Source organism: Litorivivens sp. (genome assembly GCF_041624475.1).
GTDB lineage: Bacteria > Pseudomonadota > Gammaproteobacteria > Pseudomonadales > Spongiibacteraceae > Litorivivens.
Window position 1 is genome coordinate 57,672 of the sequence record NZ_JBFJUX010000001.1, and the last position, 115,343, is coordinate 173,014.

At 56.1% G+C, this 115,343-nt stretch carries 108 protein-coding genes (2 of these 108 cut by a window edge); 42 read left to right on the forward strand and 66 right to left on the reverse strand.

Going from position 1 to position 115,343, the window contains the following annotated elements; genetic code table 11:
• The 3 genes in view from ABY734_RS00245 to ABY734_RS00255 are tightly spaced (at most 11 nt apart) and all read left to right on the forward strand, a layout consistent with a single transcriptional unit that may run on beyond the window.
• On the forward strand, positions 1-531 hold the 3' portion of the coding sequence (locus tag ABY734_RS00245) for a uroporphyrinogen-III synthase (protein ID WP_372776941.1). 285 nt of this gene lie to the left of the window's left edge; only the last 531 of its 816 coding nucleotides appear in the window; its start codon lies beyond the left edge, outside the window; it ends in the stop codon at positions 529-531.
• 11 nt (positions 532-542) lie between these two features.
• Positions 543-1,784 carry a uroporphyrinogen-III C-methyltransferase gene (locus ABY734_RS00250; RefSeq protein ID WP_372776942.1) on the forward strand — a complete coding sequence of 414 codons (1,242 nt, stop codon included), beginning with the start codon at positions 543-545 and terminating at the stop codon, positions 1,782-1,784.
• Entirely contained in the window at positions 1,781-3,004 is a 1,224-nt protein-coding gene (locus tag ABY734_RS00255; RefSeq protein ID WP_372776943.1) for a heme biosynthesis HemY N-terminal domain-containing protein, read from the forward strand. The genes ABY734_RS00250 and ABY734_RS00255 overlap by 4 nt, the downstream gene beginning before the upstream one ends.
• Here the strand turns inward: ABY734_RS00255 and ABY734_RS00260 are convergent, their stop codons facing one another.
• From ABY734_RS00260 to coaBC, 14 genes are all read right to left on the reverse strand, one after another.
• Positions 3,005-3,910 carry a phytanoyl-CoA dioxygenase family protein gene (locus tag ABY734_RS00260; protein WP_372776944.1) on the reverse strand — a complete coding sequence of 302 codons (906 nt, stop codon included), beginning with the start codon at positions 3,908-3,910 and terminating at the stop codon, positions 3,005-3,007.
• Positions 3,911-4,117: 207 nt separating this feature from the next.
• Positions 4,118-5,818 (reverse strand): TIGR03545 family protein, encoded by a 1,701-nt coding sequence (locus ABY734_RS00265; protein ID WP_372776945.1) that lies wholly within the window; start codon positions 5,816-5,818, stop codon positions 4,118-4,120.
• 45 nt (positions 5,819-5,863) lie between these two features.
• Positions 5,864-6,367: a TIGR03546 family protein gene (locus ABY734_RS00270; protein WP_372776946.1), complete on the reverse strand. Its 504-nt coding sequence runs from the start codon at positions 6,365-6,367 to the stop codon at positions 5,864-5,866.
• Between the two features lie 55 nt (positions 6,368-6,422).
• On the reverse strand, positions 6,423-6,989 hold the full coding sequence (locus tag ABY734_RS00275; protein ID WP_372776947.1) for a 2Fe-2S iron-sulfur cluster-binding protein: 567 nt from the start codon (positions 6,987-6,989) through the stop codon (positions 6,423-6,425).
• Positions 6,965-7,561: an RdgB/HAM1 family non-canonical purine NTP pyrophosphatase gene (gene rdgB / locus ABY734_RS00280; protein WP_372776948.1), complete on the reverse strand. Its 597-nt coding sequence runs from the start codon at positions 7,559-7,561 to the stop codon at positions 6,965-6,967. The genes ABY734_RS00275 and rdgB overlap by 25 nt, the downstream gene beginning before the upstream one ends.
• On the reverse strand, positions 7,561-7,995 hold the full coding sequence (locus tag ABY734_RS00285) for a DUF4426 domain-containing protein (protein WP_372776949.1): 435 nt from the start codon (positions 7,993-7,995) through the stop codon (positions 7,561-7,563). The genes rdgB and ABY734_RS00285 overlap by 1 nt, the downstream gene beginning before the upstream one ends.
• Positions 7,996-8,018: 23 nt before the next feature.
• On the reverse strand, positions 8,019-8,609 hold the full coding sequence (metW, locus tag ABY734_RS00290; protein ID WP_372776950.1) for a methionine biosynthesis protein MetW: 591 nt from the start codon (positions 8,607-8,609) through the stop codon (positions 8,019-8,021).
• The gene (locus ABY734_RS00295) at positions 8,599-9,759 is read right to left on the reverse strand and encodes a homoserine O-acetyltransferase (RefSeq protein ID WP_372776951.1); all 1,161 of its coding nucleotides are present in this window, start codon (positions 9,757-9,759) and stop codon (positions 8,599-8,601) included. The genes metW and ABY734_RS00295 overlap by 11 nt, the downstream gene beginning before the upstream one ends.
• 49 nt (positions 9,760-9,808) lie before the next feature.
• On the reverse strand, positions 9,809-10,396 hold the full coding sequence (locus ABY734_RS00300; RefSeq protein WP_372776952.1) for a YggT family protein: 588 nt from the start codon (positions 10,394-10,396) through the stop codon (positions 9,809-9,811).
• A gap of 11 nt (positions 10,397-10,407) precedes the next feature.
• Positions 10,408-11,229, reverse strand: a complete 822-nt coding sequence (proC, locus tag ABY734_RS00305) for a pyrroline-5-carboxylate reductase (protein ID WP_372776953.1) — start codon at positions 11,227-11,229, stop codon at positions 10,408-10,410.
• Between the two features lie 76 nt (positions 11,230-11,305).
• Entirely contained in the window at positions 11,306-11,926 is a 621-nt protein-coding gene (gene slmA, locus ABY734_RS00310) for a nucleoid occlusion factor SlmA (RefSeq protein ID WP_372776954.1), read from the reverse strand.
• Between the two features lie 12 nt (positions 11,927-11,938).
• Entirely contained in the window at positions 11,939-12,838 is a 900-nt protein-coding gene (argB, locus tag ABY734_RS00315; protein WP_372776955.1) for an acetylglutamate kinase, read from the reverse strand.
• Between the two features lie 24 nt (positions 12,839-12,862).
• A complete protein-coding gene (locus tag ABY734_RS00320; protein ID WP_372776956.1) occupies positions 12,863-15,313 on the reverse strand; it encodes a phosphomannomutase/phosphoglucomutase in 2,451 nt (816 codons plus the stop codon).
• 110 nt (positions 15,314-15,423) lie between these two features.
• Complete coding sequence (gene coaBC / locus ABY734_RS00325) at positions 15,424-16,626, reverse strand: bifunctional phosphopantothenoylcysteine decarboxylase/phosphopantothenate--cysteine ligase CoaBC (protein WP_372776957.1); 1,203 nt, start codon at positions 16,624-16,626, stop codon at positions 15,424-15,426.
• Positions 16,627-16,728: 102 nt separating this feature from the next.
• Here coaBC and radC point away from each other — a divergent pair, with 102 nt between their 5' ends.
• The 3 genes from radC to rpmG all read left to right on the forward strand — a co-directional run bounded on the left by radC (position 16,729) and on the right by rpmG (position 18,080).
• Positions 16,729-17,403, forward strand: coding sequence for a DNA repair protein RadC (gene radC, locus ABY734_RS00330; protein ID WP_372776958.1), 675 nt, complete (start codon positions 16,729-16,731; stop codon positions 17,401-17,403).
• A gap of 258 nt (positions 17,404-17,661) precedes the next feature.
• Positions 17,662-17,898, forward strand: a complete 237-nt coding sequence (rpmB, locus tag ABY734_RS00335) for a 50S ribosomal protein L28 (protein ID WP_372776959.1) — start codon at positions 17,662-17,664, stop codon at positions 17,896-17,898.
• Positions 17,899-17,909: 11 nt separating this feature from the next.
• Complete coding sequence (gene rpmG / locus ABY734_RS00340; RefSeq protein WP_372776960.1) at positions 17,910-18,080, forward strand: 50S ribosomal protein L33; 171 nt, start codon at positions 17,910-17,912, stop codon at positions 18,078-18,080.
• Between the two features lie 56 nt (positions 18,081-18,136).
• On the opposite strand, the gene ABY734_RS00345 is transcribed toward rpmG, so the two are convergent.
• A complete protein-coding gene (locus tag ABY734_RS00345) occupies positions 18,137-18,583 on the reverse strand; it encodes an SRPBCC domain-containing protein (protein WP_372776962.1) in 447 nt (148 codons plus the stop codon).
• 88 nt (positions 18,584-18,671) lie between these two features.
• Between ABY734_RS00345 and ABY734_RS00350 the strand changes: the two genes are divergently transcribed.
• From ABY734_RS00350 to ABY734_RS00360, 3 genes are read left to right on the forward strand one after another with little or no spacing between them, the layout of a single operon-like run.
• Positions 18,672-19,571 (forward strand): alpha/beta fold hydrolase, encoded by a 900-nt coding sequence (locus ABY734_RS00350; RefSeq protein WP_372776963.1) that lies wholly within the window; start codon positions 18,672-18,674, stop codon positions 19,569-19,571.
• A gap of 57 nt (positions 19,572-19,628) precedes the next feature.
• Complete coding sequence (locus tag ABY734_RS00355; RefSeq protein WP_372777440.1) at positions 19,629-20,750, forward strand: iron-containing alcohol dehydrogenase; 1,122 nt, start codon at positions 19,629-19,631, stop codon at positions 20,748-20,750.
• A gap of 10 nt (positions 20,751-20,760) precedes the next feature.
• Complete coding sequence (locus ABY734_RS00360; RefSeq protein ID WP_372776964.1) at positions 20,761-21,189, forward strand: acyl-CoA thioesterase; 429 nt, start codon at positions 20,761-20,763, stop codon at positions 21,187-21,189.
• Here ABY734_RS00360 and ABY734_RS00365 read toward each other — a convergent pair.
• The 3 genes from ABY734_RS00365 to truC form a co-directional block, all read right to left on the reverse strand.
• On the reverse strand, positions 21,186-22,058 hold the full coding sequence (locus tag ABY734_RS00365; protein WP_372776965.1) for an alpha/beta hydrolase: 873 nt from the start codon (positions 22,056-22,058) through the stop codon (positions 21,186-21,188). The two genes, ABY734_RS00360 and ABY734_RS00365, sit on opposite strands and share 4 nt — an antisense overlap.
• Positions 22,059-22,104: 46 nt before the next feature.
• Positions 22,105-22,941, reverse strand: a complete 837-nt coding sequence (locus ABY734_RS00370; RefSeq protein ID WP_372776966.1) for an acyl-CoA thioesterase — start codon at positions 22,939-22,941, stop codon at positions 22,105-22,107.
• A gap of 90 nt (positions 22,942-23,031) precedes the next feature.
• Positions 23,032-23,763, reverse strand: a complete 732-nt coding sequence (gene truC / locus ABY734_RS00375; protein ID WP_372777441.1) for a tRNA pseudouridine(65) synthase TruC — start codon at positions 23,761-23,763, stop codon at positions 23,032-23,034.
• A 127-nt stretch (positions 23,764-23,890) separates the two neighbouring features.
• Here truC and ABY734_RS00380 point away from each other — a divergent pair, with 127 nt between their 5' ends.
• Both ABY734_RS00380 and ABY734_RS00385 read left to right on the forward strand, forming a co-directional pair.
• Entirely contained in the window at positions 23,891-24,550 is a 660-nt protein-coding gene (locus ABY734_RS00380) for a glutathione S-transferase family protein (RefSeq protein ID WP_372776967.1), read from the forward strand.
• A 104-nt stretch (positions 24,551-24,654) separates the two neighbouring features.
• Complete coding sequence (locus ABY734_RS00385) at positions 24,655-26,433, forward strand: bifunctional diguanylate cyclase/phosphodiesterase (protein WP_372776968.1); 1,779 nt, start codon at positions 24,655-24,657, stop codon at positions 26,431-26,433.
• 5 nt (positions 26,434-26,438) lie between these two features.
• Here the strand turns inward: ABY734_RS00385 and ABY734_RS00390 are convergent, their stop codons facing one another.
• Positions 26,439-28,373, reverse strand: a complete 1,935-nt coding sequence (locus tag ABY734_RS00390) for a flavin-containing monooxygenase (RefSeq protein ID WP_372776969.1) — start codon at positions 28,371-28,373, stop codon at positions 26,439-26,441.
• A gap of 100 nt (positions 28,374-28,473) precedes the next feature.
• Between ABY734_RS00390 and ABY734_RS00395 the strand changes: the two genes are divergently transcribed.
• A complete protein-coding gene (locus ABY734_RS00395) occupies positions 28,474-29,313 on the forward strand; it encodes a M24 family metallopeptidase (protein WP_372776970.1) in 840 nt (279 codons plus the stop codon).
• Position 29,314: 1 nt separating this feature from the next.
• Here the strand turns inward: ABY734_RS00395 and ABY734_RS00400 are convergent, their stop codons facing one another.
• Positions 29,315-29,515 carry a hypothetical protein gene (locus ABY734_RS00400; protein WP_372776972.1) on the reverse strand — a complete coding sequence of 67 codons (201 nt, stop codon included), beginning with the start codon at positions 29,513-29,515 and terminating at the stop codon, positions 29,315-29,317.
• A gap of 82 nt (positions 29,516-29,597) precedes the next feature.
• On the opposite strand from ABY734_RS00400, the gene ABY734_RS00405 reads away from it, so the two are divergent.
• Positions 29,598-30,854 carry a dicarboxylate/amino acid:cation symporter gene (locus ABY734_RS00405; protein ID WP_372776973.1) on the forward strand — a complete coding sequence of 419 codons (1,257 nt, stop codon included), beginning with the start codon at positions 29,598-29,600 and terminating at the stop codon, positions 30,852-30,854.
• The gene (locus ABY734_RS00410) at positions 30,851-31,423 is read left to right on the forward strand and encodes an NUDIX domain-containing protein (protein WP_372776974.1); all 573 of its coding nucleotides are present in this window, start codon (positions 30,851-30,853) and stop codon (positions 31,421-31,423) included. The genes ABY734_RS00405 and ABY734_RS00410 overlap by 4 nt, the downstream gene beginning before the upstream one ends.
• Positions 31,424-31,448: 25 nt before the next feature.
• Here the strand turns inward: ABY734_RS00410 and ABY734_RS00415 are convergent, their stop codons facing one another.
• On the reverse strand, positions 31,449-32,009 hold the full coding sequence (locus ABY734_RS00415) for an NnrU family protein (RefSeq protein ID WP_372776975.1): 561 nt from the start codon (positions 32,007-32,009) through the stop codon (positions 31,449-31,451).
• A gap of 147 nt (positions 32,010-32,156) precedes the next feature.
• On the opposite strand from ABY734_RS00415, the gene ABY734_RS00420 reads away from it, so the two are divergent.
• Positions 32,157-33,236, forward strand: a complete 1,080-nt coding sequence (locus ABY734_RS00420; RefSeq protein WP_372776976.1) for a phosphotransferase family protein — start codon at positions 32,157-32,159, stop codon at positions 33,234-33,236.
• 62 nt (positions 33,237-33,298) lie between these two features.
• Here ABY734_RS00420 and ABY734_RS00425 read toward each other — a convergent pair whose 3' ends face one another.
• Together ABY734_RS00425 and ABY734_RS00430 are read right to left on the reverse strand one after the other, a co-directional pair.
• Positions 33,299-34,105, reverse strand: a complete 807-nt coding sequence (locus tag ABY734_RS00425; protein WP_372776977.1) for a DUF547 domain-containing protein — start codon at positions 34,103-34,105, stop codon at positions 33,299-33,301.
• Between the two features lie 39 nt (positions 34,106-34,144).
• A complete protein-coding gene (locus ABY734_RS00430) occupies positions 34,145-36,436 on the reverse strand; it encodes a TonB-dependent receptor (RefSeq protein WP_372776978.1) in 2,292 nt (763 codons plus the stop codon).
• A 136-nt stretch (positions 36,437-36,572) separates the two neighbouring features.
• Here ABY734_RS00430 and ABY734_RS00435 point away from each other — a divergent pair, with 136 nt between their 5' ends.
• Entirely contained in the window at positions 36,573-36,863 is a 291-nt protein-coding gene (locus ABY734_RS00435; RefSeq protein WP_372776979.1) for a hypothetical protein, read from the forward strand.
• 3 nt (positions 36,864-36,866) lie between these two features.
• On the opposite strand, the gene ABY734_RS00440 is transcribed toward ABY734_RS00435, so the two are convergent.
• The 7 genes from ABY734_RS00440 to ABY734_RS00470 all read right to left on the reverse strand — a co-directional run bounded on the left by ABY734_RS00440 (position 36,867) and on the right by ABY734_RS00470 (position 41,340).
• Positions 36,867-37,550 (reverse strand): methyltransferase, encoded by a 684-nt coding sequence (locus ABY734_RS00440; RefSeq protein WP_372776980.1) that lies wholly within the window; start codon positions 37,548-37,550, stop codon positions 36,867-36,869.
• 118 nt (positions 37,551-37,668) lie between these two features.
• Positions 37,669-38,568, reverse strand: coding sequence for a hydrogen peroxide-inducible genes activator (locus ABY734_RS00445; RefSeq protein WP_372776981.1), 900 nt, complete (start codon positions 38,566-38,568; stop codon positions 37,669-37,671).
• A gap of 66 nt (positions 38,569-38,634) precedes the next feature.
• Entirely contained in the window at positions 38,635-39,048 is a 414-nt protein-coding gene (locus ABY734_RS00450) for a DUF6691 family protein (RefSeq protein ID WP_372776982.1), read from the reverse strand.
• A 2-nt stretch (positions 39,049-39,050) separates the two neighbouring features.
• Positions 39,051-39,479, reverse strand: a complete 429-nt coding sequence (locus tag ABY734_RS00455) for a YeeE/YedE family protein (protein ID WP_372776983.1) — start codon at positions 39,477-39,479, stop codon at positions 39,051-39,053.
• 3 nt (positions 39,480-39,482) lie between these two features.
• A complete protein-coding gene (locus tag ABY734_RS00460) occupies positions 39,483-40,190 on the reverse strand; it encodes an MBL fold metallo-hydrolase (RefSeq protein ID WP_372776984.1) in 708 nt (235 codons plus the stop codon).
• Positions 40,187-41,017, reverse strand: a complete 831-nt coding sequence (locus ABY734_RS00465) for a sulfite exporter TauE/SafE family protein (RefSeq protein ID WP_372776985.1) — start codon at positions 41,015-41,017, stop codon at positions 40,187-40,189. The genes ABY734_RS00460 and ABY734_RS00465 overlap by 4 nt, the downstream gene beginning before the upstream one ends.
• 2 nt (positions 41,018-41,019) lie before the next feature.
• On the reverse strand, positions 41,020-41,340 hold the full coding sequence (locus ABY734_RS00470; RefSeq protein WP_372776986.1) for a metal-sensing transcriptional repressor: 321 nt from the start codon (positions 41,338-41,340) through the stop codon (positions 41,020-41,022).
• Positions 41,341-41,392: 52 nt separating this feature from the next.
• Here ABY734_RS00470 and ABY734_RS00475 point away from each other — a divergent pair, with 52 nt between their 5' ends.
• From ABY734_RS00475 to ABY734_RS00500, 6 genes are all read left to right on the forward strand, one after another.
• On the forward strand, positions 41,393-41,776 hold the full coding sequence (locus ABY734_RS00475; RefSeq protein WP_372776987.1) for a PaaI family thioesterase: 384 nt from the start codon (positions 41,393-41,395) through the stop codon (positions 41,774-41,776).
• Positions 41,773-41,997: a nitrate/nitrite transporter NrtS gene (gene nrtS, locus ABY734_RS00480; protein ID WP_372776988.1), complete on the forward strand. Its 225-nt coding sequence runs from the start codon at positions 41,773-41,775 to the stop codon at positions 41,995-41,997. Before ABY734_RS00475 ends, nrtS begins: the two co-directional genes overlap by 4 nt.
• A gap of 25 nt (positions 41,998-42,022) precedes the next feature.
• Positions 42,023-43,228 (forward strand): CaiB/BaiF CoA transferase family protein, encoded by a 1,206-nt coding sequence (locus ABY734_RS00485; protein ID WP_372776989.1) that lies wholly within the window; start codon positions 42,023-42,025, stop codon positions 43,226-43,228.
• A 163-nt stretch (positions 43,229-43,391) separates the two neighbouring features.
• Positions 43,392-45,971 (forward strand): TonB-dependent receptor, encoded by a 2,580-nt coding sequence (locus ABY734_RS00490; protein ID WP_372776990.1) that lies wholly within the window; start codon positions 43,392-43,394, stop codon positions 45,969-45,971.
• 75 nt (positions 45,972-46,046) lie between these two features.
• On the forward strand, positions 46,047-46,922 hold the full coding sequence (locus ABY734_RS00495; RefSeq protein ID WP_372776991.1) for a D-hexose-6-phosphate mutarotase: 876 nt from the start codon (positions 46,047-46,049) through the stop codon (positions 46,920-46,922).
• 54 nt (positions 46,923-46,976) lie between these two features.
• Positions 46,977-47,615: a DUF2959 domain-containing protein gene (locus ABY734_RS00500; RefSeq protein WP_372776992.1), complete on the forward strand. Its 639-nt coding sequence runs from the start codon at positions 46,977-46,979 to the stop codon at positions 47,613-47,615.
• 538 nt (positions 47,616-48,153) lie between these two features.
• On the opposite strand, the gene ABY734_RS00505 is transcribed toward ABY734_RS00500, so the two are convergent.
• Positions 48,154-48,648, reverse strand: coding sequence for a nitroreductase family deazaflavin-dependent oxidoreductase (locus ABY734_RS00505; RefSeq protein WP_372776993.1), 495 nt, complete (start codon positions 48,646-48,648; stop codon positions 48,154-48,156).
• A 102-nt stretch (positions 48,649-48,750) separates the two neighbouring features.
• Between ABY734_RS00505 and ABY734_RS00510 the strand changes: the two genes are divergently transcribed.
• Entirely contained in the window at positions 48,751-49,959 is a 1,209-nt protein-coding gene (locus tag ABY734_RS00510) for an MFS transporter (RefSeq protein WP_372776994.1), read from the forward strand.
• Here ABY734_RS00510 and ABY734_RS00515 read toward each other — a convergent pair.
• Complete coding sequence (locus ABY734_RS00515; RefSeq protein ID WP_372776995.1) at positions 49,956-50,417, reverse strand: YcxB family protein; 462 nt, start codon at positions 50,415-50,417, stop codon at positions 49,956-49,958. The genes ABY734_RS00510 and ABY734_RS00515 overlap by 4 nt on opposite strands.
• Positions 50,418-50,893: 476 nt before the next feature.
• Between ABY734_RS00515 and ABY734_RS00520 the strand changes: the two genes are divergently transcribed.
• From ABY734_RS00520 to ABY734_RS00560, 9 genes are all read left to right on the forward strand, one after another.
• Positions 50,894-51,601, forward strand: coding sequence for a hypothetical protein (locus tag ABY734_RS00520; RefSeq protein WP_372776996.1), 708 nt, complete (start codon positions 50,894-50,896; stop codon positions 51,599-51,601).
• 113 nt (positions 51,602-51,714) lie between these two features.
• Positions 51,715-52,272 carry a CsgG/HfaB family protein gene (locus tag ABY734_RS00525; RefSeq protein ID WP_372776997.1) on the forward strand — a complete coding sequence of 186 codons (558 nt, stop codon included), beginning with the start codon at positions 51,715-51,717 and terminating at the stop codon, positions 52,270-52,272.
• 133 nt (positions 52,273-52,405) lie between these two features.
• Complete coding sequence (locus tag ABY734_RS00530; protein ID WP_372776998.1) at positions 52,406-53,062, forward strand: transposase; 657 nt, start codon at positions 52,406-52,408, stop codon at positions 53,060-53,062.
• Positions 53,063-53,113: 51 nt separating this feature from the next.
• The gene (locus ABY734_RS00535; protein WP_372777442.1) at positions 53,114-53,521 is read left to right on the forward strand and encodes a GFA family protein; all 408 of its coding nucleotides are present in this window, start codon (positions 53,114-53,116) and stop codon (positions 53,519-53,521) included.
• A gap of 361 nt (positions 53,522-53,882) precedes the next feature.
• Positions 53,883-54,041: a hypothetical protein gene (locus ABY734_RS00540; protein WP_372776999.1), complete on the forward strand. Its 159-nt coding sequence runs from the start codon at positions 53,883-53,885 to the stop codon at positions 54,039-54,041.
• 236 nt (positions 54,042-54,277) lie between these two features.
• A complete protein-coding gene (locus ABY734_RS00545) occupies positions 54,278-54,715 on the forward strand; it encodes a cupin domain-containing protein (protein WP_372777000.1) in 438 nt (145 codons plus the stop codon).
• A gap of 347 nt (positions 54,716-55,062) precedes the next feature.
• The gene (locus ABY734_RS00550) at positions 55,063-55,311 is read left to right on the forward strand and encodes a DUF6868 family protein (protein WP_372777001.1); all 249 of its coding nucleotides are present in this window, start codon (positions 55,063-55,065) and stop codon (positions 55,309-55,311) included.
• Between the two features lie 2 nt (positions 55,312-55,313).
• A complete protein-coding gene (locus tag ABY734_RS00555; protein WP_372777002.1) occupies positions 55,314-56,372 on the forward strand; it encodes a permease in 1,059 nt (352 codons plus the stop codon).
• A gap of 45 nt (positions 56,373-56,417) precedes the next feature.
• Positions 56,418-56,852 (forward strand): PaaI family thioesterase, encoded by a 435-nt coding sequence (locus tag ABY734_RS00560; RefSeq protein ID WP_372777003.1) that lies wholly within the window; start codon positions 56,418-56,420, stop codon positions 56,850-56,852.
• 26 nt (positions 56,853-56,878) lie between these two features.
• Here ABY734_RS00560 and ABY734_RS00565 read toward each other — a convergent pair whose 3' ends face one another.
• The 5 genes from ABY734_RS00565 to ABY734_RS00585 form a co-directional block, all read right to left on the reverse strand.
• Positions 56,879-57,496 carry a YqaA family protein gene (locus ABY734_RS00565; protein ID WP_372777004.1) on the reverse strand — a complete coding sequence of 206 codons (618 nt, stop codon included), beginning with the start codon at positions 57,494-57,496 and terminating at the stop codon, positions 56,879-56,881.
• A gap of 11 nt (positions 57,497-57,507) precedes the next feature.
• Positions 57,508-60,075, reverse strand: coding sequence for a TonB-dependent receptor (locus ABY734_RS00570; protein WP_372777005.1), 2,568 nt, complete (start codon positions 60,073-60,075; stop codon positions 57,508-57,510).
• 65 nt (positions 60,076-60,140) lie between these two features.
• On the reverse strand, positions 60,141-60,818 hold the full coding sequence (locus tag ABY734_RS00575) for a sterol desaturase family protein (RefSeq protein ID WP_372777006.1): 678 nt from the start codon (positions 60,816-60,818) through the stop codon (positions 60,141-60,143).
• Positions 60,815-61,576, reverse strand: coding sequence for a FadR/GntR family transcriptional regulator (locus ABY734_RS00580; RefSeq protein ID WP_372777007.1), 762 nt, complete (start codon positions 61,574-61,576; stop codon positions 60,815-60,817). Before ABY734_RS00580 ends, ABY734_RS00575 begins: the two co-directional genes overlap by 4 nt.
• 192 nt (positions 61,577-61,768) lie before the next feature.
• The gene (locus tag ABY734_RS00585; protein ID WP_372777008.1) at positions 61,769-62,749 is read right to left on the reverse strand and encodes a 1-aminocyclopropane-1-carboxylate deaminase/D-cysteine desulfhydrase; all 981 of its coding nucleotides are present in this window, start codon (positions 62,747-62,749) and stop codon (positions 61,769-61,771) included.
• Between the two features lie 231 nt (positions 62,750-62,980).
• Between ABY734_RS00585 and ABY734_RS00590 the strand changes: the two genes are divergently transcribed.
• Positions 62,981-65,053, forward strand: coding sequence for an alkaline phosphatase (locus ABY734_RS00590; RefSeq protein ID WP_372777009.1), 2,073 nt, complete (start codon positions 62,981-62,983; stop codon positions 65,051-65,053).
• Positions 65,054-65,139: 86 nt separating this feature from the next.
• Here the strand turns inward: ABY734_RS00590 and ABY734_RS00595 are convergent, their stop codons facing one another.
• Positions 65,140-66,795, reverse strand: coding sequence for a Na/Pi cotransporter family protein (locus ABY734_RS00595; RefSeq protein ID WP_372777010.1), 1,656 nt, complete (start codon positions 66,793-66,795; stop codon positions 65,140-65,142).
• On the reverse strand, positions 66,792-67,616 hold the full coding sequence (locus ABY734_RS00600) for a polyphosphate kinase 2 family protein (RefSeq protein ID WP_372777011.1): 825 nt from the start codon (positions 67,614-67,616) through the stop codon (positions 66,792-66,794). Before ABY734_RS00600 ends, ABY734_RS00595 begins: the two co-directional genes overlap by 4 nt.
• A 271-nt stretch (positions 67,617-67,887) precedes the next feature.
• Here ABY734_RS00600 and katG point away from each other — a divergent pair, with 271 nt between their 5' ends.
• From katG to ABY734_RS00615, 3 genes are all read left to right on the forward strand, one after another.
• Entirely contained in the window at positions 67,888-70,065 is a 2,178-nt protein-coding gene (gene katG / locus ABY734_RS00605; protein WP_372777012.1) for a catalase/peroxidase HPI, read from the forward strand.
• Positions 70,066-70,330: 265 nt separating this feature from the next.
• Positions 70,331-70,858, forward strand: a complete 528-nt coding sequence (locus ABY734_RS00610) for a (2Fe-2S)-binding protein (protein WP_372777013.1) — start codon at positions 70,331-70,333, stop codon at positions 70,856-70,858.
• A gap of 1 nt (position 70,859) precedes the next feature.
• Positions 70,860-73,145: a molybdopterin cofactor-binding domain-containing protein gene (locus tag ABY734_RS00615; RefSeq protein WP_372777014.1), complete on the forward strand. Its 2,286-nt coding sequence runs from the start codon at positions 70,860-70,862 to the stop codon at positions 73,143-73,145.
• Between the two features lie 57 nt (positions 73,146-73,202).
• On the opposite strand, the gene ABY734_RS00620 is transcribed toward ABY734_RS00615, so the two are convergent.
• Entirely contained in the window at positions 73,203-74,180 is a 978-nt protein-coding gene (locus ABY734_RS00620; RefSeq protein ID WP_372777015.1) for an LLM class flavin-dependent oxidoreductase, read from the reverse strand.
• Between the two features lie 139 nt (positions 74,181-74,319).
• Here ABY734_RS00620 and ABY734_RS00625 point away from each other — a divergent pair, with 139 nt between their 5' ends.
• Positions 74,320-76,596, forward strand: coding sequence for a TonB-dependent receptor (locus tag ABY734_RS00625; RefSeq protein WP_372777016.1), 2,277 nt, complete (start codon positions 74,320-74,322; stop codon positions 76,594-76,596).
• 26 nt (positions 76,597-76,622) lie between these two features.
• Here ABY734_RS00625 and ABY734_RS00630 read toward each other — a convergent pair whose 3' ends face one another.
• Genes ABY734_RS00630 through pilV form a run of 4 tightly spaced genes read right to left on the reverse strand, consistent with a single transcriptional unit; the run spans position 76,623 to position 82,166 of the window.
• Positions 76,623-80,144, reverse strand: coding sequence for a pilus assembly protein (locus ABY734_RS00630; protein ID WP_372777017.1), 3,522 nt, complete (start codon positions 80,142-80,144; stop codon positions 76,623-76,625).
• A 27-nt stretch (positions 80,145-80,171) separates the two neighbouring features.
• Complete coding sequence (locus ABY734_RS00635; protein ID WP_372777018.1) at positions 80,172-80,678, reverse strand: PilX N-terminal domain-containing pilus assembly protein; 507 nt, start codon at positions 80,676-80,678, stop codon at positions 80,172-80,174.
• Positions 80,679-80,688: 10 nt separating this feature from the next.
• Positions 80,689-81,717, reverse strand: a complete 1,029-nt coding sequence (locus ABY734_RS00640; protein ID WP_372777019.1) for a PilW family protein — start codon at positions 81,715-81,717, stop codon at positions 80,689-80,691.
• Between the two features lie 2 nt (positions 81,718-81,719).
• The gene (gene pilV, locus ABY734_RS00645) at positions 81,720-82,166 is read right to left on the reverse strand and encodes a type IV pilus modification protein PilV (RefSeq protein ID WP_372777020.1); all 447 of its coding nucleotides are present in this window, start codon (positions 82,164-82,166) and stop codon (positions 81,720-81,722) included.
• Between the two features lie 184 nt (positions 82,167-82,350).
• On the opposite strand from pilV, the gene ABY734_RS00650 reads away from it, so the two are divergent.
• The 3 genes from ABY734_RS00650 (at position 82,351) to ABY734_RS00660 (ending at position 86,076) form a co-directional block, all read left to right on the forward strand.
• Positions 82,351-82,863: a GspH/FimT family pseudopilin gene (locus ABY734_RS00650; protein WP_372777021.1), complete on the forward strand. Its 513-nt coding sequence runs from the start codon at positions 82,351-82,353 to the stop codon at positions 82,861-82,863.
• Positions 82,864-82,930: 67 nt separating this feature from the next.
• Positions 82,931-85,792 (forward strand): RNA polymerase-associated protein RapA, encoded by a 2,862-nt coding sequence (rapA, locus tag ABY734_RS00655; protein WP_372777022.1) that lies wholly within the window; start codon positions 82,931-82,933, stop codon positions 85,790-85,792.
• Between the two features lie 14 nt (positions 85,793-85,806).
• Positions 85,807-86,076, forward strand: a complete 270-nt coding sequence (locus tag ABY734_RS00660; RefSeq protein WP_372777023.1) for a hypothetical protein — start codon at positions 85,807-85,809, stop codon at positions 86,074-86,076.
• Positions 86,077-86,084: 8 nt separating this feature from the next.
• On the opposite strand, the gene ABY734_RS00665 is transcribed toward ABY734_RS00660, so the two are convergent.
• From ABY734_RS00665 to ABY734_RS00740, 16 genes are all read right to left on the reverse strand, one after another.
• The gene (locus ABY734_RS00665) at positions 86,085-87,293 is read right to left on the reverse strand and encodes an NAD(P)/FAD-dependent oxidoreductase (RefSeq protein WP_372777443.1); all 1,209 of its coding nucleotides are present in this window, start codon (positions 87,291-87,293) and stop codon (positions 86,085-86,087) included.
• Positions 87,294-89,120, reverse strand: coding sequence for a glutamine--fructose-6-phosphate transaminase (isomerizing) (glmS, locus tag ABY734_RS00670; RefSeq protein WP_372777024.1), 1,827 nt, complete (start codon positions 89,118-89,120; stop codon positions 87,294-87,296).
• Positions 89,121-89,129: 9 nt separating this feature from the next.
• Positions 89,130-90,491 carry a bifunctional UDP-N-acetylglucosamine diphosphorylase/glucosamine-1-phosphate N-acetyltransferase GlmU gene (gene glmU, locus ABY734_RS00675; RefSeq protein WP_372777444.1) on the reverse strand — a complete coding sequence of 454 codons (1,362 nt, stop codon included), beginning with the start codon at positions 90,489-90,491 and terminating at the stop codon, positions 89,130-89,132.
• Positions 90,492-90,624: 133 nt separating this feature from the next.
• Positions 90,625-91,032, reverse strand: coding sequence for a hypothetical protein (locus tag ABY734_RS00680; RefSeq protein WP_372777025.1), 408 nt, complete (start codon positions 91,030-91,032; stop codon positions 90,625-90,627).
• Entirely contained in the window at positions 91,029-91,817 is a 789-nt protein-coding gene (locus tag ABY734_RS00685) for a DUF1295 domain-containing protein (protein WP_372777026.1), read from the reverse strand. Before ABY734_RS00685 ends, ABY734_RS00680 begins: the two co-directional genes overlap by 4 nt.
• A gap of 25 nt (positions 91,818-91,842) precedes the next feature.
• Complete coding sequence (locus ABY734_RS00690) at positions 91,843-92,616, reverse strand: SDR family oxidoreductase (RefSeq protein ID WP_372777027.1); 774 nt, start codon at positions 92,614-92,616, stop codon at positions 91,843-91,845.
• 13 nt (positions 92,617-92,629) lie between these two features.
• Positions 92,630-93,445 (reverse strand): SDR family NAD(P)-dependent oxidoreductase, encoded by an 816-nt coding sequence (locus ABY734_RS00695; protein ID WP_372777028.1) that lies wholly within the window; start codon positions 93,443-93,445, stop codon positions 92,630-92,632.
• Entirely contained in the window at positions 93,446-94,441 is a 996-nt protein-coding gene (locus ABY734_RS00700; protein WP_372777029.1) for an MDR family oxidoreductase, read from the reverse strand.
• A 63-nt stretch (positions 94,442-94,504) separates the two neighbouring features.
• Positions 94,505-95,881, reverse strand: a complete 1,377-nt coding sequence (locus ABY734_RS00705) for a DUF1329 domain-containing protein (RefSeq protein ID WP_372747444.1) — start codon at positions 95,879-95,881, stop codon at positions 94,505-94,507.
• A gap of 78 nt (positions 95,882-95,959) precedes the next feature.
• A complete protein-coding gene (locus tag ABY734_RS00710; protein WP_372747443.1) occupies positions 95,960-97,816 on the reverse strand; it encodes a DUF1302 family protein in 1,857 nt (618 codons plus the stop codon).
• A gap of 30 nt (positions 97,817-97,846) precedes the next feature.
• On the reverse strand, positions 97,847-98,809 hold the full coding sequence (locus tag ABY734_RS00715; protein WP_372777030.1) for a WD40/YVTN/BNR-like repeat-containing protein: 963 nt from the start codon (positions 98,807-98,809) through the stop codon (positions 97,847-97,849).
• Between the two features lie 4 nt (positions 98,810-98,813).
• Positions 98,814-100,193 carry a DUF1329 domain-containing protein gene (locus ABY734_RS00720; protein WP_372747441.1) on the reverse strand — a complete coding sequence of 460 codons (1,380 nt, stop codon included), beginning with the start codon at positions 100,191-100,193 and terminating at the stop codon, positions 98,814-98,816.
• Positions 100,194-100,237: 44 nt separating this feature from the next.
• Positions 100,238-102,700: an RND family transporter gene (locus tag ABY734_RS00725; RefSeq protein WP_372777031.1), complete on the reverse strand. Its 2,463-nt coding sequence runs from the start codon at positions 102,698-102,700 to the stop codon at positions 100,238-100,240.
• 123 nt (positions 102,701-102,823) lie between these two features.
• Entirely contained in the window at positions 102,824-104,443 is a 1,620-nt protein-coding gene (locus ABY734_RS00730) for an AMP-binding protein (RefSeq protein WP_372747439.1), read from the reverse strand.
• Positions 104,444-104,452: 9 nt separating this feature from the next.
• Entirely contained in the window at positions 104,453-105,691 is a 1,239-nt protein-coding gene (locus ABY734_RS00735) for a thiolase family protein (protein ID WP_372777033.1), read from the reverse strand.
• Positions 105,691-106,968 (reverse strand): acyl-CoA dehydrogenase family protein, encoded by a 1,278-nt coding sequence (locus ABY734_RS00740; protein ID WP_372747437.1) that lies wholly within the window; start codon positions 106,966-106,968, stop codon positions 105,691-105,693. Before ABY734_RS00740 ends, ABY734_RS00735 begins: the two co-directional genes overlap by 1 nt.
• A 202-nt stretch (positions 106,969-107,170) precedes the next feature.
• Between ABY734_RS00740 and ABY734_RS00745 the strand changes: the two genes are divergently transcribed.
• On the forward strand, positions 107,171-108,151 hold the full coding sequence (locus ABY734_RS00745; RefSeq protein WP_372747436.1) for an AraC family transcriptional regulator: 981 nt from the start codon (positions 107,171-107,173) through the stop codon (positions 108,149-108,151).
• Here the strand turns inward: ABY734_RS00745 and ABY734_RS00750 are convergent.
• Positions 108,125-109,153 carry an AraC family transcriptional regulator gene (locus ABY734_RS00750; protein ID WP_372747435.1) on the reverse strand — a complete coding sequence of 343 codons (1,029 nt, stop codon included), beginning with the start codon at positions 109,151-109,153 and terminating at the stop codon, positions 108,125-108,127. The genes ABY734_RS00745 and ABY734_RS00750 overlap by 27 nt on opposite strands.
• 169 nt (positions 109,154-109,322) lie before the next feature.
• On the opposite strand from ABY734_RS00750, the gene ABY734_RS00755 reads away from it, so the two are divergent.
• Entirely contained in the window at positions 109,323-110,432 is a 1,110-nt protein-coding gene (locus ABY734_RS00755) for a trans-acting enoyl reductase family protein (protein ID WP_372747434.1), read from the forward strand.
• Positions 110,433-110,496: 64 nt separating this feature from the next.
• Here the strand turns inward: ABY734_RS00755 and ABY734_RS00760 are convergent, their stop codons facing one another.
• The 5 genes from ABY734_RS00760 to ABY734_RS00780 all read right to left on the reverse strand — a co-directional run.
• Positions 110,497-110,922, reverse strand: coding sequence for a F0F1 ATP synthase subunit epsilon (locus tag ABY734_RS00760; protein WP_372747433.1), 426 nt, complete (start codon positions 110,920-110,922; stop codon positions 110,497-110,499).
• A gap of 69 nt (positions 110,923-110,991) precedes the next feature.
• Positions 110,992-112,389, reverse strand: a complete 1,398-nt coding sequence (gene atpD / locus ABY734_RS00765; RefSeq protein ID WP_372777034.1) for a F0F1 ATP synthase subunit beta — start codon at positions 112,387-112,389, stop codon at positions 110,992-110,994.
• 53 nt (positions 112,390-112,442) lie between these two features.
• Positions 112,443-113,309, reverse strand: coding sequence for a F0F1 ATP synthase subunit gamma (gene atpG / locus ABY734_RS00770; RefSeq protein ID WP_372777035.1), 867 nt, complete (start codon positions 113,307-113,309; stop codon positions 112,443-112,445).
• Between the two features lie 76 nt (positions 113,310-113,385).
• A complete protein-coding gene (gene atpA / locus ABY734_RS00775) occupies positions 113,386-114,930 on the reverse strand; it encodes a F0F1 ATP synthase subunit alpha (protein WP_372777036.1) in 1,545 nt (514 codons plus the stop codon).
• Positions 114,931-114,960: 30 nt separating this feature from the next.
• Positions 114,961-115,343, reverse strand: the 3' portion of a protein-coding gene (locus ABY734_RS00780; protein ID WP_372777037.1) for a F0F1 ATP synthase subunit delta. The gene runs 154 nt beyond the window's last position; only the last 383 of its 537 coding nucleotides appear in the window; its start codon lies off the right edge, out of view; its stop codon occupies positions 114,961-114,963.

Below are 115,343 nucleotides of genomic sequence, written 5' to 3' on the forward strand. Positions count from 1 at the left end.
CAGCGCTACTACGCCATTGGCGCCGCCACCGCGAGCGCATTGGAAGTACTCGGCCTGAACGCGCCAGCGCCCGGAGCAGGTACTGGCCAAAGCATGACCAGCGAAGCCCTGCTGGCGCAGCCCTCGCTGCTGTCTTTAGAACATCAGCGCATCGCCATTGTGCGCGGCCTTGGCGGTCGCGAAACCCTCGCCGAAACGCTGCGCGAACGCGGCGCGCAGGTGGACTACATTGAGTGCTATCAACGTCAGACACCAACGCTTGACCAGCAGGATTTTCTGAATCAGCTGGAAGATGCCCGCATTAATGCTGCGGTCATCAACAGCGGCGAAAGTCTGGAAAACCTGAGCGCCCTGCTGCCAGACAGGCACTGGCTGTTTCAGCAACCGGTAATAGTACCGAGCACGCGGGTCGCTGCTCTCGCCGCCAAACTGGGCTATGCTAATGCCATTGCCGCGCAAAATGCCGGAACCGACGCTACCGTGGCAGCGCTGGAAGCCGTTTCTGTTGCCACACCACTTTGTAATAAATAAGGGGAGACTGCATGTCGGACACCGACAAACCTGAGCAGCCATCTACCGGGCCTGAAAACAATGAATCCCAAGGCGACGCCGCACCACCCACGCTGACAGACAAAGCCGAATCTGCCGGCGAATCGTCTCCCCCTCGGCGCGGCGGCGGTTTTACCCTGTTTGTCGCCCTGCTGGCCCTGATTCTGGGTGGTGCCAGTGCCGGCTGGCTCGGCTACCAGTTCTGGCTGCAGCAACAGAGCGGCCAGCAGGCTCGCGAAGAGGCGCCCTGGCGCGCCGATATTGAAGCCGCCCGCCAAGCCTGGCAAAACGAATCCCGCAAAGCACAATCCCAGGCGCTGTCTCAGGCATTGGGCGACATTCGCGAACAGTTCAATGCCCAGGACAGCGAGCTCCGGGAAATGCTGAAACGCCAGCAGCTGTCGGCCGAAAACGCACGGCAACTGCAGGGCCAGCGAGTGACCAGTCTGCGCGCGGCACTCGACGAACAAACGGCACGGCTCAGCGAACTGGCGCGGCTCAATCGCGATGACTGGGTGCTGGCCGAAGCCGACTACCTGCTGCGTCTGGCCCAGCAGCAGATCCGCCTTGGCGGCGATCTGGCCAGCGCCGAAGGCCTTGCCCGCGACGCCCGTAAACAGCTGCAGATGGTTTCCGACCCCAAGGTGCAGGACGTGCTGGATATTCTTGGCCGCGAATTGAAAGGCCTCAGCGATGCGGTCGCCTTTTCGATTGAAGACCACTACGACCGTCTGCTGGCGGTCAGCGAGCAGGCCCGGCAGCTGCAACCCCTGGCCGATCACAGGGTCGCCGTGGAAGCCGTCGCAGAAGCGACAGAAACGCCACCGCCGCTAGCCTGGGATACGCTCTGGGCGCATGTGAAATTTGTCTCCGGCCGCGCCCTCGACAAACTCAATTCCTATATCAAGGTCAGCGATCGCGACGCCCAGTACCAGCAGGCTGTCATCGCTGGCGGCCAGCGGGAGCTGTTTCAGCAAAATCTGGAATTAATGCTCGAACAGGCGCGCTGGGCGCTGGTCAGCGGCAATCAGGCACTCTACGAGAAAGCGCTGGCCCGTGCCAGTGACTGGCTCCGTCGTTACTACCGCGATGAAGCACCCGAACAGGCCTTGCTGGCGGAACTGAACGCACTGGCCAAACTCGCAGTCAGACCGGAGGCACCGCCGCTGCAATCCAGTATCAATGCCATCACGCTTTACCTGGATCAACGTCAACACGCGGGAGCCGCTCAGTGATTCGCTATTTCCTGATCAGTCTTGGTGTGCTGGCCGGTGCCGCCGCGCTCGGCGTGATGGTGCAGCGCGACCCCGGTTACATGCTGCTGGCCATCGGCAACGTCGCCATCGAAACCTCGTTCTGGGTTGCCCTTGCGCTGTTTGTCTTTCTGCTGGTGATGGGGCACTTTCTACTGCGGCTCAGCCGGGGCGGCCTGCAAAGCACCGGTCGCTTCACCCGCTTTCTGGCCCAGCGCCGGGAGCGGCGCAGCCACCGGGAAAGTACCGACGGCCTGATTGCCCTGGTGGAAGGCAACTACCAGCGCGCCCGCCAGCTGCTGACCCGCCATATCGACGACCTCGACGAGCCCCTGCTCAACTATCTGGGCGCCGCCTACGCCTGCAATGCCCTGGGCGAGACCCGCGAGGCCAATGCCCTGCTCGCCAAGGCCGAGCGCGCCACCCAGGGCGCCCGGGTGGCCATAGAAATGGTGCAGGCGCGCCTGCTGCTGCAAAACGGCCGTCTTGAAGAAAGCCTGGCCAGTCTGACCCGCGCCCAGCGCAACACCGCCAAACACCCCGCCGTGCTGCGCCTGCTCAAATCTGTCTATGAAGGGCTGGAGGACTGGGACTCGCTGCTCGCTCTGCTCCCCGACCTCAAGAAAAACCGACTCTGCCAGCCCGAAGAGCTGGCGGCCCTGCAGCGCAAGGCCGCCCTCGGTCGACTGCAGAAACTCGGTGAATCCAGCAAGGCCGACGCGGATCAGTTGCGCCAGTGCTGGCAGAAACTGCCGAAGGAGCTGCAGGCTGATTCGGCGGTGGTGGAGCAGTATGTCATGCTGCTGGTGGAACAGGGCGATACCGCCCAGGCCGAGGAAACCCTGCGCAAGTATCTGAAAAAGGACTGGCGTCGGGAGCTGGTAGCGCTTTACGGCCAGATTGCGGCGCCGGAGGCAGACAAGCAGCTACTGACCGCCGAAGCCTGGTTGCCGGAACGCACCAACGACGCCACCCTGCTGTTAACGCTCGGCCGACTCAGCCTGCGCGTTGAGCTGTGGGGCAAGGCCCGGGAATACTTTGAAAACAGTTACCGCCTCGACCCCAACCCGGATGTCTGCGCCGAGCTGGGACGACTGCTGGCCTATCTCGGTGAGCACGAGCGCAGCAACGCCTTCTTTCAGGAAGGGCTGCAGAAAAGCAGCCACACCATCGCGCTCAAATTCCCCAGCCGGGTCGGTTGATCAGGCGGCCTTGGGGCTTGCCGGGCGCAGGGGCCTGACTTCACGGGCACTGAGAAATTCAGGCCGGGGCTCCAATCCGCTGAAAGGTGCCTGCGGCACATTCTCCACACTGTTGTAGACACACATCGCAATGCTGCGCGCATCACCGGACAGGTTGTCGGGCGAGGCATGCAGCAGATTGCATTCGTGAATCACCAGCGTACCCGGACGGCCGGTAATCGGTCGAATGTCACGATCCTGCAGCACAAATTTCATGATCTCTGTGCCGGGCACGCCCAGCGTCTGCTGCCGCAAGGAGGTCTTGTAGTTGTCGGCCTCGGTCAACCCGCTGCAGGAAATATAGTCCTTGTGCGAACCGGGAATGACATAGAGCGGACCGTTGTGTTGGTGGTTGTCTGTGAGCATGATCCAGGCGGTCAGCGCCCGCATGCGCGGCATGCCATCTTCCACGTGCCAGGTTTCAAAGTCGCTGTGCCAGTTGAAAGCCCGGCCTTTAAGCGGCGGTTTGATATTGATGCGCGACTGCATGTGATACACCGCCGAGCCCAGCAGCTGCTCGACAATATCGAGCACTTTGTCATCGCGAAAACAGCTCGCCACCGCCTCGCTGAAACCAACCGGATTAAAAATAGTGCGTAGCTCATCGCTGTCCGGCTCCAGTACCAGCTCTTCGCGACCGCGCAGCGACTGTTTCAGGCGGGGCATATCCCTGAGAATGGGTTCGACATGGTGGTTCAGAAAGTCCGGCAGAATCAGAAAACCGTCGCGCTCGTAGTCGCGCAGTTGCTGGCTGCTCAGCGGCCCTGTGGGCGCGTCCGTGTTGGAATAGACCACCGGGTCCCAGCGCGGCAGCTGGGTTTCTTCCCGGCCCTGCCTCGATGGATACAGGTCTTTTGACTGTAACATGAGTGGCTTCCTCCCTCTGTGAAGTTCAATGCGAAAGCCCACTGCCTGAAATCAGTGGCGCTTGGACGTCACAAACCGCAGGCCCGCAGCATAAGCTGCGGGTATGCGTTCACGGTTGTGCGAGAGTGTGCCGGCGAGATAGTTCACCGGCGGAAGGAAAAGTATGGTCAGGTCGACAGATTTCAAGTCTGTCGGTAATTTTTCTGGCTAGCGCAAATCCTTCAGCAGAGCTTTCAGTGCTTTGCGTCGCTCATCCAGCTGCCCACTGTAGTCATCGAGAAAGCCGCCCTTGCTGTTCAGTTCGGCAGTAGGCCCCGCCAGCGATTCACTGAGGCGGGCCTGCAGGGCCGCTTTATGCTCGGCCACCTTGGCTTTCAGCTCAGCGCCCAGCACATCGCCAATCAGCTTATCGAGACTCGACTTGAGTTTCAGATTGGGTTGATCCGGTGTGCCGGAAATCGCCATTTTCAAGTCGAACTGGCTGGCGGAGTTCAGCGCCTTGCGCAGCAGTTCTGCCGACGAGGACTCAGCTGTCTCCGCTACCAGAAACTCGGCCTGCTTGACCAGACTGTCGACGGTCGCGTGCAGGCCGCGGGCGCCCAGCTCAAAGCGGGTGCTGATATCCGCTACACCCTGCTGCAGGCTGATCGGGAGTTTGGGGTTGTCCGACAGCTGCAGTGCGCTCAGCGCCAGCTGGCGCAAATCAAAATCGAGGGAATCGAGGGCCTCGGCTCCCCGGTGATCAAACAGGCCGTTCAGTTTCAGGCTGGCGCCCTTGTCACTGCCACCACTGGCTTTCAGTGCCAGCGGTTTGCCCCAGATTTTCTGGGCGTTAGAGATATCGGTCAGCTCCCCGTCGAAGCGGATCGTATCGCCCGCCACCGGCACACTGCCGTTTATGCTGGCGCGCTTGATCAGGAAGTCCGGCAGCGGCTGCTCCTCGGCAAAGCGAAGGTATTCTCCCGTGGCGCGTTGACGCTTCTGCTGTTCTTCGTCGGCCAGCGGGTCATCTTCGCTAAGCTGACTGGCCGCCGTCTGATACAGCGACAGCCCCTGCTGCACCATCCGGTAGGCATCGTCGCCGACGATATGGCGAATCATGCCTTCAAAACCCTGATCCAGTCCGACGCTGGCCAGCAAACGGTCAGCTTCGCGCTTGGGCAGGGTTTTGGCGCGCTCGGTGAGCGCAGCAATGCGCGCGCGATCGGTTTTAATTTGCTCGTCGAGCTCACTCAGCGCATCCAGGTCGTTGTCGATATCATCGCGCAGTTCCTTGGTGCCCTTGATCCGCACAATGGCGTTCTGTTTTTCCAGCTCTTCCCAGCGGCGGCGATACTCTGCCAGCTTTTCCTTGCTGGGCAGCTGAGCGATGCGCTGTTCCCAACCGCGCTGAATGTCATCTACCTCCGCTTTCATGGCATCGACTTCAGCCTGCAGACGGGCCTGCTCTTCCGCCGCCATCTGATCGACATCGGGCAGGTTCAGTTTAGAGCTGAGATCAAGGCCGCTCTTTTCAGCATCGTCTTTTTTGTCACCAAAGCTGAACAGGCGGCCGTCGATTGCGCCGCTGCTGTCGCGTTCGGTATAGAGGTTCAGATCGTCGATGCGCGCATCGTTAGAAATAAACTGTCGCCGCAGCAGCGCCAGCAGATCCACTTGACTGTGAATGCGGCCCGCCTCAAACAGATTTTGCATGGGTTGATCGGGGTTGGTTACCTGCAGCCGGTTCAGTGTCAGTGTGCCGTCACTGAGCGACAGCTCGGCACTGTCCAGCTCCACTTTGGCGCCGACAGCCTGGGTGCCGGCAAATTCGATACTGCTTTCAATTGCCCAGTCGATGCAGAGAATCCAGAGCGCGGCCACGACCGCAAACACGCCCAAGCCCCACCAGCGAATCCATTGAGTCATTGTGGCTCTCCTATGACTTAAGTTAATAGGCTTAGCTAATAGGGCCTAGTTGAGTGCGTTGTAGAGTTCAAACAGACGCGTGCTTTTTACAAACAGCATCAGCCGGGTCTGGGCCAGCTTGGCGCGCACCTTTTCCCGGTAGCGCGTAATGGCCCACACCGCAGCCCAGTAAATGGGCAGCGCCAGAATCAGGCTCAAACAGAAACTGCCCATCACCAGCGTGTTGTTGTAAGCCATAAAGCGCCAGAAGGAGGACTGGTACAACGACGTCCACAGGCCTTCCAGTGATGCAGCCTGCAGAATGTCAGCTCCCAGCCGCACACTGATCGGGTCAAGGGCGTAAGCCAGGCCCGAGAACAGTGCAAAACCAAGAATGAAAAAACTCAGGTTGACGCGAATCACCAGCACCAGCAGTAAAATCAGAATATTGTGCGGCGACATCAGGGGTGTCAGCCCCATGATCAAGGCAAATACCAGCGCCAAGGCCACCTGGGCGGGGTTGTCGTCGGAATTGAGAACCTTCAGCAATTTTGCAATTGCGCTTAGCACGGCGTGTCTCCTCTGCTACCGGTGCAACCCACTTTCTACAATAATGGTGGGCTGCTCAGTGTGAAATGCTAACGCGGTAGTGTAGCAGGGATTCCTGCAGTTCTCGCGCCGTTCCCGCGGTGAGATTGCGCAGCAGGATGCGCGTTCCTTCACGCAATTGGTAACGACCGCTGCGAACACTTTCTACATTCACAATCGACAGCAGAGTGTCCTGCGAAGCATCCTCTGCGGCCAGTCGCAGCAAGCGGCCTCGCCGCTCAAGAAAACGTGCAATCGACACGTTTCGCTCGCCGCAAACCAACCATTGATCGTCGTCAAGACGTACTCGCCCGGCAGGCAGTCGCAGCAGCAATTCACTACGGCTGCGCTCTAAAAGCTGACAGGAGTATCGTTGCCATTGCGGAAAGGTCGGCAGCTCCAGTGCAATATCACCACTGACTCTAGTGGTGCACAGGGGCAGGTTGACGCCATCGTCGCTGCGCGCAAAACAGCGCCCGCAATGGCCGTTACTGCAGGCCACCGGAACGCGGATGCCGGCGTCCTGCAATTGTCGCAACAGGGTATGGTCGGCGCGGCCGGGAAGCCGGCGCCCGTCGCTCAGGAGGATATGGAACTGTGCCACTGTTCAACAAAGGCGCGCAAAGCGCGACCGCGGTGACTGTTGCGGTTTTTTACCTCTGCAGGCAACTGGGCCGAGGTGCAATCGAGATCGGCAACATAAAACAGCGGGTCGTAGCCGAAGCCGTTTTCGCCGCGCGCTTCGCGCAAAATTTCTCCGCGCCACAACCCTTGACAGATGAGGGGCAATGGATCTTCCGCGTAACGCACATAGGCCAGCACGCAGACAAAAGTGGCGCGGCGGTCATCACAGCTTTCCAGTGCGCTCAGCAATTTGGCGTTGTTTTTAGCATCGGTAGCACCTTCACCGCTGTAGCGCGCGGAATAGATACCGGGCTGACCGCCGAGGGCATCAACACTCAGGCCCGAGTCATCGGCCAGCGCCGGCAAGCCGGTTTCGCGGCTGGCGTGACGCGCCTTGATCAAGGCGTTTTCAACAAAACTGAGGCCGGTTTCTTCGGCGTCAACAATCTCGAAATCCGTCTGCAGTAGCAGTTCAAAGCCGGTGCCGGCCAGAACCTGCTGCATTTCTTTGAGCTTGCCGCGATTACCGCTGGCGAGAACGACGCGAGACATTATTTACCAGTGTAGTGAATCTGATTGAACTGAAGCTTGTAAGCGCGCTGACTGGTTTCCGGTTCTATCGACATCGTGAAATCCAGGGTTTCCTTGTTGTCGGCACTGTACTGGGCGATGTAATAAATCGCGTCGCCCTCGTTCACTTCCTGAAAGTCGAGTTTGTTGCGGTGTATCAGATTGAACACGGTGCCGGTAACGTCTGACCTGCGCGCCACATCAGTGCCGTTATCGAGATTTTCCCGCACGCTGATATTGATAATAAACCGATCGTCGCCGCGGGTAATGCCGTAAGCCTTGGCCACCTCCGGTTTGAGAAAGGTCGTATTGACGATACTGTAGTGCACATCGTAAGGGCCAAAGCTCTGCTTTTGCTCGGCCTGAGCCAGACCAAGCAGGCACAATGACAACAGTAATGGCAGTGCGTATTTCATGGGTTTTCCTTGCCTGTTCAGGCTTATTTGCTGATGTGGTAAACCGCCGTCACACCAAACAGATTTGGCAATTTTGACGCAATCAGGCTTTCCCGGTCCGCCGCATTAACCACCGTGCGATGCAGAACCCGAATGCCCTTTTCTTCACAAAGCTGTTCAAAATCGCGTACGGTGCAAAAGTGGATGTTCGGTGTGTCGTACCAGTTGTAGGGCAAAAATTTCGATACCGGCATACGTCCGCGAGAGCCCAGATACAAACGCCCACGCCAGTACCCGAAGTTGGGGAAAGTAACGATACACTCGCGGCCCACCCGCAGCATTTCGTCGATGACCAGATGCGGTGAGCGCAGGGTTTGCAGAGCTTGGGCCATAACCACTACATCAAAACTGTTATCGCAGAATTTCTGCAGGCCATAGTTCAAGTCGTGCTCAATAACATTGAGCCCTTTTTCAATACACTCGCGCAGATGGGCATCGTCAATTTCCAGGCCCAAGCCTTCCACATTCAGGTTGTCGCGCAGATAGGCCAGCAGACTGCCGTCACCGCAGCCCAGGTCAAGCACTCGGCTGTTGCTTTCAATCCACTCCGCCGCCAGATTCAGGTCAAACCGCACGGGCCACCTCCTCTTTCACGCGCAGCATGTAGGCGCTGAAGGTTTTCAGGTAGCGTTCAATCGGCAACAGAAACGCATCGTGCCCGAAGTTAGCTTCAATTTCCGCATAACACACCGGCTTGCGTGCGGCGATCAATGCGTCGACGATCTCGCGGGAGCGGGACGGAGCAAAGCGCCAGTCACTGGTAAAGGACATCACCATAAAACCGCAGCGGGCGTGACGAAAGGCTTCCACCGGATCATCACCGTATTCGCGGGCCAGATCAAAGTAGTCCAGCGCCTTGGTCATCAGCAAATAGGTATTGGCGTCAAAGCTCCGGGAAAATACATCGCCCTGATAGCGCAGATAGCTTTCCACCTGAAACTCGACCTTTTCATCGTGGCCAATCTGAAAGTTGCCCGACTTGAGGTCGCGACCAAACTTTTCACCCATCCCGTCTTCGGACAGGTAGGTAACATGGCCGACCATCCGTGCCAGCGCCAGTCCGGCTTTTGGAATGGTCTGGTGTTCCAGGTAGCGACCGCCGTGAAAATCCGGATCGGAGGTAATGGCCTGGCGCGCAATTTCATTGAAGGCAATATTCTGGGCCGTCAGACGCATGGCAGAGGCGATAACCACGCAGTGACGCACTTCGTCCGGATGTTCCAGCGCCCAGCGCATGGCCTGCATGCCGCCAAGGCTGCCGCCGATCACCGCCGCCCAATAGGGAATGCCGAACAGCTTCATCATTTCCCGCTGCGAGGCTACCCAGTCGCGACAGCGCAGGGCCGGGAAATCGGGCCCCCAGGGTTTGCCCGTCGCCGGGTTGATACTGGAAGGGCCGGTGCTGCCGTGACAGCCGCCCAGGTTGTTGATGCTGACCACGAAAAAGTGATTGGTATCGATGGGCTTGCCCGGGCCGATACAGACTTCCCACCAGCCGGGTTTTTTGTCGTCAACGCTGTGGTAGCCGGCAGCGTGATGGTGGCCGGACAGGGCGTGGCAGATCAGAATGGCGTTGCTTTTGGCTTCGTTCAGCTCGCCGTAGGTTTCGTAGACAATATCGTATTCATCGAGCGTACGCCCGCAGGCAAGCCTCAGCGGTTCGCTGAAGTGCTGGGTTTGGGGTTCGACAATCCCAACCGAATCTGCAGGCAGGGCCGTGCTCATAGGGCGACATTCCTGTGCGGCGTCTGGCACGCAGTTCTGAAACGCCGCTTCACAGACCAAACACCAATGCCGGACTCAAACCCGCCGACTGCGCCATCGATTTCAACAGAATTTGCACAACACTGATCGACAGAAATACCAGAATCGGCGACAGATCGATCCCGCCCATGGGCGGGATCAGTTTGCGAAAGGGCTGCATCACTGGTTCAGTCAGCTGGTACAGCAAGACTGCGGCCGGGTGGTGACTGCCGGGCGCGACCCAACTCAGAATGATGTTGATAATGATTGCAAAGAAATAAATATTCACCGTGAGGGCCACGCAGCCAATCACCGACCAGCCGAGCAGGGTCACAATATTGGGCAGGCCCGCGCCAAACAGCAGAAGAATGCTGACCATTGCAATCAACTGCACAATCAGTGCCAGCACAATGGAGGCGGTATCCACCTTGCCCAAAGGCGGAATCACCCGGCGCAGGGGCAATAGCAGCGGATTGGTGGCCTTGACCATGGCCTGGGATATGGGGTTGTAAAAATCCGCCCGCGCCAGCTGCAGCAGCAGGCGCAGAATCACCACACCCAGGTACAAACTGAACAGGGTCTGTACCAGCAAAAAACCAATTTCAGTCATGGGGCCCATGGTTGTGCTCCTCAATCACCCAGTTCGCGGGACAGTTCGATAGATCGATCGCGGCAGGCGATCATGGCCTTGGCAAAGACATCCCGTAAGCCACCGGCTTCCAGCGCCGCAATGGCCTTTTCGGTGGTGCCTTTGGGCGATGTCACCCGGCGCCGCAACTCGTCCGGTTCGACATCGCTGTTAATCGCCATAGTTGCGGCGCCAAGGGCCGTTTGCAAGGTCAGGGCTTTCGCGTCTTCCGGGCTGAGGCCCAGGCTTTCGCCGGCCGCCTGCATGGCTTCCATCACCAGAAAGTAATACGCAGGACCGCTGCCTGAGACTGCTGTGACCGCATCCAGCGCGGCTTCACTGTCGAACCAGCGAACCATACCCACGGCTTCCAGAATGGTTTGCGCCTGCTGACGTTGCTCTTCGCTCACCGCCGCATTGGCGTAAAGCCCTGAGGCGCCCGTGCGCACCAGCGCCGGTGTGTTGGGCATGCAGCGCACCAGAGCCAGATTGCCGCCGAGCCATTTAGCCAGGGTTTCGCCTTCAATGCCCGCAGCAATAGAAATCACCAGCGGCTGACGCGCCTGTACATCAGCCGCAATCGATTCGGCGACGCTCTTCATGATCTGGGGTTTGACCGCCATAACAACCACATCCGCTTTGGCAACGGCCTCGGCGTTATCGCTAGTAGTGTTGACGGGCGCAACGGCGCGCAGGCGTTCGAGACTTTCGGGGAAGGGGTCACTGGCCCACACCCGACTGGCATCAACACCGCTGGCAACAAGGCCGCCGATAATACTGGAGGCCATATTGCCGCCGCCGATAAAGGCGATTGTAAAGCTCATTGCACCCTCACTCAGGCTGGAAATCAGCGGCGGAGTATAGCAGCCCACGGATGTCGGAGCATCCGGGGTGCGGTGATCAGGCGAAGGTTTCGGCGCCAGACGCGGCGGGAACAGGCTTGAAGAACTGCTGGGTCAGCAATTGCCACTGCTCCTCCCAGTATTCCGTGGGGCGGCGTTTGAACTCACTGCGCACATACTGGCAGATACGCCCTTCGGCGCTGGCCAGCAGCAGGTTGGCGGCGGCGCTGACGGTAATCATCGGGCGCAAGCCTTCACGCACTTCGGCGTCACGCAGGATTTGCTTTAGCTGAGTTTCGAGGCGGTCGTAGAACTGCTGCACCCGGGCGCGCAACCGGGCCGTTTCACCGGCCAGGGCATCGCCATTGAGGATGCGAGTGATACCGGGATTGCGCTCGGTAAACACCAGCAACAGGCTCAGTATTTTGTAACAGCGGGACAGGGCATCACTGTCTTCGGCAGTGATCACCTGCACCCGCGAGAAGATCGACTCTTCCACGAATTCGATCAGGCCTTCAAACATCTTGGCCTTGCTGGGAAAGTGACGATACAGCGCGGCTTCCGATACACCCACCGCCTCCGCCAGCTTAGCGGTAGTAATGCGGTCGCCCGGGTTGGCTTCCAACATGCGCGCCAGTGCTTCGAGTATTTCCTGTTTGCGTGAAGAACGCTTGGTCATGTCTGTCCAATCTTATTCTTGGTTGGTAATCAAGGTTCCGACACCCCGATCCGTGAATATTTCCAACAATACCGCATGTGGCACCCTGCCGTCGATAATATGTGCACTGACCACACCGGCTTTTACGGCGTCGAGGGCACAACCGATTTTCGGCAACATGCCGCCGTATATGGTGCCGTCGGCAATCAGGGCATCGACCTGCTCGGTGCTCAGGCCCGTCAGCACTTTGCCTTCCCGGCCCAGCAGGCCGGCGACATTGGTGAGCAGCATCAGTTTTTCCGCCTGCAGCTTCTCGGCCATCTTGCCGGCCACCAGGTCGGCGTTGATGTTGTAGCTTTCGCCGTTTTTGTCGACACCGATCGGCGCGATAACGGGAATGAAATCGCTGTTGAGCAGCATGTCGATCACACCCGCATCGATGGCTTCCACTTCGCCTACGTGACCGATATCAATGATTTCCGGCGCGGTCATTTCCGGTGTCTTGCGGGTCGCCTTAAGCTTGCGCGCGCGAATCAGCTGGCCGTCTTTACCGGTAAGACCTATGGCCTTGCCGCCGTTGCGGTTCAGCAGCGAGACGATTTCCTTGTTCACACTGGCGCCCAGTACCATTTCCACTACGTCCATGGTGGCGCTGTCGGTCACCCGCATGCCGTCGACAAAACTGGATTCAATGTTGAGCTTCTTCAACAGATCGCCGATCTGCGGACCACCACCGTGCACGACAATCGGGTTCATACCCACCAGCTTCATCAGTACGATGTCGCGGGCAAACTGCTCTTTCAAATCCTCATCCACCATCGCATTGCCGCCAAATTTGACGACGATGGTCTTGCCGGTAAATTTCTGGATGTAGGGCAGCGCCTCGGTCAGAACGCGGGCGATATCAGAGGCGCTTGTAACGCTGTTAGCCATAGGGAAATCCATTCAGTTTATGAGTTAAAAATCGTTTTTCAGTGTCGGGTCAACCGCTTGCAGAGCATCGCGAAAACGCGCCTGTATATTGGCCAGATGCGCCTCGGTGTCGGCCTCAAAGCGCAGGCTCAGGGCCGGTCCGGTATTGGACGCCCTCACCAGGCCCCAGCCATGGGGGTATTCCACCCGCAGACCATCGAGGGTATTGACCTCGGCACCGTCGAAAAAGTTGTCCGATTTCAGCTGTTCGATGATGACAAACTTCTGCACCTCATCGCTGGGCACCGTAATCTCATGGGTCACCACGCTCTGGGGCAGACGCTCAAGATGCTCGTGCAGGCGCATGGAACTGAGGCTGAGAAACTCCAGCAGGCGCGCCGCCACATACATGCCGTCATCAAAACCGTACCAGCGTTCGCGGAAGAAAATATGGCCGGTAAATTCACCGCCCAGCAGCGCCCCGGATTCCTTAATCTGGTTTTTAACGTAGGAATGACCCGACCGACACATGATCGGCAGGCCACCGGCGTCGGTAATCAGGCGCGGCAAATGGCTTGAGCATTTCACGTCGAAAACTATCGGTGCACCGGGGTTGCGGGCGATAACGTCCTGGGCCAACAGCATCAGCGCCTGATCCGGATACACCGTTTCGCCCTGGGCCGTCACAAACACCACCCGGTCGCCGTCGCCATCGAGTGCGATGCCAAGATCGGCCCGCCGGGTTTTTACCGTCGCCTGCAAGGCGTGCAGATTACCGGGACGTGTCGGATCCGGGTCGTGGTTCGGGAAGTCGCCATCGAGCTCGCAAAACAGGGGCTCGACGGCACAACCCAGCGCCTGAAACAGTCGCGGCGCCACCGGGCCGGTCACGCCGTTAGCGGCATCGACCACCACTTTCAGGCGGCGCGCCACCACCACGTCAGTTCTAATGCGGGCAATGTACTCGTCGACAATTGAGCGGTTGCTGTAGTCCCCGGGCACCGCTGCTTCTATAAAGCGCTGGGCGCGAATGCGCTCGCGCAGGCTGAAAATGGCGTCCTCGGTGAGACTCGCATCACGAATCACCATTTTGATGCCGTTGTATTCGCGACCGTTATGACTGCCGGTCACCATAAAACCATTGCCGATTCCTAGCTCACGCGTGGCAAATTGCATGACCGGTGTCGGCACGGCACCAAGGTCGATAACACTTACGCCGCACCAGCGCAGGCCCTCTACCAGCGCATCGCGAATCCGGGGGCTGCTATTGCGACCATCGCGGGCAATCAGGGTAACGCGCTGCTTCTGCTCAACCAGTTCACTGCCCAGCGCCTTGCCGATCTCGCGGCAAACATCCGTCGTCAATTCCCGCTCGGCGATCCCGCGAATATCGTAAGCGCGGAAAATGGTGTCGGCGACAGAAGTACTGGATGACCCGGATTCCGGGTTCTGCGCCGCTCCGTCTTCTGAGGGTTCCGGCAAATCGAGGTCATCAAGCAGGTCGTCGAGAGAGTCGCTAAGCCCATCATCCAAGGTGTTGTCGGCACTCTCATCGTCATGGGTAAAGGCCGCGTTAATGAGCGAATCCTGATGGGCATCAACCTCGGCTGCGGAGCGTTTTTCTGAACGGCGCTGCTGACGCAGATTCAGCGTGCCGCGCAGCAGCTGGACCAGTGCGGCCAGCAGAGCGATAAGCGCAACGCTGTAAAGCGGCAGGTTGCGATGGGTCTCAGCCTGGTAGCGGGCCTTATCCATGGTGAGGCGAATCTGCCAGGCGTTGCGCAGGGGCGCCTCCACCTGCACCGGGCTGGCATCCGCCTGGCCGCGACTAATCAGCGGTTTCCAGCCATCGGGGGTGCGATACAACAACTCGGTTTTAACCGAGGCTAGATCTTCGCTCAGCGCCTGCCGCAAGGCCGATGCCGGGAAGGTGACCAGCAGCACACGCTCGGCATCGATTGGGCGCGCCGCATTGAGCTCCAGCCCGCTGGCGCCGCTGAATACATCCAACAACACCTGCTGTTGCTCGACCACCCGGCGCAGCAGGTCCCGCTCAATATGACGCAAGGATTCCAGCGGTTGATTGTCGCGGTCGGCAATACCCAGCTCGGTATAGGGCAACACCCTCACCTGCTGCGCCAGCGGCAGCAAGGCTTGCGCCGGTTCTGAGGAACCATCGGCGATGCGAATCGCGGTACTATCCACCCGATTGCTCAATTCGATCAAAAAGGCGTCGGCCTGCCGCGCCTGAGCCTCGCCCTCCTGATTCAACAGGGCGAGCACCCGCTGCTGGTGATAATAGGTGTTCAACTGCGCCAGCAGGATCAGCACGACGACTGACAGCATCGGCAACGCAAACTGAGGCCTGCGGACCAACCTGCGCAGGTCACCGCGGCGCAGCGCCAACAGGGCTCGCCAGCCCCCAGGCTCCGCCCCCCCGCGCCGCTTCCTAGCCGGATGGGGGCCAAAGTCCGTAGAACGAACGCGTTTACTCATTCCGGGCCCTGTAGTCGCAGACGTTCTCCCTGCGACATCCATTGATGTCATTCAATTGCATGGTGTTTGGGTACTTTTATTGAGACCTTGTAGCCACAGGATACGGTTAATCAACGGCGAGCACCGAGCTGTTGCGCAAGGTGCGCAATCAAGGCATCGGCCAGTTGCTGTTTACCCATGCGCGGCAAAGCTTCTTCGCTGGCCGCCGTCACCAAGGTAACCTCATTCTGATCACTGTTGAAGCCAATACCCGCCACCGAGACATCATTGGCAATAATGGCATCAAGCCCTTTGCGTTCTAACTTGTCGCGGGCATAACTCAGAACATCCTGGGTTTCCGCGGCAAAGCCTACCGTAAAAGGCCGATCCGGACTGGCCGCCACCGCGCTGATGATGTCCGGATTGCGCACCAGGGTTAGCGTCATTTCATCGGCCTGCTTCTTTATTTTCTGCTCCACCGCCGTCGCCGGGCGATAGTCTGCCACCGCCGCGCAGCCTATAAAGAGATCGCTTTGGGCGCTGCGCGCCAGCACCGCATCGTACATATCCTGAGCGCTTTCCACATCCACCCGCTCCACGCCGGCGGGTGTTGCCAGTGCCACCGGCCCACTGACCAAAGTCACGCTGGCGCCGGCATCGGCCGCAGCGCGCGCCAGCGCGTATCCCATCTTGCCGGAACTGTGATTACTAATGTATCGCACCGGGTCAATGGCCTCACGGGTCGGGCCCGCCGTAATCAGCACCCGCTTGCCGTCCAGCAGACGGCTGTCAAACTGCGACTCACTCAAATCCGCCAGCTCACCGGGTTCCAGCATACGGCCCAACCCGACATCGCCGCAGGCCTGCTCGCCGGCGCCTGGGCCAAAAATGGCAATACCGCGCGCACGCAGGGTATCCATATTGGCCGCGGTTGCCGGATCCGCCCACATAGCCTGATTCATGGCCGGGGCAATAGCCTTCTTCGATTGACAGGCCAGCCACAGTGTCGACAACAGATCATCCGCCTGCCCGTGGGCGAGCTTGGCGATAAAGTCGGCCGAAGCCGGGGCCACCAGCAGCAGGTCGGCCCAACGCGCCAGTTCGATATGTCCCATGGCCGCTTCGGCTTCTGGGTCGAGCAGGGAACTATGCACCGGATTGCCCGACAAGGCCTGCAGGGTCAGTGGCGTAATAAATTCCCGCGCCGCATCGGTCATCACCACATGCACCAGCGCGCCGCGCTCTTTCAGGCGGCGCACCAGTTCGGCAGCTTTGTAGGCGGCAATGCCGCCGGTAATACCCAGCACAATGTGGCGGTTGTTCAGACGTGACATATTGCGGTGCGCGCCCTGTTGAATTGATAATGGCTAACCAGCTGCCATTATTGCAGTTTTTGACGACTTCCTCACTACCGGCGGCTCACCAGGGAGGGTGACATGGCGATTACGGACTGGCCCGCAGCGGAACGCCCGCGCGAGCGACTGCTTACTCACGGGCCAAACAGCCTGTCGGATGCCGAATTACTGGCCATTTTTTTGCGCACCGGCCTGCCCGGCAAGTCGGCGGTGGATCTGGCCCGGGAGCTGCTGCAGCGCTTTGGCAGCCTGGGTGCCTTGCTGTCGGCTAATCGTAAAACCTTCTGCCAGTCGCCGGGTCTGGGCGATGCCAAATTTGCCCAGCTGCAGGCGGTATTGGAAATGGCGCGCCGACATTTCGCCGAAAATCTGACCCGCGAAACGGTTCTCACCAGCGCCGAGGCCACCCGCCATTTTCTACAGGCCCAACTGCGCAACGAGAGCCGCGAGGTCTTTGCCGCGCTCTACCTGGACAACCAGCATCAGCTGCTACTCTACGAGCCGCTGTTCTATGGCACCGTTAACGGCGCCACGGTCTACCCCCGCGAGGTGGTCAAGCGGGCACTGGAGCTCAACGCCGCGGCCCTGATCGTTGCCCACAACCACCCCTCCGGTGTGGCGGAACCCAGCCGGGCCGACCTCGCCATCACCTCGAGACTGAGGCAGGCGCTGGAGATGGTGGATATCCGCCTGCTCGACCACTGCATTGTAGCGGGGCACGCGGTGGTGTCGCTGGCGGAGCGGGGGGAGGTTTGAAGCGTCGGACGTCCGACGCCTTAAAAACATCCGGCTTGCAGCGCCTCACCCGTTACCCAATAACGTAAATTCCTTGCGATCGCCCGACCCTTCTGGTATAAAGTCGCGCTCCGTTTCGACCGCTGCATTTCCGTGGTCGTCTATTCGGGCCAGAATTCAGGCGTTTCGCCTCGGCGAGCACCTAAAAATCGAGTTAAATCAGACCTTTGTGATGAACAGCCCTTTGTGAAAAGGGACTGAAAGACGAGCGAGAGTATCATGTCCAGAGTGTGTCAGGTTACTGGTAAGCGTCCCGTAACCGGAAACAATGTATCCCACGCCAAAAACCGCACCAAGCGTCGTTTTTTGCCGAACCTGCACAGACATCGCTTCTGGGTGGAAGGTGAGAAGCGCTTCGTGACCCTGCGCGTTTCCAGCAAGGGTATGCGAATCATCGACAAGAGAGGTATTGATGCCGTGTTGAGCGACATCCGTGCCCGCGGCGAAAAGGTATAAGGTAGAACATCATGGCTAAGAAAGGTGTAACCGAGAAAATTCGTCTGGTGTCTTCTGCTGGCACTGGTCACTTCTATACCACGTTCAAGAACAAGCGTAACTCGCCTGACAAGTTCGAGTTCAAGAAATACGATCCGGTTGTTCGCAAGCACGTGATCTACAAGGAAGCCAAGATCAAGTAATTGATCGGGTTTCTCACAAAAGCCCGGCATGCTCCGGGCTTTTTTGTGCGCGCCCGTCAGGCGGCTGCCCGCCGCCGCGCCTCGTCGGCAATGCCCTGACTCATGCGCCTGAAACCGTCGCGCAGGAAACGTCCCAGCAACAAGCCGACCACAGGCGCGAACCAGCCGCTCAGCTCAAAACACGACAGATAGCGCGTGCCCCCATTGGGCAGCGGCTCCAGCCTATGTGAGCGGTAGCTTTTCATCGCCCCCAAAGGTGCCGGCTTGATGCCATAACTCAGCAGACAACCGGGCTCGTTTTCAAAAATAAACTCCTGCTGGGGCTGAGCCATAAAGGGCAGCACTCGCACCCGCATGTTGATCGGATCGCCTACCTTGAGGGTGGATTCACACTTCTCGACAAAGGTATTCCACTGCGGATAGGCCTTCAGATCCGTCAGTACATCCCAGACCTGATCGACGCTCGCTTCAATCTCATGACTATATTCAATAATAATGGGCATTATTTTGCGCTCCGCGTCTGCCAGTCCTGTGCAATGGGGCGCAATTTTGCCATAGTTGGTCACCTTATGCGTTAGACACCCAAACAACATGCAAAGAAACGGAACACCTGACAACAGTATTGATGCTTGGCTGGACGGCGGCGCCTACCTGTCAATTCAAGGGCACAATATTTTTTACCGGGACAGCGGCGCGGACGACAAGCCGACCGTCCTGCTTCTGCACGGCTATCCCACCTCTGGCTGGGACTGGCATAAAGTCTGGCCCTTACTGGAAAAACACTATCGCCTGATCGCGCCGGATTTGCTTGGCTTTGGCTTCAGCGACAAACCACGCGCGCACAGCTACAGCATCCACGAGCAGGCCGACATCATCGAGGCGCTGGTCACGGAGCTGAAACTCGAGCGCTTCCATGTGCTGGCTCACGACTACGGCGATACGGTTGCCCAGGAATTGCTCTATCGCCAGAACGTCGGCAAGGGCAAGGGCCACTGGTTGAGCGCCTGCCTGCTCAACGGCGGCCTGTTTCCGGAAACCCACCGCGCCCGGCTGATACAGAAACTGCTGGAAGGGCCACTCGGCCCCTACATCTCCCGCCTGTTTGGCAAGAGCCAGTTTGAACGGGCTTTCTGCGCCGTTTTTGGCAGCGCAAGTCACCCCTCACAGGCTGAGTTGGACGGATTCTGGCAACTGATCTGCCGGCAGCACGGCAACCAGATCATGCACAAACTGATTCACTATATGGCGGATCGCCGCCGCCACCGAGAGCGCTGGCTGCTCGCCCTGCGCGACAGCTGCGTGCCCGTCCTGCTGATCAATGGCAGTGCCGATCCGGTTTCCGGTGCCCATATGGTGGCCCGCTACCGCGAGCTGGTGCGCCCTAACGACCCGCTGGTCGAGCTGCCGGATATCGGACACTATCCCCAGGTTGAGGCACCCACGACCGTCGCCAATGCCTATCACAAATTTGTGCAATCACTCAGCGACTGAAGCCGGACGGAACAGAGGAGGTTCACCGTGGATTTTCAGTTTGAAACCTGTCGACGCATGATCTTTGCCGCGGGGGCCAGCGAACAGCTACCCGCCCTCTGCCGCGAACTGAACCTCAGCCACCTGTTGCTGGTCACCGACCCGGGGCTTTCGGCCACCGGCATCGTGGACAGCATCGGCAAACTTCTGGAGCGCGCCGGGGTCTCGGTGAGTCGTTATAGCGACGTGCAGGCCGACCCGCCCGAAGACGTTGTGCTGGCAGCCGCCGACTATGCCCGCCAACAAAACGTGGACGGCGTTATCGGCCTCGGTGGCGGCAGCTCCATGGATGTGGCCAAGCTGATTGCTGTACTGGCGCGCTCGCGCCAATCACTGAGCGATATGTACGGCATCGGCAATGTTAAGGGCGGGCGCCTGCCCTTGATTCAGATACCCACAACCGCGGGTACCGGTTCGGAAGTCACGCCCATCGCCATTGTCACCACCGGCGAAACCACCAAGATGGGCGTCGTTTCGCCCCAGCTATTGCCCGATATCGCCCTGCTCGACCCGAGCCTGACCACCGGCCTGCCCGCCGCAGTCACAGCGGCCACCGGTATCGACGCCATGGTGCACGCGATCGAGGCCTACACCTCCAAGCTGAAGAAGAACCCCTACTCCGACATGCTGGCGCGCCAGGCTCTGACCCTGATGGCCGCCAACCTGCAGATTGCCATTGAGCACGGCGGTAACCTGGAAGCGCGCAGCAATATGTTGCTCGGCGCCTGCCTCGCCGGTCAGGCCTTTGCCAATGCACCGGTCGCAGCGGTGCACGCGTTGGCTTATCCGCTGGGCGGGCACTACCACATACCCCACGGCCTGAGTAATTCGCTGGTGCTGCCCAGCGTGCTCGAATTTAATGCCAGCGAAGCCGCTGCTCTCTACGCCGAATTGCTGCCCTGCATCCGGCCGGGGGCGCACGCGCCGTCTCCCACTGCCGGCTGCGATCAGTTTATTGCTGCCATGCGAGAGCTGGTCGCGATGGCGCCCTTGCCACAAACCCTCAAAGACGCAGGTGTGCCGGAAGCGGATTTACCCATGCTCGCTGCCGACGCCATGTTGCAGCAACGGCTGCTGGTCAACAACCCGCGCAGCGTCAATGAAACGCAGGCGCTGCAGATCTATCGCGCGGCTTATTAGGAAAAAGGCAATGGCCCAAAGGGATCGAACCCACTACAAAACGTTTTACCCCATCACCACCCGCTGGATGGACAACGATATCTACGGCCACGTGAATAACGTGACCTACTATTCCTATTTCGACAGCGCCGCCAACCGCTTTCTGATTGAAGAATGCGGGCTCGATATTCACGATGGGGACATTATCGGCTTTGTGGTCTCATCGGGCTGCGAGTATCTGTCGCCGATTGCCTACCCGGACAAAATTGAAGCCGGGCTGACAATCGAAAAACTGGGCAACAGCTCGGTGCGCTACAACATAGGAATTTTTAAGGAAGGCGCCGACACCGCCAGCGCCTATGGCTATTTCGTGCACGTGTTTGTTACACGCAAAGATCAGAAAGCCACGCCGATTCCTGACGCCATGCGCCGCGCTATGATGGCCCTGAGCGCGGACTAGTTGTTCGCTCGCCGCAAAAACTGCATAGCCTCATCGATCGCCGACCCACTGGTGGCAAAGGCCGTCAGATGGCCCCGCCACTTCAGCAGATACAGTTCGCTGTAAACACCCGCATCCTTTAGCTCGTCGTAAAAATCGGTCGCATGGTCATCACTGACCAGCAGGTCGGCAGTGCCGTGGTAAAGAAAGAAGGGCGGTGCCTCGGCGTGGACATGGGCCGCCGGCGAGGCGGCTGCAAAGGTTTCCGGGATCTGGTCAATGGTCCCGCCCAGAAACTGCGGCACCAGGCGCCCACCGGTAAACTTTCGCAAATCGGAGGGCGTGCCCCCGGCAATCACTGCAGCCGGTTTGGTTTTTTGTCCGCCATGCGGCATATCCAGATCATTGCCGGTTCCCGCCACCAACCCCAGTAGACTGACCAGATGCGCACCGGCGGAATAGCCCAGCGCAGACACGCTTTCCGGGTCTATCGCATAGCTGTCCGCATTGCGCTGAATCCAGTGCATAGCAATCTGCAGATCGTGGAGCTGGGCGGGGAAGCGATACCGCGGTGCAAAGCGATAGCCAATATTGACCGCCACGAAGCCACTGCTCGCCAACCGCCGACTTATGCCCTCCATATCCTCCGGCGTCCGCCCTTCCCAGCCACCGCCGTGCACCACCAGCACCGCCGGAAACGGGCCCTGCCCTTCGGGCTGGTAGATATCGGCCGTCAGACTCTCTGGCCAGTCCGCGGGGGTGTAGCGAACCGAACGGACGACCCGGTAATCGGTGTCTGGCAGATCAACCGCTTTGGTCTGTGGCGGGGCTCCCGTATGGGAGGCACAGGCAGACAGCAGGGCAATCAGGGGGTAAACAAGCAGGCGCACAGACGATTCTCCGAGTTGGTAAAGCCCTTGTACGGTGAAACCGGGGCTAGCGGTTTTTTAATCTCAGCAGACCTTCCTGGGCTGCCGCGGCAACCAGCTCACCTTTGCGGTTGTAGATACGGCCCCGACACCAGGCCCGACCGTTAGCGGCTACATCGCTGTGGGTTTCGTAGAGCAGCCAGTCGTCCACCCGAAACGGGCGGTAAAACCATAAAGCGTGATCGAGGGAGATGGTCGCCAGCTCCGGATTGAGGAAGGAGACACCGTGTGGGTTCAGGGCGGTAATCAAGATCGGATTGTCCGAGGCGTAGGCCAGCAACTGCTGGTGGGTGGCAAGTTCATCGCCCAGCTTATCCGTGGCTTTAAACCAGCTGTAAGAGACCGCCTCTTTCGGCTGCGGGTTCTCCGGGTCCTGCGGATTCACCTTGCGAAACTCTATCGGCCAGCTGCCCCCGTTGGGAAAGTAGCGCTTCAGCCGCTCATCGTCGCTGATCAGCGATTCCGGCGGCGGCACATCCGGCACGGTGTGCGCATGCTCGAAACCTTCCTCTTCCACCTGATAGGACAGCATCGCACTGAAAATAGCCTTGCCGTATTGCTTGGCCACCACCCGTCGGGTCATAAAACTGCGGCCGTCGCGAATAGCTTCAACGTCGTAAACCACCTGCCGGTCCGGGTCGCCCATGCGCAGGAAATAGGCGTGCATGGAATGCAGGGTAAATTCAGCCGGCACCGTGCGACCGGCCGCACTCAAAGCCTGCGCCAGCACCTGACCACCGTAGATGCGACCACCACTGTTGTGGGCCGCCCGGCCGGTGTAGAGGTTAATATCAATTTCTTCGAGCTGATTGCATTCCAGCAGCTCGGCAAGGGCTTTTTGCATTGGGGGAAACTCCGAAAACTCCGCTGCAGTTTTACCATTCGGCCCTCGTCAATACCAGCGACGAGATGCAGGAGTAATGTGCAGTCGCGCTCACGCCTCGGATATGAGCCCTCGCCAGCCAAAACCGTCACAGACCTGCTCAAAATCCTTGCCGGGCGATGTCTGTAGCCGAAGATCGATCTTGCTGACCGGGTGCTGAAAGGTCATTTCCACACAAGAGAGCAATAAGCGATGACAGTTGTATTCGCTCTGAAAAAAGCGATTGTGTACACCCTTGCCGTGCTTGGCATCGCCAATAATGGGGTGGGCAATATGCTTCATATGGCGGCGAATCTGATGCTTGCGCCCGGTCTTGGGAAAACACTCCACCAGTGAGTAGCGGGTTTGCTGGTAACGCTCTACGCACACCGGCAGCTCGACGGTAGCCAGCCGTCTGAAACGGGTTTCTGCCGCTTGGGGAGCTTTGTCCTGCCGGGCACGGCGATCGGTCATTTTATCGAGCTCTTCGCTCAGCGCGTGATCAATGACACCTCTCTCTGGAGCCCACCCTCGCACCACCGCCAGGTAGCGCTTGTGGACCTGCTGCGCGGCAAACTGTTCGGACATAGCGCGGGCGATATCCGGGCTCAGGGCGAAGACGAGCACACCCGACGTGGGCTTATCCAGCCGGTGCAGCGGGTAGACCCGCTGCCCAAGCTGGTCACGAACCAGTTGCAGGGCAAAGCGGGTTTCGCGTCGGTCGATAGCGCTGCGATGCACCAGCAAACCGCTGGGCTTGTTGATCGCCACCAGATACTCGTCGCGATAGAGAACGTCCAGCATGTAACCATATCCGACAGGCTGCTTGAGAGGCGCCAGTATACCTGCTCGAGGCTTGTGCATGGATGCACTCGACGCTGCGGGCAAATAGGGCTAGCGTGAACGACCCAACAATAATGGAGCTATCCCGATGAGCAAGATCACCCTCTACGGCGTCCCGGTTTCGCCCTACGTGCGCAAAGTTCGCGCCGCACTTGTCTACAAAAACATCCCCTTTGATGAAGTATTTGTGATTCCCGGCAGTCCGGATCAGCCCGAGGAGTTCAAGGCCAACAGCCCGCTCGGCAAGATCCCCCTGCTGAAGGTGGGCGAGCGTTTTCTGAGCGACTCTTCGGTTATCTGCGCATGGCTGGAGCGCGAGTTTCCGGATAAGCCGCTGCTACCTGAAGATAACTTCGAAGCCGCGCGCGCTCTGTGGTTTGAAGAATACGCCGGCTCGGTGATGACCACCGCCATGGCGGGCCACCTGTTTGCGGAAGTGGTTCTCGCCAAGGCCGTGTTCAAACGCGAGCCGATTCAATCCGATATCGACAAGGCCCTTAACGAAGAGCTGCCTCTTATCTTCGACTACCTTGAAAGTCAGATCAGCGGTGACACTCTGCTGGACTCCGGCTTTTCTCTTGCGGATCTCGCGGTGGGCGCCATCAGCACGGCCATGTTTCATGCCGGTCACGCCGCCGACCCAAAAAAATGGCCAAAAACGGCCAGCTACCTTTCAAACTTGCTGCAAAGCGAGTTGTTTTCTTCGTTGATACAGGAAGAAAAGCAATTGCTGGCCAGCTTCGGCTAGCAACAAGCGGGAAGGAGCCCGCTGTGTCATCGCGCTGTCATACGCAGGGCGTTTAATAGCCAATAGGGACATTTTCCCCAAGCTATAAGAGCGCCTGTTTAATTATGTTAGATCGTGACAGCCAACAGCAGATTCTGGATATTCTTCGCAACGGGCTGCTGAGCACTGTTTTCCAGCCCATTGTCGACCTGCGCAGCCGCGACTTTCTTGGGGTCGAAGCGCTGACCCGCGGCCCGGAAGGAAGCCCGCTCCATAGCCCTGTTGAGCTTTTTCCAACGGCTGAGCGCGTCGGCATGATACGCGAAGTTGAACTCTCCGCTCTGGAAACCGCGGCAGAGGCTTTTCGCAAGCTCAATCTACCGGCAAAAATTTTCGTCAATATCAGCCCCATGAGTCTGGTGTCGGCTAACGCGGTTATTATTGCCCGAGATGTTCTGCAACGTACCGGGCTGAGCGCTGAAAGTGTTGTTCTAGAGTTGTCGGAGCAGTATCAAACCGACGATTACTCGGCTCTCGTTGCAGCGCTTGAGGCCTTCAAGCAGGAGGGTTTTGGTATCGCCGTTGATGACCTGGGAGCCGGTTATGCCGGCTTGAAAACCTGGTCACAATTGCAGCCTGACTTCGTCAAAATTGATCGTCACTTTATTTCAGGTATTGATAACGATCCCATCAAGCACGAGTTTGTTCGCTCCATCCTTACCATGGCGCAGGAGATAAAATCTCGCGTTATCGCAGAAGGCGTGGAAACCTTTGAAGAGCTTCAGGTGCTGCGGGAGCTCGGCGTTCGCTACGTGCAGGGTTATCTACTGGGCAGGCCCAGTACGAGCCCTACAATCACCGATAACATTCACCGATTGGCCGATCGGCCAGCCATGCGCGAGCGCGCTTTGGCAAATCGAAAAGTGATTGGCGCATTGGCTCAGGACTTCCCTTCAATTGATGTCCATACGCGGCTGGAAGATGTGGTCAGATTGTTCAAAGCCCAAGCGGGCATCAGCAGTTTGCCAGTCCTGCATCACAACACGCCAACCGGAATCATCAGCCGACAACAGGCGCTGGAAATTTTCTCCGAGCGCTTTGGACCCGAACTGCACGGCCGCAAACCCGTCGTTCAGTTTATGAATGACAAACCTATTGTGGTGGAATTCAACACCCCGCTCGAGGACGTCAGCTATCTGTTAACCGAAGATGTACAACAGGACTTGATTCAAGATCTGATTATCGCCCAGCAGGGGCGCTATCGGGGTATCGCAAAAACCTCGGCCCTGCTGCGCGCCATCACCGACCAGCAAATCAGCAGTGCTCGCCACGCCAACCCCTTAACCCAGCTGCCGGGCAATGTGCCGATCAACGAGCGCGCGCAGACTCTGATCAATACCCGGGATGAGTTCTGGGTGGCCTATTGCGATCTGAACGACTTCAAAGCCTTCAACGATGTCTACGGTTACGCGCTGGGCGACAAAGCTATCCTGCTGCTGGCCAATCTGCTCAGTGAAACGGTGGATTGCGACCTGGATTTTGTCGGCCACATCGGCGGCGATGATTTTATTCTGCTTATGCGCAGTGAGGCGGCACCGGAGCTGTGCGCTACCATGTGTTCGCGATTCGAAGCCCAGGTGCGTCAGCTTTACGACCCCGTCGCCCTGAGCAATCGCGGCATCTGGTCACCGGACCGCCAAGGACGGCAGAGCTTTTTTCCGCTGATGAGCCTGTCGATAGGCCTGGTCAAACCCAGACTTTCTACTGGACTGCGCGCTGACGATGTCAGCGCACTGGCCAGTGAGGCGAAGAAAGAGGCCAAACGCTTACCGGGTGGCGGGGTCTATGTCTCGGACGCGCGATTTCCCGAAGTCGCCTCGCACTATCTGCGCGCCACCGCCTGACCTGTCTACAAAAACTGATAGTCGTCCGGGTTAACCGAGCGGGTCCACTCCCAGAAATCACGCAGGCGCCAGGGCGAGAGCACTGTCACTTTGCCCGCGTCGTTTTGATACCAGCTGTGTTTCACCGTCGGGTGAGACCAGACCATCTCTGAGAGCTCCTTTTGCAGGCGCTGCTGGTAGCCCTCGTGCACGTCCGGTTTCACATCCATGGCCTGCCGCCCTTCGGCGATCAGCGTTTTCAGCGCTGAGAGTGTGTAGCGCACTTCGCATTCGGAGTTGAAAATAAGGCTGCCACCAAAGGCCAGATTGGTGCCCGGGCCATAAAGGCAAAACAGGTTGGGGAAATTCGGCACGGTAATGCCGAGATAGGCCTCCGGCTCCTCACCCCACTGCTCACGCAATGTTTGTCCATTGCGGCCGATAATCTCCATGGGCCAGAGAAAGCGGTTAGCGTAAAAACCGGTTGCGTAAACGATGATGTCCGCTTCAAACAGATTGCCGTTGTTATCCACCACGCCATTTTCGGTGATCTCGCGGATGCCGTCAGTATGCAATTCCACCTGCGGTTTTTTCAGCGCGGTCAGCCAGCTGCCATTGTCCTGCAGGGTGCGCTTGGCCAGCGGCACGTAGTCGGGGATAACCTTGGCCAATAGTTCTTCATCATCGCCCACTTGCTGCTTCATCCAGTCCGTGAAGACTTCGCGCACCATCTCGTTCATTTCATTGATGGATTTATCCTGGTGCGGCCAGTCCGGGTCAATTTTCAGGCTGGGCAGCAGGCCGTCGCAGGCCGGCCAGAACAGCAGAAAGCGATACCAGCGCGAGTAGAAGGGCAGTTTTTTCATACACCACTGGGCGCCGCTTTCAACCTTGCGGTGGTAGTCGACATTGGGAAACATCCAGGGCGCCGAGCGCTGATACACTTTCAGTTCGGCAACATCGTCGGCAATGGTTGGCACTAACTGAAAGGCGCTGGCGCCGGTGCCGATTACCGCAACACGTTTGCCTTTGTAATCCACATCAGAGCGCCACTGGGCAGAGTGCATGGCGATGCCGCTAAAACTATCTCTGCCTTTGATATCCGGCAACTTCGGTCGGTTCAGCTGTCCCACCGCACTGATCAGCGCCTGGGTTGCGTGGCGCTGTTCCGCGCCATGTTTATCCCGGGTAGTGACCTGCCACTGGTTTTTATCTTCATCGTACTCCGCCTTCACCACTTCCGTGTTAAAGCGGAAATGCTCGCGAAGATCGAAGCGATCCAGGCAGTCTTCAAAGTATTTCTGCAGTTCCGGTTGCTGGGCAAAATATTCGGTCCAGTCGTGGTTGGGCGCAAAGGAATAGCAGTAAAAATGATTGCCCACATCCACCCGGCAACCGGGATAGCGGTTTTCATACCAGGTGCCGCCTACGCCGGCATTTTTTTCAATAACGGTAAACGAAATACCGGCCTCTTTCAGTCGAATGCCCGCCAGCACACCGGACATACCACCACCGACAACCGTCACATGAAAATCGGCACGCTGCTCGGCGGGAATCTCACTCCAGTCAATTTGCCGGGCATCACCGTCCAGCTCCATTTCTTCGAGCATCATCGGTACATAGTCGGCGGGGACTTCCTCGGCGACCAGAAAGCTCATCATGCGGCGGATCGTTTCGTGATCATCGATGCGCACTGGCTGGCAGCCGTTGTCCCGATAGCGCTTGATAACCTCAAGTGCCTGCTCCCGAATTGCAGCCTTGTCTTCTTCCGACATATAGCCCTGCACTTCGTTGAGGTAGACCCCCATGGGGCGAATGGAGCCATCCAGCAGTGCGGTGTCGCCGCTCATATGGATCATCGATAGCATCAGGGTGGGAATCGACGCGTCCTTCAGCGCCTCGGCAATAAAGTTGTCGTCTTCGGTAATCCGCTCGGGAGCCGGGGCCAGCGCTTGCGTCATTGAGAGCCTCCTGTCAGTTTGTTATTCGATCAAGCATACTCAGACGCAGCAAGCGGCGAAATTACAGCTGCGTTATTTTGATTGTGAAGAGGGCGCGCACATGCTGATAAAAACCCGGCGATTCTCTGCCCGTCAGTTACAGCGCTTTCGGGATTTGCAGCATCTGTCCTTTGATATCCTCGAAGACACTGCCTCCCGACTGCGCGCCGGTGATACCGAAAAGGCTATTGCCCACACGCTGGTCAAACGCTATCGCAAAGCCGGCGCCGATTCCTTTTTTCATTTACCGGTAGTGCTGTTTGGCGAGCGCACCGCCCTGCCCGGCGACTGGTCGCTGGGGCATTTCTTCCCCAAAAATCGAGCGCTGGTCGAAGGTGACAGTGTCATTCTCGACGCCGCGCCGCTGTTTTCAGGCTACATGGTCGATACTTCTTACAGCACCTGTTTTGGCGACAGGGCGGACCATAACGCCATGATGCGCCACCTGGCCCAGTACCGCGACAGCGTGCCCGCGGCGCTAAATCGTGGCGAACATTTTCAGGCCATTGCCGACAATGTAGCCAGCACCATGCGTGCGGCAGGCTATGAGCCTGTGCACACCAAGCATCCGGGTGAGGTGCTCGGGCACCGAGCGATAAAAACGCCGCGCCTGCCCATACCACTGCGAATGCAGGGCTTTGACGCGGTCAGCCTGAGCTGGTTCAAACTGAAGGACAGTCTCGCCACTAAGGGTATCGGCCGGCGCAGCCCGCTGTGGAACAGCTCAAAAGCGTCCGATCACGGCGCCCACGATGGCTTGTGGCTGGTGGAACCCCACGCCGGCGCCGACGGGGTTGGCGCCAAGTGGGAGGAAATCCTAGTGGTCGAGAACGGGCAGGCGCGCTGGCTCGACGACGACCCGCCCCATGTTCGCCAGTGGCAGGCACTGGGCCCTGCGTAAGCTACTGGCCACCAAAGTCAGCGGGCTTGTTCCGATCCCGCGGCCAGTCCGAAAAGGCGAGGAAAAACAGAAAGCCGATATTTATCAGGGGCAGCATTACCAACAGCGACAGCCAGCCGGAGTAGCCCGCCTTCTCGCAGATTTTCCAGAAGGGAACTACGATCAACAGTAGGGTCAGTAAGATACCCAGATTAATTTCCATTAAACTCTCCCTGAGTTGTGCGGTGGCGTCCGCGCGCCGTGAACGTTAAAGTGTAGTGTCGAGGCATATTGTTGAAAATACTATGAAAAAAGTCGCGCTTCACTGGCAGATTGCCATCGCTATTGTTCTCGCCGTGGTTATCGGCTCCATCACCGGCGCAGAGGCCGGAATCGGCAGCCTTACCTTCTACGCCGTCTACGCCTTTCTAGGCACGCTGTTTCTCAATGCCCTGAAGATGATCATTGTGCCACTGGTCACAGCCTCGATCATCAGCGGCATCGCCAATATTCGCGACGGCGAAGGCCTGGGTAAGCTGGGTGGCAAGACCGTGCTGTTCTATATGATGAGCAGTCTGCTGGCCATTCTGGTCGGCCTGATGATGGTCAACCTGCTACAGCCGGGTACCGGCTCCGATCTCGCCGCCGGCCTCACCGGCGACAGCTCGGTTGAAGAAGTGCTCACCAAGGTAGAAGGCAAAAGCACGGCCGATGTGGTGGATGTGTTTATCCGCATGGTGCCGCCCAATATTGTTGCCGCCGCCGCCGAAGGTCAGATGCTGGGGCTGATTTTTTTCAGTTTGCTGTTTGGTTATTTTCTGTCTCAAAGCGTATCGAAACAGACCGATACGGTGCGCGAGTTTTTCACCGGGCTGATGGATATCATGACCCTGATCACCCTGTGGGTGATGAAATTTGCCCCCCTCGGGGTATTCGGTCTGGTTGCCAAAACTGTCGCCGATACCGGCTTTGCCAGCTTTAAACCGGTGCTAGTGTTCTTTTTTACAGTCGTGATCGCACTCGCCATACACGCCTTTATCACCATGCCGCTGCTACTTAAATTCCTCGGCCGCATTAACCCCGCCAAGCACTATCAGGCCATGTCACCGGCCATGCTCACGGCGTTTTCAACGGCGTCCAGCTCGGCCACCCTGCCCATTACCATGGAGTGCATGGAAGAAGCCGGCATCAGCCAGCGGGTGCGCGGCTTCGTGCTGCCCCTCGGCGCCACGGTGAATATGGATGGCACCGCACTTTACGAATGCGTCGCCGCCATCTTTATCGCACAGGCCTTTGGCATTGAGCTGAACTTTGTGCAGCAGTTCACCATCGTGATGGTGGCCCTGCTGACCTCGATCGGCGTGGCCGGCATTCCCGCCGCCAGCCTGGTGGCGATCTCGATAATCCTCGGCGTAATCGGCCTGCCGCTGGAAGGCATTGGCCTGCTGATGATTACCGACCGCGTGCTGGATATGATGCGCACTGCGGTTAACGTATTCAGCGACAGTTGCGCGACGGTGATCATTGCGCGCAGCGAAGGCGAACAAACCAAGCTGGTATGAAATACTGCCCGGAGTGCGGTGTAGCCCTTACTGAACAGAGTATTCAGGGGCGCGGCGAGGCCGTGCGCTGCGCCGCCGGGCATTTGAGTTATCCCCCCGGCCCCAAGATTCTGGTGGCGGCCTTTGTCAGTTGCGGCGACAAACTGCTGTGGATGAAGCGCGGCAATCCGCCGCGCGCCGGTCACTGGGCCATTCCCGCCGGTTTTATGGAAAGCGGCGAAACCCTGCGCGAAGCCGTAGCGCGCGAGCTGTGGGAGGAAACCTGCATCCGCCTGCCCGCCGAGGCCTTCACGCCTTACATGATAGGTTCAATCAATTTTATCAGTGAAGTGTATATTGGCATGCGCGCCACGGTGACCACGGAAGACTGCGCCTGTGGTGACGAGGCCATCGATGTGGGCTTTTTCCGGGAAGAAGAAATCGACTGGGATGAAGTCGCCTACCCCAGCGCCAATGCGGCGGTAAAAACCGCCTACCGGGAAGCGCGCAGCAAGCGCTTTGGTGTCTACCACGGCAACTTCACCCGCGAGCTCGATCAGCTCGAACTGGTCTGGCAGCCGGAAAACTAATCACCGCAGCGAAGGCTTCAGTCCTCTAAATCAAAGAAACTCCAGCCAGCCACGGATGCCCATAGAGCAGCCCTGCAAATACCGCCAGACCCACCACCGCCGACACCGCGGTTTTTCCCGCACCAACCGGAGCCGGCTTAACCCAGTCGCCTGCATGAGCATTAATCAGCGGAATTTCCGCCAGCGCCCACAGGGCCAGACCACCAAACAGCAAGATCGATCGGGGGTCGCTGTTGACCAGCAGGTGGGCTACCGACCAGATCACCACGCTGAGCAACTGGGGGTGGCGCAGGAACTGTTTGATATCGGTAGGCGCGTTGGCCGCGACAAACAGGCAGGCCGCCAGCGCCATCAGTGCCAGGCTAACCGGTCGGGCCCAATCAAAAGACCACAAGGCCCCGCCCGCGCCCATCTTCTGCCAACCCTGCACCAGCAGCACAATGGCACCCACCATCAGCAACGAAAACAGGCCCTGGTAGGGCCACTTGCCCAAGGTGTCGATAAGTCGCTGACGCGGCGCGGGCAGCAGGCGAATCGAAAAATGAACTGCCGCCCACAGCAGTAATCCGGCTATCAATAAGTGCATGATCAGGCTCTCGTTATTATTGGTGCTCCCACCTTAGCCGAAGGGCGTAGAAAGCTAAATATTCATTCACTATACGGTCGTAGAGTTTGTTGCTAAGCTCCGCCCAACACCCTTTAAATAACAACAGCGACGGACGAGGAGACTCCCGTGGAAAACGAACGCCCCACGCCACTGGTTGAAGACATTGACGGTACCCGCAAAAAGCTCGAGCAGTGGTTTGCCCGAAAACTGCAGTCCGACGGGCCGGTCCGCATTCCGGAGCTGAAAATCCCCGAAACCACTGGCATGTCCAATGTCACCCTGCTGTTTGATATCGAATACGAAAAAGATGGCAAGACACACCAAGAAGGATGTGTAGGCCGACTGCAGCCCGAGATCGAAAGGCCGGTATTTCCCGAGTACGACCTGTCGATTCAGTACAAAGCCATGGATATTGTCGGCAGCAAGACCAATGTACCGGCGCCGGGCCTGCTGGGGCTGGAGTTGGACACCTCGCTGCTGGGAACCGGCTTTTACATTATGAAAAAATCCGAGGGTCGGGTGCCCCCGGATATGCCTCCCTACAGCATGGACGGCTGGATGCTGAACGAGATAGGCCCACAAGAGCGGGAAAGCCTGTGGAACGCCGGTATCGACACCATGGCCAACCTGCACCGTCAGTGTCGCGACTACAAAGCCCTCGGTTTTGAGTTTCTGGAGCGGCCTGAACTCGGCGCAAACCCGCTGCAACAACAACTCGCCTACTGGGAGAACTACGGCAAGTGGGCCATGGAAGGTCGGCCCCACCCGATCTGCGACCCAGTGATGCAATGGCTTAAAGAAAACCAGCCCAAAAAGGAAGAGTTCGGTTTGTGCTGGGGCGACTCGCGTATCGGCAACATGCTGTTTGCCGAAGACTGCAAAAGCGTTACCGCCGTCCTCGACTGGGAGATGATCACCCTCGGCAACCCGTTGCAGGACCTGGCCTGGTGGAACTACCTGGATTACTTCTTTTCGGACGGTCTCGGCATTCCCCGCATGGAAGGCCTGCCCAGTTATGAAGACACGGTCGCGCGCTGGGAAAAGGCTTCAGGCTTCAGCGGCGAGCACTACAAATACTATTGGATATATGCCGGCCTGCGCTATGGCTACATAATGAGCCGCATCATGGTCGCGCAGCATCAGGAAGACCAGATCATTGAAAATTTTGCGACGACGGTCTTACAGAAAGTGATGCAGGATATTTAAAGACCACTGTTTCATCTAACACTCTGTCATCTCAATGACAGAGTGTTAGAGTTGCTCCCTGCTCAATACGTATAAGCCCGATAATTCTCAATCTGCATCGTCCAGTCGTAATCCAGATACTTTATCTTCGGATCCTTGTCCTGAGGGATTATTCCGTACTTTTTCAGTATCGCGCGCTGGTCATCGTGGGAGCCAAAATCGGCCTTGAACCAGCTCATTAAAACCGGCGCATAAACCCGATTGTCGTCCGGCAAATATTCCACATGGAGCTGCAGATAATCCTTACTGCTGTCATCCAGCTGCCGATCTACCCAACGTGTTTGGTAGGCCACCACCGGCGGGCAACTTTTTGCCCCGCAATTCAGCGCAAAGTGAATGCGGTAGTCCACTTCGTTTACCGCAAATTTGCGGATAAAAGGTTTGCGCAGACTCAGGTTACGGATGAAACCCAGTGACAACACAACCGCCCCGCGACGCAATACGCCGTGCTCAATATCTTCCATGCTGACCGTGTAGCCGGCGATTGCGATCTGCTCCTTGCCGAAAAAATCGCTGCGATCTTCCTGATACAGCGTGGGGTCCGTTTTGAGAAAGTACTGGGTATAGCCATTATAGATATTGATCCAGAAGGTCAGCTGTTTCTGCTGAGTATCAAGCGCTTTATCCAGCGCATCCGGATCAAGCTTTTCGAAGAGTTCAAGATGTCTGTCAACCGGCAGATCGTGGATAACGCGATCAACAAAATTTGCTGACAACACATCCACCGGTTGTGCCGCCAGTGTCGCCTGATCGAGTTCAACGGTGCGTGGCAAGGCCATCAGCGTGCTCCAACAGAACAGGGCGATAAAACCCAGCGCCAAACGTTTCATAATTTCTTGCTCCTGTTGTCGTAATCGACAACGTCATTTCTAAAAGCGAAAACCAAGTTCTGCCGACAAGCTTTTCGGCGGAAAGACTCCCACAAAATGCGCGCCGACAATGGCGATATCTCCCGCCTCACGGCGCACGACTTCATCGGTCAGATTGCGTCCGACGACCCGAAAATTCCAGCGCCCGGCCGGGCTGCTCAAGCCGGCAAAAGCACTGTAGCGAATAAAGTCCGGCTGACTGTCGATCGGGTCGAGATCCACATTCAAAAACTGTTCACTGGCACCCTCGGCGACAAGGCCCAGCGCAAAGGGCAATTCAAAGGTCGGCAACAAACCCTGAAAACCCAGCTGCACACTGCCGGAGTATTTCGGCGCCCGCTGCAATACCTCACCGCTGAGGTCCTGACTGTCTTGATCGGAGTCGGCACGCGCGGGCGCATTGTCGTAGTCCTCATACTCCGCGTCGAGATAACCCAGAGACAGACCGATGGAAAAACCCCAGCTCGACTGCCAGCGGGAAGAGAGCTCCAGGCCTTGAATTTCTGCGCGAGCGGCGTTACCTACAAAAAACTCGGTGCCGTCGAGCGCGGCAACCTGCAGATTCTTGAAATCACTTCGGAAAACGCCGAGCTCACCACTGAAGCCGTTGATCGGACTGAGACGCAAACCCAGCTCGTAGGTGGTTGAGTTTTCCTCATCAAATTCGGCGCGCTCCGGCACCGCGGCCAGATTGTTAAAGCCACCGGATTTGAAGCCCCGGGCTACTGTTATATAACTACTTAACTGTGGCGCAATATCCGTGAGCAGCGAAAGGCGCGGTGAAAAGTCATATTCACGACGCGTGGCGCTGAGCTGGTATTCTTCCTCACCCAGTGCCTGGCCAAGGAGCGGGCCACTGCCGCCGAAAAATTCAATGCCCAAATCCCCCTCTTTGGTTTCTTCGGTATAGCGACCGTCGAAACGCAGCGTCCAGATATCCCAAAAATCCCATCGAACTGAACTGAAGGCCGACAAGGTCTCCTGGCGCTGCACGAGGCGATGGCGGCTGGTGCCTGTAGCCGCCATGTCCGGGTCGGGCGCTGCCGGCGTGGTCGCCAAAAGCGCACTGAGGTCTGTAATCACCGAGCCGGAACCCGCCCCAATGACATTGTCCGCCAGCGGCGCCAGCACCGCGCCCAGCCCTGTTTCAAAAGCATTGATATCCGCCAGCAAGTCCAGATCGGACTGGAAGTAATAGAGCCCGCTGCTGACATCCCCCCAGCCGAAGAGTTTGTCAAAACGCAGTTCTGCGCTTTGCTGGCGATAGCGCTCGTCCGAAGGGAAGGTCAGAAAAGGAACCGGGCTGATATCCACATCGAAATCCGCCACCGTATCCTGGCGGGAGCGACTGCCAAGAAAGCGCAGCCGGCCCACATCCAGCTCCCATTCGGCGCTTAAGATCAGGTCGCGCCCTTCGATCTTTGCGCCGGAATTGCGGTTGTCGGTGTGAGTTCGGTTGTCGGTGATATCGGCTGAGGTTTCCGGGTCAAACTGTCGATACAACGTCAGCGTCTCCTCATTGGCCTGGCTCAATTCAAAACTGTCACCGCGCTGCCGGATATCGGCCCGCTGAACACTCAAGCCATAGCGCTGATTGTCCGTCGGCGTCCAGGCGAGCTTGATGCGGCCGCTGCGCCCCGGGCGCGAAAGATCGGTGCGCTGCTGCGTGGTATTGAACAGAAAGCCATCCTCGTCGACATCGGCCACCGCCACCCGGGCGGCAAAACTGTCACTGAGTGCACCGGAGAGTGCCGCGCGACGGCGCTGGCGACCATCGCTGCCGCGTTGATACTCGGCGTAACCTTCCGGTTCCCAGGTCACTGGCGCGGTTTGTACATTGACGGCGCCGGCGACCGTATTCTTGCCCAGTACAGCGCCCTGCGGCCCACGCAGTATCTCCACCTGTTGCACATCCAGAAAATCAAACAGGGCCACCTGGGGGCGCCCCAGGAAGACCCCGTCCACAAAGAAGCCGACCGACTGCTCAGCGCTGCGCACGCTACCCGTGCCCAACCCGCGGACAAAAAGGAAAGTGTTGGTGGGGGTAATCGCCAACTGGGCGTTGGGCAGGCGGTCCGACAAGGCCTCCAGATCGGTGATATCGGTCTCCCGCAGCTCGAGATCGGCGGTTATTGTCACCGAGATTGGCGTATCCGCCAGCGTATCGCCACTGCGGGTGGCCGAAACCACCACTTCTTCAAGGGCTGGTGCTGCGGACGACTCTGCGCCAGCTGCACCATTAGTAAGCAACAGCAGCAAAGACATGCCAAGCAGGGAAAAATTAAACCGCAAGTTGGTGACCCATTCGTGAAAAGTAACCGTATTACGAAGACTACAGGCACTTGGATGCCCTATAGTGGTTAGCGTTACAGCCGACGGAAGTTTTGTTGGCAGAGCTATAGAGCCACCCGTCCCGCAGGAAGTGAGCGTGAGCGCCAAAATTCGGTATTACATACAGCTGAGCATCGCCTGGGTACTGGTCATCGCCGGCACCCTGATCCTGTTTTCGCCCTTTCCTCTGGGGGCGCTAACCCTCACCCTGGGCCTGACGCTGCTGATCTACACCAGCGAGCCCTTCCAGCAGAAACTGCACGACTACCGGCGCAGCCACCACGGCATCAATCAACGGCTCGTGCAGATGGAAGACAAACTGGAACGGCGGCTGCGGATTATCAGCCACACCCTGCAGAAGACCCGGCCGCAGGTCCATGACGAGTAAGTCTCACTCCGCCGCCTGATCAGGCTTGTCTGGCTCCCCGCGCACAAAGCTCAGAATATGCCCCTTGAAGGCTTTTTCCAGATAATCGGTATGCGGCGGTTTATGTTGCGCCGCGGTAAATCCGAAGTTTTCCATCCGCTGTTTAAGTTTGTTCTTTCGGCCGCGGCCCGGATCAACAATAATCACTTCACAGTGCGCTTTGGCGTGGCGGTCAATAAACCTTGCCAATAGATCGACGTGTGCATCTTCATACAGTAAATCGCTGCCAATAATCACATCAAACAACCCCAGGCTGTCGTCGCAGTTAACCCAGTCGGACTGCTCGAAGGGAATGGCTCTGTCGTTATTGAGCTTGGCATTGCGCTGTAAAAACCCATTCACTTCCGGGTGATAATCAGTGGCCGTAATGTCGGCCTGTTGTTTATTCAGCAACAGGCTGGACAGACCAATGCCACAACCCACTTCCAGTATGCGTTTGGTGCCGGTCTCAAAATCCGCCATGAAATGGGCGAGCACCAGGCTCGACGGCCACAGCACGCCAAACAGCGGCCAGGACGCCGAGCTGATACCGAGGTTTTCGGCAATGTTTTCAGGGTCGTGGAATTCCTGTGTATTGCGCAGCGTACACAGATGGATATCGGTTTTTCCAAACTCGACGGTTTGGTAACTCAGACGGAGTTCTGTCATGCGCTGGCCTCATACGGAGATCGCTGAGCCAACTATCAGGGTGCTATAGATAAGTGACAAAACGGGAATGTACTTCCAGCGTATCGTATTCCGGGCGTCAGGGTAAGCGTTTAACGACTCAACGCTTCTGCTGTCCGATAAACTCGCCCAGCAGCAGAAATTCCTCCCGGCGCGGACTGTGTTTGCGCCAGGCCAGCCCGATGGAGCGCTGCACGGTTTCCTTGTCAAAGGGACGGGTTTTTACCTGAGTCCCGCTCAGTATTTTTCCGTCCAGCGCCATTTTCGGCAGCAGCGTCACCCCGATCTGGTTCGCCACCATCTGCACAATGGTATTGAGGCTGGTAGCCTGGTACGGCGCGGTGACATCGCGCTCGCTCAGGCGGCAAGCTTCCAGAGCATGATCGCGCAGGCAGTGGCCATCTTCGAGCAACAGCACATCGCGCCCTTGCAAATCCGCACTCACCAGCGGGGTTTTCGTGGCCAGCGGATGCTGCTCGTAATAGGCCAGCAGAAACTCGTCGTTAAACAGGTGTTCCACTTCCAGCCCGTCGCTGGGATAGGGCAGAGCGAACAGCACCACATCCAGCTCACCACCGCGCAAGCGCTCAACCAGATTGCCAGACAGGTCTTCGCGAATAAAAAGCTGGCAGTCTGGGTATTTTTTGCGAAAGCGCGGCAGAAACTGCGGCAACAGAAAGGGGGCGATGGTGGGAATCACCCCCAAATGCAGGCTGCCGGTAAACGGCTTGCCCGCCGATTCCGCCAGTGCGACCAGATCATCGACATTGGTCAGAATCCGCTGGGCACGCGCCACAATCGACTGACCGATATCAGTGAGCAACACGCTTTTGTTGTCGCGCTCGACGAGGGTGACGCCCAGATTGTCTTCAAGCTCGGCAACACCGGCACTCAGGGTGGGCTGGGAGACATGGCAGGATTTGGCGGCCTGCCCGAAGTGTCGGTGCTTCGCGACCGCGCAAAGATAGTTAAGCTGTTTAAGTGTCGGCCTGTGCGCCATGACTGCATCCGTTAATCCCGAGGCCGATTACTCTAGTCCGTTTGCGGCCATCGGGGCAAGGGCGCTTCAAGCGCGTTGCGTCAGCTTGTGCAGCAACATACCCGCCAGCATCGCGCCGACAAACACCAGCACATCAACCAGGCCGGTGGTGATATTGACCAGCGCCGGCGCCGGACACAAACCGCTCAGCCCCCAGCCTGCGCCAAACATCGCCGCACCCAGCAACAGACGGCGATCAATCGCCGTCGCCGAGGGCAGACTGAAGCTCTCCGCCAGCACCGGCCGGGGTTTGCGGGTCACCAGATAATAGCCAGGAATGGTCACCATCAAGGCGCCGCCCATCACCAGCGCCAGACTCGGGTCCCAGTGTCCGGCCACATCAAGGAAGTTCAGCACCTTATCCGGAATCAACATGCCCGACACCGCCAGCCCGATACCAAACAATACACCCGCCAACAGGGCCGCAATCGACTCTTTCATTTTCACGCCCCCATCACATGACGTTGCACAAAAACCGTAAGCGCCGCCACGGCCATAAACACACAGGTTGCCGCAATGGAACGCGGCGACAGGCGACCAATACCGCATACCCCGTGGCCGGAGGTGCAGCCGGAACCCAGCCGTGTGCCGTAGCCCACCAGCAGACCGGCAGCAATCAGCACAGGCAGCGAGGCCCGCAGGACAATCTCGCTTGTCCCGACCCACTGATAGAGGGCAAGGCCACCACCTGAAAGCAGACCGACAATAAAAAACCAGCGCCAGCGCGAGGCCGCGCTGTAGTCGCCAAGTGCGGAGCCAACAATGCCGGAAATACCGGCTACCTTGCCGTTAAGCCAGAGCAGCATCAGTGCCGCCAGGCCAATCATTACTCCACCCGCCAGTGAAGCGATCGGGGTAAAGGTCGTTTCCATGGTTTATCTCCTGAAAGGGGTTTGGCCGCAGGCCAGATTGGCCGGCACGGCTATATCCATCATTTTCGGATCGGGCAAATCCAGCCCGTTCATGATCTCGATATACTCGTCGCGGCTTTTACCCGCGATGCGCGGGTTATTGGCTTTTTCTTCGGCTATGGTTGAGCGCGTCCAACCCTTGTAGTCATGGCCCGGATACACAAAGGTATCATCGGGCAGCGCAAACAGGGTGCCGGTAATTGAGTCGTAACTTTTGCCGGGATCACCACCCTGAAAATCCGTGCGACCACTGCCGCGAATCAACAGGCAATCTCCGGTAAAGACCGCACGCTCACCGCCATCTTCCAGATAAAAGCTGAAAGACTCGTTGGTATGTCCCGGCGTAAACAGAGCGCGCAAACGGATATTGTCCAACACAATTTCTTCGTCGTCTTCCACCCGTCGAGAAACGCAGTCCGCCTTGGTGAATTCACCCATGATCGTTGTGCAGCCGGTTTTGTCGCGTAGCTCCCCGAGCGCGGTAATATGATCCGCATGGGTATGAGTATCCAACGCGTAGCACAGAGTCAGCTGCAGCTCCGCCAGCAACTGCAGGTAGCGATCCACCTGGTCAATCACCGGGTCGATCAACAAGGCATTGCGCTCAGCCTCGGAGGCCAACAGATAGGTATAGGTTCCCGATTCAGCGTCAAACAACTGTCGAAAAATCATGCCAGCCCTCCTCCAATTGTGTTGCGAATGATGACAAACAGGGCCGTAACCATAATCAGCCCCGCAAAAATACGTTGTAACAGCGCACCGGAAAGGTGTCTGGCCAACACAAAGCCGGCGCTCAAGCCCAGCACGCCGCCGCCAACAAAAGGCGCGACGGTTATCCAGTCAAAACGCACACCCTGAGCCATCGCGGCAAAAACACCACCCCCGCTGATCGCGGAAATGGTCAGCAGCGAGGTGGCCACCGCCGATTGAATACTCAGCTGCGTGATAAACATCAGCGTCGGCACGATCAAAAAGCCGCCGCCAACACCAAACAGCCCAGACAGAAACCCGGTCGCGGCGCCCGCCACGGACAGAGCCACTGCGCAGGGCCCGCTGAAGCGAAACTGACCATCGGCACTCAGCCGGCACAAGGCCGTAGCGTTTTCTGCCACAAAAGACGCCCGCACCACCTTGGCTTCTTCCGGGGCACGCAGCGAACGTCGCCACATATAACTGGCAATAAACAAAGCCAGCACCCCGAACAGCGTCAGTACCAGCGGCTGCGGCCAGCGCATGGCCAGTTGAATGCCGAAGGGTGTAAAGAGCATACCCGCCACCGCAAATACCAGGGCCGGTTTAAAGGAGATCCGCTTCGACGGTATTGCGGCCAGCACACCAACCGCCGCCGTAATGCCCACCACCAATAGTGACAATGGAACGGCCCGCTCCATCGAATAGCCGAGGCCATACACCAGCAGGGGAATGGCAAAGAGCGAGCCGCCACCCCCGGTAAGCCCCAACGCCAAGCCAACGATCGCGCCAAACAAGAGTGCCAACATGGTCAACCGTACTTGGCAAAAAGCTGGGTGTATTTTTCAATCCGCGCAATATCCACGCGCTGCCCTTCCAGCTCACGCTCCAGCGCGCAGGTCACGGCCTTGTAAAACACCTTGTCCAGGGCCTTGCGCACTGCCGCCAGTTGCTGCACGACTTTCTCGCAATCATCTTCTTCCTCGACCAGACGTTGCACACCGCGCAGCTGACCTTCAGCGCGCTTCAGGCGATTCAGCATTTCGTGTTTTTTGTCATACCAGTCTGTCATAGCATTGGCTCGGGCATTTTCAGTCAATGCAAAGATACCCCCTAGGGTATCTTGGTTCAAGGCGCCTTTCGTGTGAAAATCCGGTTAAATTTCACAGCCAAGAGAGACCCCTATGCATAATCCCTTTGGCGAATTGATCGGCCTGAAGATTCAACACCAGGACAATAACAGCAGCACACTGACCCTGGAGGTGACCCCACACCTGATGAACCCGCACAAGGTGGCCCACGGCGCTGTACTCTATGCACTGGCTGATACTGGAATGGGCGCGGCCCTCTATCCGAGCCTGAGTGAGGGCGAACTGTGCGCCACCATTGAAATCAAAATGAACTACTTTGCCCCGGTCTTTGATGGCAATCTGGTTTGCCACACGCAGGTGATTAATCGGGGTAAAAAAGTGGCCAATCTGGAATCCGAGCTAAAACAGGGCGACAAGCTGGTGGCCAAGGCCAGTGGCAATTACTCCATATTTACGCCCTCCGGCAAGCGGCAATGACCTCGTTCAGCAGCATAGCTTTTTCAGCTCCTGTGGTTCGCACGGCCTTGCGTGTAGCGCTGGTGGTGGGCACGCTTCTGGTAATGATCAATCACCTGCCCGCTTTGCTCGAGGGTAGCACCACAAGCCGCAATTACCTGCAAATAGGGCTGACTTACCTGGTGCCTTATTGCGTCTCCACCTACTCGGCAACAGTGGCGATACTGCGACGCGCTGATTAAACTGCAGCGCTCACAGGAGAACCCCATGACAGAACACAACAATCCGGGCCCACTGGCGGGCATTCGCGTATTGGAACTCGGCCAGTTGCTGGCCGGCCCCTTTACCGCCTCCATCCTTGGCTACTTTGGCGCCGAGATCATCAAGGTCGAGCCCCCCGAAGGCGACCAGATCCGGCGCTGGCGCATCGTCAAAGACGATACCGCCCTGTGGTGGTACAGCCTGGGGCGCAACAAAAAGTCCATCGTGATCGACTTGAAAAGCGAGGAAGGCCGGGCGCTGGTTAAAGAACTGGCCAACGAGTGCGACGTACTGATCGAAAACTTCCGCCCCGGTGTAATGGAGAACTGGGGGCTGGGCCCGGAAGATTTGAAAGCCACCAACCCGGAGCTGATCTACACCCGCATATCCGGTTACGGACAGACCGGCCCCTACTCCACCAAACCCGGCTTCGCCTCGGTGTGCGAGGGTATCAGCGGTTTTCGCTTTCTGAACGGCTTCCCCGATGAAGCGCCGGTGCGGCCCAATCTCAGCATCGGCGACAGCATTGCCTCCCTGCACGCGGTGATTGGCATTCTGATGTCGCTGACCGCCAAGCTGCGCAACCGCGCCTCGGGTCAGGTGGTAGACGTCGCCCTGTACGAATCCATGTTCAACCTGCTGGAAGGGGTTATTCCTGAATACAGCGGCGCCGGGGTTATCCGCCAGCCTTCCGGCACCACCGTGACCGGCATTGTCCCCACAAACACCTATCGCTGCGAAGACGGCAAGTTTGTGGTGATCGGCGGCAACGGCGACTCTATCTTCAAGCGTCTGATGATCGCCATTGGCCGCGAAGATATGGCTAACGACCCCGAGCTGGCGGATAACGCAGGCCGGGTGACCCATGAGCGAACCATCGACAAGGTACTGGCAAGCTGGTGCTCCAGCCTGCCCTCCAAAACGGTTATCGCCACACTGGAAGAGGCCCGGGTACCGGTTGGCCCCATCTACAATGCCGAAGACATGTTCAAGGACCCCCACTTTCAGGCGCGCGGGCTGTTTGAAGAAGTGCCTGTGGGCGACGATACGATTCATATCCCGGCCATCACCCCCAAACTGTCAGAAACGCCCGGCGCCACCCGCTGGCCCGGCCCGAAATTGGGGGAGCACAGCGACAGGGTACTCAAAGAAGTGCTCGGCAAGAGCGACAGCGCCATCGAGAGCCTGCGCCAGACCGGCGCCGTCAGATAGCTCTCACCCATTTGTGCGATGCGCAATCCCTGCCCCGCCCTCATCCTCGGGGATTGCGCCTGATTGATCAAAAAACCATCGAACTGGTTGCCAAGGTCAGACTAAGGCTTCATAGTTAAACGTCAGCAGCACCTCAGAACTTATTAATAATAACGAGGGCAGTATGAAGAAACCGCTATCCATCTTGGCTGGAGCGCTGTGCGTCTCCCTTACGTCACCTTCCCATGCTCAGGACCAGGCGCCTGCCGCCAGTCCCGGTAAAAAAGTCAGCGCCAGTCTGGAAGAAGTGCTGGTAACCGCCCGGCGCAGGCGCGAATCCCTGCAGGAAACGCCCATCGCCGTGACCGCCCTGAGTGGCGCGGAGCTGCAGGAACGCGGTATCGTCAATATCGGCGAACTCACCAAAAGCGTACCCAGTGTTGAGATCACCGAAAGTGTATCCAACCTGATCTACATACGCGGCATCGGCCAGCGCGCCGCCTTCGCCCGGGTTGACCCGACGGTGGGGGTCTATCTGGACAATATCTTCCTACCCCGCGCCGACGGCCACCTGATGGATACGGTCGACGTTGAAAACATCCAGGTACTGCGCGGCCCCCAGGGCACCCTGTTTGGCAAAAACACCACCGGCGGCGCTATTGTTCTCACGCTGGAAAAGCCCAAGGCGGAAACCGAAGGCTATCTTTTTGGTTCGGTCGGCAATTACGAGCGGGTGCAGGTGCGCGGCGCCTACAACACCGCCTTGAGCGACAATGTTTTTGCGCGCATTTCCTTTAACCATCTGCAGGATGACGGTTTTTTCGAAGACGACTCGCAAGGCGAAACCAACACCTCCAAGGGCCGCACCGCGTTGTTTGGTCAGCTGCGCTGGGAGATCAGCAGTACCGCACTACTCGATACCCTGCTCTACGCCAGCCGCATCGACGAACGCCTGCCCGGTTCCTACTGTACCTTTATGAACGAGGATGCGGTGCTGGTGCGCGGCCTCTATCTGATGTGGCCCGGTGACACCGACCCCTCAAACCCCACGGCCTACAAAGAAAACTGCGACAGCAACTCCCGCGAGCGTCTGGGCGATTTGAAAAGCAATATGGGCCCCAACAACATGATGGATCGCGAGCTGGATACCTATCTGGCCGCGACCACGCTGGACTGGGAGCTCAGCGAAACCCTGTCCATGAAAGTGGTGGCCAGCGCCCGCGACGAAACCAAAGGCCCGCTGATCAGTTCGGATCAGGACGGTGGCCCGGCCAACTTCAATGAATCCTTTACCCGCTTTGACGGTGGCCGCGAATCCTACAGCTTCGAAGTGCAGTTCAACGGCACCCTGTTTGATGGCGCGGTGACCTATACCAGCGGCTTTTTCGCCCAGGAAGAAACCAACGCCGAAACCTTTACCCTGATCAATTCACTGAACGGCCTGGATATCACCACTGCGCCGCTGGTGCTCGGCGGGCAACGCCCCGTTCAGCCCCCGCCCGGCGGCACCAACCCGCCGCTGGTGGGCATTCTGGTAGACCCCACACTCGACTCGGAATTCAGTTTGCGCAATTTCACCAAGGCCTATTTCTTCCAGGGCTCTTGGGACATGACCGAACAACTCGAACTGACCCTCGGTATTCGCTATACCGCCGAGCGCCGACAATCGGATCTTGAAGTGCGGGGCACCGACCGCAACGCCGTTGGCCAGCGCCTGCTCTCTACCGGGCGCTTCGCCCCGGACACTATCACCGGCAGCGGCTTTTATGTCTTTAACGGCGTCTGGGCGCAAGACCCGGTCGGGATTGCCATGAGCTTCTTCCCCGATGTAGATGGCGATGGTATCAATGACTTCCCGTATGCGGCCCAGCCCTTCCGCGTCGATGAAAAAGACAACACCTTTAAAAAGACCACGCCCATGGCCTCCCTGTCCTATCAGTTTCCTGAAGAAGCACTGCCCGAGAACTGGGATACCTTCATGGTCTACGGCACCTGGAGCAGCGGTTTCAAATCCGGCTTCTTCGAACCCAAAGGGGTTGATGGCTTGCAGCAAGTGGAACCGGAAGAAGTGGAAAACCGGGAGCTGGGCCTGAAGCTTGAGGCATTCCGTCGATCGCTGCGCTTCAATATGGCGGTCTATGATATGGACTTCGACAATCAGCAGCTGATTCAGGTCGACGCCGACTCCAACAACAACCTGGTGGTGATTTACCAGAACGCCGGGGCTTCGGAGATTCAGGGCATCGAAATGGAACTGCAGTGGATGCCCAGCCCCGGCCTGATGATTAATGTTTCGGCCAGTCACAACGACTACACCTTCACAGACTTTACCGACAACGACCTGCTGGAGGCGGCTCTGGGCCGACAAGTCTCCATTGACCGGTCTGACGAAACCTTTCCGGTATCACCGGAAACCACTGCAGCCTTTGGCATTCAGTACGCCTTTAATCCCGACTTTGGTATCGTCACGCCGCGACTCGACTTCAGCTACAAAAGCGATATTTACTACGGCCTCGACGACGGCGCCCACACCATTTACGAGCAGGACAAGTCAAAAGCTGGGCAAACTGCCTATAGCGTTACCGACTTTCGCCTGATGTGGCAAAACAATGAGGGCAACCGCACCGCTGCCCTCTGGGTGAAAAACGTCTTCGATGAGCGCTACGACATCGGCGTTGCCGCGGTGGGCGACTCTGTCGCCACCTTCTTTCAGACCTACGGCGATCCACGCCGCTTCGGCATCGAGTTCCGCCAGCACTTCTAGTCCCCACCTCCCACGCTGCGTTGCCACTGGCGACGCAGCGCGGCATACTGCGGCCATAGCGCAACCGTGTGTTTTATGAGCCAGCTCGACGACCTTAAACAGCAGTTTCCCGCCAACGGCTTCTGGCACTTCACCGAGCCGCAAGCCGGTATCGTACTACTGCATATTCACCACGAATGCGCCTCCGCCACCGTCAGCCTCTACGGCGGGCAGGTGCTGTCCTTTCAGCCGCGCGGCGAAGACGATCTGCTCTGGCTCAGCAGCGAGGCGCACTTTCAGCCCGGCAAAGCCATTCGCGGCGGCATTCCCATCTGCTGGCCCTGGTTTGGGCCGCACCCGAGCGATGCCGAAGCCCCGGCCCACGGCACCGTGCGCAAATCCCAGTGGCAACTGAATAGCCTGTATTGCGACCAGAGCAGCGCGCGAATTGTTCTCTCCTATCCCGGCGATGAACTGTCCCTGCAGCTCAGCATTGTTATTGACAGCCAATTGCAGCTATCACTGACAACAGACAACTGCGGCTCCGATACCGCAACCATCAGCTCGGCCCTGCACAGCTATTTCGCGATATCCGATATCAGTGACATCAGCATTACCGGGCTGGAAGACAAACCCTTTCGCGATGCGGTTAACAATAATCGTCCCTGCCTGCAGCAGGGACCGATTCACTTTGACGGCGAGCTTGACCGGGTTTATCAAAACGCCAATAGGCCAATCTGTATTCGTGACGCCGGCCTGAAACGCCTTATCCGCATTGCCAGCCACGGCTCAAACAGCGCTGTGGTGTGGAACCCCTGGATCGAAAAATCCGCACGCCTCGGCGATATGGGGCCGGAAGGCTATCGGCAGATGGTCTGCGTGGAGACCGCCAACGCCGACATCGACTGCATTAACCTGGTACCCGGCCAGCGCCACAGCCTGAGCGCCGTGATCAGCGTCGAAGACCTCTGACAGAACCTGTTATGTAGGCTAGTATTATCCCAGTGATTTTTACGGGGAATTCCCATGCTTCGTCTACTGTTGCCAGTCCTGGCCCTGACTTTCCTAAGCGGCTGTGAAACCACCTACATCAACACCATGGAACAATTCGGGGTGCACAAGCGCGACATACTCGCCGACCGCATTGTCGATGTGCAGGAAGCCCAGGCCGACGGACAGCAGGAATTCCGCAGTGCGCTGGAACAGTTTCGCTCAGTGATCAATGTCGAAGGCGGCGAACTGGAAAAACAATACGACAAACTGCAATCGGCTTACGACGACAGCGAAGCCGCGGCGGAAAAAATCAGCAAACGCATCGACAAGGTAGAGTCGGTAGCCGAAGCCCTGTTCGACGAATGGCAGGACGAGCTGGACCAGTACACCAACCAGCGCCTGCGCGCCGACAGCGAACGCAAACTGAAAGAAACCCAACGGGGCTACGAGCAAGTCATGCGCGCCATGCGCGCCTCGGAGAAATCACTGACCCCGGTGCTGAATGCCCTGCGTGACAATACGCTGTACTTAAAGCACAACCTGAATGCCTCGGCGATTGGGGCATTGCGGGGTGAATATCAAAACGTGAATAGCAATGTGGAACAATTGCTGAAGGCAATGGAGAAGTCGATTGCCGAGTCTAACGCGTTTATAAAAACGCTGGATAAATAGTCTTTCTACGAAGTACTGCGTTTCTTTCCCCTTGGAGCAGCCGAGCACTGCAGCATTCGGCGGAAACAAGCGAGCGGGTGTCTGAGGCCGTAGGCCGAGTTTCCGCTCGCGCCGCCGGATGCGAAGCGCACAGGGGATCGGTTGGAGCGGAGCGGAAACCGACTGCGGAACGGGGTGCCCTTTTTCTTGGTTACTTCTTTTTCGGGCAAGCAAAAAGAAGTAACTCGCCCAGCAGGGCGAAACATTTGCTAAACCTTTTCGATGAAAATTATTCTGTGTCAGATTGTTTCGCCTATCGGCGAGTTACCTTTCTTGCTTGTCCAAGAAACGTAACCCAAAGAAGGACACCCCCCGTTCCGGCGCCCTTCGGGTCCCCTGCGATGCTCAGTTTGCATCGGTCGCTGCGCAACTCGACCTTCGCGGCTATCGCCGCTACGGGACTCGAACAGTGCTCGCTCTGGCCCGATGCAAACTTGCGCTTCTCGGCGCCTCCAAGGGGGAGATTACGGCGCTCCGTAGCTAGGGCTAAAACAAAAAGCTACTCTGTGGGCTCACACAAAAACACCGGAATCGCCCGATCTGTCCTCGCCTGATACTCATCAAAATCCGGATACAGCGAACACAAATGCGGCCAGGCCGCTGCTTTTTCTTCTTCACTGATCTGCCGCGCGCGCATGTTGCGGGTTACGCCGTTGTGCATGATTGTGATATCCGGGTTGGCTTTGATGTTGTGGTACCACACCGGGTTTCTGTCCATGCCGCCCTGTGAAGCCACCAGGTAACAGTTGTCGCCTTCGGGCAGGTGAATCAGAGCCACTTCGCGCCACTGCCCGCTTTTCGCGCCTTTCATGCCAACCACACAGATGGGGTAACCGCCGGGGAAGTTTTTCCACAGTTTGCCTTTGGATTTTTTAAATACCCAGACATTGGCCGCGGTTATCCACTTCATAAACTTTTTGATGGTGGTGAAGTGTTCCTGCGGAATCGGTTTTACGTCCTCACGCTTGGTTTTCACATAGCTGTATTCAACCACGGTTGGTTCCTCTTCTCGTTGTCTGGGCGCATCTTACCGAATGGTCACGCCGGCTGATCTTAACAAGCTGTTACAGTAAGGGGAATGTAAGGGGGCCGCCGCTTGGATTCTTCAATAAAAACAACGGAACGTTTCTACTATGGTTGGGTAATCGTGGCGCTGGCAATGATTATGCACGCCCTCACCACCGGCGGCACCAACGCCTTATACGGCGTGTTTGCCCTGCCCCTGAGCGACGCCTTTGGCCTGTCCCGCGCAGCCATACTGGCCGCCACCGCCAGTGTGGCAATGATCTGTTCCGGGTTGTTCTCGCCCTTTGCCGGCTTGTGGCTGTCCCGCTATTCCCCGAAAAAACTGATTCTGCTCGGCTGCACGATGTTAAGCGGCGGCTTTTTCGCCATGACCTTTGTCACCGAGTGGTGGCAGATGTCGATTATCTACGGCCTGTGCTGGAGCACCGGCAATACGATGTTTGGCGCGCTGGCGGCCAATACCTCGGTGTCCAACTGGTTTGAAGCCGAGCGCGGCAAGGCGCTGGGCGTGGCGTCGATTGGCATGTCGATGGGTTCGTTTTCCTTCCCGCCAATGATTACCTGGGTGATCATCAATCACGGTTGGCGTTCCGCCTACGCGGTGCTGGGCTGCCTGACCATCGCCGCCGTACCGTTTATTGTGCGCTGGTACCGCGACCGGCCTGAGGACGAAGCCGACAGCGATAACGAAGGCCAGACGCAAAGCGGCAGCAACTGGGGCGACATTCTGCGCCGCCGCGATTTCTGGGTGATCGGTATCTGCATCAGTATCTGCTTTGCCGGCTTTAACGGGGTGACCATCAACCTGATCCCCATGGCCGTGGATCAGGGCATATCGCCTACCGCCGGTGCCTGGCTGCTGTCGGTCACCGCCACCTTCAGCGTGATCGGCAAGATTGTGATAGGCATGTCGGCTGACAAACTCGGGCCGCCCAAGGCCTTGATGATTCCATTAAGCATGCTGATTATCGCCTGCCTGCTGCTACTGAACAGCCCGGGCTACCCGGTCATGATGCTAGCCTCGGCCTTTATCGGCCTCTCCACAGGTGGCGCGATTCCGGTATGGGGCGCATTGATTGGCACCTATTTCGGGCAGCGCCGCTTTGCGCAGGTGATGGGGGCGATGAACCCCTTGCTGGTGCCCTTGATTGTCGCCTGCGCGCCCTTTGTCAGCTGGGTGAACGAAACCACCGGCAGCTACGATATGGCCCTGCTGACCATTGTCGGTTTTATTGCTATGTCGTTTACCCTGATTCCGCTGCTGCGACCGGTTCGCTAGGCCAGCGCCCGAAACTGTGCCAGCTCAAAGTCGCTTAGCAGGCTGACCGGAATCATATGAAACATAGTCGTGGTCGGGTAAACAAGCACCATATCCTCCAACACCGCGACCTTCTTCAGCTCACGAAAGCCATAACGGGATTCGCCGTTGCTTGAGCGCAGCACAAAGCCGGTCGGGTTCATCTCCAGTTGCTGTTCCCGCTGCATCAGCGGGTTGTCCCAGTAGATCCGGCGAAACCGCCAGCGGTGAATACGCGGCAACAGCCCCCAGCGAAAGCCAACCAACAGCACCGTAACAATAGCCGTAGCGCTGATGCTGGCAGAAGAAAACCCCATCAGCGGCGGAAACAGTGCCAACACCACAAACAAGGCCAGCGTTAGCCGCCAGCGCAAGGGCCTGTGAGCATGCCAGCAGGCGCGAACAAATTGGTCTTCAGAGATATGGTAGGCGTGGCTCACCGCAGAGGCTCCGTTCCCTCGATAAGGACTACAGTTTAACCAAAGCGCGCAGGACGTAAAATACGAACCCTCTTCCACGGTTGGAATAATAGCCCGCCAGAAAAAAGCGCCCTTCAGAAGGGTGATATTTTTGGGCAAAAAGAATAAAGTGGGCGAATCACATAATTAAAAAGCGGCATGCTGACAACAGCTTGGCCAGCCGCAGGTGTTCGCGAACAGACTCAAGGACTGAGGATGCAGACACAGTCATCACATCAAAAGCCTCTTGGCGCCAGTCCTGTTATTCGGCTGTGTATCGGTGTTATTAAACTGGTCGCCAGCTTAATAGTACCGCCTCGGCCTCGCTCGTTATAAAACAAGATGATAGCCGACACTCTGGGGCCCACTCTAATAAATTACCGTGGGGCCCCGCTAATAATTATTATGAGGTCGGAGACCTCATTAACGGGCTGTTATGTGCAATCAAGGGTATAGCCATGAGCAAAATAGATCGAGATTTGGTTGATCCTCCAGTAGAGCCAGAATTTGAAAAGGCGCATCGAGTTACCAAGGCTGCAGTGTCCGCCGTTCCGGTTCTTGGGGGCGCTTTGGCGGAGGCATTCAACGCACTTATTGAACCCCCAATGGCTAGACGAAGAACAGAGTGGATGGTTCAGGTAACTGAGGCAATAAATGAGCTTTATGATAAAGGAATTGTCACAGAACCTGATTTGCAGGAAAACGAAAAATTCTTTACTACGCTGGTGCATGCAAGTAACTCGGCAATAAGAAATCATGAGGATGAAAAGCTTAATGCTCTCAGGAATGCGGTAATAAATTCGGCTCTTCCCGGTGCGCCAAGCGACACAATGCAGCAGTTGTTCCTTAATCTAATTGACTCATGTACTTCTTGGCATATTGCACTTCTCAAGCTATTTCAAGGGCCCAACCAGTGGGCAGTGGAGCATAATCACCAATTTCCAAATTGGTCTACGGGCGGCATTTCCTCAGTCATTGAACATGCTTATCCACAGCTCCAGAATCAGAAACCCTTGTATCAGTTGGTCTGGAATGAGCTTTATCGTAACGGGCTATTTAGTACTGATGGGTTGGGAACAACAATGAGTGGCGACGGCATGTTAGCTAAGCGTACAACTCCCATAGGTGATGCATTTGTTGAATTTATTTCCGAACCAAACCTGTAAGGCACATAACAAGTCCAATCACCGCGACGTATTTTTTTGTTCAGCCTGCGGCTCCACAAATAAATACGCGCGTGTTGGCGGCGCTATGTGATCAAACCTGCAATGGAGTAACAATGAAAAAAATATTCGCGCTTCTCTCAGTAATCTTTCTTGCAATCAGCCTTTCTGGATGTGGTTCCACAATAAAAAAAGGGTTCACTAACCCCAATTATCCGATTTCTTCAGTGAAAAGGGTTGCCATTTTACCTTTTGATGGTGTTCCTGACGCCAATACAGCAGCAGATATGATCTCAATGGTTCTTGCTAACCGGGACGTGTTTGAATCCGTTGTAGATAGGGCACAGATAAATTCGGTTATTGCGGAACATCGACTTCCCAATGATTTGCTTAACGATGATACTGCGATTGCAAAAAAACAACTTATCAACGCTGACGCCTTACTCAAGGGGCGTGTTACACGTTTTGAGCAAGGCGTACCATCTGCTCCCCTAGCAACACCTACCAAAATCTCAATGTCTCTAAAGCTCGTTAGCGCAGAGACAGGCCAAACTATATGGACCCAGTTATACTCAAAGTCCTCTGGAGGTCGAGGATTGCTTGCTCCAAGCGTAGACGAAATGATGATCGAAATGGCTGAGGAAATCGCAAACGATCTTGCTAATTTAAAGTGAAAGCATAAAGGGGACGGAGGGATTTAAAATTAACCGGTCGCCTAATCTAAAGACTCTGAACCGAATGAAGTAACTCAGAACAAAATATCGAGGATTACCTATGCCAAGGAAGGCGAGGAATTATCTGACAGGCATGCCCTATCATGTGGTGCAGCGGGGCAATAACCGAGAGCCCTGTTTTGTAGAGCCCGAGAATTTTCAATTCTATCTGCAGTTGTGGGAGGAGGTCTCAAAGCGCTATGGCGTAGACGTCCATGCTTTCTGCCTGATGACCAACCACATTCATTTTCTGGTGACGCCCCACGAGCAGGATGCTCTGTCTAATACGATGAAGGTGGTAGGCAGTCGGTACGCACAGCACTTCAACTCGCAATACCGGCGCACCGGTACACTCTGGGAAGGTCGTCACCGCTCTAGCCTGGTGCAAAGTGAATCCTACACCTTGCTGTGCTATCGCTATATAGAGCTGAACCCGGTCAGAGCGTCTATGGTCGCCCACCCCGGCGAGTATCAATGGTCTAGCTACCAGGCAAACGCCTGGGGTGAGAGCCACTGGCTTAAGCCGCATGAAGAGTATCGAAAGCTTGGGCCCCACGCAGCGGAACGCCAGCACGCTTACCGCGAGCTGTTCCGCAATTCACTGGATTCTGATGACATACATAAAATTCAGCAAGGCACTCAGTATAACCACCCGGTAGCCGATGACCGTTTTTGCAGGATGATAGAAGAAAAGTACGGTATAAAGGTTGGGAAGATACGCCGAGGCCGACCGCCAAAGAGGCGGATTTGATCAAGATTTATTCCCTCCGTCCCCTTTTCCCTTTTCCTAGAGGAATGAATGATGAAACTAACTGGTGGCTGTCATTGTGGCGAGGTTCGCTACGAAGTTGAGGGAGACCCATACACCCATGCATTGTGCCATTGCTCGGATTGTCGACGTCACGCGGGTGCACCGATGGTTGGATGGACAATGTACCCTCAGGAAGCTCTGACGATAACCAAGGGCGCACCAAAGGTTTACGAATCTTCTGAGAACGGGCGCCGACAGTTTTGTTCGGCATGCGGAACGGGGCTCTTTTACGCGAATAGCCAAACGCTTCCGGGTCTTATTGATATTCAAAGCGGCACCTACGACGAGCCCCAGGCAATTCCTGCGCGTGTCCATATTCAGGTCGCGGAAAGAATCACATGGATGGCGGATACGCACCAACTCCCGGAATTTGATCGATATCCACCTATAGAGGGTTAATCAGGTTGGTCGATATTTATTCCCTCCGTCCCCTTTTTACGAGGCAATTCCCGCGCGGGTCCATATTCAGGTGGCGGAAAGAATCACATGGATGGTGGATGCGCATCAACTCCCGAAATTTGATAGATATCCACCCATGGAGGGTTAAGCAGGGGTGGTCGATATTTATTCCCTCCGTCCCCTTTTTACGTTTCAATACGCGCCAACGCTGGCTAAATTGTAGAGCAATCACCCACTACAAGCCTTGTGCGCGCCGGGAGGGCGTGCCGCAGACAATCGCAAACCAGGTTATGCACCGCGGCGTCATTTCGGCGCTTGTTAAATACCCATAAATCAAACTCATAGAGGAAAAGGTTCACCCATGGCCAAGGTTGAAGAAAGAGTCAAAGAATTACTCGCAAAACATCCTAATCTTACTCAGGAAGAAGCTCTTAAGATCGTCACCGACAAGAACGCGCGGAAGAAGAATAAAAGAGCTGAAAAAACAGAAAAACGCAGTGCCAATAAGCCCAAAGATTAATAAAGGCTGCAGAGAGATATAAAAACAAATAGCTGCCTAATCTGAATATATCAAATCGGCTTTTTATTCCCGCCGCCCCCTTTTGTCATCGCAAGCTTAAGTATTGGTAGTTTAGCCTCTCCTTTGCGCTTGTAGCTCACAGCCAGACATGGTCCATTCCATTGAGCTGCGCAACGCCGCCGAAATTTGAATAGCGACGTAGTTGCTTACCTGGTGTTTCAGCAAGGAGAACGAAAATGCGTAAAGGATTAATGATCTTAGTCACGACTATGATGCTGTTTCTCGCACTGCCTGTTAAAGCTTCGGAGAATCCAATTGCTGTATCACTTGGGGACAAGTCTTTGGCGTGGGGACCCTGCCCGGCTTTTTTCCCGGCGGGATGCCAAATAGCGGTTTTACATGGCGATCCGTCAAAGCCTAATGCCGATATATATTTCAAGATCCCCGGCGGGTATAAATTCCCTGCGCATTGGCACACCTCAGCAGAGCGAATGGTACTGATGACCGGAGAGATGAACGTGAATTACCACAACCAACCCACAACACATCTCAAGAAGGGTATGTACGCCTACGGTCCTGCCAAGGCGGTTCATGACGGCAAGTGCCTGAGCAAGGAAGCGTGCGTTTTGTTTATTGCCTTTGAAGAACCCGTGGATGCCCACGAGCATAAGTAGGCTAAGGCCAAGGCACTACTGCTCTTTGCTGAAAGTAATTGGCGCGGCCCGTAGCAAGCGTATCTAAAGGGGCCGCCGCCGAAAGCTAGGGAGCGATCGACATCTACCCCCTCCCTTTTTTGGGTCTCTTTTATTCTTACAGCGCAATCACTGAAAAATGTATCGTTGTGCGCTTCCCCCTCCAAATCTTCGCCGGTATTCTCCATAAATCGATGAATGCAATCCAGCCACCTGAACTATAGTGAGTTAAGGAGGCATATCGCTTGTGAGGCAGGCATTCTCGACAAGGCGTCCTGTATACGTGGCGAATGTGCCGCTGTTCATCCCACAACTCGGGAGCACACAACATGATTGATTTATCGTCCCTGACAGAGTTCGTCGGCTGGTCCTTGGTTATCAACTTTTTTATCCTTCTTCTAGTGACAGCCGTAGTGTGCACTGCGCGACCCGTTATTCTCCCACTTCACCAAAAATTGCTGGGTATACCTGAAGATGAATTGCTACGGCTTTATGCAAACTATCTTTCGCAGTACAAGATTGCTGTTTTCGTTCTTAACTTTACCCCTTATTGCGCGCTGAAGATCATGGTGGGTTGACCATGTCCGCTTCATGCCACGGTAACGACGAGCACAACGACAAGCATAATAACCGCAGTATAGATTTTCTGTTCTGGGGCTCGCTTATTGGCGTCGGCACGCTTTTTATTCTTGGGGTTTATTTCCCCAAGGCTGTCAGCGGCCAGCCATGGCTCGAGACCATGGCCCACACAACACACCAGATGGTGAGTGCGATGTGGTGGGGCGTGGCAATCGGCGCACTGTTTATTGGCCTTCTCTCAAAGATTCCCCGCGACTTTATTATGTCGGTACTGGGGAAAGGCGGCACACTTTCTGGTTTATTCCGCGCTACCGCCGCTGGCGTTTTACTAGACCTGTGTTCGCACGGAATTTTAATGGTTGGTGCGAAGCTGTATGAGCGCGGCGCCAGCGCCGGTCAGGTCATTGCTTTTTTGCTGGCAAGCCCGTGGAATTCCTTTTCTCTAACCTTGGTGTTGATCGGACTGATCGGTCTGCAGTGGACGATTGCCTTTATCGCCCTATCCATGGTGATTGCAATCACCACCGGCTTTGTATTTGATCGACTGGTAGATCGCGGCACACTGCCGCGCAACTTTAACACCACTTCTCTGCCGGAGGATTTTGAGTTCTGGCCCGAAGCCAAACGGAGTTTGGCAAAAACCGGTTTCGATTTCCGATTTGTGTTCGATGTTATCGTTCGCGGTATCAGAGATTCCAGGATGGTTGTTCGCTGGCTGTTATTTGGTATTTTGCTGGCCGGTATATTACGTGCGCTTCTGGAACCCGCTCAATACGAGCAGTTTTTTGGCCCAACGCTTGTTGGCCTGGCCATAACTATTTTTGTAGCCACCGTTCTGGAGGTGTGTTCGGAGGGGTCAACGCCGGTTGCCGCTGATATACTGACCCGAGCCGGCGCGCCGGGTAACAGCTTTGCTTTTCTTATGGCCGGGGTTGCGACCGATTACACTGAAGTCATGGTGCTTAAAGATACCACCAGAAGCTGGAAATTGGCGCTGTTTCTACCGCTGATTGCCTTACCGCAGATAGTGGTGGTGGCGTGGTTTATGAATGCTTATTAGTTAAAAAATAACGCGTCATGCTGTTTGAATAGTTGGGGATATTAGATGACAAAACAAGAACACTTTAACTGCCTTGAGAGCATGTATGCTGCTGCTCCGGTCAATGAATTCTACAAGCCGATGATGAGCGTTCGCGAAGGCGAAGCGGTTATTGAAATTGAGCTCTCGGAAAAGTTTCATCACTCGGCGGGCGGTGTGCACGGTTCGGTGTACTTTAAAATGCTGGATGACGCAGCCTTCTTCGCGGCCAACTCGCTTGAACCGGAATTTTTTGTGTTAACCACCTCATTTACCACCTACATTACGCGACCGGTCGCGTCTGGCAAAATGAAAGCGATTGGCAAGGTGGTAAACAGTAACAAGAGCCAGTTTATTGCCGAATCGGTTGTCTACGACGCGCAAGACCGGGAGATCGGTCGCGGCAGTGGTATTTTTGTTCGCGGCAAATTGCCCTTGGTTGATGCTGCGGGTTACGCATAGTCGAATATGCCCGCTTACGTTTGTGATCAAACCAGGTTAAAGATCACCGCCGCGTAAAGGAAAAACCTCAGAAAGCGCGCCAGACCGAACAGCAGATAGGTTTTGAAGGGAAATTTAACCAGCCCCGCGACCGTACTGGCGATGGCGTAGGGAATGGGCAGCAGTGCTGCAATCAGAATAAAGACTCCGCCCCATTTGCGAATAAATTCGACATGGCCAGCATGGCGCTCAAACAGGTAGGCGTGAACTTTCGGCAGATGTTCCAAACTTACGCCAATACCGTAGGCCACTATGCCGCCCAGATAGGACACGGCTGCGAGTGCGCCGACCATCAGGTAAGGCATATCCGGGAAGCGCGCTTTGGCCCACAACATAAAAAGATCCGGCGGGATCATCCCGAGAAGGGACTCCGAAACAAAAAACAGGGCAAAGACAGCGCTGGGCCGCAACTGCTCGTGAATGAGCACCTGCAGTTCCTGCTGGTAAACCAGCACATAGGGTTGCAGCAGTAGGAAGGCGACTACAAAAATGGCGAGGGTCAGCAACACCTTTAGCAGGTTTTTCCCCACCAGCTCGTAAAAGCCACTGCTTTTGTAATAATCGTGCAGCAACCCAAGCTGTTCCCTTCTGCCGGGTCGTTTCACCGGGCCGGGCTTCAAAAGCGGAAACCCAACTCAACTTCATAGCTCGCGGAGGGGTATACACCCCCGAAGTGGGTGCCGCGGAAACCCGGCGAATCCTGAGCGGCCGCCAGCGATTCGCGGCTGGTGACATTGTCACCAAACACGGTGATATGCCAGCTTTCGTCATGAGCCTTGATGCCCGCCTGTACCCCATAGGTTGTGCCGGGCACGCGCACATCAATCGGGTCGAGGTCGGTCGCCAGCGCCACTTCTGTGGTATAGCTGGCGGTCATTCCCGCGTGGGCGACAAAGGGCCAGTCGAACATCCCGCCCTGCCAACCGAGGGTGAGGGTGGTTTTCAGCTCAGGTACCAGACGCAGGCGGCGGCCAGTCAGATCACAGGGCGGCGGGTTGGTGTTTTCCGCGGTGCAGGCGGCGCGTTCAAATTCGGAATACTCGGATTCGGTCAGGGCGCCATTCAAACCGATCAGGATCGAATAGGGTGTCATCAGCATGGCTTCGTATTCGAGCCCGTAGATGGTTGCCGAGGCGGCGTTCTCCACCACGTAGCCGACGCCATTAAAGGTTGATACCTGCAGATCTTCAAAGTCGGTGTAGAACAGCGAGGCATTCAGGCGCGCAGCACCCCCAAGCCATTCGGATTTGGCGCCAATCTCATAGGTCAACGCGGTTTCGGCGTCGAACTCCAGGTTATTGGCGTTCACTGGCTGGCCTGTGTAGCCCCCGGATTTGTAGCCCTGCGCCACCGTCAGATAGGCCATCGCCGAATCGGTGAAATCGTATTGCAATGAGGCCTTGGGTGAGAAGTCCAGGCTGGTGCGATCGCGCTGCGCCTCGAATTGCGTATCGCCGGTAATGATGACCGGGAAAATCGTCGCGCCCTGAGGGTTGTCGCCCAGACAGAATCCCGGCACCGTCAGCAAGCGACCCTCACAGCTTTCACCGGATAGCACCGCATTGCCCTCACCGCCGGTGCGGTTGTTAACCAGGGTGTGAGCCGTGTCGAGCTCTTTCTCTTCATAGCTCAGGCGGCCACCCAGGGTGAGGGACCAACTTTCGGCAAAATGCCAGGTTGCCTGACCAAACAGTGCGATGCTGTTGGTGATCTGATCGAAGCGAGTCAAGGCAGTTTCTACCGGCGCGGGCCCGCCTTCGGACTGCTGCCGGGCTTGAATTGTCTGCCCGGCTAATCGTCCGGAGGAGGCGTCGTTCAGCACTTGATCCTGACAACTCTCAGGGTCGGACGATCGCAGACAGGCCATGCGCTCCCCTTCGCCAGTGACCAGCAGCAGTTCGGAAAGCTCCAGAAATTCACGAATGTTGTAGTCCGCTTTTATGTCAGACTTCATATAAAACAGCCCGCCGACATATTCGAATAGGCCGGGCGGCGAGGTCACCCGCAACTCCTGACTAAACTGACGGAGCTCTTCATTGTTGTCCAGAATCAGAAAGGGTATCGGGGAAAAGTCCGCATCCAGACGCACCTCTTCATCAAGCCATGAGTAATTGGAGATGCTGGTCAGGGTGTAGTCACCGCCGAAGGTCCAGTCTGCTTTAATGGTTGCGTTGTAGGCGTCGCGCGCCACTCGGCCCTTTTCATTCTTTGCAGTCAGTTCATCGTAGGGGTCGGCCGATGTTTGTGGGTCGAACACCTGCATCGCCGCCAGATGCCGAGGCCGGGCGCTGATCAGCTGGCTGCCCTCGCCGTGCTGGCTCATCAGGGTGGCGTTCAGAGTCAGCCCCACGGTGAGGTCATCGCGAGCTGCCCATTCCAGACGCAGTCGCGCGGCTTCGTTATCGATATTTTCTTCGTCGATGTCGATAGTGGTGTTGTCCACACTGCCGTCGCGGGTCTGGCGCAACAACGCGGCACGCCAGCTGAGTTTTTCCGTTAGCGGCCCGGTGGCAACCAACCGATAACGCTGCTGATTGCGATCGCCCAGCAACACATCGCCCTTCATACCAAACTCCGGCTCCGGCATGGCGGTGCGAAAATGAATGGCGCCGGCAGAAGCATTTTTGCCAAACAGCGTTCCCTGAGGCCCGCGCATTACCTCGATGGTTTGAAGATCGAGCAGGGCCTGATTGATGTACGAGGCACGGCCGTAGTAAACCTCATCAATCAAGAGCGCCACTGACTGCTCAAAACCCCGGTTGTAGCTGGAACCGAGACCGCGCATATAGATACTGGGGAACGACGGCGTGGCCAGTACGTCCAGATTGGGCACGTAGTTGGCAACCTCATTCATGTCGCCCATATTTTTCTCGGCGATATCATCACCGCCGATGGCGGTTATCGACAGAGGCACGGATTGGGCGCTTTCTTCACGCTTTTGGGCAGTAACGACAATTTCTTCCAGCGCTGGGCGTTCGCGCAGTCGACGGGGCGGCTTGGTGGCCTTGTCCGAGGAGTTTGTGGCCTCGTCTGTCGAAGATGACTTGGCTGATGTTTCTTGTCCGTAGCCGGGCGTCGCTGCCAGCACGGCCGCGCACAGAGTTGTCGCCGCGATGCCGCGTGCAGCCCGCAAAGGCAAGGGCGCCCGCAGCGCGCCCAATGGTCGAAAAGAAGCTAGTAACATTATTATCTCTGTGATCGTTTAAATTGCGTGGTCGCACACTCTAGGCGCGTAGCAGCCTCGGCGTTTCAGCGCTGCAAACCGTGAACGTTGTGAACGGTAGGCGACTTCTCAACCGATTTGATGTCAGGCGCTGTCCCCAACAGCACATCGCCCAGCCCGGTCGAAACTCCCCACCACAGGCTTTCGTCGCGATAGTGATGCAGGCGATGCATGCGCTGGCGCCGACGGTAGTAGGTAATCGGCGGGCACCAGGTGGTATGACCGATAAAGTGACAGAATTCGTAGTGCAGGGACAGCACAAAGAACGTCGCCAGCGCCCCGGTCGCGAGCTCTGCGCTGGGTAACAGCCAGTAGGCCAGTACGAACAACAGCGGCACCACCGTCGGGAAAACCTCTTTGTTGATGGTGATATCGCTCAGGTCTGAGGGGTCGGCGTGGTGCGCACGGTGGGTGCGGCCAACGTTGGGGTCGACCGTTTTGCCAAACAGCGTGAACGGTTTCATGTGCAGTAGATGCACGTGAATCAACCATTCCAGTACCGGCCAGAATGCCAGAATCGCCAGCGGCGCAATCAGGTCGGCGTAACTCCAGTTACCCAGATAAAGGCGCAGACCAACAAGACCGATGACGAGCGCGGTGAGAATGCGGGGGCTCAAATGCCCGTAGAAGGCCTTGAAAAACTCTTGGGCAGTCTTTGGGTTTTGCGGGTCTGTTGTGGCGGTGTCGGTGCCAGTGTCGGTCATGGGGTTTTTCCCTCGATTTGCGTGTTCGAACTGTCTTTAGCACTCTGCTCATACAGGTCGAGAAATTCGTAAATGGCGGCGCTGCTCTCGTCGATATAGTCCTTTGCACAGCGGGCCGCTTCATCGCGCTGACCCTGTCGCACCAGCATCGCAAGCCGCTCAAAAATATCCAGCTTCTGTTGTTGACCCGACAGCATCTGGGTCATAAGCCCCCACAGTGGCTCGTAGGTTCTGCGCAGCGAGTTGAAGGCGAGACGGTAGGCAATGTTGCCGCTGCCCTCCACCAGAATCTCCCAGAACTGGAAGGCCAACAGCTGCACGGCTTCGGCTTCGTTGGTGGCCCGCATCTGCGCCACCACCGCGTTCAGACGGTCAGCCGTTTCGGCGTTTCCCTGAGTGGCCGCGTCGGCGGCAATCTCTGGCGACAGAACCTGCCGCATGCGAACAATGCTGCGTGCAACATCCACCTGAATCTGGCTGTGCCGGTCGAACAGCAGGTTCGGCAAAAGTTCTGCCCCCGCTTCGGCGCGATAATCCAACACCGTTGTCAGGCCGCCCTGCTTTACATCGACCAGTCGCGCCTGCTGGAGACGCTTGATCGCCTCGCGCACGGCATTGCGGCTGACCCCCAGCATCTCGGACAGCAATCGTTCTGACGGCAGCTCTTCGCCGGCCTTCAGCTCCTGACTGACGATGCGGCTGCAGAGCTGGTCGTAGACCTCATCCGAAATCGAGCGTTTGTTGACTGCCTGGAACATGCGCACAGGGCCTCATCTATGAACGTTCTGTCTGCCATCTGCTCGGGCTGCGCTGCAGACGGAGTGGTCACTTATCCTACCAGTGGACCAGCACTTGTCAATCCAAAGTTATTGGGCGTCAAAAATTGAGGCCGGGCGCGGGTTTCAGGCACAAACCCGCTTGTGCCAGTGGTCAGCGTGTTGTTATTTCAGCTAGACAGGACGTGAATTGTAGGTATGCCAATACAACTGGGCTTCTGAGGACTCGATTATCGAATCCAAATAGGCCGCCGCCGCTTTGGCGGTATAGGTTTGATCCAGCGTAATACCGCAGTCAGCAAACTTTGCGGTGGCCCGATCCCCTTCCTCAGTGCGCACGCCGTAGCCTTCGCCGTAGTAGGTGTCGATCAGCGTGGGCGGCGGTATCGGCGGCAGAGCGATCTTATTGCGAGACAACCATCGGCAGGTTCGCTTCATCAGCTGACCAACGGTGGCAACCGTGCAGGTGGGAATCGGACCGAGGTGTGAGGGCGCAACCCGGATTCCGACAATGTCGGTTCTGAGCCCGGCGATTGCCGCGCCAATCGTCAAACCGGCAACCGTCGCCGCCGAGCCAACAGGAACAACGATTTTATCGGGCATCGGGCACTGCCCCTGCTCGATTTGTTGGCGCAATTCAAACGCCGCGTTGATAAAGCCAAGCGTGCCCGCAATATTGGAGCCACCGGCAAACAGGAAATAGTGCTTTCGCGAGAGGCGTAAGGGATGACCGTAGAAGCGCATAACGGTATGGGCCAGCGAGCCACAAAACTTGAGCTCGGCACCAAATTTTTTCATTCGCTGTAAATTGTCGCGCACAGTGTTTGACTCCGGCTGGTCAAACAAAAGGACCGTGCAGCGCAGACCCAGTTGCTGGCAGAGCATGGCGGTGGCAACACCGTGGTTGGTTCCGGTGGCGCCAAAGGTGACCACGTGTTCTCTACCCTGGGCCATGACCTCGGCCAGAATAAATTCCAGTTTGCGGATTTTATTTCCGCCGTACACGGCATGGGAAAGGTCATCCCGTTTTATCCATGCGTTTGCGCCGACATTGGCCAATGCCTCGACCGGTGTCGGCAAATCCGCCAACTGCTGCCAAGGCAGGGCATCTTTTAACTGCGGATACGCATCGAATAGAGGTCTGTTAGAGGTCATGCCAAGCTCGTCTTATTCGGCCAGTTTTAGGGTTGATCTGTTGATTTGAGGGCCTTTTTTACCCCTTCTTAGCTCTGATTATAAAGCCCCGCTATACAGATTAACGTTTACCGCAAGGGAATACAGCGCTATTCAAATGCTGCATAAGCTCTCGCTCTTCGTCGCGCTATGGCAACAATTTTGTAACACCCCTTTAGTACATTCTCCGCCACTATTATTCGGTGTGGCGGTATGGCTGACATTCAGCGGCGTAATTTTATTTCTCGAATGGGCCTGGCAAGTGTCGTGACACTCGCCGGTTGTAATGGCTCTGGGTCTTCCAGTCCTGCGCCCTCTGGTGCGACAGATGATGAATTTCCCGATGAAATACACTATTTCGCCAGCGGCAGCTATCAGTACGACGATGCAACCCGAACACTGATTATCCAGATCAGTGAATCGCAGTTCCCAAGCGGTACCTCACCCCAGATTGGCGATGACTTCAGCCTTGCGGTGCGTGGCATTATGGATGATGCCATGTTCTGGCTACACCGGGACGGGGCCCGCGAGCGCTTGCTGCAATGGGTTCGGCTTGCCGGTAGCAGTGACGATATTGTAGGCCAGTGGCGCAATGCCTATGGCTACACCATGAGGCTCGGCGCAGGCGGCGCATTTGAACTGGAATACACCGGTATTGACGGTCTACCTCAGGGCTTTGCCGGGATCGCATCCCTGGCTTCGTCGCCCTTTCAACAGGCAGTTGCCAGCGGTGACCCAGGCGCCCAGTCGCTTATTATCTGGACGCGCGTTGAAGGCAACGAGACCTCGGCCGTGCACTGGGAGGTGTCCACCGATCCGTTTTTTAATGAGATTGCAGCAGCCGGCACACAGGTGCCTCTGGCTGGCGGCACCGTCAAACTGACGGTTAGTGGGCTGGTATCCGATACCGTTTATTACTACCGATTTGCGCAAGTCTCCAGCACGGACGGCCTGAAACATTTTTCGTTGACCGGGCGCGGGCGGACGCTGCCGGCTAAAACGGCTGCCGTGGCGAAGCTCAAATTTGCGGTGGTTTCCTGCTCCAGCTATCCCCACGGTTTTTTCGTCGCCTACCGCAATGTCGCCCGCCGCGATGACCTCGACTACGTGCTGCACCTTGGCGATTACATTTATGAATATCGTGAAGATGAGTATGGCAATCGAGAGGTGCTTGATCAGGGCCGGCTATACGCGGAAGACAATCGCAAGGAAATCGTCACACTGGAAGACTACCGCGCACGCTACCGGCGCTATCGTGAAGATACTGACCTGCAAATGCTGCACGCGCGCTATGCCTTTATCACGACCTGGGACGATCACGAAACCACCGATAACAGTTGGGATCCGGATGGACGTGGCCCCGATGGCGGTGCAGTAAATCACAACGGCGGCGAGGGCGAGTGGGAGCAGCGCAAGGCCAATGGTGTCCAGGCCTACAACGAGTGGATGCCCATCGCTGATATTGAAGACCCCTTTAATCCGCAGATCTATCGTAGCTTCGTGTTTGGTTCATTGATGGAATTAATGATGCTGGATACACGCATTGGTGGTCGTCACCAGCAACCAGACATCGTGCACGAAGATTTCAATAACGCCACCCGCCGATTGATCAGCCCACTGCAGGAGGCATGGCTCCTGCAGCGGCTTGGCGCAGCGCAAGCTCAGTCGCGCCAATGGAAGGTGATTGGTCAGCAGGTGATGATGGCGCCCTTTCAGGGTCCGCCGCTGCTGGCAGAGCAGCCCGACTCACCGCCGGGTGGGCCAGTGTCGCCCGAGTGGATCAACGTGCTGAACACCGATGGCTGGGACGGCTATGCGGCCAGCCGGCAGGTCATCTGGGATTTTGTCGAGAGTAACAAGATCGACAATCTGGTGGTGCTGACCGGAGATATTCACACCTCCTGGGCAATGGAATTACAGCAGCCGCTGATTTTGAATTCCGCGGCGCTTAACACCAATCCCGGTGTTGAACCGCTGGTTAGCCTGCAAGGGCCCAAGTACGGCGTGGAGTTTGTCACACCTTCAATAACGTCGCCGGGACTAGAGGCGGTCATACCGGCTGATATCGGGATCACCGCAGCCGAGGAGACACTCAAAGCCTACAACCCGCATATCAAGTACAGCAATCTGAGTCGGCGAGGTTACATGATTCTGGATGTCACAACCGACGCCTGCAGTGCAACCTGGTATCACGTAGCGACAATCTTTGACCGCGAAAACGACAGTGAAGAAAAGGCGGCAGCCTATCGGGTTCGCTCAGGCAGTCAGTCGCTGGAACAAGCCTAATTTTCTGATTGCTTGGGCAGCGTTTTTTGGCCCCAATTACGTGGCCCCAAATACGATTTTTCGGCCCCAATGGCGCCAGCCCCAGGTCAGGCCGCTGGGGCCTCTATACCGGGGGGCGACGGGAGGTCCTGCAAACCAGCAACCGGGTAGGTGCCAAACACGCGCAGCAGCTCGCGACCACACTCGTCCGTTTCGCGAATAATATTCATCAGGCTGGAAAAGCTGACGCCTTCAACGCCTTTTGAGTCATAGGCCTCGTCGTTAAAGCGCTGCATTTCCCTGCGATGGACGGCGTCCTCTTGTTCCAGCATTCCCTCAGTGAGGTCACCGGCAAGTGCCTGTTGACCCATTGCCAGCAGATGCTCGATCCGCTGCTTCAGGGCTTCGCGCAGCGCCTTGGCATCCGGGCTAAGGTCGCTCCAGAGTGGCCCCATATCGTCCTGCACATCCTTGATGGCCTTGGTCGCATAGATTGCTTTGCGCACGGTCGCCAGCAAGGCTTCAACATGGTCGCGGTGCTCTGACGGCAAGCCTTCCAGCCGGTTTGCATAAGCCACAATCTCGGCTTCGAGACGCTTCAATTCCTCGTAATGATCCAGATAAACCGCCATGCCCCTGCCCAATGGCTTCAATGGCTCGCTCTGACTGGCGTAGAACTGCATTGGGCTGTGGTAGGCCTGGCCCAGTAACTGAAAGGATCGGGCCAGCAATAACCCGGTTTCCTGGCGCAGCGCGACCACCGCCGCCTCCGGCACCGACACTGGCACCTTGTGAAGGTAAGTGGTGAGCTGATGTTTTTGCCCGATATTGTTTTCCAGCCAATCGGCGAGCTGGCGGATGATGGGCAGCACCAGAAAAATGCCGAAGAAATTAAAGCTGCTGTGAAAGATAACCAGCTGCAAGAGGTTATCGCTTACCGCAAAGTATTCATAAACGGCAGGTGCCAGCGGCAACATGACGAGAAAGGCAAAGACAGCGGTCAAGGCGTTGTAGATCAAATGGAACATCGAAACCTGCCGCTTTACCGCGGCCCCCGAGGTACCCGCCAGCAGCATGGTGCTGGTGGTGCCGAGGTCGGCACCGATCACCATCGCAGCCGCCTCGGGAAAACCTAGCAGGCCGGCGTGCAGGGCCGATAACACCAGCATCACGACCGCCGACGAAGACTGGATCACCGCTGCCAGCAGCACCCCCAAGCCCAAAAACCAGATGGCTGACCAGCCCACCAGAAAACTGAGATCGGTATTTCTGGCAAGATCTTCCACCCCCGTTTTCATGGCATCAAGCCCGAACAGCAGCAAGCCCAAGCCCAGCAACAGATGCCCCAGACTTTCCCAGCGCAGACGCCCTTCCAGCCAGACTTTTAGAAGCGCACCGATACCCATCAGCGGCAGTGCCAGACTAACGAGATCCAGCTTGAAACCCAGCCAGGTCACCAGCCAACCGGTCATGGTGGTGCCGAGATTTGCTCCCAGAATGACGCCCAGCGCATTGCGCATGGGCATCACGCCAGCGGCCACAAAAGCAAGTACTAACAAACCCAGCAAAGAGCTGCTTTGCAGCAAGGCAGTCAGCAAAACGCCGAGCGGTATCGCCAGCCACAAACTCGCCGTTGCACTGCGCAGGGACTGAATGACCGCCCGATTCAGAAGCGACTTTAACGACTTTTCTAGGAAGAACATGCCCAGCATGAACAGGCCGAGCCCGGACACCAGCAAGCCCCAATCAATAGAAAAACTCATCGTCGCTCCAGCTCATCCAGATAGCACTTCAAAACCGCCGGGGCCGCCGACGGAAAGGGGCCGGTCTCTGCTTCCATGACGTCCAGCACAAGCTTGCACACGGCGCGACGACAGAGTGCTTTGTCGTCTGCAGGCAAAATGTGCCAGGAGACTTCATCGGTATGGGTGTTGCTAATCGCCTCGGTGGCATAGTCCAGATAGCGGGCCCTGTGGCGCCAGCTGTCAATGTCGGCGGGGTGGAATTTCCACTGCTTCTCCGGGTCTGTCAGCCGCTTCTTTAACCTTTTCACCTGCTCCTGACGCCCTACATGCAACCAGAGCTTGAGTACCCGGGTGCCGCTGCGCGCCAGGTGTGCTTCAAAATCACGTATCGACTGATAGCGCGCGGCCCAATCACAACTAATGTTCGGATTGTCGTCAGCCAGCACCCGCTCTGCCAGAACCGCCTCGTAGTAACTGCGGTTCATCAGGGTCACCTGCCCCAGAGCCGGTAAATGCGGCTGTGCCCGCCACAGAAAGTCGTGGGCCCGCTCCCGCGACGAAGGTACGCCGAAACCAATGGCGCGAAACCCCATAGGGTCCATGCCCCCGCCTGCTGCCCGGATGCAGCCGTCCTTGCCGCTGGTATCGAGACCCTGAAAGATCACAAGCAGTGCCGCCTCTCCGCTCGCCCAGAACCGGCGCTGAACGCGCTTGAGCTGCTGCTGCAGGTCCTCTAACTCCGCAAGGACAGCGCGCTCAGGGAAGCTGCTGGCATAAGACTCCAGCCCCCGCGCCGACGCACTATCAAATTGCCAACGTGATTTACCGTCGCCCTGCATATCACCCTGCCTACTTATCAGAAGGTGTTCAGGAGAGAACACTAAAGAAAGTATAGGACAGGCACGGCACCTGCCACCCGCGACCGTAATAAAGGGTCATCGGCGAGCCCGCTTTTCGCGTAAACACCGAAATAAGGTTGTCGTCGTTTAGTGCGATTCAGTTTTGGTCCATGCCGCGAATGTTGAACTAGACTCGTATTACGCAGAAAGGTAGCGAGTGCTGGTTGATGCTGCGCCGGCAACCACAAACCCCCGTGTTGGAGAAAATAAAATGGCTGAAGAAAGTAAATGCCCGTTCAATCACACCGCTGGCGTGGGACAAACCAACCGCGATTGGTGGCCCAATCAGTTGCGCCTTGAATTGTTGCACCAGCATTCCGAAAAGTCTGACCCGATGGGCGAGGACTTTGATTACGCCAAGGCCTTCAAGAAGCTCGACTACAAAGCCCTGAAAAAAGACCTGACCAAACTGATGACCGATTCGCAGCCCTGGTGGCCGGCAGACTTCGGCCATTATGGCCCGCAGTTTATCCGCATGGCCTGGCACGCGGCCGGCACCTACCGGGTCGCCGACGGGCGCGGTGGCGGCGGGCGCGGACAGCAGCGCTTTGCCCCGCTCAACAGCTGGCCCGACAACGTGAATATCGACAAGTCACGGCGCCTGCTATGGCCGATCAAGCAAAAGTACGGCAATAAAATATCCTGGGCGGACCTGATGATTCTGGCGGGCAATGTGGCGCTGGAATCGATGGGCTTCAAAACCCTCGGCTTTGCCGGCGGCCGCGCCGACGTGTGGGAGCCCGACGAAGATGTGAACTGGGGCTCCGAAATTGAATGGCTGGGTGTAGACAAGCGATTCAGCGGTGACCGCGATCTTAAGGAGCCCTTCGGCGCGACCCATATGGGCCTGATCTACGTGAACCCCGAAGGCCCCGACGGCAGCGGCGATTATCTGGCCGCCGCAAAAGACATTCGCATTACCTTTGGTCGTATGGCCATGGACGATGAGGAAACCGTGGCGCTGATCGCCGGTGGCCACACCTTTGGCAAATGTCACGGCGCGGCACCGGAAGCCCACAAAGGGCCGGAACCGGAAGCCGCCGGCCTGGAGCAGCAGGGCTTCGGCTGGAGCAGCGATTACGGCACTGGCCACGGCGCCGATACCGTCTCCAGCGGCCTGGAAGTGACCTGGACCAAAACCCCGGCCAAGTGGAGCAACAACTTCTTCGAGAACCTGTTCAACTTTGAATGGGAGCAGACCAAATCGCCGGCCGGTGCGATTCAGTGGGTAGCCAAAGATGCGCCCGCCATCATCCCCGATGCGCACGATCCGAAGAAGAAGCACAAACCCACCATGCTGACCACGGATCTGACACTGCGCTTTGACCCGGAATTTGAAAAAATTTCCCGGCGTTTTCTGGAAGACCCAAAAGCCTTTGCCGATGCCTTTGCCAGAGCCTGGTTCAAACTGACCCATCGCGATATGGGTCCGCGCGCCCGCTATCTGGGCCCGGAAGTGCCCAAAAAAGAGCTGATCTGGCAGGACCCGATTCCCAAGCTCAACCACAAACTCGCGAGCAAAAAGGATATTGCCGACCTGAAAAAGAAAATTCTCGGCTCGAAGCTCACGGTGTCGCAGCTGGTGTCCGCAGCCTGGGGCTCGGCGTCAACCTTCCGCGGCTCCGACAAGCGCGGCGGCGCCAACGGCGCGCGCATCCGCCTGGCGCCGCAAAAGGACTGGCAAGTAAACCAGCCCAAGCAATTGGCCAAAGTGCTCAAGGTGCTGGAAGGCATTCAGGCTGACTTCAATAAAAAGGCCAAGGGCGGCAAGCGAGTGTCGCTCGCTGACCTGATTGTGCTGGGCGGTTGCGCCGCAGTAGAGCACGCCGCTGAAAAGGCGGGCGTGAAGGTCAAGGTGCCGTTTACCCCGGGGCGAATGGATGCCTCTCAGGAGCAAACCGATGTCGAGTCGTTTTCTCATCTGGAGCCGATCGCCGATGGCTTCCGCAACTATCAGCACGGCAAGTACTCGGTTAACGCCGAAGCCATGCTGATTGACCGCGCTCAACTGCTCACCCTGACCGCCCCCGAGATGACCGTGCTGGTAGGCGGGATGCGCATGCTCGGAGCGAATGCCGACCGCAGCAAACACGGTGTGTTCAGTAGCAAGAAAGGCACGCTGTCCAACGACTTTTTTGTGAAGTTGTTGGATATGGGCACCGAGTGGAAGCCGAGCGCGGACGACCCGGATGTGTACGAGGGCTACAACCGCAAAACCGGCAAACTCACGTTCACCGGCACCCGGGTTGATCTGGTGTTTGGCTCCAACTCCCAACTGCGGGCGCTTGCCGAGGTGTATGCCAGCGCCGATGCCAAAGAGAAGTTTGTGAAGGACTTTGTAGCAGCCTGGGACAAGGTGATGAACCTGGACCGTTTTGATTTGCGCTAATCACTCAGCGCAGCCAACGTGAGGGGCGGGGGCGGTTTCGCGGCCGGAAACTTATGCCGCGAACAGCCCTGCCAAGATGGGTAAAATTACCACCTTTTGCCCCCTCTTCTTGTCCTTACCCTCATCTTCTTGTGCCCTGCGCTTTTCAGGCAATAGCGCCTGATTGGGTAGCCTTCAACGCTAAGGCGCTGCACAAGCAAACTCCAGTGCACTTGCTACACTGGTAATTCATAACGCCAGATCCAGCTTTCAGGGGGATAGTTTAATGACCACCTTAACGCTCAATGGAGAAAAGGTTTCTACTGACGCGCCACCCGATACACCCCTCCTATGGGTGATTCGCGATGAATTCAATCTCAAAGGCACCAAGTTTGGCTGCGGTATTGCCATGTGTGGCGCCTGTACAGTGCATCTTAACGGCAGCCCTATACGCTCCTGCTCCATGCCGCTGAGCGCGGCCGAAGGCGGTGACGTGCGCACCATTGAAGGACTGGAAAACAGCCATCCCCTGCAGCAGGCCTGGGTAGAGCAACAGGTGCCCCAGTGTGGCTACTGCCAGTCAGGCCAGATCATGCAGGCAGCGGCGCTACTGGCAAACAAGGCGAGCCCCTCGGACGACGACATTGTGCAGCAGATGTCCGGCAACCTGTGCCGCTGCATGGCCTATGTCCGCATCAAATCCGCCATCAAGCAGGCCGCCGCACAGACTGACGGCACGGTGCAGGTTTACGATCCGAACCGCGCTGCAGTAGTCGGCGTGACCGGGCAAATAACCGAGCAGGAGGTGGGCTGAGATGACACGCGTCAATAAAACCGAACGCATTGAACACAGCCGCCGCCAGTTTCTGGTTGGCTCCGTGAGTGCCGGGCTGGTGATGGCCTTTGCTCCGGCCTTTACCCGCTACGGCTCGCTGCTGGCCTCTGAAAAGATTGAACAGAAACTGTTCAGCCCGACGATCTGGTTTCAGATAGACACGCAGGGCGACATACTGGTGAATGTTATCCGCGCGGAAATGGGCCAGCATGTGGGCACTGCGCTGGCGCGCATTGTCGCCGACGAACTGGGCGCTGACTGGAATCGTGTTCACTTTAAACACGTGGATACGGACCCCAAATGGGGCTATATGGTGACCGGCGGTTCCTGGTCGGTGTTCCAGTCTTACCTGCCGATGTCGCAGGCGGGCGCGGCGGGCCGCGAGGCTATTATCGAGGCCGGTGCAGCGCTGTTGGGCGTTAAACCCGAGCGCTGTAAAACCCGCGAAAGCCAGGTAGTTTGCGGCAATAAACGCATCGATTTTGCCGAGGTGGTCAAACGCGGCAAGATTGATAAAACCTATTCCGCCGAAGCGCTGGCGAAGTTCAAACCGAAAAAACCGGCGCAACGCGACCTGATTGCCAAGCCCGGCAAGGCGCTGGACATTCCCCCGAAAACCAACGGCGAGGCCCGTTACGGCATTGACGTGGAGCTGGAGGGAATGGTCTACGCCAGACCGCTGGTGCCGCCCACCCGCTATGGCTCTGTGGTGAAAAGCGTTGACGACAGCCGCGCGAAAAAGGTTAAGGGTTATCTGGGCTATGAAGTGCTGAAAGACCCCAGCGAGGTTCTGCAGGGCTGGGTAACGGTGCTGGCCGATACCTACTATGGCGCTATCAAGGCAGCCGACCAGCTCAAAGTGCAGTATCAAAAAGGCGATACCGCCAATGTGAGCGAAGACGATCTGATAGCCGAAGGCGAAAAGCTGGTGGCCGATAAATCTGCCGGTGCGCTGTTTGTTGAACACGGCGATATCGACGCGGCTGCGCAGCAGGCGGCTTCATCATTGGAAGGCCGTTACCGCACAGCCTCTGCCCTGCACTTTGCGCTGGAGCCGGTTAATGCCACGGTGGAATTCAAAGACGGCATTTGCCATGTGTATACCGGTAACCAGTGGCAGTCGCTGTTTTTGCCCGTGGTGGCAAAGTCGGTTGGCCTGAGTGAAGACAAGGTCATTATTCACCAGCATTACCTGGGCGGTGGTTTCGGGCGGCGTCTGGCGGGCGACTATATGTTGCCGGCGGCGCTGACCGCAAAGGCGGTTAACAAGCCGGTAAAACTGGTCTTTACCCGCGAAGACGATTCCCGTTTCGATTGTATTCGTTCGCCGTCGGTGCAGCACTTCTGGGCCTACTGGGACAGCAAACAAAAGCTGCAGGGCATTGAACATGCCGCGGCGGCCGGCTGGCCCACCAAGACCATGGCCCCCGCCTTTCTGATTGACGGTGTCGACGGCAAGGGCAAGATCGATACCTTCTCCATCAGCGGCGCAGACCACTGGTACACCCTGCCCAATCATCGGGTGCGCGCCATCAACAACCCTCTGGCTCAGAAAACCTTTGTACCCGGTTGGTTGCGTGCGGTTGGCCCCGGCTGGATAGGCTGGGGCGTGGAATCCTTTATGGATGAAGTGGCGCACAAGCAGAATGCCGATCCGGTCGCTTTTCGTCTGAGCCTGTTGGATGCCAAGGGGAAAAACGCGGGCAAAGCACCGGAGGCGGTGGGCGGCGCCAAGCGTCTGGCTCATGTTCTAAAGGAAGTGAAAAAACAATCCGGCTGGGGCCGCAAGCTGCCCGACAACGAAGGCTTGGGCGTTGCTGTTGCCGGAGGGCAGGAGCGCACCATGCCAACCTGGAGCGCCTGCGTTGCCCATGTGAAGGTCAACCGGGATAACGGTCAGGTGACGGTTAAAAAGCTCACCACCGTTATGGATTGCGGCACGGTAGTGCACCCGGACGGCGCGCTGGCGCAAACCGAAGGTGCCATGCTCTGGGGCTTGAGCCTGGCGCTGCATGAAGGCACCAGGATCAAGAACGGGCAAGTGGCGGACAACAACCTGAATACCTACAGCCCGCTGCGAATGAAAGATGTCCCGGAGCTGGATATCAGTTTTGTTGAGAACACTGAGTTTCCTGTAGGACTCGGTGAGCCCGGACTGATAGCGGTAGCGCCGGCCATTGGCAATGCCATTTTCAACGCGGTGGGCGCCAGGGTAAGGGACCTGCCGATTACAGCGGACGCCGTCAAAGCCGCCATGAAAAGCTAGCGGGGGGTTAAAAATTTATAACGGCTTGGGGGGGCTAAATGCCCCCTACCCTATTCCTTACCCCACTTCGGGTAAGACTTTCTTGCAATACAATTCCAGCGAACGCCAGCCCCGCTCCAGCGGCATACCACCCACCAGCGGATGCAGCACCGCGTTTTTGTGCTTGTCGGCTTTCATTCGTTCAATGCACTCTTCCGGCGTCACAATTTCATAGCGGCCGCTGGCGCGAATTTCTTCGACACTCGCACTGGGCATTTCCATGGGCCGGGCCAGACCGGCGCGCTTCCAACTGTTGTATTCCTGCACTTCATTCAGAAAATGATGACCGATTTCCGCCCAGGCAGTATCGGGATTTTCGTCGATAAACCACAGTGAAAAATCCTGCGGCGGCGCTACCATAAAACCCTTTTTGTCGTGGGCTTTAAGCTGTTCGTAGTAATAGGCTTCCAGCTCCGCGTCGTACATGGGCGGCGAGAACGGCAAACCAAAACGCGCGGCGCGGCGAGCCGCGACCTTGCTCATGCCGCCGACCAGAAACATCGGGTGAGGCCGGGTGTAGGGTTTGGGGGTGACGGTAATCATTTCGCCCCGGTATTCGAAAGGCTCATCGCCCCAAGCCTTGAGCAAAGTGTCGAGTACGTGGTCCATCCACTTGCCGCGCTCGGCAAAGGGTTTGTCGAGGGCGTGAAATTCAATTTCCCGGTATCCCAGCCCGGCAATAAAACTGAGACGCCCCCGACTTATCAGGTCAATCACCGCAAGGTCTTCCGCCAACCGCACCGGATCGTAGAGAGAGACCAGCAGCGCCATGATACCGATGCCCGCTTTCTCGGTGCGTGCGGCGATGGCCGAAGCCATAGTCAGGGGCGAGGGCAGCCAACCATTCTGGGCGCAGTGATGTTCTTCGACATTGATGTAGTCGAAACCGTGTTTATCCGCATAGTCGGCCATGTCGATGGCGGCCTGGTAGCGCGCAGAGCGGGCCGACGGATCACTCTCGGCACCGGTCATATTCAGTCGTAACGAACTCGGCATAAGGTCCTCGTTTTTTGAGCTGTTTTCTTCACTCTACCGACTAAATACAGGCTGTGCGTGGACAATCTGTAAGAAACCGGGTAAAAAATAAACAAAAATGCGCTACACCACGAAAATAATAACAACCGATGGAGCCGTCATGCCAAATCGTGCCTATCGCTGGCCGCAGGTGCTTATGCTCACCGCCGCCGGTATCGCCACCACCGTCAACGCCAAACCTGTACTGGAGGAGGTGGTTGTCACCGCCCAGAAGCGGGCCGAATCTCTCAGTGATGTACCCGTCTCTGTCTCTGCCGTAAGTGGTGAGAAGCTGAACAAAGCGGGTATCAGCAATATGGCTGACCTGTCTGAGTACACACCCAATTTCAAACTGGTGCCGGGCGGTTTGATTCCCAACGTCTACATGCGCGGCGTGGGTTCCGGCTCCAACCAGGGCTTTGAACTGTCGGTGGGCATTTTCGCCGACGGTATTCACCTGGGTCGCCCCCACCAGACCCGCGCGGCCTTTATGGATATCGAGCGGGTGGAAGTACTGCGCGGACCGCAGTCTATTCTATTCGGGAAAAACGCCATTGCCGGTGCCCTGAACATTGTCTCCGGCCGCCCCGGCGACGAGTTCGAAGGTATGGTTAGCGGCCTGGTAGGTTTTCCCCGTGGACGGGACAACGACCGCGAAGAGTACTCCGCGATGGTGTCGGTGCCGGTCACCGACACCTTTGGTTTTCGTCTGGCGGGCCGTAAACGCAGTGAAGACGGCTATATGTACAACGAGAACCTGAAACGAGTTGAGCCGGGCGTCGACGAAAAGGCCGCTCGCCTGACCCTTGGCTGGTATCCGTTGGACTGGACCGAGGCCTACCTGAAGCTAGAGCACTCAAACCGCGAGCAGCGCGGCCGCACCTTTGAGTTTACCCACGCCAGTGCGCTGACCGGCTGCAGTGGTGAAGATGTAGAGCTTAACCGCGTCAAGAATACCGACGCGGAAGAGTTTGCCGAGATCGACACCTACAACTACACACTCAATGTCGACATGAATTTTGAACCCGGCACCCTCACCATGACCAGCGGCTGGTCGGGCTTTGAATCCGAGGATCTGTTCGACGCCGATTCCAGCAGCTTTGACACTGTGCCCCTGCTCGGCCTCGAAGAGTACGACCAGTTCAGCCAGGAATTTCGCTTTGCCTCGACTACCGGTGGCTTTGTCGATTACATCGCCGGTGCCTTTTACCAAACCAGTGAGCTGCAGTTCGACGAATCTTCCCCGCTCAATGTGCGCAATGGCGCTCTGCAGGACTTTGGAGCCTGTGCGATCAACACCGTTGAAAATGTAAAAGCCGATCTGGCCCGCGATTTCAGTATCGACAGCGACGCCTGGTCTGCCTTTGTGCAGGTAACGTTTAACTGGACATCCAACCTGCGCACCACCCTGGGCGTTCGCCATGTGGTCGAAGAAAAAACCGGCTTCCGGGATTTCGACGTCTACGAGCCGGGGACAAAAAATGACGTCAACCCGGTTACGGCCACCGTGCTTAATGCTCTGCTGATCAACAAGCACACCCTGAGCGGCGAGCGCGACGTTGCAGTCACCCTGCCTTCAGTGAATGTGCAGTGGGACGTTACCGACGACATCATGACCTATATCGGCTTCACCCGCGGCGCAAAATCCGGCAGCTACGATGCACGCAACAACAACGATGGCACCGGCCCCAACGGCGGGGCAACCAACTTCGAGTTTGAAGACGAACTGGCCGACGCCTGGGAGCTGGGCGCCAAGATGCGCCTGGCCGATGGTGCAGCCGAGCTCAACATTGCAGTCTACCGGGTTGAATACGAAGACATGCAAGTGAGTGTATTCGACGGCGTGGCCGGCTTCACCGTAACCAATGCGGGCAGCGCGTTAACTCAGGGTATTGAACTCGACGGACGCTGGCTGCTGACGGAAAACTTTATGCTCAGTGGGTCGATGGCCTATCTGGATTTTGAATGGCTGGATTACGTCGACGGCCCCTGTTACGGCGGTGCGCCCAATGAAGACCCCGACACCGGCACCTGTGATTTAACAGGCCGGGAAAACCAGCATACCCCGGAGTGGACCGGCACCGTGTCGGGCACCTACACGCAACCGCTGTTCAACAGCCTGATGCTGGAGCTGGGTGTAGATTTGAGCTACAAGGGCGAGCATTTCACCTCGGGTGATCTGGACCCGCGCGGCATTCAGGAATCTGTAGAAAAGATCAACGCCCGCATTGCACTGAGCGACGTTGACGAAACCTGGAGCCTGGCAGTGGTAGGCCGCAACCTGACAGATGAAACCACCATCGGTATCGGCTCGCCTTCGGCGCTGGACGCCGGTGGCTATCGCGCCACCATCGAACCGACCAAGGTGGTTTATGTTGAGGGGCGCTACCGCTTCTAGTCACCGCTTTTTTCGGGAAAGCGACACTAGCGCAACTGCCACCAGGATTGACGACCGAGTGCGTTACCCGCGCCGCGCTCGGTCGTTAGCCCAAGATTGCCGCGCGAGCCCGACGTATATTTGTATTCCTTTTCACCGGCGCCGACGATGCCCGGTCGCGATATCATTTCATCAAAGTGTTTGCCGCTCGGTGGAATCAAGGTGCTGTCGCTATCGATCAGGTCGGCGCTGTTAATAAGGCCGTCATTATTGGCGTCAAATACCGCTTCGTCCAGTCGGCCGCCCGTCATCGCGTTCAATTCCATCAACCAGCTGGTGCCACCGAAACTGCAGGGGTTGGGCGAAGGCGCCATCGTCACAAAGATCACCCGGTCGTAGCGGAGAATGGCCTGGTCAATCACCCGCTCGCCACCGCCGTGGCTGGCACTGCTCAGTTTCAAATCCAGATACCAGCCCTGCTTGCTGCTGTAATCCACCGTGTTGCGGGACACCACGCGTAGATCTGAGCTGCTGTTATTGTCCGTGCCATTGAGGGCGCGTATACCTTGGGCAGTAATCGTCTGTTCCTGCAAATCGGTGCGGGATTCGATGACGGCGCCATCGTCGTGCAGGCCGTAAAAGGTTTGTACCTGAGGAGTATCCCCTACCTGCGCATCCTGGCTTTCTACATATTTGCCGGTGCCGAAATACACCATGATGCCGCTGTCAGGATGGCGCCCGACCGCAATGCGCGCGGTAATCGGCTGTGCCACATCGCTTGCATCGCGGGCCGTGAACAGGGGAGCGGGTTCACGATTGGTGCCATAAGCAATGCCCCAGCCATTAGCATTGTTTCCGGTGAGGTCAAACTTCCAGACATTGCCGCTCAGATCACCGGCATAAACCACATCAGTTATGCGGTCATCGTCCACGTCCACCGGCACCACACTGCTCAGGCCGTTGTCTGCGCCACTGACTTTGGTATCAATGGCCTTCAGCAAACTGCCGTCCGCGAGACTCACCACAAAGAGCTTTAGCGTATCCCCGCTGTTGTAACCGTTACCGAAAATCGCCACCCAGTCACCGCTTTCCAGACGCGCAATTACCGGCTCACTCATGGCAACGCCGAGTTTGTCGCTGCTCTCACTGCTGGTGGAAAATTCCCAAAGCACAGCGTCCGCATCAAAATTTTCCGGGTCGGAAACATTCAGCGCAAACACACTGCGCCCGCCGGCACCCAGGGCGCCCACCAGCACCGACTGCCAGCTGTTGCCGATATAGGCATCCAACACACGGGGAGAACCATCCACAAAATAGCGGTGTTCGTAGTCGGGCTTTGTCAGTGTGTAGAGGTGATCAAAAACCCCGGCGGGAATATAAGCAAACTGCTCTTCGCCACTGCTTGCTTTAAAGGCGTGCAGCATGCCGTCGTTGGCACCCACATACAGCATCGCCGGTTTGCTGGCTTTGGCAGTGAGATAAGCGACATAGCTGCTGCCTTCACCGCCCGGTAGTTTTGAGAAGCCGTAGTTCTGCTGCCAGTGAAAGTAAGGGTTGGAATTGACGATATCACCGAGCCGTTTACTGCGAATACGAAAGGCGGTATCTGAGCCCTCACGACTTTGATCACCCTTCAGCCAGTTGACTCGCTGCGGGCCAATTAAAGCAGCGGTATCGGCTGAAGCAATATCAGCGGTCAAGGCTGCTTTCTGACTATCACTTAAACTGTTCCAGTCAAAATTCCGGCCGTCGGTGTCTGTCCAGGTAAAGACCTTGCGAACATCATAGGCTGGTATTGTGGCGTCGCTGTCGGTCGACCATTCGAGCCCATTCAGGCTGCCATCGCTACCCACCCGGTAGGCCAATAACTGCCCGGACCAGTCGCGACTGTCGTAGCGGGCCTGAAATACCAGCGTATCGGTATCGAGCCGGGTGGAATTGGTTGCCACCGCCGAGGCCGAGCCGACTGACTGCAGAATGCGGGTTACTGCCGCCTTGAGTTTGTCGGCGATTTCCACCGACTTGCTGGCGTTCAACAACTGGCCCCGCCCATTGATGGTGGCATGCCACAAATCATCTACAGCGGTGGGGCTGCGGGCCGGAAATTCCGTAGGCCAGGTGGGCGGGTTGCTGTAGGGGTCAATGGGGTTGTCCGGGTCAAACAGAAAGCCGCGCGAACCCAGAGTAACCGCATAGGTCAGCATATGCAGGTTGCTGTTGCAGTCCAGCGCCGGGCTGCGATCACGGCGACTACAGGCTTCCTGCAGGGGTACTTTGCCGGTGGGCAAATCATCCCGCAGATGGGTGCTGTAATACTTCATGGCGATGTCTGCCATGGTGCCAGCGACGCTGTCTTCATAGGGTGAGCCTTTACCGGCATCTTCATTGCCGATCCCGACGTCATCCGGGTTGCTGTAGCCGTCGGTAAAAAGAATGGCGGCGTTCGACTGACAGGCGTGTGTTATCGGCGCGGCGCCATCGCTGCGCTGCAGCTGGTCGCCTGCGTGCTTTAATACACGGCGGTTGGGCGTGCCCCCGCTGTTTCCGCCCCGGCTATAGACCCTATTGTAGAATTGCTCGCGCTCTGACGACACGGAAAGGTTATTCAGCGTAAGCTCTTCGCGGGAATTGATGGTGAATTCACCAACTCGCGCGTTGCGCACTTCAAACAGAGAGTGGGCAACACCCGCCCGCGTGGCGAGATGGCGTTTGCGATAGTAAGAAAACCAGTTGGCAAAATTCTGCAGCATCGCGCGGTACTGTTCGCTGCTTTGAAAATTGGCGGATTTAATTTCGTAGCCAATCAGTGCTGTGCCATCGGGCGCAAGACCTGTGAGAGTTGCTCCGGTGTAGCCAAAGCGGGTCGGCAGTGCTTCTTTCAGGTAGAAGGTCGCCGGAAAGAAGTCCACCGCGCGCGCGGTTTTTTCTGTCGCGATTTCGCCGTCGGGAAAACGCATCCCCGGAAAAAAGGTAAAGCGGCGGCCTTCGTTGTCTGCATCGATATTGCTTGTTAAATCAAAGGTGAAACTGCCTTTGCTCGGGTCGCTGGGCGCCGCCGTTGCGTTAATGTTGCTCCAGTTTGTTTCGCCCACGCTTGGCCACGGTGCATAGACGTCTGCGGGGTTGAAATAGGCCCGGTTGTAATCCGGCGAGCGGGCAAAGGCCAACTCTGCGGTCGGTGGAATAGCGAAGTGATCGTTAGCGGCGTCAGCGTAGACCCTGTTGCCATTGCCGGAGCCGTTGGGAAAAAGGTAGACGTATTTTTTCCAGCTGCGGTTGGCGGCACCGGCGGCGTTGACATTCAACACCCCGCTTTCTGCTTCGTCGCTACCGTTCAGCCCGACAAAGCTTTGGCTTTCGGTATTCCACCACAGAGCCCCGTCATTGGTGGGCATCAGCACTTCCGAATCCATGCTGCCGGAATCGTCGATAGCGAGCAGTATGTTGGGCGGTACTCCGGTCGCTTGAGATAGCGGTGCCTGTGCAATATCCAGGGCCGCGACGGCAAGGTTGTGTGCTATCCCGGCAAGGGCGCCGAGACAAAATAGCTTCGCACTGCGAATGCTCATCCCTGATTCTCCACTGTTGCTGCGGCATTACTGCCGTCGATAAATACTGCGCAATACCACCATTGAGTTACTGCTGACACCAAAACCCCGGGCGGTTATCCGGTAGACTTTAAAGGGCGATACAGCGATATCGGATTCCAGCGAGGTTGACGGGCTGCCCTGCACATTCAACTCTTCAATAATGTACTGGGGATCGCTGTGCACCCCTGCGCCAAACTGGCTCACGCTTGCCCAGTTGCCTGAATTGCGATCTGACCAGTCGGGCGCTGAACAGGCCGTCGATGTGCCACTGCAATCCTGAAATAAACCGTTGCTGCCGTTGAAGGCCGGCAGCGAAGCCGCCGCCAACAGTCGCTCCGCGGAACGCAATGCGGCTTCGGCCGCCTGAAAAGCGGCGTGGGTATCGCGGGCATTGCCCGCCATCCGCTCCTGCAGCGTGGTGGACTGTAAGGCGCTGGCGCCGATCACCGTCATGATGAGCATGAAGATCAGGCATACAATTAAGGTGGCGCCTCGCTGGGCAGTTCGGTTCATGGCTTTCCTCCTACGGCAATCGATTACGCACAGCGACGGCTGTGGTATAGACTTTACGCAAGCGACCGTCTTGCGGCACAAGGCTGCTGTTATAGGTGAGGTTCTGGCCATCGGGGACGACATTGTCTTCCAGACTGTGCAGCAGCAATTCAATGCGCACGCTGAGCACTTTTGACCAGTCGCTGATGTTGTCTGCCGTCTTGTAGCTGTCAATGGCGCGGTCGCCGTTGCTGTCTTCGCCATAGCTAAGCTGCATGTTTTCAACACCCTCTACCAATTCCTGCGCTACACGCGGTGTTGCGCTGTCGAACTGGCGCGCCCGCACATACAGGGAGTGAATTGGCTTGCCCGCTGCACTAGTGCGGCCGGTGTCGCGTACGAAATACTCCACCGACTGAAAACCCAGCAGGAAAGCATCGCTGCCATACAGTTTGCTGAGTTTGTTGTTGTCGTTGGCGTTGCTGGCATGGGCGATCGTAAAGCGTTCATTGCCCGCGCTTTGGTTTTGCGACACCGTCGTCGCCTCAAACAGGTCAGCGTGGGTACAGTCGGTAATCAGCACAAAATCGCCGGCGCCAAGGCCGGCGTCATTGTTATCGATCTGGATATTGGCGTTGTTGGGGGAAAGGTTGCCAGTTAGCCCGGCCATGCGCGGATCGGCGCGCTGCAGGGTTACCACGTCACTGCCGACAACCGCCGCAAAGGGGTTACCGGCAGCCACATTGTCATAACCTTTAAGTACACCGCCGGGGGTGAAATCGAGATCGTCCGGTGGATCTTTGGCGATCACGTTTAAGGGAACCTGTGCCAGATTCGGGCAGCCCATGAACCCGGCCGTGCGCAGGTCTTTGCTGAGGTAGGCCAGCGCAAAGCGGCCGCTCTCCTGCAAACGCCCGGCAGCATCGAGCAATTGTCGGCTCTGTAGACTGGCGAGCGTTACCTGCATTACCGCGGTGCTCAGCGCCAAGCCCAGCGCCAGCGCGACCAGCAGCTCTACCAGAGTAAAACCTCGATCGTGTGTTTGAGAAAGGGCTTTCATCGCTATAGCTCCGTCACAAAGACGAAGCGTTCCAGATGACCGCCCCCGGCGTTGGCCAGGCGAGACCCGGAGATACGCTCTTCGTCCCACTGCACGGTGATGGTGAAGCGACGACCATTGCGGGCGATACTGCCGTCACCGCTGGTCAGCTGATTGGCCAAGGCATTAAGCCAGTCGCGCAGGTCGATCTGGTGAACACCGTTGCCGCCGGGAGGTGTGGCTGTGAGTGTGGTGTCGTAGAGTCCGGCCAGCGCCGCATCGCGGTTGGCGCGCATCCGGTCGGCTATGTCATAGGCCAGTAGCGTGGCATGGGAGCGCACATCGGCTGTCTGGTTGAATTTCAGGGCGTTGAGGTTAGCGGCGACCAGGCCGAGTATGCCCAGCGCGGTTACCAGCAGAGCAACCAGTACTTCTATCAGGCTGAAGCCTGCACAGGGTCGATTCCACATCGTGCATTCCTTTGCATGGTGTCGAGTGGACAGGGAGAACGGCGGCAATCGTCCCTGTTGCGCTCGAGTGAACATCCTGTTCTTGTGTGACTTCGGCGCGGTTTTGCGCCGGTAAGATGCCTAGCTTGACAGAAAGCTGATCAAATTGTCTACAATCACGCAGGTCTCAAGGAGGAGATTTGTGATGCAAAACAAAGGTTTTACCCTCGTCGAACTGCTGATTACCCTGATCATTGTCGCCTTGCTGCTGGCACTCGCCGCGCCGGCCTTCTCCGGCTGGACCAACAAACAGCGCCTGCGCAGTGCCGGCTACGACCTGCTCAACGACCTGCAAATGGCTCGCAACGAAGCGGTAAAGCGCGCGGCGCGCGTCACGCTCAACAATAGCGATGGCGACTGGCAAAGCGGCTGGGAGGTTTTTGTCGACAGCAATGAAAACGGCAACCGGGACAATGGCGAAACCCTACTGCTGTCGCGCCCGGCTTATGCCGATGTGCTGACTATCTCGGGCACCACAGCGGTCAGCCAGCATATTGGCTATGTGGCCAGCGGCGAAACCCGACAACCTGGCGGCGCCCTGCTGATGGGCACCCTCACCCTGTGCGCCAGCCATTCCGACAAAGCGCTGGAGGTGGTCATCAGCCGTGGGGGTCGAGCCCGGCTAGTCAGCACCAGCCGCAGCGCCGCCGGTTGCTGAAGGCCTTTCGCTCGGCCGCCAAGCCGAGTACCATGCACGGCCGCTTTACCAGACCGATTCCAGCCCCATGTCACTACAGTTTGCCAACGGCCAACGCTGGATCAGCATGACCGAGCCCGATCTGGGGCTCGGCCTGATTACCGAGGCCGAAAACCGTCGCATCACCATTCTTTTTCCTGCCGCCGAGGAAGAGCGCACCTACGCCGCTGATAATGCGCCACTGTCGCGGGTGCGCTTTGAGCCCGGCGAGCATATTCAGCTGGATGATGACGGCCCGCAGCTGCTGGTGCGCGATATTGAAGAGCACAATCACAGCCTGATTTACCTGGCCGAGGACAGCGACGGCCAGCTGCACCCGGTACCCGAGCAATTGCTGAGTGCCCAGGTGCAGCTGCACAGCGCTCGCGACCGCCTGCTGAGCGGCCAGCTGGATGACCCGCGCCTGTACATGCTGCGCGCCAAAACCCTGGCCTTTCGCAATCGCGCCCGCGCGGCCAGCAGCCGTGGTTTGCTGGGCGCCCGCGTCGATCTGATTCCGCACCAGTTTTACATCGCCTCACAGGCCGCCAAACGTGAACACCCTCGCCTACTGCTGGCCGATGAGGTGGGCTTGGGTAAAACCATTGAAGCCGGACTGATTTTGCATCAGCTGCTGCTGAACGAGCGGGTGGGCCGGGTGCTGATTCTGGTGCCCGACAGTCTGATTCATCAGTGGCTGGTGGAAATGCGCCGCCGATTCAATCTGGCCTTCAGTATTTTCGATGAGGCTCGCTGCGCCGATATCGATCCGTCGCGCAGCGAAGACAGCACGGTATTTTTCGACGAAGAAATCGAGCGCGAACGGGAAGAAAACCCCTTCGACAGCGAGCAGCTGGTGATTGCCAGCATCGATTGGCTGAGCGCCAATGAAAAACGCCAGCGCCAAGTGCTGGACGCCGGCTGGGATATGCTGATTCTCGATGAGGCCCATCACCTGCACTGGCGCGAAGACGGTGACCGTTCTGACTCCTATCGCTTTGCCGAGGCCCTGTGCTCGGCCATCTCATCGGTACTGTTGTTGACAGCCACTCCGGAAAGCGCCGGTATTGAGGGTCACTTCGCCCGTCTGCGACTGCTTGACCCGGCCCGCTATGCCAGTCTCGATAACTTTCGCCAAGAGCAGAGCGCGTATCAGGCCATCAGCGAGCTGGTGGATCAAGTCACAGAAGATCCCGTCAGTGCCTCGTCAAATAGCTCCTTGCTGACCTTGCTGGATGCGGGCCTGGCGGAGCGCTTTAAGGCGAGCCCACAGGCGTTAACAGAAGATGTACTCGACGCACTGCTTGACCGCTTCGGCACAGGCCGTAGCCTGTTTCGCAACAGTCGCAGCGCCGTGGGCGGGTTTCCTGTGCGCGAGCTGCACGAACACCCGTTGCCCTGCCCCGAGGCCATCGCCGATATCGCAACCCGCGACCCGCACGCGCTGGCTGATGCCAGTGACGAGTGGCCGGCCGCGGACCCGCGCGTTGGCTGGCTTGAGCAGTTTCTGCTGAAACGCCCGGACGAGCGCGCCCTGTTGATCTGCAACAGCGCCGAAACCGCTCGCACGCTGGAACTTTACCTGCGCCTGCGCCGGGGCATCGCCTCGACCGTTTTTCACGAGGGCATGAGCCTGTTTGAGCGCGATCGCGCCGCCGCCTACTTTGCCGATCACGACAGCGGCGCCCAGCTGCTGGTGTGTTCGGAAATAGGCAGCGAAGGCCGCAACTTCCAGTTTGCCGAACACCTTGTGCTGTTTGATCTGCCGCTGAACCCGGACCTGTTGGAACAGCGCATCGGGCGACTGGATCGCATTGGTCGCCAGCAGAATGTCCACGTTCATGTACCGTATTTTGCTGACACCGCCCAGCAGCGCCTGCTCGAATGGTATCGCGATGCCATCGGTATTTTTCGCGAGCCCTGCACTATCGGCGCGCCTATGTCTGATCGTTATGGCGAACAGCTCGAACAAGCGCTCGCTGATGCCGGGAAAATGGCCGCGCTTATCCGCGAAGCCAGCGACTACGCCGCCGAACTGCACCAGGAGCTGCACAGCGGCCGCAACCGTCTGTTGGAATTGAACTCCTGTCGGCCCGGCGTGGCTCAAGCGCTGGTGGAGAACGCCGAACAGGAGCAGCACAGCGACGAGCTCGCCGACTATCTGCTGCAGCTGGCCGATCAGTTCGGTTTGGAACACGAAGATCACAGTGATCGGGCCATTATCCTGCGCCCGGGCGATCATATGCTAAGCGAAAGTTTTCCTCACCTGCCCGAAGAGGGGCTGACCGGCACCTTCGATCGGCAGCGCGCCCTGTCCCGGGAAGATATGGCGTTCCTGTCCTGGGAACATCCGCTGGTGCGCGACGCGATGGAGCTTATCGTGAATGGCGAACTCGGCAGCGCCAGTATCAGTACCCTTTCTGTGAAGGGGCTGCCCGCAGGCAGTCTGCTGCTGGAAGCCTTTCTGAACCCGGTAATTCCTGCACCGGCCGCCCTGCAGCTGGATCGCTACCTGCCGGCCATGAGCGAGCGCCTGCTGATGGATGGTCAGGGCCGGCAATTGGGCGCGAAAGTTTCGCACGAGCAGCTCAACGGTTTGTGTCAGACCGTTAAACGCAAACTGATTCCACCGTTGATGCGCCAGATTCGCGAGCCGCTGGTCAGTCTGCTCGAGCAGGCCGAAAACCGCAGCACCGAGCTGCAGCACGAGTGGCGACAGCAGGCCCTTGAACACTATCGCGGCCAAAGACAGCGCGAACGCGAGCGGCTGGCCGCGCTGGCCGAACGCAACCCCGATGTGGGCGACGCCGAGCTTGTCGCGTTTGACCAGCGCAGTGAAACCGGCGAAGCCGCCCTGCAACAACTGCAATTGCAGATGAATGCTCTGCGCCTGGCTATTGTCAGCAGTTAAACGGATTCGAGACTATGTACCTGTTTTCCATCAACGCAACATCGAGCAAGGATCAGGGCGAGTTTAAAGCGGGTGAAGAATGCCCCTTTATCGCCTATATCAATTTTATTGATTTGTTTGGCGCGGAACAGCTGGCGAAACTGTATTTGTTGAAAGAAGGCTTTCGCGACGCGACCATTATCAAGCGTCGCTTTCTGAAGCTGGAAGGACAAAGCCACGACGACCCCCAGATTCGCGAAGCCCTACAGAAAGGCTATTGCCTGCAGGTATTCAGCGCGCACTGACGCAATCCTTAGGCGTGCAAGCCCGCACTGTAGCCGGATGACCAGGCCCACTGAAAATTAAAGCCGCCAAGCCAACCTGTGACATCCACCACCTCGCCAATAAAGTAGAGTCCCGGCTGCGTTTTCGCTTCCAGTGTCTTGGAGCTCAGACCATCGGTATCAACCCCGCCGCGGGTCACTTCCGCGGTGCGATAGCCTTCAGTGGCTGATGGTTTTACCTCGAAAGCATTCAGGTTTTCACCAACCCGGCGCAAGTCGCGGTCACTGATTTCCGCCATAACCGTTTGTGTACGTTCAGCCCATAGCAGAGCCTGCAATTCCAGCGTCAGGCTTTTTGACAAGCGCTGACCGAGCACGCTGCGCAGCAGGCTTTTCGGGCTTTGCTGCTTTTCCTGCAACAACCAGTCAACGGCATCTTCGCCAGGTAAAAAGTCGATGGTCAGCGCATCGCCGGGGTTCCAGTAGTTCGATATCTGGAGCATGGCCGGGCCACTCATTCCCCGGTGAGTAAACAGCATATCCGCGTGAAACTGTTGCTCGTTGCAAGACACATTAACCGACAGCGCTAACCCCGATAACCGTTCGCAAACGCCCTTCATAGCGTCACTGAACATAAAAGGCACCAGTCCGGCCTGACGCGGTTTCAGTGTTAGGCCAAACTGCTCAGCCAGCAGGTAGCCGTCACCACTGCCACCCAGTGTTGGAATAGACAAACCACCGGTTGCCACTACCAACGATTGGCAGGTAAAACTCTGCTTGCCGGCGGAGAGCTTGAATCGCGTACTGTTATCTTCTGAACCTTCGACGGCTTTAACATCGGCGACCTGACAGTTTGTGCGAATATCCACACCCGCGTTTTCGCACTCGGTCAGAAGCATATTGAGAATATCGCGCGCAGAGTTCAGGCAGAACAGCTGACCGTATAGCCGCTCCTCAAAAGCAATGTCGTAGCGCTCCACCAGAGACAGGAAATCCCATTGGCTGTAGCGCTTTAGCGAAGCCTTGCAGAAGTGGGGATTGCTGGAAATAAAATTGTTCGGCTCGATAGAATAGTTAGTAAAGTTGCAGCGCCCGCCGCCCGACATCAGGATTTTTTTACCAACTTTGTTGGCGCGCTCCAGCACCAGCACACGGCGGCCGCGTTGGGCCGCGGTAAAGGCGCAGAACAGGCCAGAAGCGCCTGCGCCGAGAATAATGACGTCGTAATGCACTGCGATTTATTCGACGGTCACCGACTTGGCGAGGTTGCGTGGCTGATCCACATCGGTGCCTTTAAACACGGCCACATGGTAGGACAGCAACTGCAGAGGTACGGTATAGAGAATCGGCGCAATAATATCGGCGCTGTGCGGTACCGGGATAACCGTAAGACCCGACTCGTTTTTGAAGCCCGCCTGCTTGTCGGCAAACACAAAAAGCTGACCGCCGCGGGCCTGCACCTCTTCGAGGTTGGATTTCAGTTTTTCCAGCAATTCGTCGTTGGGTGCGACTGCCACCACAGGCATATCGTCATCGACCAGTGCCAGTGGGCCGTGCTTGAGCTCACCGGCCGGATAGCTTTCCGCGTGAATATAGGAAATCTCTTTTAGTTTCAACGCGCCTTCCATCGCGATCGGCCACTGTATACCGCGCCCCAAAAAGAGTGCGTGATGTTTGTCGGCAAAAGTTTCCGCAACATCGCGAATGTCATGGTCCATGGTCAGGGCCGATGCCAGGGTTTCCGGCAGGGCGTGCAGCGCGGTTACAATCTCTGACTCCTGCGCCTTGTCGATGGCATAGCGACGACCGAGGGCTACCGTCAGCATAAGCAGTGCGGTGAGCTGGGTCGTGAAAGCCTTGGTTGAAGCAACGCCGATTTCGGGGCCAGCCTCCGTCATCAGCGCCAGGTCGGATTCGCGAACCAGGGAGCTTTGCGCAACATTGCACACCGTTAGGGTAGCGGCATAGTCCAGCTCCTTGGCGAGACGCAGAGCCGCCAGGGTGTCGGCAGTCTCGCCGGATTGGGAAATCGTAACCAGCAACGTGCCCGGACTGACCACGAATTTTCGGTAGCGAAATTCACTGGCGACTTCGACACGGCAGGGAATACCGGCCACACCTTCAATCCAGTATTTGGCCACCATGCCCGCGTGATAACTGGTGCCGCAGGCAACAATCTGTACGCTCTGTACTTTGTCAAAAATACTGGAAGCGGCGCTGCCAAAACTCTGTTCCAGAATATGATCGCGGCCCAGACGTCCCTGCAGGGTATTTTTGACGACCGCCGGCTGCTCAAAAATCTCCTTGAGCATAAAGTGCCGGTAGTTTCCCTTCTCAGCTGAATCAGCATTGCCGGTAATTCGCTCTACAGGCCGCTCTACCGTATTGCCATGGTGGTCCCATATGGCATAAGCGTTGCGGGTAATTTCAGCGATGTCACCTTCATCCAAATAGACAAAGCGATCGGTTACCTGTCGCAGTGCCAGTTGATCCGATGCCAGAAAATTTTCACCAAAACCCAAACCCAGTACCAGCGGGCTACCACTGCGAGCACAGACGATACGATTTGGCTCATCGGCGTGAACCACTGCCAGGCCATAGGCACCTTCCAAACGGGGAATCGCCGCCTTGACCGCGGCCAGCAAGTCGTTCCCCTGCTGCATCAGATGGTTAATCAGGTGGGCAATGGTTTCGGTGTCGGTTTCCGACACAAACTTATACCCCTGACTACTCAATTCCTCGCGCAGGGTATCGTGGTTTTCAATAATGCCGTTGTGTACCACTGCAAGCTTGTCGCCGGAGAAGTGCGGGTGCGCGTTTGCTTCGGTGGGTTTACCGTGAGTTGCCCAGCGCGTGTGAGCAATACCGGTGTGGCCGGCTTGCTTGGATGTTAAAGCCTGCTCCAGTGCGGCCACTTTGCCCACTTCCTTGCGGATAGCCAGCTTGCCCTGATCCAGCAGTGCGACACCGGCAGAGTCGTAGCCTCGGTATTCCAGTCGTTTCAGGCCTTCAATAAGAATATCGCTGATATCGCGATCGGCTACAGCGCCGACAATCCCGCACATGGTATGTCCTTAATCTGTCTTTTTGGTCGGCCGTTTCCAGCCGCTTATATTGCGTTGTTTACCGCGTGCCACTGCCAGTTCGGCCTCGGCGACGTCGCCGGTAATGGTTGAGCCCGCGCCCACAGTCGCATTTTTCCCTACCGTTACCGGCGCCACCAGTGAGGTGTTCGAGCCGATAAACGCCCCGTCACCAATGACGGTTTTGGATTTGTTCACGCCGTCGTAGTTGCAGGTAATGGTGCCAGCACCCACGTTGACGTTTTCACCCAGTTCGCTGTCACCGATATAGCTCAGGTGATTGACCTTGCTGCCTGCACCCAGCACGGCTTTTTTGGTTTCTACAAAATTGCCGATTTTGGCTTTCGCCGACAGCACGGTGCCCGGACGAAGCCTGGCGAAGGGGCCGACATCACAATCTTCGCCCACAACCGCTTCTTCGAGCACGGAGTTAGCCTTAATTGTACTGCCATTGGCCACCCGACTGTTAATCAGGACGCAGTTGGGACCGATATGAACCTTGTCTCCTATTTCGCACTGCCCTTCAAAAACGCAATTGACGTCGATATAGCAATCCTGACCCACCTTCAGCTCACCGCGAATATCAATGCGCCCAGCGTCCGCCAATGTGGCGCCGTCTGCCATAACGGCCTCTGCGCGGCAGCGCTGGTAATAGCGTTCCAGTTCGTTGAGTTGAGCGCGGTTGTTGACCCCCTGCACTTCCCAGGGCGACGCCGGCTGACATACCTCGATGGCGATACCATCGCCAACGGCCATTTCGATGATGTCGGTGAGATAGTATTCGCCCTGAGCATTGTCACTGCTGAGCCTGGGCAACCACTGTTTTAGGTGTTTGGCGGTCACAGCCATGATGCCCGTGTTCACTTCCTGAATAGCAAGTTGCTCAAAGCTGGCGTCTTTCTGCTCGACAATGGCAACGACGTTATCGTTTTCGCGAATGATTCGGCCATAGCCACTTGGATCATTTAGGTTGGTTGTGAGCAGGCTCATTGCCTCGTCGTTGCATTGCGCAACGAGCTTGTCCAGTGTTTCAGAGGCAATCAACGGTACGTCGCCGTAGAGAATCAGTACCCGGCTATCGTCCGCCAGACTCGGTAAAGCCTGTGCTACCGCATGCCCGGTGCCCTTTTGTTCAGTCTGATCAATCCAGGAAACTTGGTCAAAAGCCGCCTTGACATGATCCGCGCCATGGCCGACAACAACGTGAATAGTGTCAGCAGCAATACGCCGAGCAGCGCTGATCACATGCCCCAGCATTGGCGTGCCAGCGATAGCGTGCATGACCTTTGGCAGGCTCGAGCGCATTCGAGTGCCCTTGCCGGCGGCGAGAATGACGACTTCTATTGACACGATTTGCCTCTCTATCCATCAGTTCCAAGATGAGGCGCTGATGTTAGCGAATGCTGCAAGCAAGAGCCAGCTATCGCGGTGATAGTTGGCCAAGCTTTAGCAGCAAATCGAGTTCCGCAGGCAAATCGTTAATTTTTCAGACAAAAGTTCCTGTTTCAGCAGTGGTCGTGATCCGATAAAAGTAGTAGAAAACCAGGGCAAACAAGGCATCTGCCACTACTAGAACCGCAAAATACAGGGGGGCATGGCCCGCAAAGTAGTCAACCCAGCCTGTAGTGAAAACAGCCAGCTTGCCAATACAGCCCAGTAGCGCGAGATTTCGATTGCCCAGCGGATCACGGGACAACCAGAAGTAAGCCAGGCCAAACCCCAACACCAGCACACCAAACTGGTGTATCCAGGCTGTGGATGCCTGTATATCGGCCTCCGGTATTTGCATCAATACCCCGAAAAGCTCCGGCGCAAATACCATCAGCATACCCGCAGCGGCGTTAAACAGGGCAGCGAACAGGAAAAAGGCTTTCCAGCGCTTCAAATCAATCATCCTTTTGCCTCCTCTAACGTGCCTGCTCTGGCCGAATGCTCCTGCCACCGTTCATACAATGCCCGGCCATTGAGTATGCGCCAGGGAATCAGCAAGCCACTTTGTGCTTTGTAGTCTGCCCAGCCGGGATGGCGGGAAATTGCATGATCTTTGCCTTTCATCCGCGCCAGAAAGTAGATCGCCATATAAGCGTAGATAACCCAGGCCAGCCAGTGCGCCGCTAGTAGAGCATAGGCCGCGTAAAGCATTAGCTCACCCAGGTAGTTCGGATTACGTGTATAGCGGCACATACCGTCTGTAAAAAGGCCTGATTGGGTGCGGTATTTCATCGCCCAGTGCCGCTGGCCGTCAGCTGCAATCATGGTGACCACGCCAAGTGTATGTAACGCGATTGCAACAAACAGAACAAAGCCACTGGGTTCCACGTAGCGCGACAAAAACAGATAAGGAATAAGCCAATACCAGGCGATCAACAGAGCATAGAGATTAAAAAAGCCGATAAAACTTAGTTTGTTGTTGAGCTGATGATCCCTAAACGCAAAATCCTTGATCAGCCAACAATAGCCATAGATGCCGTGTAGGGCCAGATATACCCATGCCCCGGTGGAAAAGTTTTGAAAGTGATGCATCATCGCGTAAATAATAAACAGCGTTGCGATTTTGTGAATATCTACCGCCCACGCGACCTTAAAGCGCGGCTTTCCCGGTGCATCAAATATGCAGACATCGGCAAATTTGAGAAAAAAACGCGCCCAAAAAGGAATCGGCTCTCTCGTCTGGTTCATGGTTACCACCTCCTGGTAATCACCGTTACGCGGCGGTATAGCCGCCGTCCATTATCAACTCTGCGCCGGTCATGTAGCTGGAATCCTCGGATACGAGAAACCGGATACCACAGGCAATCTCTTCCGGTTCTGCCATTCGCCCCATGGGGATTTTTGCCATGACACTCGCAGTAAACTCATCAGCTGCGGACGCGTCCAACTCGGCCAGTGCGTTGCTGACCAGCGGTGTAGCGACATAACCTGGATGTATAGAATTCACCCTGATGGGAAAGCCCTGACGAGCGCAATACAGCGCAATCGACTTGGTGAGGGCTCGAACGGAGCCCTTGCTGGCATTGTAGGCAGGCAACATCGGGTCGCCAACAATTCCCTCGATAGACGACACGTTTACGATGACCCCACCACAGTGTTTCATCGCGGAGATAGCGGCCCTGCAGCCGAGAAACACCCCGTCCGCATTGATACTTTGGGTGCGACGCCAACTCTCAAGGGATTCGTCTTCTATACCGCAGATGGTGGCGACGCCAGCATTGTTGATCAGCGAGTGCAGCCCACCATGGCTAGCAATAATCTGGTCTACTGTTTCGCGCCAACCGGCCTCGTCGACAACATCCTGACGCAGAGCATACCCCGCGCCACCCTCGGCTTTTATCTGCTCAGCCACCGACGTTGCCGCATCCAGGTTGATATCACTGACCACTACACAAAAACCGTCAGCGGCCAGCGCGATTGCCGTGGCTCTTCCTATGCCAGCGCCCGCACCGGTAACCAGTGCGACTTGTTGCTGTGTTTTTGTCATAGCATTGACGCCCTCAGGTTGCAGTAAAGCCGCCATCCACGGTAAGTTCTGAGCCGGTCATATAGGACGATGCATCGCTAGCAAGAAACTGAGCAGCCAATGCAATGTCCTGCACGTCACCCAAACGACCCATCGGAATCATTTGGTTTTCCAGCATCTTTTGCGCTTCGGATTCCGACGAGGCCAAGCCGACCTCGACAAAGTCCTTGAACACCAAATATCCCATCTCCGTGGCAATCAGACCGGGATGCAAGGAATTGACCCGAATACCGTAACCAAACGCCGCAAATTCCACGGCGCTATGTTTGGTCAAAGAACGCACTGCGCCTTTGGTCGCTCCGTAGATAGAATGTCCCGGTACGCCAATCAATCCGGCAATTGACGACAAGTTGATTATTGAGCCACCGCGTCCGAAGCGTCCGTCCGGTTGCATAGCGCTGGCAGCAAACTGGGTACCCAAAAAAATGGAATCGATATTGATGCCATTAATGCGGTGTAATTGGCTGAGTGAATTTTCTTCTAACTTTCCACCAATATAGATACCGGCGTTGTTCACCAGAATATCCCAGCCGTCGTGCCAGTCAGCCAGGGCATCGACGACGCGGGCCCAGTCATCCTCTTTAGCCACATCATGCTGGATCGCCTTGACTTCAAAACCTTCGCCAACCAGCTCGCGGGCCAACGCCTCAACTCTCTCGCCATTGATATCGCTGGCCATAACCGCTGCGCCGCTCTGTGCAAAACAGCGCGCACAGGCTGCACCAATCCCGTTCCCCGCACCGGTTATCAGAGCGACTTTTCCCTGCAGGGAAAAATGATCGTTCATCATTTAACTCTGACTCCGCATTGACACAATGGCGCGACCGCGAATCTTGCCCGCCAGAATTTCGGGGCCAGCTTTTTTTAGCTGATCAAAGGGCAAATCAAACGAAAGGGAATCCAGCTTGCTGCGATCTAGGTCGGCTTCCAGTCGCGACCACGCCTGCTCACGCAGAGGCATCGGAGCATTGACCGAGTCGACCCCGAGCAAAGACACATTGCGCAGTGCAAACGGCAGTACCGTCGCGGCGAGATCTGTCCCCTGCGCCAGACCACAAGCGGTGACTACGCCGTTGTAGTCCAGCTGCGCCAGCACATTGGCCAGGGTATGGCTGCCACAGGAATCCACCGCTGCCGCCCATCGCGTGCTTTGCATAGGATCGCCGGGTGATGATAGCTCGTCGCGATGAATAACCTGTTTTGCGCCGAGGGATTTGAGAAAAGCCTCTTCTTCCATGCGTCCGGTGGATGCCGTCACCCGGTAGCCGAGCTTGGCCAGCAACGAAATCGCTGTCGTTCCCACCCCGCCAGAGGCACCGGTAACCAGAACATCGCCGCGATCCGGGCTTATGCCGAGCCGCTCCAACCTCAGTACCGACAGCATGGCTGTGTACCCTGCCGTACCGATGGCCATGGCTTCACGTGTTGAAATCGACTGAGGCAGTTTTACCAGTAGATCGCTACTTGTTCGCAGCCGTTCCGTGTATCCGCCGTTTCGCGTTTCAGATGCGCCATAACCATTGAGAACTACACGGTCTCCAACCCTGAATTTATTGCTGTCGCTGGCAGTGATCGTTCCTGCCATATCGATTCCCAGTATCAGTGGCGATTTCTGAACAATGGGAATGGCATCCGTCATCGCTAACCCGTCTTTGAAGTTTAGCGTTGTGTATTCAACCGCAACTTCGACATCACCTTCCCCGAGGTCCGAATCGCTGAGGTCGCGATAATCGACCTCCAGACCACTGTCACGACGGGTGGCCACGAGAGCCCTGATTGCTGCCATTGTGCTGTTCCTTTTTGCGATTTATCTTGGTTTTCGATAGGCCTTTGTATTTGTATTTTTGCCTCACCGACCCATACGGCGCAGGGCCGCATTGGTCAGGTATTGATCGTAAATATCCTGGTTGTTAACCATCATGCGATGACCGTTACCGATACGCTGTACCTGCTCCAGGCGCGTCATCTTTCCGGTCTGTACGTCATAGGCGTGAACATGTCCCCAGCTCCAGTAGGGATGTTTACCGTCCATAACTTTTCTGTCGCCGCTGTCGTAAAGAGCGTAGGCACCGTCGAAAGAGCGGAACATCTCGCCACGCCGGTCGAAGGTGACCATTGCCAAAGGCAATTGGGTGCGGGCATCAAACCACACGCGCTTGTGCCCCACCGGAGCACGGGGAAAACCCGTGGGTTCGGCCTCGACTACGATGGCTTCCGGAACCAGTTCGACCTCGGTATCCCAGAAAGTCTTGCCCTGAGGCCCCCCATGCGTGTTGTGTTCCCAGTTTTCGTGCTCGGCATTCCAACCACCCGAGACAGCGGCAAGAAAGGGCGTGCGTTTAACTATGCGATAGTTGCCCCAAGTATGCAGTGGGTCGCCAGCGGCCCAGGCGTCCGACAGATACAGGCTCGAACCCGGCACCAGAGGCTCAAAGCGCTGATCCGTTGGAAATCGACGGATACGCTTGAAATCTGGGATATAGCCATACAAATCCGGAAAGCGATTCTGGTCGTAGTACCAGGTGTTGATAAAAGATGTGCCGCGCACACTGTCCGGCGCGGTAAATATCACACTCTGGTAGCGCAATTTATCTTCGTGGCCCTTCCAGTGTTTGTCGGGAAACACCAAACGACCTACCGGTGAATACTCGGCCCAACCACTTTCATAGCCATACTGCTCTTTACCGTCCGGGTTGAGATCGTATTCCTTGATGGCATAAAAAGATGCATCGTGCCGTCCCCAGCTCAGGGTAAGACCGGCAAATAATTCCAGTCCGGTTGTCGCTTCCGGGAATGGAATGCCGCCAATCCAGGGGCCACCGTCGGGCGCAACCACATTGCCATTTTCATTGAATGAGGCCATACCTTTATGCCTGAAACTAGCCTCCATATATTCCCAGGGGCTGAGTTTCATAATGTCGCGCGTGGTCGCCTTAAGCTTTAGCTTGCGCCCCATATTTTTAATCTGGTGATACTTCACCGGATCCAATAGGGCTTTAACATGGTGAACGTTATCAGCGGTTATGTAGTCACCAGCCGACAGGCGGCCTTTGGTGTATTCGGAAATCGAAAGCAGTTCATCTGGATAGGCCTTGCCAAAATCTCCGTTGTCTGCCATCGCTTTCCATACCGGCATCAACAACCCTGCCGCAGAAAATGTAAGGGTTTTTCGCAAAAACTCTCTACGCATAAACTGCCGCGTATAGCGTTTTACCGAAACCACCATGGTCAGACTCCTGAAAAAAGGGCCGCTCTGGGGTCAGCAGCGGCCAAAGCCCCTGGAAAGGAAGCAGCTGAATAGTATTTAGAACTGATAGGCGACCCGCATACCGAACTCCTCCGCCCACTCAATAGTCTCGATGATGTTTTCATTCGGGTTGTCGCCCAAGCTTCCATCGAGATAGGTGTAGAACATTTCAATATTCCAGTCACCGCTTGGCTTCCATTTCAACGCAGGCTGCACCAACAACCCGCCGCGCGTGTCATATAGCATTGAAAAATCCGCTCGCCACACCAGGCCCGGGAAGGGTTGTTGCAACGCCAATACCAGGCCGTCCCAGCCATCAACCCCATCCGGAGTATTATTGATGTCACCACCCATACCACTCAGATGACGGCCAAACAGGTCTGACTCTGTGCGATGCATCCACTGGAAGACGAAGTAGGTGGCAGGAAAAGACCGGCTGAAACGTTGATATTTTTCAAGTACCAACGCTGAGATAATTTCATCCTCGACGATATATTCACGAGAAAGATTGGTGTTAGTGAAAACCCGGTCCGGTGTGTAGGTCACTTCGAAGTTCAGGATCAACTGGTCTGTCCAGCTACCGGGCTCACCCTGAAACACATAGCTGAAACCGGTACCGAAAATATCCTCACGGAAGTATTCACGCGCGATGTGGCCACGAAAACCGCTGCCGGAAGCTTGAAAGAAAAAATCGAGCTCGCGGCGCGCTTCTTCCATGCTATCAACCTCTTCAGCCAACAGTGTTTGTGATTCAGGAAATTCGCGAATGAGCGTATTCAAACCTTCAATACCATCGAGTCGCGCCATGGCTGCGTAGGTAAACCATTCATCTGCCGACCAAACGCCGGTTGTATCGACCTCCAGAGGAGTTTCGGCAAGCGTTGATCCCGAGCCAGGTACTGCTTCCGCGTCACGATTGACGTTGGATTTTGTCCAGCGGAAAACACCATCTGGATTGATTCGGTTGGTGTACATAAACTGCAAGCCAATGTCACCGATACTCCCTTTCAGCCGAAAACCGCTGTTTAACTCTTCGTCTACAGAGTCGTAGGTGTCACGTACCGTAAATTGTGACGCGATAACGTTGTAGGGCGTATTCGGATTGGGGTAGATAGTAGGCTGGAACATCTGTACAAATGTATCGAGTTCCCACACACCTATTTGATAGGATGCTCGAATGGCTGGGGAAGAAATGCGTTCGTCGGCGTATTCTTCCGACGCGAAATCCAGTATCAGGTGGCGTCGCAAATCCAAACCATTGGCTACATCCATCACTCGGAAGAACAGCGCCTGACCCCAGGCAATTTGTTGATTACCCGCACGTATCAGCAACGGCCCATCCTGGTAATCTATATAGGCCGTCGGGATGTCGATCATATAATCTTCGCCAGCCCACTCCAAACGATTCTGTACACCACCTTTTTTAAAATCGTCATACTCAAAATAATTGGGCTCCCCGTAGAGATAGCCAACGGCCTCGCTGTTCACATCATCCGGATCAAACTCTTCATAAGCCGCTGCGTCAAAAATGCCGCGAAGTTTGATTGTCGAAGACCAGTTGCTGTTAAACCGCAACTGAATGGTGTTTTCCAATCGGACCTGAGTGAAGTTGAAATCGTTGTCCGCTGGAACACCATTGCGGACTGCTGTGTCATTGACCGTTGGCTGAGGCAGTAAAGGAAGGTTCGTTTGGGGTAATGCGCCACGGCGCTCTACTGCTACCCCGTTGAACAGGTTGCCACGCTGATTGTAGGGGTTTTCGTCATCGACAGTTTTAACAGCCATTTCTGCCCGGATAAAACCACTGATATTGTAGTCCATCCCCAGTAAAGAGCCGTCAAGCGCCTGCACGCTACCGGAAAGGACTGTGGTTGAAGACAACAATGCCAGTATCGCGTTTTTTTTGTAGCTCATAAGGCTGCTCCCTGAATATCGTTATCAGTATCAGTTGCTGAGTTTTACAATACGACCGAATTGACCGACGATGTAATGCGAGTCACCAAACGCGGTATTGTCGGTGTACCAGGCGTTACCTAATTCAGAATGGGCTTGCAGGATGGATAGTTGATCTTGTGTGTTTGAGGTGTTCACCAAGTTTTCTCTGAGTCCGAAAACAATCAATTCGCTCTTCTGGGAGACCAGGGCATTAAGTAATACCCCATTGGTTGTCGTCGCCAGTTGTACCCAGTTGCTGCCATCATCGGTACTTCGCACCACTTCTCCATTCTGGCCTACGGCGTAGAGAGTTCCGTCCTCGGTTTGAGTTATATCGAAAATCGACGCGTCACCTTTTCGTAACAACTCCCAGCTTTCACCCAGATCATCCGAACGAGCGATCATGCCGAACTCACCGACCATCAGGAGTCGCCCTTTCTCATCGAATATCACTTTATAGATATGTGGCTCATAGGGCTGATCAATCAGCGATTGCCAATCCACCGCTCTACTCGTCCAGTTCACTCCTTTGTCACGCGATACGATGATGGTGCCAAAACCGCCAACGGCTGCGCAGTTTCCCTGCCCGTCGACGGCCACTGAAAACAAGCGTTGATCCGTTGGCGCAGACACCGGCTCCCATTCCAACGTGTTATCCGATCGCATGATCAGGCCTTCCTGGCCAACGGTCACTGCGTAGCCCTCACCGCTTGCCACTGAAAACAAGGCTCTGCCGTTTGTTTCCAGACGCTCAGCTTTCCAGCTCCCACCGTCGCTGCTGCGAAGCAAAGTACCGGCGGTCCCCACTGCGATCAATTCTCTTGGGCCGGCGGAGATGCCGTAGACAATGTCGTGAGCTGTGCCTTGATGAACCAGTTCTGCAGTACCCGTAAAGTTTTTCGCGCTGACGGGTCCACTGAGGCTCAGCAATGCACAGAAGCAGGCTAGCGCCGCGTGTTTGAGTGGCAGCATGGCGTTAACCCCCGAGGCGCTGCATCGCCTGAACTGTAAGGTATTTGTTGTAGACATCCTCTTTAGTTCCGTCGTAATGGCTTTGATAACCTCCGACAACAGATTTCGCCTGAACAAATCGACTCATACGGTTGGACTGCAGATCATGGCTATGCACACTGGACCAAGACCATGCAGGATGGGCGCCGTCTTTCCGCGTCATCTTATCGTTAGACTGCAACGCGTAATGGGGCTCGAAGGATTTCCAGATTTCTCCGCGGCGGTCATAGGTGTTGTAGGCCACATACATCTGATTGCGCACATCAATCCAGATTCGTTTTTTGCCTACAGGAGATCGCGGGTAGCCCACCGGTTCAGCTTCTACCACCAGGCACTCCGGTACCATTTCCATATAGGTATCAAAGAACGTCTGATCCTTCGGTCCCCCGTGAACCGGTTTTTCCCAATTGTCGTGATAACCACCATGGAAGTTGCGTGGGCCGATGACACCCAGCATCGGCTGGCGACCAATAATCTTGTAGTTACCCCAAGTGAGCAGCGGGTCGCCGGCTGCCCAGGCATCTGAAAGGAACAATGTTATGCCGGGCACCAAGGGCTCAAAGCGCTGGTTCGTAGGGAACTGCCGCACCCGGCGGAAGGCCGGTATGTAGCCGTGCAGGTCGGGGAATTTGCTCTGGTCGTAATCCCAGATACTCAGAAACGAGGTCCCAGCACTATCATTGGGCGCGGTAAAGAACACCGACTGGTAACGCAGCAGATCGTCTTTGCCCTTCCAGATATCCCCGTTGGTACGCGCTGTAGTATTCAGCTCACACCAAACAAAGTCATACTGGTAGGAAAGATCACCATCAGGATCAATATCCCAGTCCCTAACAGCATACTGGGAATAGTCATGACGACCCCAGCTTAGTGTAAGGTTGTACGCAGCTTCGATACCATTTTTAGGTTCCGGGAATGGCACGCCACCAATCCAGGGTTTGCCATCGGTGGTGTAGACGTTGTTGTCTTTACCCAGTACCGCCTTGCCCTTGTTTCTGAGGGTTGCTTCTAGAAATTCCGCTGGATACAACGACGATACATCCTTGACCGGCTCTACGATATGGATGCGTCGACCCATCGTTTTTACCTGGTGGTAGGCAACCGGATCCAATAGTTCCTTAACATGTTCGACATTGTTGGCGGTGATGATGTCGCCAGCCTTTATCTTGCCTTTGGTGTACATTTCGATGGAGGTCAGTTCATCGGGGTAGACTTTTGACATGTCCGCCCCGCGCGCGATGCTGGACCAGAGTGGTGAAAGAAGGCCTGCGCCGGCAACCCCAAGCGCGGTTTTTTCAAGAAAGGCGCGGCGGCTGAAGTTGTGATCGTATTTTCTGATTCGCATTTCTGTTCTCCTACTCGTGTTATCGCCTTAGAATGTTGTACAACCTAATAGCTTTCACTGACTGCGGCGCGCCCGACATAGCGCTCACTTTTAACCGGTACTTCTGCGGCTACAATTTTGCTGATATCGATGCCTTCTCCTATTACCAGGATGTCCTCATTGGAGATGAAGCGCGGTTTGATCAACCAAACAAGCATGGGTAGTACAACAAGCGCTACAACCATATTGATCAGCATGACCAGAACCAAGAGAAGACCCATATCAGCCAGAAACTTTAGGCCCGAGAGGAAGTACCACGGAAGAATCCCCAACAGCATAATGCTCGCAGTAAACATGATGGCCTTGCCTGTCGTTGTCAGGGCGGCGGTTAAAGCTAGCGCGTAGTCTTTGCGCTCCTGGAATTCTTCGCAGATCCGGCTGAGCAGATAAATACCGTAGTCAATACCCACACCGACGCCTATTGCCGCCACCATCAGCGAGTTAATATCAAGGCCGATTCCCATGAACGACATGCATGTAGTAAGGATGAAATTGGAAAGGTTAACCGGAATCAGCAGAATCACACCCGCCAACAGCGAACGGTAGGCGAAGCTTGCAACCAGCAGTATCGCGGCATTAAGCAGCCCCATAATCAACCAGTGGTAACGCTCGACTACATGGTTAATTGCCTGCTGTAGGGCGATCGTTCCGCTCCCCAATCTCACGGTAAAATCACTGTGCTCGTTGCCGACTTTTTCTACTGCTGCGCGTGCGCTGGCCAGCGCCGCATCTACAGTTTCCTGTTTGTTGTCCGGATACCAGAATGACACCGTTGAATTCTGCAGCTCAAAATCAACAACATGGCTATAGGCTTTTGGGCTCGAACCCATTAATACCGCCGACGTAGCCGCATTAACCGCTCGGTCATTATCGTCGAGCACCAACCACTTGGTGTGGCCACCGGATATAATGCGGTTAGCGTCCATCAGGAAATCGCCGAAAGACAGCGTCGCCCTTGGGGGAAAGTCGCTATTTTCCATCTCGGACTGCAGTTGCAGCATGGTGTTTACGGTTTCTGCCTGTTTTGCCACCCGATTGGTATTGCTCGGGTTCTTCGCTTCCAGAATAATTTCCAAGGTGTTAACGCCAGGGAAATGACTGTTGATCATCGCTACAGACTCGTTGTATTCCGAGTCTTCCCACAGCAGATTACTGCCTTCAACAGGGTTACCAATCTGGATATTCATCGCATGGTAGAAGGAAAACACAGCAACGATGACAGTGATTGCTGCGGAGTATTTAGCCTTGCGCCCCTGCGAAAGAGTCGATATGGCGGTCAGCGTGGCTTTAACTCTGCCATGAAATCCGTGATCAGAATCCGCAACAATTTTTTCCAGGTTGCGCGGAGCAGGCAGAACCGACAACAGCAATGGTGCTAGAAAGACACCTGTTGGGATGAGCATGAATGCCCAGAAGCCACAGAAGAAGGAAAAGCGCTCCATTGCCGGTATAGGCGCAAGGGAAATTAGCAGAATACCAACGGCATCGGTGATAATCCCCAGAATGGACGGAGCCATCATTACGCTGGTGGTCAGTTCGGCTGCCTTTTGTTTATCACCAACCTGATTGAAAATTTCATAGAATCGCTCGGTAAACTGAACGCAATGACTAAATGACCGCGCAATCAATAAGAGCGGCACGATCATCAACAGTGGCTCAATCGGTAGACCGACCCAACCCGCGAACCCGAAACCCCAGATCGCTGCTACAAGGCTTGCCATAATCGGGGTAACCACACCAGCGATATTCTGTGTGTAAAGAATAAGCGCGAGCACAAGCAGACTCAGAGTGATCGCGAATATGCCGATCATCTGATACTGATATTCGTATACCCAGCCAGTTAGCGCAGGCTGACCCGCCATATAAACGTCATGATTGTCATCGACGGCCTCGTCAACCAGGCCCTTGACGTATTCGAATGCCACCCCATAGTCCAGCAGCCTTTCGATGAAGGTAGCTGATATCAGTGTCGCGGTTTCATCCTGGGAAATGAGAAATTGCTGTGCGTTGGGCGATTTCTCAACATTCTTACGGAATTCTTCAATTTGCTCTTCGCTCGTTGGAACCGAATCACCCATCAGTGGCTGGGTATCGATCCCGTAGGGTGTGGCTTGGGCGTAACGAGCCTTTGCCGATGCGATTGACATAATTTGATCGTGATCAACACCCGGCGTTAGGTCGATATCGCGGGTAAGCTGCCAGACTTTTCCCAATGTTTCCGGGTTGTAGATATCGCCGTCTTTTCGTTTCACCATAACCGTAATGGCTAGCGGGTTTCCGAAGTTCGGGTGATCCTTGAAAACGTGTATAAACGGGTCATCTTCGGGCAGCAAGTCGGAGAATATGGTTTTTAACTCTACGTGTGGAACACCCATGGCAAAGAATATTGTCAGCGCAAGAAACAGAATGCTTGCGATCATTCTGTTTCTCAGAACAAGCCGTGATAATCTGGCCCGGACACTATTCATCACCAGTTTCCTCTCGCGTTTTGATTCTTGTGCTTATCGACTTTCGCGTAACGTTTTAACAATTGAAGTCCATTTAATCGCCGAACAGAAATATTTTGTATGGTCGTTTATGACGTATTACTGTTAATTGACGACAAGCTCAGATTCGCAGTCGTACACGTGCTTCTTTTTCTCTTTGAAAAGCTCGTAACAAAATCGCGCCTGGGGCTTTTCCGACGCGGTTTTTGGTATTTCAGACATTAACTGAATAAAGCTAGGCTTTTCGCTTGAATTGAGAAATTGTTTGCAGTGTTGGATAAGCCTTGTTGGTTTAAATATTTTTGCTTCAGTAGGAACGACAGCAGCGACGATATCTTTTTCTCCTGGCACGCCTGTTGAGGCCGGTATGCCATAGACAAAAACATCTTCTACATCGGGAAATTCGGCAATAACTTTTTCAATCTTTGCAATGTCTATAAACTCCCCGTTGCGACGTAACTCATCGCCTTTTCGACTATGGAAGAAAAACCAACCGTCCTTATCACGGTGGCCAATATCACCCATGTATAAAATGCCATCGCGACATTTCTTGCGCGATGCTTCTTCGTTTTTGTAATAAGAAACGGCCAGCGGTTCTCCATTGGCCGATTCAAACGTGATCTCGCCGCGCTCGCCATCGGGCACTTCATTGCCGTTGTCATCAACAATCTTTGCAACCAGTGACTCTGGTGGTTTTCCAATACTGCCTATCGGTCCGACGTTAGGAGGGTTGAACAACATGCCGCCTTCCGCAGCACCGTAAAATTCAAAAATCTCAACATCGAAGCGTTTCTTAAAATCATTCCAGATAGCCCCCGGCATACCCGCCGATATAACGTAACGCACGGGATTATCAGCGTCGTCGTCGCGGCGAGGCTCGCTATAGATTGCGTTGGTCATTCCACCGAGCAGATTGAAAACGGTACAACCGTAGTGCCGACAGATATCCCAAAGATGGGTCTTGGTGAATTTTCGACTGATAACACCGCGCATACCCATTTTCAGAACGTTACCCAGGGTTATCAGTTGCGCATTGGCATGGGTTAGCGAGAGTCCGGTGTAGGGCCTGTCGTTAGGTTTCATACCGAGAGCCGGCCCAATAGAGGCGACATTATCGTATCGCTCGTAGGGGGCCAGGATCGCCTTGGGGTCACCGGTAGTCCCTGACGTGTATAGCATCTGCATGATTTCAGAGGGCGATTCAATGCAGCAGTCAACGGGCTCGTAGGTTTCAGGCTGTACCGCGTTGTAATCACTGATGCGGTTATCGGCGCTACTGATAACGGGTATTTCGCCGGTGCGCATCACCCATATCCATTCAATAGCATCTATTTGGTTGGCGACTTTTTCGAGGTTTTTGTAGCAGTAGTCTGCGCAGATCACACCTTTGCAGCCGGAAAACTCGATCATGTATTTGAGTTTATCGCCGTCGGTTCGCGGATCTATGGGTACGAACACACTGCCTATCAGAGAGCTTGCAACCATCGCATCGACAAATTCGGGGTGGTTCTGCATCAGTAAGGCAAACTTATCGCCCCTTCGCATGCCGGCACCTACCAACGCATTCGCCAGGCGTTGGCCGTTGTCCCAGAGGTTCTGGTAGGTACGAATCTGCGAACTGATCGTCCCATCAGTAGATAGCGTTGCGAACGTTAATACATCGAGATCCGGGCATTCGTTTTTTTTCGCTTCAATAAGATTTGCGAAGATCCGAGTATCTTTCATTAGCTTCCCCTAATCTTTACTCAGTATTGTCAAAACCAGCGCAGCGACGTCTTTGCCAAGGTATCCACCGCCGTTTTCTGCCAAAGCCAACCGGGCGTTCTGCACCTGTCTGTCGCCAGCCTCACCGCGAAGTTGCATGGTCAATTCGACCAGCTGCGCAGCACCTGTGGCGCCAATCGGATGTCCTTTGCGCATAAGGCCACCGGAGGTGTTTACCGGGATACGGCCACCTAAGGATGTCGCACCACTCTCAACCAATTCGCCCCCCTTTCCGTACCCACAGAGACCCAGATATTCGTAGTAGCAGATCTCGGAAATTGCCGACGCATCGTGCAGCTCGATGCAACTCAAATCCTGTGGATCAACGCCAGTGGTGTTGTAGATTTCAGTCGCCGCCTGTTCCACGATGGGCGTTTCGCCCTCAGCCACATCCCAACCACTGGTCAGGGCGGAATCAAGAACGCGTATGCAACGCGAACTATCCAGGCGCTTGCGCACCCGTTCGCTTACCAACACCAATGCTGCGGCACCATCACCGATCGGCGCACACATAGGCAGGGTTAAGGGGTCGACTATCGATTTGGCGGACAGAACGTCGTCAATACTTAAGGTATTCTTGAACTGTGATAAGGGATTGAGTGCGCCATGTTTTGAGTTTTTCGCTGATACCGCCGCAATTTGTTCGCGCGTGGTGCCATAGCGATACATGTGCTCACGCGCCCACGTGGCGTAGATATCAATAAACAAGGAACGCGTTTTACCAGCGCCTTCCGTATCCAGTGGATGGTCTATAGCCCTGTTTCTGGCTATGAGTCCATCGATAATTTCTTCTTCTGCGGCAACATCGATTGCTCCGGAGAACACTGAGAAAGTCCGCAACTTGTCGTCGTGATAAAGCTTTTCGTATCCGCACACCAGAGCAATGTCATACGCTCCACGCGACATCAAGCTATAGGCTTGCTGCAAGGCAGTGGCTGATGTTGCACACGCGTTTTCGATATTGATGACGGGTATACGGCCGATACCCATCGAACGCAAAACTACCTGGCCCGGGATACAGGTCTGGCCACAGATAACCGCCCCAGCGGCATTGCCCATATAGGCAACCTGCAATTCACTACTTTCAATGCCCGCATCTTTCAGCGCAGCCTCAATAGCCGGTCTGGCGAGCTGTGCCAAGGAATTCGTTCTGAAGTCGCCAAAGGGTGTCATACCGACACCGGCGATATATACCGCGGTATCGGACATTATCGTCCTCCGTCGATCTTTTCCGGGTCGTATAAGTAGGAGCCGCCTTTGATGGAGAGCACTTCATTGCAGCCGTCTTCGATCATCGACGCCCGTGCATCGCGTAACATTTTTTCAATGGGGTATTCTCGACTCAAGCCATTACCACCAAACAGTTGCAGTGCATCGCTGGTAACCTCGAATGCAGTCTGGGTACTGGTGGTTTTGGCAAACATAGCCGAGCACAGGGACGGCTCCACGTTTGTTGGGTCGTTGTTGAACGCCAAAACACGACGTGTGAGCGCGCGCGCCATTTCGGTTTTTCGAAATAGGTGGAAAAGCCGAGACTTTACAGATTGATGCTGGATAATCGGCACGCCGCCCTGCTTTCGTTCATGGACATAGTCATGGGCGAGATGGGCCGCGGCCTGAGCCAGCCCTGCAAACGTTGCGCCCATAAGCGCATTGGCTTCGGTGTGGATGCAGTAAACTGCACGCAGGTAGTCCTCCGGACCGGCGAGCAGGTATTTTTCGGGAATATTCACATTATCGAAGAAAAGTTCACCCTGACAAAGGGCGCGCTGACCCAATTTGTCGAGTGGCTTGCCGCGGGATACGCCCGGCAAATTCGTGGGGAACACCAGCACGCATCCTTTCTCTGGGTTGGGGCCGTCACCGGTGTCCGCAGCGCAGTACAGAATGCACACCTCGGCAATAACGCCGTTAGACACCCAGGCGGACTTTTGGCCATTTAGCGTGATGGATCCGTCTTTTAGTGTGGCCACACAGTTTGGACGGCCGTAGTTGCCGGTTGGGTGGCTGACTTTTCCGTTGGGATCCAGCATGTCAGAGCCATGATCAGGTTCGGTAATTGCCCAGCAGCCCAGTGTTTCATCGGGAAACTCTTCCAGTAAATCCATTCGGCCGAATTTAGCCGATATCCACTGTGGCAGAATTGCGGCGCCGACCGAGATTGCAAGACCACTATCGCCGTAGCCGAGTTCTTCAAAAAGGATCGAAAATAGCAGCGCAGCTTCATTTGGCTCCATATCCATCAGTGTTTCCACGCGCACGCCAAGATCCAGATAACGCCGACGGAACTCCCAGTATGGAGAGTCTTCGGCAATAACTTCTTCAGGCGACATTTTGTCGAGCTGTTGGCCTATTGGGCGCATTACTTTGAGCGCAAAGTCGCGCAATGTGGCCTGAAAATCTCTGATGTGATCGGGCAGTGCGGCCTCGGCGCCACTGAGAGTAAGGCTGCCTTTTGGCACGCTATTCCAGTCTTGAACCGCCATTGATGTTCCCCTGTTATTAACTCGTTTATGAAATCATCGATCGGGGTTAATACTACCTAGCGGTGCAATTTCCAGTTTGTTTACACAAGACATTTATATTGTTAATTTACGACATCGTTTCGGTACCAGTGCGACAATAATATTAATTATGGAACTGAGATCTTCACTAGAAACAGCTCCCCCGCGGCATTTGGTGTACGGGTTGAACCCCCTGATCTCTATCCTCAGGGAGCACAATATCGATCCCCAACCGTTGCTGGAAGTCGCCCATATTCCAATTGACGCGCTGGACGATCCCACTTATCAACTCACACCCCACCAGGAAATTACGTTTACAGAGGAAGTTATCAAAGCCGTAGGCGAGCCAGATTTCGGTCTTACGGTTGGCCAGCGCTACCACCTGTCGTCCTATGGCATGCTGGGGCTTGCCATTCAGACGAGTGCAGACTTATTAAGCGGAATGCAGGTGCTGTATAAAAATATTCTGATGACTTGGACATACATGCACTGGATTACAACAGTGCGTGGGGACACGGCTTATGTCAGCCTCAGCAAATTGCGAGATCTCGGTGAGTGTCACCAGTACATGATTGATCGGGGTTTGGTAGCTTCACGCATAATTTTTGAAGAAGCTTTGGGTAGTCCGTTGAATATATCTGCTGTCTATCTGACGCAATCCGAGCCAGACTATGCCCATCGTTATCACGAACTGTTCGGCTGTGACATCCACTTTGGCGCCAACGAAAACTGCTATGAATTTCCGGCAGAGGTGTTAACCCAACCCCTTATTCACGCTGAACCGGAAACATCGCGAATCTATGCCAGTCAGTGCGAACGCATTACCAAGCAGCTGGCCAGCAACCAGACGTTTTCTGACATCGTCAGAAACTATATTCTCGCTTCAGCGCACCAGTCGACTACGTTGGAGCAGGCTGCCGATTACCTGAATATGACCGTGCGAACGGTTCAGCGAAAGCTGGGTCAGGAAAACACCAGTTACAAGGAGTTGCTGGAAGAAGTGCGTCGTAATCTGGCTATAGAGTACTTACAGACCACGACGCTAACCTTGGACGATATTGCAGATAAACTGGGCTACAGCGATTCGTCGAGCTTTTGTCACGCCTACAAAAGGTGGACCGGATCCAATCCTGGCCAGCTACGCCGACACGCCATTAACTCCTGAACTTATAGTCATGCGGTACTGTTGGGGAGACTCACCGGCCCAGCGCTTGAAGGCGTTCGAAAAGTTTGCAGTATCTGAATAGTCTAAAGATAAGGCGATTTGTTCTATCGTCAGGGACGTGGTTTCCAGATACTCCTTCGCTAATCGGAAGCGAATATTGTCAACGATTTGCTGATATCGTGTTCCCTGATCCTGCAGCCTTCGACGCAGTGTTCGCCCGGACAGGTTTAGCATATCGGCCATGGTTTCAACTCCGGGAAATCGACCTGGATTAGCAAGCAAATGCTCTTCTATTTCTTCTACGATAGTAAATTGCTGATCCAGCCTCGCTTTCGATATTTCGCATTTTTCAATGCATAACGCGGCAGTGTCGCTATCGCTATGCAAAAGTGGGAGATCCAGTAAATCGTATGGAAACTGTAGTTGGTACGCGTCGCAGTTAAATTCTACCGGACAATTAAACACTTTTTCGTAAAGACTCTTACTGAACCGGGGCGCATGAGCAATTTTGACGCCCGTAAGAAAATCGTCTTTCTCCAGCAAGCCTTTTACGATCATAAATGTCGCCGCAAGCTCTCGTTCAGCTATCATTTCCAGTTCTTTGTCATCGTACAACACCGATGACATACTCATGATGGCGGTGTCGCCTTCAACCTGGAATTCATGCTCGAGAAAGGCGAAGCTCAGCTCAACGTATTTGTAGGCCAGTTGCAGCGCCTTGCGCAAGGATGCAGCGCTCATCAGAGCGTATCCGTAGAGCCCAAACAGGTTGATGGGATAGGCGCACCCGACCCGCAATGCGCTCTCGGGATTGAGGGTAACTTTTTCTATGTTTCGCAAAAATTTCAGGCCCTGACTGAGCGGTATGCGGGTATCAGGATTCTCCAGAATCGAGAGGCTAAGGCCTGTTCCAGCAAGTAGTTGGCCGGCGTTGAAGCCCTCCTTCTCGAACAGTCGTACTGGAGCGAGGATTGTTTTAGCGGAATGTGTTTTGGGTCTCATTGCCAAAAACTCGCGATTGGCGAAGCCTGTAAACTAGCAACGCTGGCCACATTTCACAACCCTATGGCCAGCTTTCCTATTCTCGAATTCCCTGTATCGGGACTAACGTAAATGCTCCAAGCCAATGCTTGAACGATCAAGGCTAATTATTATTAGAAGGAGCACTGATATGAGCACGGAACCGAAAGTACTGATCTACGGCGCCAGCGGTTACACCGGTAAGCTGGTTGCGGAATGTCTGGGTGAACGAAAAATTCCGTTTTACTTTGCTGGGCGAAATCAGCAACGGCTGGAAGATGCTATGAAGATTGTGGTCGAGCGGTTGGGGCACGAGCCCGACCATGTTATTGCTCAGGCGGAAAATAAGAAAGACGCGCTGTTGCCGCTGTTCAAGAATGTAGACGTCGTCATCAACGTCGCTGGCCCCTTTATGCAGATGGCGTGGCCAGTCGTCGAGGCTTGTCTTGAAGCCAACTGCCATTATCTGGACACGACAGGTGAGCAGGACTGGACCATCGCGATTCGCAATGAATACGGCAAAGCCTTCGCTGACAAGAATCTGTTACTGAATCCCGCAAACAGTTATATGTGGGCCGCTGGGGCGCTTGCGGCAGAAAAAGTTTTAGAAGACCCCGAGATCGATACCCTGGATATAACTTACCAGATCAAGGATGCCCTGCCGTCTCAGGGTTCCACAAGATCGTTTCTACGAATGGTCTGCAATCCCCAGTACAAGCTGAAAGATCACCAAATGGTTGAATGGCAGGGTGATCGGGCCTTCACGATTTCGGTACCTCACCTTTCTCAGGTACAACTCGCGCTGCCTTGGGGTGGAGGTTGTGAACCTGTATGGTATGAGTTCGACGACCGAGTGCGCTCCTGTCAGGTACTAACTGCATTTGGCGACGAGATCATCGAGACCGTTGTCGCAACGATTCATCGTTTTCTTAAGGAAGCCGAAGGTAAGAGTCAGGAAGAAAAAGAAGCACTGACCAATCAGTTTGGTGATGAGATGAATAGCACAGAACCCCCCAAGGACTCCGTGGACATTCACCGCACCGTAATTACCTGTATTGGGCAAGGCCGACAGAAGACAACGGTATTCCCGATGTCGATGTGCGCTCCGTACACCTTCACTGGTGAAATTTGTGCCGAGGCTAGTGAGCGGCTTTTAAATGGCGAGCTGGTTAACGCGGGCTTCCAATCTGCTGCTGGAGCTTTTGGACACAAGGCTTTGATGAAGGTCTTTAACGAAAAAGGCTACATCAATCTTGAGTGATACACCGTTTTTCGCGCAATAAAAAAGGCAGCCTGAGCTGCCTTTTTATAGAAAAACCAATGAGTTACTTTTTCAAGTTTTTGCGAATCTGCTGCAGCGTACGCATCTGTGCCGATGCGGCAGCCAGTTGGGCAGCGGCGCGCGAGTAGTCGATTTCACTGCTCTGGTTGGTCATCGCGTGGGCGGCAGCGCGCTGAGCTTCAGCAGCGGCAGCTTCGTCCAGATCACCAGCGCGTACCGCTGTGTCTGCAAGAATGCTGATCGTGCCTTTTTGCACTTCCAGATAACCACCGGAGACGTAGAAGATTTCCTCTTCGCCGCCATCCTTGATAACGCGAACCGGGCCCGGCTCCAACGCAGTCAGCAGAGGTGCGTGACCGTAGCTAACACCCAGATCACCGAGTGTGCCGTGCGCGACAACCATTCTGGCCAGTCCGGAGAAAATCTCCTCTTCCGCACTTACGATGTCGCAATGTATGGTCATAGCCATGTTCTAACCTCGTTGCTAGCGAACGCCCCGATAGTGACACCGGGGCATTCATGCCTACGCGGAAGAGCCTTACAGCGTCTTCGCTTTCTCAATTGCTTCGTCGATGGTGCCGACCATGTAGAAAGCCTGCTCGGGCAGATCGTCGTGCTGACCGTTGAGGATTTCCTGGAAGCCGCGGATGGTTTCTTTCAGAGAAACGTATTTACCGGGGCTACCGGTGAAAACTTCTGCCACGTGGAAGGGCTGTGACAGGAAGCGCTCGATTTTACGCGCGCGTTCTACCACCAGCTTGTCTTCTTCAGACAGTTCGTCCATACCCAGGATAGCGATGATGTCTTTTAGCTCTTTGTAGCGCTGCAGAACAGTCTGTACACCGCGGGCCACATCGTAGTGCTCGGCGCCGATGATCAGCGGGTCGAGCTGACGAGAAGTAGAATCCAGTGGGTCAACAGCCGGGTAGATACCTTTTGCAGCAATGTCACGGCTCAGTACAACCGTTGAGTCGAGGTGAGCAAAGGTGGTCGCTGGCGACGGGTCAGTCAAGTCATCCGCCGGTACGTATACCGCCTGAATAGAAGTGATAGAACCGGTCTTGGTTGAGGTGATGCGCTCCTGCAGAACACCCATCTCTTCCGCCAGTGTCGGCTGGTAACCTACCGCTGAAGGCATACGGCCCAGCAGTGCTGATACTTCAGTACCGGCCAGTGTGTAACGGTAGATGTTGTCGACAAACAGCAGAACGTCACGGCCTTCGTCACGGAATTTCTCTGCCATGGTCAGACCGGTCAGAGCAACACGCAGACGGTTACCGGGCGGCTCGTTCATCTGGCCGTAAACCATTGCCACTTTGGATTGCTTGAAGTCTTTAACGTTTACAACGTTGGCTTCCTGCATCTCGTGGTAGAAGTCGTTACCTTCACGGGTACGCTCACCAACACCGGCGAATACAGACAGACCGCTGTGCTCGGTAGCGATGTTGTTGATCAGCTCCATCATGTTTACGGTTTTACCAACACCGGCACCACCGAACAGACCAACCTTACCACCTTTGGCAAACGGGCAAACCAGGTCGATAACCTTGATGCCGGTTTCCAGCAGTTCGTTGGAGGCTGCAAGCTCTTCGTACTTGGGCGCGTCGCGGTGAATCTGCATGCGCTCTTGCTCGCCGATCGGACCACATTCGTCGATCGGGTTGCCCAGTACGTCCATGATACGACCCAGCGTTTCGATACCGACGGGCACCTTGATGGGCTCATTAGTGTTAGTTGCTTCCAGGCCGCGACGCAGACCTTCGGAAGAACCCAGTGCGATTGTGCGCACAACGCCGTCGCCCAGCTGCTGCTGTACTTCCAGCGTCAGGCCACTCTCGTTGACGGTCAGTGCGTCATAAACCTGTGGCACGGCATCGCGTGGAAATTCCACGTCGATAACGGCGCCGATGATTTGTACGATACGTCCGCTACTCATTTCCGGTTCCTCTCAAACCTGAAGATTTAAATTTCGTTTCCTGTCCCGCAGTCTTAACCGCTGACTGCGGCGGCACCGCCCACGATTTCCGACAGCTCCTGGGTGATCGCTGACTGACGGGCCTTGTTGTAGACCAGTTGCAGATCGTCGATCAGGTCGCCGGCGTTGTCGGTTGCATTCTTCATCGCAATCATTCGCGCGGCCTGCTCACAAGCGCCATTTTCAACCACCGCCTGGTAAACCTGTGCCTCGATATAGCGAGTCAGCAGTCCATCCAGCAGCTCTTCGGCGTTGGGCTCGTAAATATAATCCCAGTGGTGTTTCAGTTCTTCGTCGTCATCCGCGGGTAGCGGCAACAGTTGCTCGACCTGCGGAGTCTGGGTCATGGTGTTCACAAATTCGTTGCGCACCAGATACAGACGGTCAATGGTGCCGTCGCTGTAGCCATCCAGCATAACTTTAACGCTGCCGATCAGACTCTTGATTTCCGGGTCTTCACCCAGATCACGGACATTGGCTACTACATTGCCACCGTAGCTCTGAAAGAAGGCACCGGCTTTGGCGCCCACCAGACAGAGATCAACCTCAACACCCTGCTCAGACCAGGATTTCATGCTGCGAATAGCGGCTTTAAACAGGTTAACGTTCAAACCACCACAAAGACCCCGGTCGGTCGACACCAGAATAAAACCAACGCGCTTGACGTCCCGCTCTTCCATGAACTCGTGTGTGTACTCCGGGTTGGCGTTGGCAATATGGCCAACCACTGCCCGGATGCGTTGCGCGTAAGGCTTGCCCAGCTGCATGCGATCTTGAGCTTTACGCATTTTACTGGCGGCGACCATTTCCATCGCGCTGGTAATTTTCTGCGTACTCTTGATGCTAGAGATCTGGGTGCGTATTTCTTTTGCGCCTGCCATAAAAATTGGCCCTCAAGCTTCCTACCGGCGCGCTTGCGCGCGCCTCTTTTCATCAGGAATAAACTACCTGAAAAACTTACCAGGTCTGGGTTGCTTTGAACTTTTCAACAAGCTCTTTGAACTTGCCTTCCAGTTCGTCGTTCCAGTTACCCGAGTCGTTGATCTGCTTCATCACGTCGGCGTATTCGGCATTGGCGAATGACAACAGAGAGGCTTCGAAGTCGAGAACTTTGTTAACTTCGATGTCTTTCAGGTGACCTTCGTTGGCGCAGTACAGAACCAGACCCATCTCAGCGATGCTCATGGGTGAGTATTGCTTCTGCTTCATCAGCTCGGTTACACGCTCACCGTGATCCAGCTGAGCCTTGGTGGCGTCATCCAGGTCAGAGGCAAACTGGGAGAATGCCGCCAGTTCGCGGTACTGAGCCAGTGCGGTACGGATACCACCGGACAGTTTCTTGATAACTTTGGTCTGAGCCGAACCACCAACACGCGATACCGAGATACCGGCGTTCATTGCCGGGCGGATGCCCGAGTTGAACATGTCGGTTTCAAGGAAGATCTGACCGTCGGTGATCGAGATAACGTTGGTCGGTACGAAGGCCGATACGTCACCTGCTTGGGTTTCGATAACGGGCAGCGCCGTCAGTGAACCGGTCTTACCTTTCACTTTGCCGTCGGTGAACTTCTCAACATACTCTTCGGAAACACGCGCGGCGCGTTCCAGCAGACGGCTGTGGAGGTAGAAAACATCACCGGGGTAAGCTTCACGGCCCGGCGGACGACGCAGCAGCAGAGAGATCTGGCGGTAAGCCCAGGCCTGCTTGGTCAAATCGTCGTAGATAACCAGTGCGTCTTCGCCGCGATCGCGATAGTACTCACCGATGGTACAACCGGTGAAGGGTGCGATGAACTGCATGGACGCTGGGTCAGACGCAGTCGCTGCAACCACGATGGTGTGGTCCATAGCGCCGTGCTCTTCCAGTTTGCGCACAACGGCAGCAACAGAAGAAGCCTTCTGGCCAACGGCAACGTAGATACATTTGATGCCGGAATCTTTCTGGTTGATGATCGCGTCAACCGCTACAGCAGTTTTACCGATCTGACGGTCACCAATGATCAGCTCACGCTGGCCGCGACCGATGGGTACCATGGAGTCAATCGCTTTCAGACCAATCTGAACGGGCTGGTCAACCGATTTACGCCAGATAACGCCGGGAGCAACTTTTTCAATTGCGTCAGTTTCTTTAGCGTCGATCGGACCTTTACCGTCGATGGGGTTACCCAGCGAATCGATAACGCGACCTTCCAGTTCCGGGCCGACCGGCACTTCAAGAATACGGCTGGTGCATTTGCACTTTTGACCTTCGGCAATGCCGAGGTAGTCGCCCAGTACCACCGCACCTACGGAGTCACGCTCCAGGTTCAGTGCCATACCAAAACGGCCGCCTTCAAATTCAATCATTTCACCGTACATGACGTCGGTCAGACCGTGAATACGGACGATACCGTCAGATACGGAAACTACGGTTCCTTCATTGCGAGCTTCAGAAGACACATCGACGTTTTCGATGCGCTGCTTAATGATGTCGCTAATTTCGGATGGATTCAGTTGCTGCATGCTCTGTTCCTCAATCCTGTGTCTAATCGCTTAGGAATTCATTGCTTCGGCGAGTTTCGCTAAGCGACCGCGCACCGAACCGTCGATAACCAAATCGCCCGCGCGGACCAATACGCCGCCGAGCAGTTCTTTATCAACGACTGCCGTTACTTTGACTTCGCGCTGGAGTTTGCCACTCAATGCCTGCGCCAACGACTGTTGGGCGCCGGCATCCAGTTCAAAGGCCGTTGACAGTTCCACGTCAACGCTCTTCTCCTGAGCGGCCTTGTGTGCCTCAAAAATCACGGCGATTTGCGGCAGCAGGGTCAGACGCTTGTTCTTGGCCAGAACACGAATGAAATTCTGGCCTTTGTCGTTGAGCGCGTCGCCGCACACATCGATAAAGGTCTGGGCCTGCAGGTCCGTAGTCATCG

What these genes read in the sequence shown, in the direction of transcription:
- ABY734_RS00250 (WP_372776942.1), top strand. Translation starts at nt 543, where the DNA reads ATGTCGGACACCGACAAACCTGAGCAGCCATCTACCGGGCCTGAAAAC.
- ABY734_RS00260 (WP_372776944.1), bottom strand. Translation starts at nt 3,910, where the DNA reads ATGTTACAGTCAAAAGACCTGTATCCATCGAGGCAGGGCCGGGAAGAA.
- ABY734_RS00265 (WP_372776945.1), bottom strand. Translation starts at nt 5,818, where the DNA reads ATGACTCAATGGATTCGCTGGTGGGGCTTGGGCGTGTTTGCGGTCGTG.
- rdgB (WP_372776948.1), bottom strand. Translation starts at nt 7,561, where the DNA reads ATGTCTCGCGTCGTTCTCGCCAGCGGTAATCGCGGCAAGCTCAAAGAA.
- ABY734_RS00285 (WP_372776949.1), bottom strand. Translation starts at nt 7,995, where the DNA reads ATGAAATACGCACTGCCATTACTGTTGTCATTGTGCCTGCTTGGTCTG.
- ABY734_RS00295 (WP_372776951.1), bottom strand. Translation starts at nt 9,759, where the DNA reads ATGAGCACGGCCCTGCCTGCAGATTCGGTTGGGATTGTCGAACCCCAA.
- ABY734_RS00300 (WP_372776952.1), bottom strand. Translation starts at nt 10,396, where the DNA reads ATGGGCCCCATGACTGAAATTGGTTTTTTGCTGGTACAGACCCTGTTC.
- proC (WP_372776953.1), bottom strand. Translation starts at nt 11,229, where the DNA reads ATGAGCTTTACAATCGCCTTTATCGGCGGCGGCAATATGGCCTCCAGT.
- slmA (WP_372776954.1), bottom strand. Translation starts at nt 11,926, where the DNA reads ATGACCAAGCGTTCTTCACGCAAACAGGAAATACTCGAAGCACTGGCG.
- argB (WP_372776955.1), bottom strand. Translation starts at nt 12,838, where the DNA reads ATGGCTAACAGCGTTACAAGCGCCTCTGATATCGCCCGCGTTCTGACC.
- ABY734_RS00320 (WP_372776956.1), bottom strand. Translation starts at nt 15,313, where the DNA reads ATGAGTAAACGCGTTCGTTCTACGGACTTTGGCCCCCATCCGGCTAGG.
- coaBC (WP_372776957.1), bottom strand. Translation starts at nt 16,626, where the DNA reads ATGTCACGTCTGAACAACCGCCACATTGTGCTGGGTATTACCGGCGGC.
- radC (WP_372776958.1), top strand. Translation starts at nt 16,729, where the DNA reads ATGGCGATTACGGACTGGCCCGCAGCGGAACGCCCGCGCGAGCGACTG.
- rpmB (WP_372776959.1), top strand. Translation starts at nt 17,662, where the DNA reads ATGTCCAGAGTGTGTCAGGTTACTGGTAAGCGTCCCGTAACCGGAAAC.
- rpmG (WP_372776960.1), top strand. Translation starts at nt 17,910, where the DNA reads ATGGCTAAGAAAGGTGTAACCGAGAAAATTCGTCTGGTGTCTTCTGCT.
- ABY734_RS00345 (WP_372776962.1), bottom strand. Translation starts at nt 18,583, where the DNA reads ATGCCCATTATTATTGAATATAGTCATGAGATTGAAGCGAGCGTCGAT.
- ABY734_RS00350 (WP_372776963.1), top strand. Translation starts at nt 18,672, where the DNA reads ATGCAAAGAAACGGAACACCTGACAACAGTATTGATGCTTGGCTGGAC.
- ABY734_RS00355 (WP_372777440.1), top strand. Translation starts at nt 19,629, where the DNA reads ATGATCTTTGCCGCGGGGGCCAGCGAACAGCTACCCGCCCTCTGCCGC.
- ABY734_RS00360 (WP_372776964.1), top strand. Translation starts at nt 20,761, where the DNA reads ATGGCCCAAAGGGATCGAACCCACTACAAAACGTTTTACCCCATCACC.
- ABY734_RS00370 (WP_372776966.1), bottom strand. Translation starts at nt 22,941, where the DNA reads ATGCAAAAAGCCCTTGCCGAGCTGCTGGAATGCAATCAGCTCGAAGAA.
- truC (WP_372777441.1), bottom strand. Translation starts at nt 23,763, where the DNA reads ATGCTGGACGTTCTCTATCGCGACGAGTATCTGGTGGCGATCAACAAG.
- ABY734_RS00380 (WP_372776967.1), top strand. Translation starts at nt 23,891, where the DNA reads ATGAGCAAGATCACCCTCTACGGCGTCCCGGTTTCGCCCTACGTGCGC.
- ABY734_RS00385 (WP_372776968.1), top strand. Translation starts at nt 24,655, where the DNA reads ATGTTAGATCGTGACAGCCAACAGCAGATTCTGGATATTCTTCGCAAC.
- ABY734_RS00390 (WP_372776969.1), bottom strand. Translation starts at nt 28,373, where the DNA reads ATGACGCAAGCGCTGGCCCCGGCTCCCGAGCGGATTACCGAAGACGAC.
- ABY734_RS00395 (WP_372776970.1), top strand. Translation starts at nt 28,474, where the DNA reads ATGCTGATAAAAACCCGGCGATTCTCTGCCCGTCAGTTACAGCGCTTT.
- ABY734_RS00400 (WP_372776972.1), bottom strand. Translation starts at nt 29,515, where the DNA reads ATGGAAATTAATCTGGGTATCTTACTGACCCTACTGTTGATCGTAGTT.
- ABY734_RS00405 (WP_372776973.1), top strand. Translation starts at nt 29,598, where the DNA reads ATGAAAAAAGTCGCGCTTCACTGGCAGATTGCCATCGCTATTGTTCTC.
- ABY734_RS00410 (WP_372776974.1), top strand. Translation starts at nt 30,851, where the DNA reads ATGAAATACTGCCCGGAGTGCGGTGTAGCCCTTACTGAACAGAGTATT.
- ABY734_RS00415 (WP_372776975.1), bottom strand. Translation starts at nt 32,009, where the DNA reads ATGCACTTATTGATAGCCGGATTACTGCTGTGGGCGGCAGTTCATTTT.
- ABY734_RS00425 (WP_372776977.1), bottom strand. Translation starts at nt 34,105, where the DNA reads ATGAAACGTTTGGCGCTGGGTTTTATCGCCCTGTTCTGTTGGAGCACG.
- ABY734_RS00440 (WP_372776980.1), bottom strand. Translation starts at nt 37,550, where the DNA reads ATGACAGAACTCCGTCTGAGTTACCAAACCGTCGAGTTTGGAAAAACC.
- ABY734_RS00445 (WP_372776981.1), bottom strand. Translation starts at nt 38,568, where the DNA reads ATGGCGCACAGGCCGACACTTAAACAGCTTAACTATCTTTGCGCGGTC.
- ABY734_RS00450 (WP_372776982.1), bottom strand. Translation starts at nt 39,048, where the DNA reads ATGAAAGAGTCGATTGCGGCCCTGTTGGCGGGTGTATTGTTTGGTATC.
- ABY734_RS00455 (WP_372776983.1), bottom strand. Translation starts at nt 39,479, where the DNA reads ATGGAAACGACCTTTACCCCGATCGCTTCACTGGCGGGTGGAGTAATG.
- ABY734_RS00460 (WP_372776984.1), bottom strand. Translation starts at nt 40,190, where the DNA reads ATGATTTTTCGACAGTTGTTTGACGCTGAATCGGGAACCTATACCTAT.
- ABY734_RS00465 (WP_372776985.1), bottom strand. Translation starts at nt 41,017, where the DNA reads ATGTTGGCACTCTTGTTTGGCGCGATCGTTGGCTTGGCGTTGGGGCTT.
- ABY734_RS00475 (WP_372776987.1), top strand. Translation starts at nt 41,393, where the DNA reads ATGCATAATCCCTTTGGCGAATTGATCGGCCTGAAGATTCAACACCAG.
- nrtS (WP_372776988.1), top strand. Translation starts at nt 41,773, where the DNA reads ATGACCTCGTTCAGCAGCATAGCTTTTTCAGCTCCTGTGGTTCGCACG.
- ABY734_RS00485 (WP_372776989.1), top strand. Translation starts at nt 42,023, where the DNA reads ATGACAGAACACAACAATCCGGGCCCACTGGCGGGCATTCGCGTATTG.
- ABY734_RS00490 (WP_372776990.1), top strand. Translation starts at nt 43,392, where the DNA reads ATGAAGAAACCGCTATCCATCTTGGCTGGAGCGCTGTGCGTCTCCCTT.
- ABY734_RS00495 (WP_372776991.1), top strand. Translation starts at nt 46,047, where the DNA reads ATGAGCCAGCTCGACGACCTTAAACAGCAGTTTCCCGCCAACGGCTTC.
- ABY734_RS00500 (WP_372776992.1), top strand. Translation starts at nt 46,977, where the DNA reads ATGCTTCGTCTACTGTTGCCAGTCCTGGCCCTGACTTTCCTAAGCGGC.
- ABY734_RS00520 (WP_372776996.1), top strand. Translation starts at nt 50,894, where the DNA reads ATGAGCAAAATAGATCGAGATTTGGTTGATCCTCCAGTAGAGCCAGAA.
- ABY734_RS00525 (WP_372776997.1), top strand. Translation starts at nt 51,715, where the DNA reads ATGAAAAAAATATTCGCGCTTCTCTCAGTAATCTTTCTTGCAATCAGC.
- ABY734_RS00530 (WP_372776998.1), top strand. Translation starts at nt 52,406, where the DNA reads ATGCCCTATCATGTGGTGCAGCGGGGCAATAACCGAGAGCCCTGTTTT.
- ABY734_RS00535 (WP_372777442.1), top strand. Translation starts at nt 53,114, where the DNA reads ATGAAACTAACTGGTGGCTGTCATTGTGGCGAGGTTCGCTACGAAGTT.
- ABY734_RS00540 (WP_372776999.1), top strand. Translation starts at nt 53,883, where the DNA reads ATGGCCAAGGTTGAAGAAAGAGTCAAAGAATTACTCGCAAAACATCCT.
- ABY734_RS00545 (WP_372777000.1), top strand. Translation starts at nt 54,278, where the DNA reads ATGCGTAAAGGATTAATGATCTTAGTCACGACTATGATGCTGTTTCTC.
- ABY734_RS00550 (WP_372777001.1), top strand. Translation starts at nt 55,063, where the DNA reads ATGATTGATTTATCGTCCCTGACAGAGTTCGTCGGCTGGTCCTTGGTT.
- ABY734_RS00555 (WP_372777002.1), top strand. Translation starts at nt 55,314, where the DNA reads ATGTCCGCTTCATGCCACGGTAACGACGAGCACAACGACAAGCATAAT.
- ABY734_RS00560 (WP_372777003.1), top strand. Translation starts at nt 56,418, where the DNA reads ATGACAAAACAAGAACACTTTAACTGCCTTGAGAGCATGTATGCTGCT.
- ABY734_RS00570 (WP_372777005.1), bottom strand. Translation starts at nt 60,075, where the DNA reads ATGTTACTAGCTTCTTTTCGACCATTGGGCGCGCTGCGGGCGCCCTTG.
- ABY734_RS00575 (WP_372777006.1), bottom strand. Translation starts at nt 60,818, where the DNA reads ATGACCGACACTGGCACCGACACCGCCACAACAGACCCGCAAAACCCA.
- ABY734_RS00580 (WP_372777007.1), bottom strand. Translation starts at nt 61,576, where the DNA reads ATGTTCCAGGCAGTCAACAAACGCTCGATTTCGGATGAGGTCTACGAC.
- ABY734_RS00585 (WP_372777008.1), bottom strand. Translation starts at nt 62,749, where the DNA reads ATGACCTCTAACAGACCTCTATTCGATGCGTATCCGCAGTTAAAAGAT.
- ABY734_RS00590 (WP_372777009.1), top strand. Translation starts at nt 62,981, where the DNA reads ATGGCTGACATTCAGCGGCGTAATTTTATTTCTCGAATGGGCCTGGCA.
- ABY734_RS00595 (WP_372777010.1), bottom strand. Translation starts at nt 66,795, where the DNA reads ATGAGTTTTTCTATTGATTGGGGCTTGCTGGTGTCCGGGCTCGGCCTG.
- ABY734_RS00600 (WP_372777011.1), bottom strand. Translation starts at nt 67,616, where the DNA reads ATGCAGGGCGACGGTAAATCACGTTGGCAATTTGATAGTGCGTCGGCG.
- katG (WP_372777012.1), top strand. Translation starts at nt 67,888, where the DNA reads ATGGCTGAAGAAAGTAAATGCCCGTTCAATCACACCGCTGGCGTGGGA.
- ABY734_RS00610 (WP_372777013.1), top strand. Translation starts at nt 70,331, where the DNA reads ATGACCACCTTAACGCTCAATGGAGAAAAGGTTTCTACTGACGCGCCA.
- ABY734_RS00615 (WP_372777014.1), top strand. Translation starts at nt 70,860, where the DNA reads ATGACACGCGTCAATAAAACCGAACGCATTGAACACAGCCGCCGCCAG.
- ABY734_RS00620 (WP_372777015.1), bottom strand. Translation starts at nt 74,180, where the DNA reads ATGCCGAGTTCGTTACGACTGAATATGACCGGTGCCGAGAGTGATCCG.
- ABY734_RS00625 (WP_372777016.1), top strand. Translation starts at nt 74,320, where the DNA reads ATGCCAAATCGTGCCTATCGCTGGCCGCAGGTGCTTATGCTCACCGCC.
- ABY734_RS00630 (WP_372777017.1), bottom strand. Translation starts at nt 80,144, where the DNA reads ATGAGCATTCGCAGTGCGAAGCTATTTTGTCTCGGCGCCCTTGCCGGG.
- ABY734_RS00635 (WP_372777018.1), bottom strand. Translation starts at nt 80,678, where the DNA reads ATGAACCGAACTGCCCAGCGAGGCGCCACCTTAATTGTATGCCTGATC.
- ABY734_RS00640 (WP_372777019.1), bottom strand. Translation starts at nt 81,717, where the DNA reads ATGAAAGCCCTTTCTCAAACACACGATCGAGGTTTTACTCTGGTAGAG.
- pilV (WP_372777020.1), bottom strand. Translation starts at nt 82,166, where the DNA reads ATGTGGAATCGACCCTGTGCAGGCTTCAGCCTGATAGAAGTACTGGTT.
- ABY734_RS00650 (WP_372777021.1), top strand. Translation starts at nt 82,351, where the DNA reads ATGCAAAACAAAGGTTTTACCCTCGTCGAACTGCTGATTACCCTGATC.
- rapA (WP_372777022.1), top strand. Translation starts at nt 82,931, where the DNA reads ATGTCACTACAGTTTGCCAACGGCCAACGCTGGATCAGCATGACCGAG.
- ABY734_RS00660 (WP_372777023.1), top strand. Translation starts at nt 85,807, where the DNA reads ATGTACCTGTTTTCCATCAACGCAACATCGAGCAAGGATCAGGGCGAG.
- glmS (WP_372777024.1), bottom strand. Translation starts at nt 89,120, where the DNA reads ATGTGCGGGATTGTCGGCGCTGTAGCCGATCGCGATATCAGCGATATT.
- ABY734_RS00680 (WP_372777025.1), bottom strand. Translation starts at nt 91,032, where the DNA reads ATGATTGATTTGAAGCGCTGGAAAGCCTTTTTCCTGTTCGCTGCCCTG.
- ABY734_RS00685 (WP_372777026.1), bottom strand. Translation starts at nt 91,817, where the DNA reads ATGAACCAGACGAGAGAGCCGATTCCTTTTTGGGCGCGTTTTTTTCTC.
- ABY734_RS00690 (WP_372777027.1), bottom strand. Translation starts at nt 92,616, where the DNA reads ATGACAAAAACACAGCAACAAGTCGCACTGGTTACCGGTGCGGGCGCT.
- ABY734_RS00695 (WP_372777028.1), bottom strand. Translation starts at nt 93,445, where the DNA reads ATGATGAACGATCATTTTTCCCTGCAGGGAAAAGTCGCTCTGATAACC.
- ABY734_RS00700 (WP_372777029.1), bottom strand. Translation starts at nt 94,441, where the DNA reads ATGGCAGCAATCAGGGCTCTCGTGGCCACCCGTCGTGACAGTGGTCTG.
- ABY734_RS00705 (WP_372747444.1), bottom strand. Translation starts at nt 95,881, where the DNA reads ATGGTGGTTTCGGTAAAACGCTATACGCGGCAGTTTATGCGTAGAGAG.
- ABY734_RS00710 (WP_372747443.1), bottom strand. Translation starts at nt 97,816, where the DNA reads ATGAGCTACAAAAAAAACGCGATACTGGCATTGTTGTCTTCAACCACA.
- ABY734_RS00715 (WP_372777030.1), bottom strand. Translation starts at nt 98,809, where the DNA reads ATGCTGCCACTCAAACACGCGGCGCTAGCCTGCTTCTGTGCATTGCTG.
- ABY734_RS00720 (WP_372747441.1), bottom strand. Translation starts at nt 100,193, where the DNA reads ATGCGAATCAGAAAATACGATCACAACTTCAGCCGCCGCGCCTTTCTT.
- ABY734_RS00725 (WP_372777031.1), bottom strand. Translation starts at nt 102,700, where the DNA reads ATGAATAGTGTCCGGGCCAGATTATCACGGCTTGTTCTGAGAAACAGA.
- ABY734_RS00730 (WP_372747439.1), bottom strand. Translation starts at nt 104,443, where the DNA reads ATGAAAGATACTCGGATCTTCGCAAATCTTATTGAAGCGAAAAAAAAC.
- ABY734_RS00735 (WP_372777033.1), bottom strand. Translation starts at nt 105,691, where the DNA reads ATGTCCGATACCGCGGTATATATCGCCGGTGTCGGTATGACACCCTTT.
- ABY734_RS00740 (WP_372747437.1), bottom strand. Translation starts at nt 106,968, where the DNA reads ATGGCGGTTCAAGACTGGAATAGCGTGCCAAAAGGCAGCCTTACTCTC.
- ABY734_RS00750 (WP_372747435.1), bottom strand. Translation starts at nt 109,153, where the DNA reads ATGAGACCCAAAACACATTCCGCTAAAACAATCCTCGCTCCAGTACGA.
- ABY734_RS00755 (WP_372747434.1), top strand. Translation starts at nt 109,323, where the DNA reads ATGAGCACGGAACCGAAAGTACTGATCTACGGCGCCAGCGGTTACACC.
- ABY734_RS00760 (WP_372747433.1), bottom strand. Translation starts at nt 110,922, where the DNA reads ATGGCTATGACCATACATTGCGACATCGTAAGTGCGGAAGAGGAGATT.
- atpD (WP_372777034.1), bottom strand. Translation starts at nt 112,389, where the DNA reads ATGAGTAGCGGACGTATCGTACAAATCATCGGCGCCGTTATCGACGTG.
- atpG (WP_372777035.1), bottom strand. Translation starts at nt 113,309, where the DNA reads ATGGCAGGCGCAAAAGAAATACGCACCCAGATCTCTAGCATCAAGAGT.
- atpA (WP_372777036.1), bottom strand. Translation starts at nt 114,930, where the DNA reads ATGCAGCAACTGAATCCATCCGAAATTAGCGACATCATTAAGCAGCGC.